The 115343-nt window shown below is 54.7% G+C and carries 102 protein-coding genes (2 of these 102 only partly in view); 46 read left to right on the top strand and 56 right to left on the bottom strand.

Translation table 11 applies throughout. From position 1 onward, the window contains the following. Positions 1 to 369, bottom strand: the 5' portion of a protein-coding gene (locus ACZA91_RS07050; protein WP_234406874.1) for a winged helix-turn-helix transcriptional regulator. It extends 24 nt beyond the left edge of the window; only the first 369 of its 393 coding nucleotides appear in the window; its start codon is at positions 367 to 369; its stop codon lies beyond the left edge, outside the window. A 136-nt stretch (positions 370 to 505) separates the two neighbouring features. Here ACZA91_RS07050 and ACZA91_RS07045 point away from each other — a divergent pair, with 136 nt between their 5' ends. Both ACZA91_RS07045 and ppsA read left to right on the top strand, forming a co-directional pair. Further along, positions 506 to 634, top strand: coding sequence for a hypothetical protein (locus tag ACZA91_RS07045; RefSeq protein ID WP_255407540.1), 129 nt, complete (start codon positions 506 to 508; stop codon positions 632 to 634). Positions 635 to 1796: 1162 nt separating this feature from the next. After that, entirely contained in the window at positions 1797 to 4259 is a 2463-nt protein-coding gene (gene ppsA, locus ACZA91_RS07040; RefSeq protein WP_190526359.1) for a phosphoenolpyruvate synthase, read from the top strand. 11 nt (positions 4260 to 4270) lie between these two features. Here ppsA and ACZA91_RS07035 read toward each other — a convergent pair whose 3' ends face one another. From ACZA91_RS07035 to ACZA91_RS07025, 3 genes are all read right to left on the bottom strand, one after another. Beyond that, complete coding sequence (locus ACZA91_RS07035; RefSeq protein WP_099533113.1) at positions 4271 to 4984, bottom strand: energy-coupling factor ABC transporter ATP-binding protein; 714 nt, start codon at positions 4982 to 4984, stop codon at positions 4271 to 4273. A 176-nt stretch (positions 4985 to 5160) separates the two neighbouring features. Next, positions 5161 to 5442, bottom strand: coding sequence for a hypothetical protein (locus tag ACZA91_RS07030; protein ID WP_099533114.1), 282 nt, complete (start codon positions 5440 to 5442; stop codon positions 5161 to 5163). A 202-nt stretch (positions 5443 to 5644) separates the two neighbouring features. Beyond that, complete coding sequence (locus ACZA91_RS07025) at positions 5645 to 6739, bottom strand: aspartate-semialdehyde dehydrogenase (RefSeq protein ID WP_463185589.1); 1095 nt, start codon at positions 6737 to 6739, stop codon at positions 5645 to 5647. A 186-nt stretch (positions 6740 to 6925) separates the two neighbouring features. Here ACZA91_RS07025 and tig point away from each other — a divergent pair, with 186 nt between their 5' ends. The 5 genes from tig to ACZA91_RS07000 all read left to right on the top strand — a co-directional run bounded on the left by tig (position 6926) and on the right by ACZA91_RS07000 (position 12482). After that, on the top strand, positions 6926 to 8422 hold the full coding sequence (gene tig, locus ACZA91_RS07020) for a trigger factor (RefSeq protein WP_463185587.1): 1497 nt from the start codon (positions 6926 to 6928) through the stop codon (positions 8420 to 8422). 522 nt (positions 8423 to 8944) lie between these two features. Then, complete coding sequence (gene trxA, locus ACZA91_RS07015) at positions 8945 to 9271, top strand: thioredoxin (protein ID WP_099533117.1); 327 nt, start codon at positions 8945 to 8947, stop codon at positions 9269 to 9271. 364 nt (positions 9272 to 9635) lie between these two features. Next, positions 9636 to 10655 (top strand): LOG family protein, encoded by a 1020-nt coding sequence (locus tag ACZA91_RS07010; RefSeq protein WP_190526616.1) that lies wholly within the window; start codon positions 9636 to 9638, stop codon positions 10653 to 10655. A 101-nt stretch (positions 10656 to 10756) separates the two neighbouring features. Continuing rightward, positions 10757 to 11878 carry an S-methyl-5-thioribose-1-phosphate isomerase gene (mtnA, locus tag ACZA91_RS07005; protein WP_190530808.1) on the top strand — a complete coding sequence of 374 codons (1122 nt, stop codon included), beginning with the start codon at positions 10757 to 10759 and terminating at the stop codon, positions 11876 to 11878. Then, entirely contained in the window at positions 11871 to 12482 is a 612-nt protein-coding gene (locus ACZA91_RS07000; RefSeq protein WP_463185581.1) for a class II aldolase/adducin family protein, read from the top strand. The genes mtnA and ACZA91_RS07000 overlap by 8 nt, the downstream gene beginning before the upstream one ends. Before the next feature lie 79 nt (positions 12483 to 12561). Here ACZA91_RS07000 and ACZA91_RS06995 read toward each other — a convergent pair whose 3' ends face one another. The 6 genes from ACZA91_RS06995 to ACZA91_RS06970 form a co-directional block, all read right to left on the bottom strand. Next, positions 12562 to 13938 (bottom strand): murein hydrolase activator EnvC family protein, encoded by a 1377-nt coding sequence (locus ACZA91_RS06995; RefSeq protein WP_463185578.1) that lies wholly within the window; start codon positions 13936 to 13938, stop codon positions 12562 to 12564. Next, positions 13922 to 14128 carry a hypothetical protein gene (locus ACZA91_RS06990; RefSeq protein ID WP_099533122.1) on the bottom strand — a complete coding sequence of 69 codons (207 nt, stop codon included), beginning with the start codon at positions 14126 to 14128 and terminating at the stop codon, positions 13922 to 13924. The genes ACZA91_RS06995 and ACZA91_RS06990 overlap by 17 nt, the downstream gene beginning before the upstream one ends. A gap of 730 nt (positions 14129 to 14858) precedes the next feature. Then, positions 14859 to 15998, bottom strand: coding sequence for a non-hydrolyzing UDP-N-acetylglucosamine 2-epimerase (gene wecB / locus ACZA91_RS06985; protein WP_463186403.1), 1140 nt, complete (start codon positions 15996 to 15998; stop codon positions 14859 to 14861). An 85-nt stretch (positions 15999 to 16083) separates the two neighbouring features. Then, a complete protein-coding gene (locus ACZA91_RS06980) occupies positions 16084 to 16761 on the bottom strand; it encodes a DUF3226 domain-containing protein (RefSeq protein ID WP_463185573.1) in 678 nt (225 codons plus the stop codon). Positions 16762 to 16763: 2 nt separating this feature from the next. Next, positions 16764 to 17882: an AAA family ATPase gene (locus ACZA91_RS06975; RefSeq protein ID WP_463185570.1), complete on the bottom strand. Its 1119-nt coding sequence runs from the start codon at positions 17880 to 17882 to the stop codon at positions 16764 to 16766. A gap of 165 nt (positions 17883 to 18047) precedes the next feature. Further along, complete coding sequence (locus ACZA91_RS06970) at positions 18048 to 18530, bottom strand: Dps family protein (protein ID WP_099533125.1); 483 nt, start codon at positions 18528 to 18530, stop codon at positions 18048 to 18050. A gap of 217 nt (positions 18531 to 18747) precedes the next feature. On the opposite strand from ACZA91_RS06970, the gene ACZA91_RS06965 reads away from it, so the two are divergent. The 8 genes from ACZA91_RS06965 to ACZA91_RS06930 all read left to right on the top strand — a co-directional run bounded on the left by ACZA91_RS06965 (position 18748) and on the right by ACZA91_RS06930 (position 31518). After that, on the top strand, positions 18748 to 20316 hold the full coding sequence (locus tag ACZA91_RS06965; RefSeq protein ID WP_463185565.1) for a SpoIID/LytB domain-containing protein: 1569 nt from the start codon (positions 18748 to 18750) through the stop codon (positions 20314 to 20316). A 426-nt stretch (positions 20317 to 20742) separates the two neighbouring features. Further along, positions 20743 to 21339 carry a CAP domain-containing protein gene (locus tag ACZA91_RS06960; protein WP_463185561.1) on the top strand — a complete coding sequence of 199 codons (597 nt, stop codon included), beginning with the start codon at positions 20743 to 20745 and terminating at the stop codon, positions 21337 to 21339. 190 nt (positions 21340 to 21529) lie between these two features. Then, on the top strand, positions 21530 to 21913 hold the full coding sequence (locus ACZA91_RS06955) for a nuclear transport factor 2 family protein (protein ID WP_463185558.1): 384 nt from the start codon (positions 21530 to 21532) through the stop codon (positions 21911 to 21913). 176 nt (positions 21914 to 22089) lie between these two features. Continuing rightward, positions 22090 to 25458, top strand: coding sequence for a helicase-related protein (locus ACZA91_RS06950; protein ID WP_190530817.1), 3369 nt, complete (start codon positions 22090 to 22092; stop codon positions 25456 to 25458). 64 nt (positions 25459 to 25522) lie between these two features. After that, positions 25523 to 26002 carry a DUF29 domain-containing protein gene (locus tag ACZA91_RS06945; protein ID WP_190530818.1) on the top strand — a complete coding sequence of 160 codons (480 nt, stop codon included), beginning with the start codon at positions 25523 to 25525 and terminating at the stop codon, positions 26000 to 26002. 157 nt (positions 26003 to 26159) lie between these two features. Next, positions 26160 to 30404: a DUF559 domain-containing protein gene (locus ACZA91_RS06940; RefSeq protein ID WP_242030679.1), complete on the top strand. Its 4245-nt coding sequence runs from the start codon at positions 26160 to 26162 to the stop codon at positions 30402 to 30404. A 119-nt stretch (positions 30405 to 30523) separates the two neighbouring features. Continuing rightward, on the top strand, positions 30524 to 30868 hold the full coding sequence (locus ACZA91_RS06935; RefSeq protein WP_463185551.1) for a four helix bundle protein: 345 nt from the start codon (positions 30524 to 30526) through the stop codon (positions 30866 to 30868). A gap of 128 nt (positions 30869 to 30996) precedes the next feature. Then, positions 30997 to 31518: an ankyrin repeat domain-containing protein gene (locus ACZA91_RS06930; protein WP_463185548.1), complete on the top strand. Its 522-nt coding sequence runs from the start codon at positions 30997 to 30999 to the stop codon at positions 31516 to 31518. Here the strand turns inward: ACZA91_RS06930 and ACZA91_RS06925 are convergent. The 5 genes from ACZA91_RS06925 to ribBA all read right to left on the bottom strand — a co-directional run bounded on the left by ACZA91_RS06925 (position 31515) and on the right by ribBA (position 39548). Further along, positions 31515 to 32294, bottom strand: a complete 780-nt coding sequence (locus ACZA91_RS06925) for a hypothetical protein (protein WP_463185546.1) — start codon at positions 32292 to 32294, stop codon at positions 31515 to 31517. The genes ACZA91_RS06930 and ACZA91_RS06925 overlap by 4 nt on opposite strands. Positions 32295 to 32311: 17 nt before the next feature. Next, positions 32312 to 34060, bottom strand: a complete 1749-nt coding sequence (locus ACZA91_RS06920; RefSeq protein ID WP_463185544.1) for an ArnT family glycosyltransferase — start codon at positions 34058 to 34060, stop codon at positions 32312 to 32314. Between the two features lie 99 nt (positions 34061 to 34159). Next, positions 34160 to 35932: a hypothetical protein gene (locus ACZA91_RS06915; RefSeq protein WP_463185542.1), complete on the bottom strand. Its 1773-nt coding sequence runs from the start codon at positions 35930 to 35932 to the stop codon at positions 34160 to 34162. Beyond that, positions 35905 to 37722 (bottom strand): hypothetical protein, encoded by a 1818-nt coding sequence (locus ACZA91_RS06910; protein ID WP_463185540.1) that lies wholly within the window; start codon positions 37720 to 37722, stop codon positions 35905 to 35907. Before ACZA91_RS06910 ends, ACZA91_RS06915 begins: the two co-directional genes overlap by 28 nt. A 140-nt stretch (positions 37723 to 37862) precedes the next feature. Continuing rightward, the gene (gene ribBA / locus ACZA91_RS06905) at positions 37863 to 39548 is read right to left on the bottom strand and encodes a bifunctional 3,4-dihydroxy-2-butanone-4-phosphate synthase/GTP cyclohydrolase II (protein ID WP_099535431.1); all 1686 of its coding nucleotides are present in this window, start codon (positions 39546 to 39548) and stop codon (positions 37863 to 37865) included. 332 nt (positions 39549 to 39880) lie between these two features. Here ribBA and argC point away from each other — a divergent pair, with 332 nt between their 5' ends. Further along, the gene (argC, locus tag ACZA91_RS06900; RefSeq protein WP_099535433.1) at positions 39881 to 40939 is read left to right on the top strand and encodes an N-acetyl-gamma-glutamyl-phosphate reductase; all 1059 of its coding nucleotides are present in this window, start codon (positions 39881 to 39883) and stop codon (positions 40937 to 40939) included. Between the two features lie 237 nt (positions 40940 to 41176). Next, entirely contained in the window at positions 41177 to 42217 is a 1041-nt protein-coding gene (locus ACZA91_RS06895) for a DnaJ C-terminal domain-containing protein (RefSeq protein WP_463185537.1), read from the top strand. A gap of 45 nt (positions 42218 to 42262) precedes the next feature. Here the strand turns inward: ACZA91_RS06895 and hisH are convergent, their stop codons facing one another. After that, a complete protein-coding gene (gene hisH, locus ACZA91_RS06890) occupies positions 42263 to 42919 on the bottom strand; it encodes an imidazole glycerol phosphate synthase subunit HisH (RefSeq protein ID WP_099535437.1) in 657 nt (218 codons plus the stop codon). A 131-nt stretch (positions 42920 to 43050) separates the two neighbouring features. Here hisH and ACZA91_RS06885 point away from each other — a divergent pair, with 131 nt between their 5' ends. Further along, positions 43051 to 43575, top strand: a complete 525-nt coding sequence (locus tag ACZA91_RS06885) for a peptidase C15 (protein ID WP_463185534.1) — start codon at positions 43051 to 43053, stop codon at positions 43573 to 43575. Between the two features lie 12 nt (positions 43576 to 43587). On the opposite strand, the gene ACZA91_RS06880 is transcribed toward ACZA91_RS06885, so the two are convergent. The 4 genes from ACZA91_RS06880 to ACZA91_RS06865 form a co-directional block, all read right to left on the bottom strand. Then, complete coding sequence (locus tag ACZA91_RS06880; protein ID WP_099535505.1) at positions 43588 to 44316, bottom strand: ATP-binding cassette domain-containing protein; 729 nt, start codon at positions 44314 to 44316, stop codon at positions 43588 to 43590. Between the two features lie 74 nt (positions 44317 to 44390). Then, positions 44391 to 45548, bottom strand: a complete 1158-nt coding sequence (devC, locus tag ACZA91_RS06875) for an ABC transporter permease DevC (RefSeq protein ID WP_099535439.1) — start codon at positions 45546 to 45548, stop codon at positions 44391 to 44393. A 123-nt stretch (positions 45549 to 45671) separates the two neighbouring features. Beyond that, positions 45672 to 46970: an HlyD family efflux transporter periplasmic adaptor subunit gene (locus ACZA91_RS06870; RefSeq protein WP_463185531.1), complete on the bottom strand. Its 1299-nt coding sequence runs from the start codon at positions 46968 to 46970 to the stop codon at positions 45672 to 45674. Then, positions 46924 to 47541, bottom strand: coding sequence for a TetR/AcrR family transcriptional regulator (locus tag ACZA91_RS06865; RefSeq protein WP_190526317.1), 618 nt, complete (start codon positions 47539 to 47541; stop codon positions 46924 to 46926). Before ACZA91_RS06865 ends, ACZA91_RS06870 begins: the two co-directional genes overlap by 47 nt. A gap of 707 nt (positions 47542 to 48248) precedes the next feature. Between ACZA91_RS06865 and ACZA91_RS06860 the strand changes: the two genes are divergently transcribed. From ACZA91_RS06860 to ACZA91_RS06845, 4 genes are all read left to right on the top strand, one after another. Next, entirely contained in the window at positions 48249 to 48458 is a 210-nt protein-coding gene (locus tag ACZA91_RS06860; protein WP_099535445.1) for a glycogen debranching protein, read from the top strand. A 323-nt stretch (positions 48459 to 48781) separates the two neighbouring features. Continuing rightward, positions 48782 to 49375, top strand: coding sequence for a hypothetical protein (locus tag ACZA91_RS06855; RefSeq protein WP_190353539.1), 594 nt, complete (start codon positions 48782 to 48784; stop codon positions 49373 to 49375). A gap of 173 nt (positions 49376 to 49548) precedes the next feature. Next, a complete protein-coding gene (locus tag ACZA91_RS06850; protein WP_463185526.1) occupies positions 49549 to 51987 on the top strand; it encodes an OmpA family protein in 2439 nt (812 codons plus the stop codon). A 325-nt stretch (positions 51988 to 52312) separates the two neighbouring features. Next, entirely contained in the window at positions 52313 to 52885 is a 573-nt protein-coding gene (locus tag ACZA91_RS06845; protein ID WP_099535453.1) for a Rab family GTPase, read from the top strand. A 135-nt stretch (positions 52886 to 53020) separates the two neighbouring features. Here ACZA91_RS06845 and ACZA91_RS06840 read toward each other — a convergent pair whose 3' ends face one another. Further along, entirely contained in the window at positions 53021 to 53776 is a 756-nt protein-coding gene (locus ACZA91_RS06840; RefSeq protein ID WP_099535507.1) for a 2-phosphosulfolactate phosphatase family protein, read from the bottom strand. 574 nt (positions 53777 to 54350) lie between these two features. On the opposite strand from ACZA91_RS06840, the gene ACZA91_RS06835 reads away from it, so the two are divergent. Then, positions 54351 to 55034 (top strand): Crp/Fnr family transcriptional regulator, encoded by a 684-nt coding sequence (locus tag ACZA91_RS06835; protein WP_099535455.1) that lies wholly within the window; start codon positions 54351 to 54353, stop codon positions 55032 to 55034. Positions 55035 to 55141: 107 nt separating this feature from the next. Beyond that, entirely contained in the window at positions 55142 to 56920 is a 1779-nt protein-coding gene (locus ACZA91_RS06830; RefSeq protein WP_463185524.1) for a M61 family metallopeptidase, read from the top strand. 225 nt (positions 56921 to 57145) lie between these two features. Here ACZA91_RS06830 and ACZA91_RS06825 read toward each other — a convergent pair whose 3' ends face one another. The 7 genes from ACZA91_RS06825 to ACZA91_RS06795 all read right to left on the bottom strand — a co-directional run bounded on the left by ACZA91_RS06825 (position 57146) and on the right by ACZA91_RS06795 (position 63746). Next, complete coding sequence (locus tag ACZA91_RS06825; protein WP_099535459.1) at positions 57146 to 57400, bottom strand: phycobilisome linker polypeptide; 255 nt, start codon at positions 57398 to 57400, stop codon at positions 57146 to 57148. Between the two features lie 115 nt (positions 57401 to 57515). After that, complete coding sequence (locus tag ACZA91_RS06820; RefSeq protein ID WP_190404974.1) at positions 57516 to 57728, bottom strand: hypothetical protein; 213 nt, start codon at positions 57726 to 57728, stop codon at positions 57516 to 57518. Positions 57729 to 57751: 23 nt separating this feature from the next. Beyond that, positions 57752 to 58618 carry a phycobilisome linker polypeptide gene (locus ACZA91_RS06815; protein ID WP_099535464.1) on the bottom strand — a complete coding sequence of 289 codons (867 nt, stop codon included), beginning with the start codon at positions 58616 to 58618 and terminating at the stop codon, positions 57752 to 57754. Positions 58619 to 58756: 138 nt separating this feature from the next. Then, positions 58757 to 59245, bottom strand: a complete 489-nt coding sequence (gene cpcA, locus ACZA91_RS06810; protein WP_099535466.1) for a phycocyanin subunit alpha — start codon at positions 59243 to 59245, stop codon at positions 58757 to 58759. Between the two features lie 291 nt (positions 59246 to 59536). Next, on the bottom strand, positions 59537 to 60055 hold the full coding sequence (locus tag ACZA91_RS06805) for a phycocyanin subunit beta (RefSeq protein WP_099535468.1): 519 nt from the start codon (positions 60053 to 60055) through the stop codon (positions 59537 to 59539). A gap of 920 nt (positions 60056 to 60975) precedes the next feature. Further along, complete coding sequence (locus tag ACZA91_RS06800) at positions 60976 to 62049, bottom strand: lysylphosphatidylglycerol synthase transmembrane domain-containing protein (RefSeq protein WP_463185514.1); 1074 nt, start codon at positions 62047 to 62049, stop codon at positions 60976 to 60978. A 44-nt stretch (positions 62050 to 62093) separates the two neighbouring features. Beyond that, positions 62094 to 63746: a hypothetical protein gene (locus ACZA91_RS06795; RefSeq protein WP_463186402.1), complete on the bottom strand. Its 1653-nt coding sequence runs from the start codon at positions 63744 to 63746 to the stop codon at positions 62094 to 62096. 326 nt (positions 63747 to 64072) lie between these two features. Here ACZA91_RS06795 and ACZA91_RS06790 point away from each other — a divergent pair, with 326 nt between their 5' ends. Beyond that, positions 64073 to 65083, top strand: coding sequence for an Npun_R2479 family HD domain-containing metalloprotein (locus ACZA91_RS06790; RefSeq protein ID WP_347278271.1), 1011 nt, complete (start codon positions 64073 to 64075; stop codon positions 65081 to 65083). A gap of 137 nt (positions 65084 to 65220) precedes the next feature. Here the strand turns inward: ACZA91_RS06790 and psbO are convergent, their stop codons facing one another. Both psbO and ACZA91_RS06780 read right to left on the bottom strand, forming a co-directional pair. Continuing rightward, entirely contained in the window at positions 65221 to 66051 is an 831-nt protein-coding gene (gene psbO / locus ACZA91_RS06785; RefSeq protein ID WP_099535472.1) for a photosystem II manganese-stabilizing polypeptide, read from the bottom strand. Between the two features lie 665 nt (positions 66052 to 66716). Continuing rightward, positions 66717 to 66908 (bottom strand): hypothetical protein, encoded by a 192-nt coding sequence (locus tag ACZA91_RS06780; protein ID WP_099535476.1) that lies wholly within the window; start codon positions 66906 to 66908, stop codon positions 66717 to 66719. 588 nt (positions 66909 to 67496) lie between these two features. On the opposite strand from ACZA91_RS06780, the gene ACZA91_RS06775 reads away from it, so the two are divergent. The 5 genes from ACZA91_RS06775 (at position 67497) to ACZA91_RS06755 (ending at position 71876) form a co-directional block, all read left to right on the top strand. Continuing rightward, the gene (locus ACZA91_RS06775) at positions 67497 to 68777 is read left to right on the top strand and encodes an aminotransferase class I/II-fold pyridoxal phosphate-dependent enzyme (RefSeq protein WP_099535478.1); all 1281 of its coding nucleotides are present in this window, start codon (positions 67497 to 67499) and stop codon (positions 68775 to 68777) included. A 201-nt stretch (positions 68778 to 68978) separates the two neighbouring features. Then, positions 68979 to 69179, top strand: coding sequence for a hypothetical protein (locus ACZA91_RS06770; protein WP_099535480.1), 201 nt, complete (start codon positions 68979 to 68981; stop codon positions 69177 to 69179). A gap of 167 nt (positions 69180 to 69346) precedes the next feature. After that, on the top strand, positions 69347 to 70435 hold the full coding sequence (locus ACZA91_RS06765; protein ID WP_190530829.1) for a DUF3326 domain-containing protein: 1089 nt from the start codon (positions 69347 to 69349) through the stop codon (positions 70433 to 70435). Between the two features lie 110 nt (positions 70436 to 70545). Further along, a complete protein-coding gene (locus ACZA91_RS06760; protein WP_199291363.1) occupies positions 70546 to 71127 on the top strand; it encodes a CPBP family intramembrane glutamic endopeptidase in 582 nt (193 codons plus the stop codon). Between the two features lie 107 nt (positions 71128 to 71234). Then, entirely contained in the window at positions 71235 to 71876 is a 642-nt protein-coding gene (locus ACZA91_RS06755; protein ID WP_099535483.1) for an LON peptidase substrate-binding domain-containing protein, read from the top strand. Between the two features lie 105 nt (positions 71877 to 71981). Here the strand turns inward: ACZA91_RS06755 and ACZA91_RS06750 are convergent, their stop codons facing one another. The 3 genes from ACZA91_RS06750 to ACZA91_RS06740 all read right to left on the bottom strand — a co-directional run bounded on the left by ACZA91_RS06750 (position 71982) and on the right by ACZA91_RS06740 (position 74359). Further along, the gene (locus tag ACZA91_RS06750) at positions 71982 to 72575 is read right to left on the bottom strand and encodes a CatB-related O-acetyltransferase (RefSeq protein ID WP_463186401.1); all 594 of its coding nucleotides are present in this window, start codon (positions 72573 to 72575) and stop codon (positions 71982 to 71984) included. A 191-nt stretch (positions 72576 to 72766) separates the two neighbouring features. Continuing rightward, complete coding sequence (locus tag ACZA91_RS06745; RefSeq protein ID WP_190353528.1) at positions 72767 to 73762, bottom strand: Gfo/Idh/MocA family protein; 996 nt, start codon at positions 73760 to 73762, stop codon at positions 72767 to 72769. Positions 73763 to 74218: 456 nt separating this feature from the next. Beyond that, positions 74219 to 74359 (bottom strand): hypothetical protein, encoded by a 141-nt coding sequence (locus ACZA91_RS06740; protein ID WP_190530831.1) that lies wholly within the window; start codon positions 74357 to 74359, stop codon positions 74219 to 74221. A 38-nt stretch (positions 74360 to 74397) separates the two neighbouring features. Here ACZA91_RS06740 and ACZA91_RS06735 point away from each other — a divergent pair, with 38 nt between their 5' ends. Further along, on the top strand, positions 74398 to 74691 hold the full coding sequence (locus ACZA91_RS06735) for a 2Fe-2S iron-sulfur cluster-binding protein (RefSeq protein ID WP_099535489.1): 294 nt from the start codon (positions 74398 to 74400) through the stop codon (positions 74689 to 74691). 219 nt (positions 74692 to 74910) lie between these two features. Here the strand turns inward: ACZA91_RS06735 and rseP are convergent, their stop codons facing one another. Beyond that, positions 74911 to 76011: an RIP metalloprotease RseP gene (gene rseP, locus ACZA91_RS06730; protein WP_099535491.1), complete on the bottom strand. Its 1101-nt coding sequence runs from the start codon at positions 76009 to 76011 to the stop codon at positions 74911 to 74913. A gap of 468 nt (positions 76012 to 76479) precedes the next feature. On the opposite strand from rseP, the gene ACZA91_RS06725 reads away from it, so the two are divergent. Together ACZA91_RS06725 and ACZA91_RS06720 are read left to right on the top strand one after the other, a co-directional pair. Next, the gene (locus ACZA91_RS06725) at positions 76480 to 77229 is read left to right on the top strand and encodes a metal ABC transporter ATP-binding protein (RefSeq protein ID WP_463186400.1); all 750 of its coding nucleotides are present in this window, start codon (positions 76480 to 76482) and stop codon (positions 77227 to 77229) included. A 63-nt stretch (positions 77230 to 77292) separates the two neighbouring features. Further along, entirely contained in the window at positions 77293 to 78195 is a 903-nt protein-coding gene (locus ACZA91_RS06720) for a metal ABC transporter permease (protein ID WP_463186399.1), read from the top strand. 57 nt (positions 78196 to 78252) lie between these two features. On the opposite strand, the gene ACZA91_RS06715 is transcribed toward ACZA91_RS06720, so the two are convergent. The 5 genes from ACZA91_RS06715 to ACZA91_RS06695 form a co-directional block, all read right to left on the bottom strand. Continuing rightward, positions 78253 to 78798 carry a hypothetical protein gene (locus ACZA91_RS06715; RefSeq protein WP_463185500.1) on the bottom strand — a complete coding sequence of 182 codons (546 nt, stop codon included), beginning with the start codon at positions 78796 to 78798 and terminating at the stop codon, positions 78253 to 78255. A 4-nt stretch (positions 78799 to 78802) separates the two neighbouring features. Continuing rightward, on the bottom strand, positions 78803 to 80314 hold the full coding sequence (locus ACZA91_RS06710; RefSeq protein ID WP_463185496.1) for a cobyric acid synthase: 1512 nt from the start codon (positions 80312 to 80314) through the stop codon (positions 78803 to 78805). A gap of 78 nt (positions 80315 to 80392) precedes the next feature. Next, positions 80393 to 81649 carry a hypothetical protein gene (locus ACZA91_RS06705; protein WP_463185493.1) on the bottom strand — a complete coding sequence of 419 codons (1257 nt, stop codon included), beginning with the start codon at positions 81647 to 81649 and terminating at the stop codon, positions 80393 to 80395. Between the two features lie 44 nt (positions 81650 to 81693). Beyond that, complete coding sequence (locus ACZA91_RS06700; protein WP_463185490.1) at positions 81694 to 84018, bottom strand: Calx-beta domain-containing protein; 2325 nt, start codon at positions 84016 to 84018, stop codon at positions 81694 to 81696. A 575-nt stretch (positions 84019 to 84593) separates the two neighbouring features. After that, entirely contained in the window at positions 84594 to 85640 is a 1047-nt protein-coding gene (locus ACZA91_RS06695; RefSeq protein WP_463185486.1) for a Calx-beta domain-containing protein, read from the bottom strand. Between ACZA91_RS06695 and ACZA91_RS06690 the strand changes: the two genes are divergently transcribed. Beyond that, positions 85633 to 85953, top strand: coding sequence for a hypothetical protein (locus ACZA91_RS06690; protein WP_463185482.1), 321 nt, complete (start codon positions 85633 to 85635; stop codon positions 85951 to 85953). The genes ACZA91_RS06695 and ACZA91_RS06690 overlap by 8 nt on opposite strands. A gap of 346 nt (positions 85954 to 86299) precedes the next feature. Here ACZA91_RS06690 and ACZA91_RS06685 read toward each other — a convergent pair whose 3' ends face one another. Then, on the bottom strand, positions 86300 to 87421 hold the full coding sequence (locus ACZA91_RS06685) for a glycosyltransferase family 2 protein (RefSeq protein WP_463185477.1): 1122 nt from the start codon (positions 87419 to 87421) through the stop codon (positions 86300 to 86302). Between the two features lie 14 nt (positions 87422 to 87435). After that, positions 87436 to 88653, bottom strand: coding sequence for an ABC transporter permease (locus ACZA91_RS06680; protein ID WP_099532267.1), 1218 nt, complete (start codon positions 88651 to 88653; stop codon positions 87436 to 87438). A 470-nt stretch (positions 88654 to 89123) separates the two neighbouring features. Between ACZA91_RS06680 and ACZA91_RS06675 the strand changes: the two genes are divergently transcribed. The 6 genes from ACZA91_RS06675 to ACZA91_RS06650 all read left to right on the top strand — a co-directional run bounded on the left by ACZA91_RS06675 (position 89124) and on the right by ACZA91_RS06650 (position 93937). Then, positions 89124 to 89474: a 2Fe-2S iron-sulfur cluster-binding protein gene (locus ACZA91_RS06675; RefSeq protein WP_463185471.1), complete on the top strand. Its 351-nt coding sequence runs from the start codon at positions 89124 to 89126 to the stop codon at positions 89472 to 89474. Positions 89475 to 89873: 399 nt separating this feature from the next. Further along, entirely contained in the window at positions 89874 to 90356 is a 483-nt protein-coding gene (locus ACZA91_RS06670) for a hypothetical protein (protein ID WP_463185467.1), read from the top strand. 309 nt (positions 90357 to 90665) lie between these two features. Beyond that, positions 90666 to 91646, top strand: coding sequence for an NAD(P)-dependent alcohol dehydrogenase (locus ACZA91_RS06665; protein WP_463185466.1), 981 nt, complete (start codon positions 90666 to 90668; stop codon positions 91644 to 91646). A 148-nt stretch (positions 91647 to 91794) separates the two neighbouring features. Beyond that, a complete protein-coding gene (locus ACZA91_RS06660) occupies positions 91795 to 92352 on the top strand; it encodes a GNAT family N-acetyltransferase (protein ID WP_463185463.1) in 558 nt (185 codons plus the stop codon). Positions 92353 to 92553: 201 nt separating this feature from the next. Continuing rightward, on the top strand, positions 92554 to 93552 hold the full coding sequence (gene msrP, locus ACZA91_RS06655; protein ID WP_190353661.1) for a protein-methionine-sulfoxide reductase catalytic subunit MsrP: 999 nt from the start codon (positions 92554 to 92556) through the stop codon (positions 93550 to 93552). Positions 93553 to 93664: 112 nt separating this feature from the next. Next, positions 93665 to 93937, top strand: a complete 273-nt coding sequence (locus ACZA91_RS06650) for a hypothetical protein (protein WP_143472931.1) — start codon at positions 93665 to 93667, stop codon at positions 93935 to 93937. Positions 93938 to 94026: 89 nt separating this feature from the next. Here the strand turns inward: ACZA91_RS06650 and ACZA91_RS06645 are convergent, their stop codons facing one another. From ACZA91_RS06645 to ACZA91_RS06635, 3 genes are all read right to left on the bottom strand, one after another. Then, positions 94027 to 94365: a DUF5615 family PIN-like protein gene (locus tag ACZA91_RS06645; RefSeq protein ID WP_143472930.1), complete on the bottom strand. Its 339-nt coding sequence runs from the start codon at positions 94363 to 94365 to the stop codon at positions 94027 to 94029. Positions 94366 to 94564: 199 nt separating this feature from the next. Next, entirely contained in the window at positions 94565 to 94876 is a 312-nt protein-coding gene (locus ACZA91_RS06640; protein WP_099532259.1) for a DUF433 domain-containing protein, read from the bottom strand. 295 nt (positions 94877 to 95171) lie between these two features. Continuing rightward, positions 95172 to 96215 (bottom strand): lysophospholipid acyltransferase family protein, encoded by a 1044-nt coding sequence (locus ACZA91_RS06635; RefSeq protein WP_463185457.1) that lies wholly within the window; start codon positions 96213 to 96215, stop codon positions 95172 to 95174. A 610-nt stretch (positions 96216 to 96825) separates the two neighbouring features. Between ACZA91_RS06635 and ACZA91_RS06630 the strand changes: the two genes are divergently transcribed. Then, positions 96826 to 97638 carry an ABC transporter permease gene (locus tag ACZA91_RS06630; RefSeq protein ID WP_099532275.1) on the top strand — a complete coding sequence of 271 codons (813 nt, stop codon included), beginning with the start codon at positions 96826 to 96828 and terminating at the stop codon, positions 97636 to 97638. Between the two features lie 403 nt (positions 97639 to 98041). Here ACZA91_RS06630 and ACZA91_RS06625 read toward each other — a convergent pair whose 3' ends face one another. Continuing rightward, entirely contained in the window at positions 98042 to 98206 is a 165-nt protein-coding gene (locus ACZA91_RS06625; protein ID WP_463185453.1) for a hypothetical protein, read from the bottom strand. Here ACZA91_RS06625 and ACZA91_RS06620 point away from each other — a divergent pair. The 3 genes from ACZA91_RS06620 (at position 98201) to mutY (ending at position 100202) form a co-directional block, all read left to right on the top strand. Next, the gene (locus tag ACZA91_RS06620) at positions 98201 to 98407 is read left to right on the top strand and encodes a DUF2949 domain-containing protein (RefSeq protein WP_099532257.1); all 207 of its coding nucleotides are present in this window, start codon (positions 98201 to 98203) and stop codon (positions 98405 to 98407) included. The genes ACZA91_RS06625 and ACZA91_RS06620 overlap by 6 nt on opposite strands. Before the next feature lie 278 nt (positions 98408 to 98685). Then, entirely contained in the window at positions 98686 to 99033 is a 348-nt protein-coding gene (locus ACZA91_RS06615; RefSeq protein ID WP_190526275.1) for a DUF760 domain-containing protein, read from the top strand. 41 nt (positions 99034 to 99074) lie between these two features. Further along, entirely contained in the window at positions 99075 to 100202 is a 1128-nt protein-coding gene (mutY, locus tag ACZA91_RS06610) for an A/G-specific adenine glycosylase (protein WP_463185445.1), read from the top strand. Positions 100203 to 100383: 181 nt separating this feature from the next. On the opposite strand, the gene sat is transcribed toward mutY, so the two are convergent. Together sat and ACZA91_RS06600 are read right to left on the bottom strand one after the other, a co-directional pair. Next, a complete protein-coding gene (gene sat / locus ACZA91_RS06605) occupies positions 100384 to 101568 on the bottom strand; it encodes a sulfate adenylyltransferase (protein ID WP_463185442.1) in 1185 nt (394 codons plus the stop codon). Positions 101569 to 101698: 130 nt separating this feature from the next. After that, a complete protein-coding gene (locus ACZA91_RS06600) occupies positions 101699 to 102403 on the bottom strand; it encodes a hypothetical protein (RefSeq protein WP_463185438.1) in 705 nt (234 codons plus the stop codon). Positions 102404 to 102508: 105 nt separating this feature from the next. Here ACZA91_RS06600 and ACZA91_RS06595 point away from each other — a divergent pair, with 105 nt between their 5' ends. Next, positions 102509 to 103573, top strand: coding sequence for an alpha/beta fold hydrolase (locus tag ACZA91_RS06595; RefSeq protein WP_463185436.1), 1065 nt, complete (start codon positions 102509 to 102511; stop codon positions 103571 to 103573). Positions 103574 to 103825: 252 nt separating this feature from the next. On the opposite strand, the gene rpoD is transcribed toward ACZA91_RS06595, so the two are convergent. From rpoD to moaA, 9 genes are all read right to left on the bottom strand, one after another. Then, positions 103826 to 104986, bottom strand: a complete 1161-nt coding sequence (rpoD, locus tag ACZA91_RS06590) for an RNA polymerase sigma factor RpoD (protein ID WP_099532253.1) — start codon at positions 104984 to 104986, stop codon at positions 103826 to 103828. A gap of 729 nt (positions 104987 to 105715) precedes the next feature. After that, the gene (locus ACZA91_RS06585) at positions 105716 to 106501 is read right to left on the bottom strand and encodes a polysaccharide deacetylase family protein (RefSeq protein ID WP_463185433.1); all 786 of its coding nucleotides are present in this window, start codon (positions 106499 to 106501) and stop codon (positions 105716 to 105718) included. 92 nt (positions 106502 to 106593) lie between these two features. After that, positions 106594 to 107310: a tetratricopeptide repeat protein gene (locus tag ACZA91_RS06580; RefSeq protein ID WP_463185430.1), complete on the bottom strand. Its 717-nt coding sequence runs from the start codon at positions 107308 to 107310 to the stop codon at positions 106594 to 106596. A 145-nt stretch (positions 107311 to 107455) separates the two neighbouring features. Next, positions 107456 to 107788 carry a DUF2973 domain-containing protein gene (locus tag ACZA91_RS06575; RefSeq protein WP_393014265.1) on the bottom strand — a complete coding sequence of 111 codons (333 nt, stop codon included), beginning with the start codon at positions 107786 to 107788 and terminating at the stop codon, positions 107456 to 107458. A gap of 64 nt (positions 107789 to 107852) precedes the next feature. Next, on the bottom strand, positions 107853 to 108185 hold the full coding sequence (locus tag ACZA91_RS06570; protein ID WP_099532249.1) for a DUF2605 domain-containing protein: 333 nt from the start codon (positions 108183 to 108185) through the stop codon (positions 107853 to 107855). A gap of 333 nt (positions 108186 to 108518) precedes the next feature. Then, positions 108519 to 109982, bottom strand: coding sequence for a cyclic nucleotide-binding domain-containing protein (locus ACZA91_RS06565; RefSeq protein ID WP_463185425.1), 1464 nt, complete (start codon positions 109980 to 109982; stop codon positions 108519 to 108521). Positions 109983 to 110126: 144 nt separating this feature from the next. Next, the gene (locus ACZA91_RS06560; RefSeq protein ID WP_463185422.1) at positions 110127 to 112469 is read right to left on the bottom strand and encodes a CHASE2 domain-containing protein; all 2343 of its coding nucleotides are present in this window, start codon (positions 112467 to 112469) and stop codon (positions 110127 to 110129) included. Between the two features lie 58 nt (positions 112470 to 112527). Then, positions 112528 to 113274 carry a DUF928 domain-containing protein gene (locus ACZA91_RS06555; RefSeq protein ID WP_158234350.1) on the bottom strand — a complete coding sequence of 249 codons (747 nt, stop codon included), beginning with the start codon at positions 113272 to 113274 and terminating at the stop codon, positions 112528 to 112530. A gap of 328 nt (positions 113275 to 113602) precedes the next feature. After that, the gene (moaA, locus tag ACZA91_RS06550; RefSeq protein WP_099532245.1) at positions 113603 to 114595 is read right to left on the bottom strand and encodes a GTP 3',8-cyclase MoaA; all 993 of its coding nucleotides are present in this window, start codon (positions 114593 to 114595) and stop codon (positions 113603 to 113605) included. Between the two features lie 604 nt (positions 114596 to 115199). Here moaA and guaA point away from each other — a divergent pair. After that, positions 115200 to 115343, top strand: partial view of a glutamine-hydrolyzing GMP synthase gene (gene guaA, locus ACZA91_RS06545; RefSeq protein ID WP_099532244.1) — the 5' portion only. 1464 nt of this gene lie beyond the right edge of the window; only the first 144 of its 1608 coding nucleotides appear in the window; it begins with the start codon at positions 115200 to 115202; the stop codon falls past the right edge of the window.

The raw sequence follows: 115343 nt of genomic DNA, 5'->3' as shown, positions 1-115343 counted from the left end.
GGGGTGGCAACCACAGGGATCGTCGCTATCGACCCATTTCAAACCCAACTGCGCCATCGCCTGCATCACCGGTTCCACCTCCTGACCCTTGGCCGTCAAAGCATATTCCACGTGGGGCGGCACCTCGGGATAAACCCGCCGCACAATTAAGCCGTGGCGTTCCAGACCCCGCAGCCGTTGAGTGAGCGTTTTGCTGCTAATGCCGGGTAACAGCATCATCAGCTCACTGGGCCGCCGTGGTTGATCGCGCAGCAGCCGCAAAATCAAGATCGACCATTTATGACCGATCGCCTCCAAAACGACCTGGATTGGGCAAGCACTATCGGTGCAGGTTTGCTCAGCCGTCATCAACCCCTGTTGTTTACCCATGGTTGTGCCTCCTAAAACACACTGGGAATGATTGATTTCCCCCTCCCAGTTCCACCCTTTGTGGATCCTCAAACATGAGGAATTGAGAAATGAATGAGAGTTTTGAGATCGCCGGTCTAGACGTTGACTGGGTGCTGTGACTGCCCATTGGTGGGCAGTGCCAGATGCGCAGGGCGATCGCCCCTTGGGCCTGTTCCAAGCCAGCCCTATAACCGGTCATTCCCACCGGTTGCAGCGCGCGGGCCTGAGCCAGCGGGGCAACTAGTGAGTCAGCGGCGTACTAGCCGTAACACCGCCCATGACCTGGCCGTAGACACATCATCGTTAACGCACGATCGTTCAAGGCACGATAGCCCATGCTTAATCCATCGCCGGCAGTGGTTGCTATTACCACCATGACGATTGGATAAGATAACCATCTACTCATCATACGCACTGAATTACGTCATCCCAAGCCAAAAATTGCGATAACACAGCTCCTGTGCATGGTTTTGGGAATTGGGGGCTGATGGTGTCCACAGTGAAGGCTGACCAGAAGCAGCAACCCAAGAACTGACTGACTGGATTGAAATCACCGCCGAGTTAAGGGATTTCAGCGGTTAAGAATTGATAGAAATCCAATCGACAGTCATGGAAACTTAAAGTCTCTGAACTAAAAGTCAGGAAACTTCAAACTTTCTCAGGGAGTTCTCAAGGACTCAAAGACGTTTCGGATATTTTTATTTTCCTTTAGATTGCCCTCAATCGTCAAATCAGATTGAATTCTTTACTTTCGGATTCCAAGAATCAACTTGGAAATGACCTTGCCTAAATCATGTCCTTTGAGGAACGATTGAAGTATCTCCTCCTATAAAGGTCAAGTTCAGCAAATTCCAAAATAGTCGGCAAATGATCGGACTATTTTGTCAATGGGTTCACAAACTCTCTTAACACGATCATTCGATCGAGTCATCCGGTGGATCCCTGTGGCGGCTCCTCAGATTTTGATCGATTCCCTCATTTCATTCAAGATTACGAACTGTTAAGGTCTGAGATCCCCATTATTGTTGCATAGGCTTGACCAAGATTGACTTCAAAAGATTGATTTCAACGGAGTGCCATCGTTTCGCATCATCTGACCATTTCTGACCATTAATGTCGGGTTTTGATCGTTAACTTGCCTCAAACCGTGAATTTCGATAAGCGGTGATGCGGATTTTTTGCTGCAATGCTGCTGAAGGATGAGGGTCATTGGGCTGGCTCTGCGAGCGGTCAGAGGGCAAATTAACCGAATTTTAGCGAGGGTTGGATGGCAACCATCGCCTCTGGTCGTTGTTGGCTAAAGAGGGGATCAATCAAGGGATTCCTGACAATAATTGCCGATTGCAGATGCCGTTCTTGAAGGTTGTTCAAGAAGGTTGTTCAAGGTTGTTCTGAGGTCTTTGGTTATGACACATGCCACGTCAGTGCCTCATGCCCGCCCTGCGGCCGATCGCGATCGGGCGTTAGTGCTTTGGTTCGATCAAGTGGGCATTGCCGATTTGCCCTTGGTTGGCGGTAAGAATGCCTCTTTGGGGGAAATGATTCGTCAGTTGACCGCGAAGGGCGTGCGTGTTCCGAACGGATTTGCCACCACGGCATTTGCCTACCGGTCGTTTATTCAAGAATCGGGGTTAGAAGCCAAGCTGCGGGACATTTTTGCCACCTTAGATGTGGATAATGGCGAAAGTTTGCGGCGGTGTGGTCAAAAGGCTCGGAATTTGATTTTGCACGCGGAATTTCCGATGAATTTGCAAGAGGAAATCACCCGGGCTTACCAGGCGCTCTGTTCGCAATACGGGGCGGATGTGGATGTGGCGGTGCGATCGAGCGCCACGGCGGAAGATTTGCCCGATGCCAGCTTTGCGGGGCAACAGGAAACCTATCTGAACGTCCATGGCATGGCGGCGGTGTTGGAAGCCTGTAAGCGCTGTTTTGCGTCGATTTTCACCGATCGCGCCATTTCCTACCGCCAAATTAAGGGCTTTGACCACTTTGAAGTGGCCCTGTCCGTGGGGGTGCAAAAGATGGTGCGCTCCGACATGGACAGCTCGGGCGTGATTTTTACCCTGGACACGGAAACCGGCTTCCGGGATGTGGTGCTGGTGACGGCGGCCTATGGTTTGGGCGAAAACGTGGTGCAAGGGGCGGTGAACCCCGATGAATACGTGGTCTTTAAGCCCACCTTGGCCCAGGGCAAGCGGCCCATTCTGAGTAAGCGGCTGGGCACGAAAGAGATCAAGATGATCTACGCGCCGGGCAGCACCAAACCCACCAAAAATGTGCCGGTGGCCGTGGCCGATCGCAACCGCTATGCGATCGGGGACGATGACATTGTGCAACTGGCCCGCTGGGCGGTGATCATTGAGGATCACTATTCCGAAGTGCGTGGCGTGCCGACTCCGATGGACATCGAGTGGGCCAAGGATGGGCAAACGGGCGATTTGTTTATTGTGCAAGCCCGCCCGGAAACGGTGCAGTCCCAACGCAGCGGGAATGTGTTGCAAAACTACGTGATTACGCTGCCGCCCGAACAACGGCCACCGGTGGTGATTACCGGTCGCAGCGTCGGTGAAAAGGTGGGCCGCGGTCGAGCAAGGGTGATTTTGGACGTGCATCGCATTGACGAGTTCGAGGCGGGTGAAGTGCTGGTGACCAACCGCACGGATCCGGACTGGGAACCGATCATGAAGAAGGCCAGCGCGATCGTCACCAACCAAGGCGGGCGCACCTGTCACGCGGCGATCATTGCCCGCGAAATGGGCATCCCGGCGATCGTGGGGGCCGGCAACGCCACCAGTGCCGTGGAAACGGGCCAAATGCTCACGGTGTCCTGTTGTGAAGGGGATGAAGGCAAGGTCTATGCCGGAGAAGTGCCCTTTGAGATTAAGGAAACTCGCCTGGATAATTTGCCCCGCCCCAAGACCCAGATCTTGATGAACGTGGGCAACCCGGAAGAGGCGTTCAGTTTGGCCTCGTTGCCCTGTGATGGGGTGGGTTTGGCTCGGTTGGAGTTCATTATTGCCAACCACATCCAAGTACACCCGATGGCGCTGATCCAGTACGACAAGCTGGAGGATAAGTCGGTGCGTAAGCAGGTGGGCGAGTTGACGCACCTGTATAAGACCAATCGTCCGCAATACTATGTGGAGAAGCTGGCCCAAGGGGTGGGCACGATCGCGGCGGCCTTCTATCCCAAGCCGGTGATTGTGCGGATGTCGGATTTCAAGACCAATGAATATGCCAACCTGCTGGGCGGGCGGCAGTTTGAACCAGTCGAAGAAAACCCGATGATTGGCTGGCGCGGCGCATCTCGCTACTACGATCCGAAATTCCGGGCCGCCTTTGCGTTGGAATGCCAGGCCCTGAAGCGGGTGCGGGACGACATGGGCTTAACCAATGTGATTCCGATGATTCCGTTCTGCCGCACACCGGAAGAAGGAATGCGGGTGTTGGAGGTGATGGCGGAAAACGGCCTGAAACGGGGCGAAAACGGCTTGCAGGTCTATGTGATGTGCGAGCTGCCGAGCAACGTGATCGCGGGCGATGCCTTCAGCGAGGTGTTTGATGGGTTCTCGATCGGCTCCAATGACCTGACGCAACTCACGTTGGGTCTCGATCGCGATTCCGCATTGGTGGCGCACCTGTTCGATGAACGCTGCACGGCGGTGAAACGGATGGTGAGCATGGCGATTAAGACCGCCAAGGCTAACGGCCGCAAAATTGGGATTTGTGGTCAAGCGCCCAGTGATTACCCCGAATTTGCCCAATTCCTGGTGCAGGAGGGGATTGACTCCATCAGCTTGAACCCGGATTCAGTCTTGAAGACGCTGCTGGCGATCGCGGACATTGAAACGGAAACCGTGCCATAGCCCCTGAGCGCTTACGGGGTCAGGAGTCGATCGCGCATGGCCGCTGGTTTGCCGGCGGCCACAACCTGCCCGTTTTCCAGCAAAAAGGCCCCATCGCAATAGTCCAGTTCTTCGAGGCGATGGGTCACCCAAAGGGCTGTAATTCCCCGATCGTCCACTAACTGCCGCACGCAGCGCACCAAGTCCAATTGACTGTCGGGGTCGAGCAGGGCGGTGGGTTCATCGAGCAACAAGACTTCGCAACGGGTGGCGATCGCTCCGGCAATGGCCACCCGTTGCTTTTGGCCGCCACTGAGGGCGTAGATCGGGCGGCGCTCTAAGTCCAGAATATTGAGTTCAGCCAGGGCGCTGCGGATTCGATCGCGCGTTTCGATCACCGACAAATTCTCTTCAGCTAACCCAAAGGCCACATCTGCCCCCACCGTGGGCATCACCAATTGGCGATCGGGATTTTGGAACACAAAACCCACGGGCCGCCGCAGCAACACCTGGCCGGCGCTCGGTTGGTTCAACCCCGCCAAGAGCTGCATCAGGGTTGATTTGCCGCTGCCATTGGTTCCCAGCAACATCCAAAATTCCCCGGCGGGCACGCTCAGGGAACAGTTTTTCAGGACGGGTTTATCAGTTGCCCACTGGAACGAGACCTGCCGCACCGCGATCGCTGGTTCCGTCACCCGATCGTTTGGGAACAATCCCCGCTCATCCGGTTTGGGCTGGCCTTGCATGGGGGCGATCGTCCTTAACAGTGCGCGATAGAGATATTGAACCGTCCGCAAGACCGATCCAATCACAGGGCAACCTCAACCCAACGAACCAGCATGATGGTGCTCAAATCCGTTGAGGAGCAAGGGGCTTAAGTCCCTTGTCTGGTTGAGTGGCGATTGGATCGATCACGGCAGACTTAGTTGGTTGCGCCCGTGGCGGCGGCCAAGAAACCGGCCGTCCGGCCACCCGCTTGGGCTGCGCCAGACTTATCGCTGATTTGCACAGCCACCACTTCGCTGGTCAGGATAGAAATTTTCTTGCCCACCATTTTTTCACAGGTCAAATCAAGCCATTGGGCCTGACCCGATTGCACAAAACCCAAAATTTCCGCATAGAGCGCTTCCGCATCTTCCGCATTCTTGCGCTGCACCGAAAACGTGGCGGGCGAACTCTTGAGAGCAACTTCGATCGTGAACATAGCACTGGAAACCAGAAACAGCTTGGGAGTTGGCCGATTCAGCCTTCATCGAGTGGGGCGCAGCCGGGATCATCTTAGCGCGGTGGCCAAGGCGCGATCGCCCAGAAAACCGATCACACCCCCACCGCGATCGCACCGTGAGGGGGCAAGGGGCTGAAGCCCCTTGTCTGCACCTGACCGGCCCCTTGATTTACCGGTTGCTTTAACGGGCGGATTTGCGCTTCACCCAGCCTTTTTCCACCAGCAGTTCCGCGATTTGCACCGCATTCAGGGCCGCACCCTTGCGAATTTGGTCGCCACAGAGCCAGAGGTCGATCGCATTGGGGTTGGAAATATCTTGGCGAATCCGACCCACCAACACGTCGTCTTTGCCGCTGGCATCGATCGGCATCGGGAAATAGTTGCGCTCCCAATCTTCCAGCAGGGTGACACCGGCCGCCGATTTCAGGATCTCGCGGGCGCGATCGACCGGGAACGGCTCCGAAAATTCCAAATTCAGCGCCTCCGAGTGGGCCCGCAACACCGGCACGCGCACGCAAGTGGCCGTCACCCGCACGGCTTCGGTGCCAAAGATCTTGCGGGTTTCGTTCACCATTTTCATTTCTTCTTCGCAGTAGCCATTGGCTCCCAGGGGCGAATTGTGCGGAAACAGGTTAAAGGCCAAGGGATAGGGCAAAATTTCGGCCACCGGCTCCCCCCCATCCAAAATTGCCCGCGACTGCACCTTCACTTCTTCCATGGCCCGAGCGCCCGCGCCGCTGGCCGATTGGTAGGTGGCGGCCACAATCCGCTGAATTGGTTGCACCAAGTGCAAGGGCCAAGTGGCCACGGCCATCAGAATCGTGGTGCAGTTGGGGTTGGCGATGATTCCCTCGTGGTGGGCTGCCGCGTCGGGGTTCACCTCGGGCACAACCAGGGGCACATCGGGCCGCATCCGAAAGGCGCTGGAATTATCGATCGTCACGGCTCCAGCGGCCACGATCGTGTCGATCCAAGCTTTGGAGGTGCTGCCGCCGGCCGAAGCCAGCACAATATCCACGTCCTTGAATGCCTCGGCGGTGGTGGCTTCCACGGTTAGGGTTTCGCCGCCAAAGGTACAGGTCTGGCCGGCCGATCGCGCCGAAGCCAGCAACTTCAGTTCTGCGATCGGGAACTGCCGTTCTTCCAGCAATTGCAGCAGCTCCGTACCCACAGCGCCCGTAGCGCCCAAAATGGCGACGCGATATCCAGCCAAGGTCTTCTCTCCCCAGGAACGCCAAAAACTAGCCAACTCGATCGCCCATGCAGAGGGGCGCATTTCAGCTAGGATAGTCTATTGCGGTTCATCTGGCGTAGCTTGCCCGTCAACGTCGCACCTCGCTTCAGCACGATGCCGCAGCACTATGCCAGCGCCGCACGTCGCTCGGTTATAGGTCTGGCTATGGCCAGCTTGTGTTGCAAGTTTCGTTGAGTCCGTTTCGTTTTGTCAGTTGTTGGATCATCCATGAAAGTCACCCAGGAAAAACTGTCCGCCAGTCAGGTTAGCCTCACGATCGAAGTGCCCGCTGAACTGTCGGCCAAGGTCTACGAAGACACCCTCAGTAAGTACGCCAAAGCCGTCAAACTTCCTGGGTTCCGCAAGGGCAAAGTGCCCCGCGCCGTGTTGATTCAGCAAATTGGCCCCGCCGCCCTCAAGGCCGCCAGTCTGGATGAGTTGGTGGAAGCGGGCGTGAAAGCCGCCATCAAGCAAGAAAAAATCGAACCTGCCGGCCAGGCCCAAATCACCTCCTCCGAAGAGGAATTGTTCTCGAAGTTTGAGCCGGGCCAAACCCTGACCTTTGCGGTCAAGCTGGATGTGGTTCCCGACATTGACCTGCCCCCCTACAGCGGTTTGACCGTTCAGGCCGAGCGCGTTGATCCCGATCCCAGCCGGGTCGATCGGATCCTGGAACAGCAACGGGAATCCTCCGCCGACTTGATTCCCGTGGAAGGTCGCCCGGCCCAGTTGGGCGATGCTGTGGTGATTGACTACAAAGGAACCCTTACCCCCGAAGAAGGCAAAACCGATCCGGAAGATCTCTCCGGTCTGGAAGCGACGGATTTCCAAGTGGATTTGGATCAGAAGAAATTCATCCCCGGCTTTGTGGATGGGATCGTGGGCATGAATGCCGGTGAGAGCAAGTCAATCACCGTGCGCTTCCCGGCGGATTACGGCCGCGAAGACCTGCAAGATCGCGAAGTCACCTTTGAGATCACCCTGCATGACATCAAAGAGCGCGAACTGCCCGAGCTGACCGACGAATTCATCAAGTCGATCAGCAAATACGAAACCCTGGCGGATCTGCGGGCTGAGTTTGAGTCCCAGTACCAACAGGAAGCCGACGAGCAAACCGAGCAGAACAAGGAAGCAGCCCTGATTGCCGCCTTGATTGACAATGTGGATGTGGATTTGCCCGAAAGCCTGGTGCAGCAAGAGGTGCGCGGGATTGTGAACCAGTCCATGTATCAACTGCAAAGCCAGGGCATTGATGTGCGCAAGTTCATGAACGATGAACTGATGGCCAACATGCAGCAAACGGCGCGCCCAGATGCCATTCGGCAAGTGAAGACGGATTTGGTGCTGCGGGCTGTGGGTCGCAAAGAGTCGATCGAGGTCAGCGATGAGGAAGTGCAAACCCGCGCGAAGGAGCTGAAGGCGGCCCTTTCTGGCCAAAAGGTCGATCGCGCTCGGTTGGAATCCGTGGTTTACGAAGACCTGTACCGGGGCAAGGTGCTGACTTGGTTGAAGGAAAACAACAGCTTTGAGCTGCTGGAACCCGGTTCCCTGAGCCAGGCGGAAGAGTCAGAAGCAACTGAGGCAGAGGAAACCCCCGCCGCTGAAGCCACGGTCGATGTGACCGCTGAGAGCGCCGCCGACACTGACACCGACGACACCGACGACACCGAAACAGCCGGTAAAAAGGGCGCGGCCAAGAAAGGCAAGGGCAAGAAGGCCGACTAACCCAAGGCCGGCTAGCGGTTGGTCTCGCTGTGGTGTCTCATGCAGGTAGCTAATGCAGGTGGCTAATGCAGGTGGCTGATATGGGCCATAGGCAAAACTAGTGAGCCAACAACAAGGCCGATCGCCCGATCGGGATCGGAGCAATCCCTAGGTTCTCCGACCCGATCGCGCCCTAACTGAGCCACCGCCAGCGATCGCCCCAGCGCAACCCCGAAACAGCCCGGATCCCCGGTGGTTTCGCTGTGATTTCCCTTGATCCGCCGCGATCTCGTACCCGATCTCGTAAAGTTTCTGAGCGATCGGTCAAATCGTCAGAGCTGGAGTTTTGCTTGTGGTAATCTGGATTTGCCTCGTATCAAGCATGGCGTGCCAAATCCCTCAAGGACTTGTCTAGGCAGGGGAACGGCGGTTCAGGAACTAACCTTGGCTTTGGGAAATTTTCCATGTTTTGGCCGAGGAAAGATGTCAAGATTGGTCTGAGTCAAAAGACTGATTTAGTAACGGTTTAGAGGATAGGTCAGCATGGCGGCAGCAACGGCAGTTACCGACGCAAACTTCGAGGCAGAAGTGCTCCAAAGCACAGTCCCAGTATTGGTAGATTTCTGGGCACCCTGGTGCGGGCCTTGTCGGATGGTAGCGCCGGTGGTTGATGAAATCGCCCAAGAATTTGACAAAAAAGTGAAGGTTGTGAAGCTGAACACCGATGAAAATCCTGGCATTGCAAGCCAGTACGGTATCCGCAGCATTCCTACCCTCATGATTTTCAAGGGTGGCGATCGCGTGGATATGGTTGTGGGCGCAGTGCCGAAGACCACGTTGGCCGGCACACTTGCCAAGTACGTTGATTAGAGCAAAGCCAAGGGGCGAGTTCTGGCTCAGGTCAGCAGACGTTTTTAAAGTCCCTGAAACTGAACTGAAATTCATCGGTTTGAAGAGCCTGGCCTTGCCAGGTTCTTTTGTTTTGGGCTGCTTTGTTCTGTTTTGCCTCGTTTTGCCCTGTTTTCGATTTCTTGGAGGCTGTTTGGGGCGATTGTGACTCCTGGGCGCGGAAGCAACGTTAACGGCAATTTAAGGGGGGATCGCTGGGGATCGTAAAGTGAGATATTGAAGAAAAGTACAGATTGCGCTGGCCCAAGCAAGCCAGGGAGGGACTGTGGCCTTTTCGTCATTATCCGTAGACCGTCGAAACAGTGGAGAACGGTTACGCCATCAGATGGTGGATTTGCTCGATCGCCTGGAAACCCTTCCCAACAGCGGCCTGGTGCAATTAGCCCTTGAAACTGTTTTGGAATTGGCCGACAGCCACGCCGATCGCCTGGATTGGAAAATTCTGAACGGTGCGCTGATCGACATGCAACGGGCGATCGAGGTGTTCTATCCCTATCGCCATGTGCGGAAGGTGGCCATCTTTGGCTCGGCCCGCACACCCGAACAAGAGCCGGAATATGAGGCGGCCTTGACTTTTGCCCGTTGCATCACGGCTCGGGGCTTCATGGCCATCACGGGAGCCGGCCCAGGCATTATGCAGGCGGCCAACGAGGGGGCCGGCCGGGAAAAATCCTTTGGCCTCAATATCCAATTGCCCTTTGAGCAAACCTCTAATCCCCACATTGACGGGGATCCCAAGCTGGTGAACTTCAAGTATTTCTTTACGCGCAAACTGTTCTTCTTGCGCGAAAGCGATGCGGTGGCGCTGTTTCCCGGGGGCTTTGGCACACAGGATGAGGCGTTTGAGTGCCTCACGCTGTCGCAAACGGGTAAGTTTGGCCCGGCTCCCATTGTGCTGCTCGATCGCCCCGGTGGAGACTATTGGCAAACCTGGGAAGCCTACCACCGTGACCACCTGCTGCACCGTGGCCTGATCAGCCCCGAAGATTTGAATTTGTATTTCATGACCGATCGCCCGGCCGCCGCCTGTGACTATATCGCCGACTTCTATCGGATTTATCATTCCAGTCGCTATGTGGGCGATCGGCTGGTGTTGCGATTGCGAACGGAACTGTCGGATGAATGGTTGGCAAAACTGAACGAAACCTTCAGTGACATTTTGGTCAGTGGGGCGATCGAAAAGTCCGCCGCTCTGCCCGCAGAACGCAACAGCCCTACGGTGGGGTTGCCGCGCTTGGTGATGACGTTTAACCAACGGGATTTGGGTCGGTTGCACCAGTTAATTCACCAAATCAATCAATTTCAGCCTGCCACGACGCTGTTTCCGCATCCGGAGGTGAAATAGTTGCCGACGGGTGCTCCCGGCTGTGAATTCGCCCTTGGCTTGAGCAAGGCCAACCCTCAATGCCAAGATGACGATCGCCCTTTGGATTGTGGTGGTGGTTCATGAAAATTGCTGGTGTTGCGACCCGAACCATTCGGTTTGATCCCGATCGCCCGGAAGCGGTGGCGGTGATTGACCAACGGCAATTGCCCCATCAACTGGTTTGGCAACCGCTGCCGGATTTGGAAACGGCGGCTTGGGCCATTGAGGAGATGGTGGTGCGCGGTGCGCCGCTGATTGGAGCCACGGCGGCGGTGGGGATGGCCCTGGCGGGCATGGCGGTGCGATCGACTGCGGACTTTCAGGGGGCGATCGCGGAGGCGGCCCAACGGCTACTGAAAACGCGGCCCACGGCCGTCAATCTCCATTGGGCGATCGCTCAGCAGTTGGCAGCAGTGGCCGATTGTCAGTCTGGGGCGGCCGCGTTCGATCGGCTGCGGCTGCGGGCCGCCGAAATCATCGAGGCCGATGTGCAGCAATGCGCCCAAATTGGTCACCACGGCCAACGCCTGATTGCAGACATCTATGCCCGCACCGGCCGCCCTGTGAATGTGCTGACGCACTGCAATGCGGGCTGGCTGGCCTGCGTGGACTGGGGAACCGCCACCGCTCCCATCTATCAAGCCTTTGATCAGGGAATTCCGCTCCATGTGTGGGTGGATGAAACTCGCCCACGCAACCAGGGTGCAAAGCTGACCGCTTGGGAGTTGGGCCAACATGGCGTGCCCCATACCCTGATTGCGGACAACACGGGCGGCCACCTGATGCAGCATGGTTTGGTGGATTTGGTGATTGTGGGGAGCGATCGCACCACACGCTGTGGCGATGTGGCCAACAAAATCGGCACTTACCTGAAGGCCTTGGCCGCCAAAGATAATGATCTGCCATTCTATGTGGCGCTGCCGTCTTCCACGATCGACTGGACATTGCGGGACGGGGTGCGGGAAATTCCGATCGAACAGCGGAGCGATCGGGAAGTGAAATATATGGATGGCCGCACGGAATCGGGAGCGATCGCCTCTGTGCTGATTTGCCCAGAAGCCTCTCCGGCTGCGAACTATGGGTTTGATGTGACCCCGGCCCGGCTGGTCACGGGGTTGATTACCGAGCGCGGCCTTTGCGCGGCCTCCGAAGCGGGCTTGCTGGGTCTGTTTCCCGAACAGGGGGCCCAAAACCATGGATGAGGGCGTAATTAAATTTGCCTGCGATTGGCAGCAGGCTCCCCCGATCGCCCTTGATCCGATGGCGTTGCAGGCACTGATCACCTGGCGTGATCGACTGTTTCAGTGTGGGGCGATCGGGGTGTATCCCAACGGCATTGGCTACGGCAACCTCAGCATTCGTCTGGGGATTGATCGATTTTTGATCTCCGGTACGCAGACGGGCCACCTCACCCGCACCGGCCCCGAGCATTACACCCTGGTCGATCGCTGGGAGATCGATCGCAACTGGCTTCACTGCTGGGGGCCGATCTGCGCCTCTTCGGAATCCCTGACCCATGCGGCCATTTACCAACTGGATCCAAACATTCGGGCGATTATTCACGGTCACTGTCCCGCCCTTTGGAATCAAGAGCGCGATCGCCTGCCCACCACTCGGGCAACGGTTCCCTACGGCACACCGGCCATGGCGCGGGAAATGGCGCGGCTGTTTACCGCAAGCCCCTTACCGGAATGCCGCATTTTGGTAATGGCGGGTCATGAGGATGGAGTGTTGTCCTTTGGTCAGGATCTGGAAACGGCGGCCCAACCGTTGCTCGATCGCCTCGCGGCCCTGGGAGCGAGCTGAACAGAGCCGATCGGGCTGCGGCCCCAGCCCTCGATCCGGGTTAATCAATAGCGTTAATCAACAGCGTTAATTAATAGCTCTATCGCAGGTAGGGCACTGGATCCACCGGGTCGCCATTTTCCCGCACTTCAAAATGCAAGTGGGGCCCCGTGGACAGCCCCGTGGAACCAACGGCGGCGATCGCCTCGCCCTTCTGCACCGTTTGCCCCACCCGCACATACAGTTCGCTGTTGTGACCATAGAGGGTGGATAGGCCATCGCCCCGATCGATCACCACCGTGTTGCCATAGCCCCCAAACGAGCCGGCCACCACCACGGTTCCGCCATGGGCCGATCGCACCGTGGTTCCATGGGCTGCCCCAAAATCAATCCCATTGTGCTGTCGGCCGTAGCCCAAAATGGGATGCACCCGCCAGCCAAACCCACTGGTGATCAGTGCGTCCACGGGCGTGGCCAAAATGCCGCCCGGTAACTTCAAAATTTTGGGTTCACCGGCATTCAGACTCCCAAACTGGCCCGGCACTCGAAAGGCGGCCATGCGATTTAAACGGGCGATCGCCTCGGCCTGTTGCTGTTCGGTAATGCGCTGCTGAATCAAGCGCGTGAGGTTGGCCGAGTCCCGATCGAGCTGGGCCTGTTCCGTTTGCAAACGGGCTTGGTCGGCCCGCAAGGCGGCCGCCCGGGCCTGCTCCGCTTGGGTGCGGCGGCGCAATTCCAACTCCTCCAGGCTCAGATCTTGGCTGAGGCTGGCTAATTCCCGGCGGCGTTCTTGCCACTGACTGCGCTGCAAACTGAGCTGATCCGCCGCCTGATCGAGTTCCTTCAGTTGTCGGCGATCGGCTCCATAGACCGCTTGCAGCCGGTGTTGATGATCAAAAAACTGTTCGATCGACTTGCTTTGCAACAGCGCCGCCAATCCCCACTGAGGCGATTGTTGTTGCAAAAACCGCAGCCGCGCCACGATCGCCAACCGCTTGCGCTGGTAGTTCTGTTCCGCAAGGGCTAAATCGCGCTCCAAAATCGCCAACTGATCCACCGCCCCGTCCAAACGGCTTTGGGTGCGATCCGACTCCGCCTCGGTACGATCGAGCGACTGCTCCAGGGTTTTCATCTGTTCCTGGGTCGCCTGTTGCTGTTGCTGGACGGTTTGCCGCTGTTCCTTGACGGTTTGCCGTTGCTGCTCCAATTGCTGTTGCTGTTGGCGCAACTCCGGCAACGACTGCGATCGGGCTAGGTCAATTGACCCCAACAGCCAACCCAATCCCAACAGGCATCCCAACAACCAACTCAACCCGATCACCACCCACCGAGGGCGCGATCGAGTGAACCAATGGATCATCTGGATCCTCCATTGGATCATCCATCCCATTAACCGCTGGGTGGGCGATCGAAATGGATTGCCCAACAACGGCGCTGCATGAGTCGATCGGGGGGCGCGCTCAGGGGCGATCGCCATAACGGAGCCATCCTCGCCAAACCGAATGGAAAATTCGATTCAACGCCTGTTGCTCATGCTCCGTCAAGTCACTGTCCACCAGCGCCTCATGGAGCCGCTCGCATTGATCCTCTGTAATGACCCCTGAAGTCATCGCATCTGCGTAAATTTCCATCAGGGTTGCATCCGATAAATTCACAGCATTAGCCATGGTCTTTATGACTTTTTTTAAGAAAATTAACCATCCCAAATGCCCCACACACAGCGACGGCTCAACCCCAAACTCGACATCTGCACAACCCAAAACCCATGGATTTCATGATGAACAAACCCATGATCTGGACTAGGAGTCACAGTGCTGCATCTGAGGCTGATCCTCAAGGGGCGATCGGTGCGGGAGCGCGGGGATCAAATCATAACCATTCGCTCAAGGATCTGAGAAACGGCCTTTGAAACCAGGCTCCTGATGCAACCGAGGCAAACGGTCATCAACAGTACCACCCGCCCTGATTACTGCAAAATTCAGCGAAGTTCAGGACTGATCTCGGGGATCAAGGAACTGTGGGCTTTTGAGGATACTCTAAATATCGCGATTAAAATGACCGATCCCACAGCGCGATCGGGAAATCTTAATAACTATTGAAAAAGCAGTTTTGGAGGTCAAAAAAATTACCCAGCTTCATCACCAGAAAATTAGTGCTCAACCAAGGTTTACTGAGTCCCTTTCACGGGTTAAAAAAAATACGCAACTGACAACGCTAGGCTCAGGAAAACGTAAACAACTGTGTTAATTCATACCTGGTCTTCCGTAAGCAAAGTGGGAGCAAACCATCGTGGCGGCCACTTGGCTTGCTCCCATCTGCCGTGATTTTCAGTGGTGCGCTCGCTCTGGGGTCGCTAACCGTCCCCGAGCGATGGAACTGCTCAGCGTCGTCCGCTACCTAACTCGATCGTTGCGCCAACCAAGCGGCCACCGCTTGAACAATTCGTGCCGCCGCCTGACCGTCCCCAAAGGGATTAGCCGCGTGGGCCATGGCCTCGTAGGCAGCCCGATCGCTCAGTAAAAGGCTCGCTTCCCGCACAATGTCCGCCGTGGCCGTGCCGATCAGTTTGGCTGTGCCCGCCGCGATCGCCTCGGGCCGTTCCGTCGTGTCGCGCAACACCAGCACCGGCTTGCCCAGACTCGGGGCTTCCTCTTGCAACCCGCCGGAGTCCGTGAGGATCAGGGTCGATCGCTGCATAGCCCCAATCAGCGCCGAATAGTCCAGCGGTTCGGTCAAAAACACGCGATCGTGGGGCCCCAGCTTGCCAATCAGCGGTTCGCGCACGGTCGGGTTGCGGTGCAGCGGCAACACCAACGACAGATCCGGGAAGCGATCGAGCAGCCCCAGGAACCCATCGGCAATCTCAGTCAACGGATCACCCCAATTTTCCCGGCGATGCACCGTTGCCAAAATCACCGGCCCCGCCGACCAATCGAGCGATCGCCCGGCCGTTGCAGTTCCAGCCAACGGGGCGATCGGGCAAGGCGGATTTTTTGCCGCCACCGCCAACAGCGCATCAATCACCGTGTTGCCCGTTTGGTGAATTTCGCCCATCACCCCCGACTTCTGCAAATTCGCCACCGCCAAATCCGTCGGCGCAAAGTGCAACTGCGTCACCTGGGAAATTAGCCGCCGATTCGCCTCCTCGGGAAACGGACTGTAGAGATTGTCCGTCCGCAAACCCGCCTCCACATGCCCCACGGGAATTTGTTGATAAAACGCCGCCAGGGACGCCGCAAAGGCCGTCGTCGTGTCGCCCTGCACCAACACCAAGTGGGGCTGAATTTCCGCGAACAGCTCCCCCAACCCGGTCAAGCTGCGGCAGGTAATATCCGTCAGGGTTTGGCCGGGCTGCATAATTGCCAAGTCCCGATCGCCCTGCAACTCAAACAGCCGCATCACCTGCTCGACCATTTCCTTGTGTTGGCCCGTCAGCAGAATTTGGGTCTCGAAGCGATCGTCCTGCAAAAACGCCCGCGCCACCGGAGCCATCTTGATCGCTTCCGGTCGAGTCCCGATCGTCACACAAATCCGCATCCGGTCAGCCACAGCGCCAATCCATCCTGTGAATCAATTGGTTGAATCAATTTTGGGGTGCAAGCCCGCCCTACAGATTACCGGCTCATAAGTCATAGAGTGTCTTTAGCCAGTCCACAAAGGCATGAACCTGGGGATGATCAAAATTAAAAACATCTCGCTGTGCAGTGTCAGGCCATACACCAGGTTTATGATGCCAAGCTAGCCACGTATAAATGCGCGCTTTATCTAAATGGTGATTACGAAATGGCGCACCCAGGCGTTTTGCCTGAGCAACGGATTCCTGTAAATGTATCCATAAGTTTTCACGATCGCTGGGAATAAGCTGAGATAGCAAAGTTTCCAGCATTCCAGGCAATCGGTTATCTGGCATTATCCAGATACCGAATTTTTGATCATCGCTAACTGAGCAAATAAATCCATTTTCAGGAATTTGGCTAGGGAAGGAAATAGAACGCAATTGCTCAACAGACTGGCAAGTTTGACAAATTTCCTGCCACTGATCTGAAGCACTACTATCAGCATCAATCACAATTCCCAAAGCAGGCACATTAGGATCAGCTAGCTGGTTAAATATTTTGTCTGGCGTTATATTTCTAATCCCTTGAAGATCTTGAATATCAATTTGTGGCTGTGATGATCCTGATCGTTTTCTAGTGATTTTCCAGTGCGGTAAGTAAATATTGAGAATTTCCTTGATAATTGTTTTATCGCTACTGCCTTCAACGAACAGAACCCGCGATCGATGACTCGTTGAACTCATCTTTATCGAACCTCAACCTTATCTTCAGCAGCGATGACAATTTTATCTGTGTCGTAGCTGGTGCTATGATCGCGCTTCGCATCAATTCGATGAATCATGATTTCATCATCGTAAATTTCTTCAGCTTCGATCAGTTCTCCCAGAGCTTCCCAGCAATCGCGGCTATGGGTTGTTGCAAAAACTTGGATATCTAGCTTTTTGGCACTTTTCCAGATAAATTTCCAGAGATCAACCATGACACTATAGTGAAAGCCAGTGTCAATTTCATCAATTAATAGAACTTGCCCTTTTGCATTAACCATCGTTAATGCAATGCCAAGTAGTCGCCAAATTCCGTCTCCCATACTTCCCATAGGATTTCTGTTGTTTTCATCACGAAACTGAATTAGAAATCCTTGCCTAGAACTCAGATTGACTCTTTCAAATTTACCGTGATCAGGTGCGATTCTTCTGATTTTTGGCTCAATAATCTGAATTGCCTCTATAACCAGATCTTCTTCTGGTGTTAGAACAATTTCATCAAAAAGTTTTGCAACTTTTTCAGAATTCAAATCAGTTGATACTAAAAATTCAAGATCCTGATCATATGGAGAAGAATCTTGAGAATAGAGAGATCGATCAAAAGGAATTTTGAAGTCTGGAGATATGTCAACTGAATATGACAGCGAACCGAAGTTTTGATCTTGTTTTTCTAGAAGAAGTTTTGGCCAAGTTTCTTTGCGAATGTCGGAAAGACTATGAAGTTTTAAGCCTCCCTTTTGACTTGTATCAATTTGAATAGAAATGCTTTCTTTCGTTCCTTCTTGGTGTAAACCCAAAATTCTTACAACTTCTCCATTATTCACATTTCGATTATTGAATAGATGGGTGATCTCTGCAATGTATTCTCTAGAATTTACATATTCTCCAGAGTTACCAAGAGGAGAAACTTCGCCACGATTGATGTGTAAGTTAACGATGGACTGGGCGGGATGCTCCTGGGTCATGAGCAAGTAAATTGCTTCTAGGATTGAGGTTTTGCCGCTATTGTTTCTGCCAGTGAGCAGGTTGATGCGGCCCAGTTTCGGGATGGTGAAGTGAGAAAACTGGCGGAAGTTTTCGATTTCGAGGCTTTGGAGCATGGTGGGGATCTCCTGAGGGACAGAGAAGGGACGATCGCCCTGGTGGGTCAAGGTGGATTAGTTCAAAACTAACGCGAAAAACCCTGATCCAGTGCTGGCAGGATCGGGGTTCTCGCGTGATGGTCGATCGCCCTTAGCGCGATCGGGAGGGGCGAAAGGCTGAACCTATTGCAACAAACTCCGCAACATCCAAGCGTTCTTTTCGTGAATTTGCAAGCGCTGGGTCAACAGATCGGCCGTGGGTTCATCGTTCGCCGCATCAGCCAGGGGGAACACCGCCCGTGCCGTGCGCACGACGGCCTCTTGGCCTTCCACCAACTGGGCAATCATCACCTCGGCGCTGGGAACGCCCTCAGCCTCGGGAATGGAGGTTAGCTTGGCATATTCGCTGTAGCTGCCGGGAGCCGGGAAGCCGAGCGATCGAATCCGTTCCGCAATCAAATCCACCGCGAGAGCCAGTTCGGTGTACTGTCCCTCGAACATCAGGTGCAGTGTGTTGAACATGGGGCCCGTGACATTCCAGTGGAAGTTGTGGGTTTTCAGATAAAGGGTGTAGGTGTCGGCCAGGACGCGGGAGAGGCCGGCGGCGATGTTGGCGCGATCGGCTTCGGGAATGCCGATATTAATGATGGGAGCAGAAACAGCCATGGTGAATTACCCAACTTGATGAAACGACTTTAAGACAGGGGCTGGGGAAACGGAGGGGCGCGATCGGGTTGTCTTTATCATAGTCATATTGACTTCGAGTTGCAATACGTCAAATTATCCTGACTGCGGGGAGTGGGTGCAGCCTGCTGATCCCTTGACCTGTGGCAAATGGAGATCAGTAAAATCACTTAGTATGGGTTCGTTTTTGAGGGGAACAATGCGGCAAGTTTTTTGGGTGGGAGCGCTGCTGTGGGTGATGGCTCCGGAAGCGATCGCGGCGACCAATCCGGTGCTGCAAATTGGGATTGTGCAGCGGTTTGGGGAACAGCCGGGAACCTTGGAGTTGAAGGCGCAGCCGGGCGATCGCCTAACAGTAAAGGTGGATTCGCTCGATCGCACCCAGACCTTGACGGGCGATCGCTTGGTGTTGCAGCCGATCGCCCAACCCTTGCCGGAACCCGTTGTGGATGAGCGGGTGGTGCTGGGTACTTACCGCAGCTTTGAAACGGCGGAGGCGGCAGCGAACCAATGGCGATCGCGCGGGATTCAGGTGGAGTTGGCCCAACCGTCGGAGCGCTGGCAGGTGTGGGCCAAGCGGGAAATTTATCACCAGCCCCTGTTGCGGCGGTTGTTGCTGGATAGCGTTCGGGCCAACCCGCCCGCCACAACTGGCGGCCAGCCCAGTTTGTTTAGTCAGCGGCGCGATCGCAACCTGTTGGTGAGTGGGGCGATCGGGGGTCAATCCTTTGCCAGTGAGCGTTTAGAGATTTCGGCGGGCAAAGGGACGATCGAGGTGGGGCGCGATCGATTTGCCGGTTCCCTGAAGCTCCAGCGCAACGCCTATGGCAGCTACACAATCGTTAATGCCGTGCCCACGGAAACCTATCTGCGCGGCGTGGTTCCCTACGAAATTGGGGCCGGCGCACCGGAATCCGCCCTGCAAGCCCAGGCGATTTTGGCGCGTACCTATGCCCTGCGGAATTTGCGGCGGTTTGCGATCGATGGCTACCAACTCTGCGCGGACACCCATTGCCAGGTCTATCGCGGCCTGAAGGCGGCCACAGCTCGGGTCGATCGGGCGATCGCCGCTACCAATGGTCAGGTGCTCACCTATCAAAACGAGCTGATCGACGCGCTCTACTTTTCCACCTCCGGCGGCGTAACAGCCCACTTCACGGATGTGTGGGACGGGCCTGATCGCCCCTACCTGCGGCCCGTAGTCGATGCCCATCAACCGATTTGGGACTTGGCGGCGCGGCCCCTGTCCGATGAGCGCAACCTGCGGCAATTCCTGGCGATCGCCCAGGGCTGGAACGAGCTGGGTTGGCGCGATTTCCGCTGGCGACGCAGCAGCACCCTGCCGGAAATTGCCCAAGGCTTGCAGCGCTATTGTCGGGCCCAAAACAGTGATTGCGCCAACCTGAAAACCGTCCAAAGCCTGACCGTGACGGAGCGATCGCCCGGCGGCCGAGTGCGCAAGCTGACCGTCGCAACCGATCGCGGCCCCCTGGTGCTCGAAAAAGATGCGGTTCGCAGCGCCTTCATGGCTCCGCGCAGCACGTTGTTTTACCTGGAGCCGATCGGGGGTGGCACGCAACCGTTGCGGGGCTATGCCTTTGTGGGTGGCGGCTGGGGTCACGGCGCGGGCCTGAGCCAAGCGGGATCGCAAAAGCTGGCTCAGCTCGGTTGGAATGCCAGTCGAATTTTGCAGTTCTATTACCCTGGCACGCAGTTACAACCGATGAGCGATCGGCTAATTCTCTGGCGCGATCCGCAACTGCAATAGCGATCATTCCCATCCCAGCCAGGGGGTCTCAACCCCTTGTTAACCCTCGATTTTGGGTATGAAGGGATCGTTAAGCGATCACCCCAGACCAAATTTCTAGAGTTAAAAATAATGACAGCAGGCCGTTTGTAGGACGCACCTGCTCCTAACTGCGGTCACAAAATCGCCTCAATTAAGGTTAGTCAACTGAGTTGCTCAGAAGCAGATTGAAAAACTGAACTGAGCACCTCTGAGACGATTCCTTTCCATCAGCCGATCAAGGCGATCGTTGAGCGTGATGTTCAGTATTTTGTGGCGAGGAACGATAGCTAAAATCGCTGTAAGAAACCAGAAAAAGCAGCGAAGAAGATAGAGGCTATTTGGCACGATTGGCTAGGGGCGATCGGCTCCATCATGCTCATGCTTGAAATCCTTAAGAGGTGATCTATGTTCAAGTCAGTGTTGGGTAAGTTTGGGGGGAGCCGATCGCCTTGGGTGGTGGGTTCCGTTGTGCTGGCTGGGGCGATCGCGGCTAGTGGTCTGCCGGATCTCGCTGTTGCCAAGACTCGCGATATTGGCCGCGCGATTGCTTCTGGCCAAGCCAAGCAAGCCAAGGCCTTGGAGCAAGAAATTCTGGCAGCCCACAACAAATATCGAAAGGAAGTTGGCGTGCCCGACCTCACTTGGTCGCCCACATTGGCGGCCCATGCCCAATCCTGGGCTAACCAGTTAGCCAGCACTGGCCAATTCGATCACTCAACCGATCCCCACAGGGAAGGCGAGAACCTCGCCAAGGGCACGGTGGGAGCCGATAGTGCTGCGAAATTGGTTGATCTTTGGGGTAGCGAAAAGCAATATTTTCAGCCCGGAATTTTCCCGGATGTCAGTACCACGGGCAACTGGGCCGATGTGGGGCACTATACCCAAGTGGTTTGGCGGAACACGACGCAAGTGGGCTGTGGTGTCGCGATCGGGGGCGGTAGTGCAGTTTTGGTTTGTCGCTATAGTCCGCCGGGTAATTATGAGGAAGAACCCGTTTATTAGTGGGAGTGAGGCTTAGTTGATACGGGCTTGAAATCCTGTATTTGGGAGTGCTTAGGTTGCGATCGGTTGATGGCGTGTTGGGGCGATCGACAACCATAATAGTCACGATCAACACCTTGGAAAATTGGTGGCGGCTGGTGAATGAAAGGATGAGTCATAATGAAGCATCATCAAAACGTCATCAGCCGCTATGAATTCAGTGATCGCAACCGAAATTCGCGCGTGTGAAGCGCGACTGCGTGCCGCGATGAGTACGTCTAATCTGTCTGAATTGGACGCGCTCATTGCTGATGATTTGCTCTTTTCTGGGCCGACTGGTGAGCTAGCGACTAAGGTGATGGATTTGGAGTTACATCGCACAGGAGGCACTCAGTTTCATGAGTTGGTGTCTAAGGCGCTAGAAATCCGAGTTTTGAGCGAAAATGTTGCGCTTGCATCGGCGCATATTTTCTTGAGTGGATCGTATTTAGGAAATGCTTTTGCGGGAGACTTCCGCTATATGCGGGTGTGGCGCAGGGGCGAAACGGGCTGGCAAGTGGCTGGGGGCAGTGTGACTCCTTATAATTTCTCTTAGGTAGGGTTTAAGGAACGCCATGTCAGTTATGGTAGCTAAAGCGTATACCGGGCTTCGAAATGATGTCTACTAATCGGTTCAGCCAACCAACAGCGGACAGAATGAGCTTTGTAGTTTGATCATCTGTTGCGTAATTTCAATCCTAGCAATCTAATAGACTGCTTTGTATAAAATCGATGTCTAGTATTTATGACAATATCGAGCAACCGATCCTACCTGAGTTGCAGCATTATCTGAAGCAAGCCTACCGTGCTGATTTTTGTGTGGGTTATTTCAACTTGCGGGGATGGCAACAAATTGATTCTGATATTGAGCAATTTGAGGGAGGGGAAGGGAAAACTTGTCGATTGCTGGTGGGGATGTACCGTTTGCCGAAAGAAGAGCTACGGCGAGCATTAGCGATCGGAGTAGAGCCAGAGCGAATTGACCAAGGGCAGACAATTCGACTACAAACCTTTATGGCGCAAGAGTTTCGGCAGCAGTTGACCTACGGTGCGCCCAGTGCGGCTGATGAGGAGGGTTTACAGCGATTACGGCGACAGTTATTAACTGGAAAACTACAGGTCAAGCTATTTTTACGAAATGCTCTCCATGCCAAACTGTATTTAATTTATCGCCACGATCGCGCCACGCCCATTATCAGCTACGTGGGCAGTAGCAACCTGACTTTATCGGGGCTGAGATCTCAGGGTGAGCTAAATGTGGAAGTGGTTGATCGCGATGATACGAGTAAGTTGGAGCGGTGGTTTGTTGATCGTTGGGATGATCGCTTTTGTGTCGATATTACGAAGCAGTTAGCGGAAATTATCGACGAAAGTTGGGCGGGACGATCGCTCAAACCCTATTTTGTCTATCTAAAAATGGCCTATCACCTGTCCCAAGAGGCGCGGGATGGGTTGAGTCAATACCGCGCTCCGGCCAGTTTTGGACTGCTGCCATTTCAAGAAGCGGCAGTCCAAATTGCGGCACACCATGTCAGCAAACGAAATGGGGTGATTATTGGCGATGTGGTCGGGTTGGGCAAAACCTTAGTAGGAACCGCGATCGCCCATCTTTGTGAAGAAGATTATGGTACGAGTACGCTGATTATCTGCCCGAAGAATCTAGAAAGAATGTGGCAGGGTTATATTGATCGTTATGGCTTGAGGGGCAAGGTAGTTCCAATTAGCCGTGCGATTCAAGAACTGCCCAATATTCCGGCGCGGTTTCGGTTGGTTTTGATTGATGAAAGCCACAACCTGCGAAATAAGGATGGCAGGCGGTATCAAGCCATTAAAGACTATATCGAACAGAGTGGTAGTCGCTGTATTTTGCTGACAGCAACGCCCTATAACAAAACCTATCTAGACTTGTCAGCGCAGTTACAGTTATTCCTACGACCCGATGCGGATTTAGGAATTAAGCCGGAAGCCTATATTCGCAGTATTGGCGGTGAGATGCAGTTTCGCCGCAAACATAGTGCTAGTCCAGTACGATCGCTGTTGGCCTTTGAGCAGAGTCCAGAACCCGAAGATTGGCAACAGTTGATGAGTCGCTACATGGTGCGGCGGACGCGCAGTTTCATCAAAAATACCTATGCCAAACAGGATGGCGAACGATTCTATCTGGAATTTGCCGATGGGCGGCGATCGTATTTACCAATCCGTCGTCCTCGGACAGTGCGATTTACGATCGACCAACCGCAGCGTGATCCCTACGCAAGGTTGTATAGCGATCGCGTGGTGGATGTGATTAATGACCTAAGTTTGCCTCGGTATGGGCTGGGTATTTATCAAGACCCTAAACCCAAACAACGAGCCACGGACGAAGAACAAAAACTATTGGCGAATCTTTCCCATGCGGGTCAGCGATTAATGGGATTCTGTCGCACGAATTTGTTTAAGCGATTGGAGAGTAGTGGGGCTGCTTTTATTCAGTCGTTAGAGCGGCATATTTTGCGAAATTATGTGTATCTCCATGCAATTAATCACGATCTTCCCCTACCCATTGGTGCTCAGGATGCTGCACTACTGGATGAAGTGGGTGATGATGAAGATTTGCCCTTGAGTCAGGACTGGGAAACCGCTGAGGATCTGTCTGACACTTTGGATGAAGAAGATATTGATCCACAGCAGAACTTTACTCAACGAGCCGCAGAGATTTATCGTTTATATCGAGAGCAATATTCCCGTCGATTTAAGTGGATTCGTGCTGATCTGTTTCGTCCCCAGTTGCGGCAAAACCTGCAGCAAGATGCCACCGCTTTGATCGGAATTTTGCAACTGGCGGGGAATTGGAACCCAGCGTTGGATGGCAAGCTAAAGGCGCTGGTGGCGTTATTACAGCAACAACATCCGACTGAAAAAGTGCTGATTTTCACGCAGTTTGCGGATACGGCACGATATTTGGCAAGGGCGCTCGCAGATTTGGGCATTCAGCAAGTGGGCTTGGCAACGGGACAATCGGCTGACCCGACGGCTCTGGCTTGGCGATTTAGTCCGATTAGTAATCAAAAAGAGATTCCAGAAACTGAGCAATTGCGGGTATTGGTAGCAACAGATGTGTTGAGTGAGGGGCAAAACCTACAAGATTGCGCCATCATTCTGAATTACGATTTGCCTTGGGCAATTATTCGGCTGATTCAGAGGGCGGGGCGGGTCGATCGGATTGGGCAACAGGCGGAAGAAATTCTTTGCTATTCGTTTTTGCCTGCGGAGGGCGTGGAGCGGCTGATTAACCTGCGGGGACGGCTGCGCGATCGCCTCAATCAAAACCAAGAAGTTGTGGGCACGGATGAGGCGTTTTTTGAGGATGAAAAAGCGCAGGAGATGCTGCTCAATCTCTACAATGAGCGATCGGGCGTGTTGGATGAAGTTGATGAAGGGGAGGTGGATTTAACCTCGGAGGCGTTGCAGATTTGGCAAAGTGCGATCGAGGCAAACCCGGCGCTCAAGGGCATGATTGAAAAACTGCCCGACGTGGCCTATGCCACCCGTGAGCATGAACCAACGGAAGCCGACCCAGAGGGCGTTTTGCTTTACCTCCGCACCGATAGCGGTACTGATGCGCTGGCGTGGGTGGACAAAGACGGCAACAGCGTCACGCAGTCGCAAATGCGAATTTTACGGATGGCTCGGTGCAGCATTGATACGCCGTCTTTGCCTCGTCATCCTCAGCACCATGATTTAGTAACACGCGGATCGGAGCTGATTGCTGAGCAGACCAAGACTGTGGCGGGAACGCTGGGCAATAAGCGCAGCGCGGCATCTCGGACTTACGATCGCCTGATGGCCTATACCCAGCATGTCCGCGAAACAGCACCCATCCTGGCAACGGGGACAGAATGGGAAAGTCTGGAACGAGCGATCGAGGAAATTAACCAATATCCCTTGAAGCAAAATGCGATCGCGCGTCTGAATCGAGAACTCAAGGCGGGAATTAGTGATGAGCAGTTGGCAAAACTGGTGATATTCCTGCGAGAGCATGACGCGCTCTGTGTGATCAACCTAGATGAACGTCGAGACGGGGCACGGATTATCTGCTCGATGGGATTATTTAGGGGTTAGCTGAGAGTAAGACCGGTAAGCTGAAGAGCATCAAATTGTTGGATATTCTCAAGGAGATTCACCAATGTTTCCAACTCAAAATCTCAACCTTCTCTACGACCAAGATATTTTGCTGTGGGCAGAAGATACGGTTGCCAAACTGAGGGCGAGGGACTTCGATCACCTCGATCTTGAACATTTGATTGAAGAGGTAGAAGCATTGGGAATTTCGCAAAAAAAGGAGCTGATTAGCCGCCTGATTGTTTTATTAGAACATCTGTTGAAGCGGTTATATGTCAACTTGCCCCATGACTATAACGGATGGGAGCGAACAATTCGGACGCAGCGAGGAGAGCTAGAAGTTTTGCTGGATGCTGTTCCTAGCCTCAGTGGTCGATGGGAACTCAGCTTTGATAAGGCTTGGCAAATTGCCCTGAAAAATACGCGGAAGGAATATCCAAAAACTTCTTTCCCAGCAGAATGGCCCTACGATCGCTCGATCGAGCCAATGTTAAATCATGATATGTGGCTAGAAGCACCCGAAGAATCTGAAGAATCCGAATAAAACAAAGATGCCCTCTAATCTTTTCTGGGTTAGACTTGGTGGTTAAGGAAACCCCTTTAGATTACGCAGATTTACCCGAAAATTGTCCCTACAGCCCCGAGCAATTGTTTGATCCTGACTTTCCAGTTGATTTAAACCCGATCTGAGTTACAAGGCCATGCCGCTCCATCGCCAACGCGCTCAAAAGTATCTCCAAACGTTTGATTTTGAGTCTCTGTTCATTGAAGAACTGGGCTGGGATACGGTCGATCGCGTCATGCTTCCCTTTGAGGTGGATGGCGAATATTTTGAGGTGGTTTCCCTTGCCCAAAAGCGCGGCTTTACGGTCTTTAAGTGCATTACGCCAGAAATTCCGGCGCGTCCAATTCGGGTCAAGCTCGATCGACAATTAACGGACTATAGTAAATCCCACCTGTTGGTGTTTGGGGATGAGAGCAAAACGCAGCAGGAATGGTTGTGGCTGAAGCCAGAAATTAAGCAAGGCAAAAGTAAAAAGGGAAAAGGTAAAAGTGCAGAGACGGTGACATCGACAAGGGCAGTGCGATCGCATTCCTATAAGGTGAGCCAAAACCCGGAAACCTTGCTGCAAAAGCTAGAGGCGCTGATTGTCGATTTCAAGGAAGAAGGCAATCTGACCCATGTGGATGTTGCCCAAAAGGTGAAGCAGGGGTTTGATGTTGAGCGGGTGACGAAGCAATTCTTTCAGGATTTTGAGGGGTTGCACCAGACGTTTTGTTTAGCGATCGAGGGAATCGATTCGGAGGGCGATCGCCGTTGGTATGCGTCGGTTTTGCTGAATCGGTTAATGTTCATCTATTTCTTGCAGCGGCGCTACTTCCTAGATAATCAAGATGCGCTGTATTTGCAACATAAACTGCAACTTTGCCAGCGGGAAGGGAGAAATTTTTATGAGTTTCTCAAGGAGTTGTTTTTTGTTGGGTTTGCGGAGCCAGAATATCTACGTGATCCAGAGATTCAGAAACGGTTAGGCAAGATTTGTTATCTGAATGGGGGCTTGTTTTTACGCCATACCATTGAGCAGAAATATGCTCAAATTCAGATTGATGATCGTGCCTTTTCGCAGGTTTTCGATCTGTTTTCTCGCTATTCTTGGCATTTGGACGATCGCCCTGAAAAAGACCCGCTGGAAATTAACCCGGATGTGTTGGGCTATATTTTCGAGAAATACATTAACCAAAAAGAATTTGGGGCGTACTACACCCGGCCGGAAATCACCGAGTATCTTTGCGATCGCACGATCAACAAATTGGTGCTCGATCGCCTTGCCCCAACAGAAAGCCCTCATCCCCTAGCCCCTTCTCCCAAAACGGGAGAAGGGGGACAAGAATCGATTGCCGTCGGCGCTCCGGCTCCCCTCTCCCACCCTGGGAGAGGGGTTGGGGGAGAGGGCCTTTCATCGCTCCTTGAAACATTAGATGCTACCCAATGCGATCGCCTACTAAATGAAATTTTGCCAACTCTGACGCTGCTCGATCCGGCCTGTGGATCGGGGGCCTTTTTGGTGGCGGCGATGAAAACGTTGATTGGGATTTATCAACGGGTCGTTACAAGGGCTAAGTCGTTGTTAGAAGACCCTCATCCCCTGGCCCCTTCTCCCAAGGGGGGAGAAGGGGGACAAGAGGTTCGTGCCGTCGGCGCTCCGGCTCCCCTCTCCCGTCCTGGGAGAGGGGCTGGGGGTGAGGGTCTCATGGCGGAAACTAACCCTCATCCCCTAGCCCCTTCTCCCAAGGAGGGAGAAGGGGGACAAGAGGCGGAAATGTACTGGGAAATTTCCTCAGTATTGAGACAACGGATGAGGGAAGTTGCTCGCCAATTTCGTAAAGAACCTACAGCCAGTGAAGCCATCTTATGGCAGGCATTACGCGGACGTAAATTAGATGGACGTAAGTTTAAACGTCAGCAACCAATAGGCGCTTTTATTGTTGATTTTTTCTGTGCTCAAGAGCGCTTAGTGGTAGAAGTTGACGGTGGTGTGCATCAAAATCAGCAAGAAGCGGATCAACAGCGTCAACAGTTACTTGAGTCCTTGGGATTACGATTTGTTCGTGTTAACAGCAACTCTGTAGAACGAGATTTGCCCACAGTTCTATCACAGATTCGCGCTGAATTCTTACCCCCCTTTCCCTCCCTGGGAGAGGGGCTGGGGGTGAGGGCAAGCATTACTCAATGGTTGCAGGAAGCTGCCAAGCATCCATCCCTTGACTACTACATCAAAAAACGGATCATTACGGACAATCTCTATGGTGTGGACATCATGGAGGAGGCGACGGAAATTGCGAAGTTGCGGCTATTTTTGGCGTTGGTTTCTTCGGCAAAAACGGTTAATGATTTGGAACCGTTGCCGAATATTGATTTCAATATTATGGCGGGCAATTCGCTGATTGGTTTGATTCGAGTCGATGGGGAAGGGTTTGATCGCTTAAGTCAAAAGGAAAAAGGTAAAGGGCAAAGGGGCAGCGGGTTTGACTCGACGCAAATTAATTTGTTGGGGCCAACGGCGGTGCAGGGCAATTTGCTGCAAGGGTTGGCGGCTTCGGAATATCAGCGAATTTTGGAGGACAAAAATCGCACCATTGCGCTCTACAAAAAACACGCTTTCCAGCAGGCGGACTCGGAATTGCCCCAGGAAACTCGCCTGTTGCAGTTGCGTGACCACATCGACAAGCTCAACCGGGAATCTCAAGCAAAGCTGAATCAATTGTTGTTGGATGAGTTTAGCCAGCGGTTGGGGATTAAGTATGAGCAAGCGCAATTGGTGGGCAAACCCCAAAAGCGGCTATTGACCATTGCGGATATCGATGCGCTGGAGCCGTTTCACTGGGGCTACCATTTTGATCGGGTGTTTGCGCGGGGTGGGTTTGATGCGATTATTGCCAATCCGCCGTGGGAAGTTTTCAAACCCAATGCTAAGGAATTTTTCGCTAATCACAGTGACCTTGTAGCTAAAAAGAAAATGGATATCAAGGCATTTGAAAAGGAGCAGAAGAGGCTTTTACAAGATCCAGATATTGCCCAGGCTTGGAATGAGTATCAGAGCCAATTCCCCCACGTTAGTGCCTATTTTCGATCATCGGAAGATTACATCAACCAAATCTCGATCGTGAATGGGAAAAAAGCTGGAACTGATATAAACCTTTACAAACTATTTTTAGAACGCTGTCATCATTTATTACGGGATGGTGGTGAGTGTGGCATTGTCATTCCTAGTGGTATCTATACCGATTTGGGAACAAAGCAACTCCGAGAAATGCTTTTTTCGCAAACAGAAGTAACAGGACTATTTTGCTTCGAGAACCGCAAGGCAATTTTTGAGGGCGTGGATAGTCGCTTTAAGTTTGTAATCTTGAGCTTCGGGAAAGGTGGAAAAACACAAGCTTTTCCCGTGCGGTTCATGCGTCACGATGTCGCTGAATTAACCAATTTTCCTGCACCTAATGATATCCGTTTAGATATCTCTCTCATCCGAAAGTTATCGCCAGATTATTTGTCAATCACGGAGTTCAAAAATGAGATTGACATTCAAATTGCCAAGAAAATGATGCAATTTCCTCTTATATATGATTCTGAACTTGGTTGGAATTTAGAGCTTTATGGCGAAGAATTACACATGAATCGTGGAGCTAAATTCTTTCAAACTCAGAAAACTGAATATCCTTTGTATGAAGGTGGAATGATTTTACATTTCTCTCATTGCTATGATGAGCCTAGATATTGGATTGAAGAATCTGATTTGAGAAGTGATTTTCTTGAGAAACGTCGAAAAAGAACTGGATTAAATGAGATTCCAAAAGATCTTAAAAATGATTATGAAGCATATAGAATTGCGATAAGAAAAATTGCTAGAAATACTGACTCTAGAACATTAATATCGTGTTTAATCCCTAAAAATTGTCTAGCAGGGAACTCTTTGTCTGTTCATTTCCCATTTGAAAACAATTCCCATAATTACAATAGGTTAAGATTTACAAGTGAAGAATTACTTGTATTAGTTTCGTTCTTGAGTAGTTTTCCTGCAGATTATATACTTCGATCTCGAATGACGGCAAATCTTAATACTTTTTATCTTTATCAAATCCCAGTCCCACGACTCCAAAAAGGAGACACATGGTTTGATGTCATAGTAACCTGTGCCGCCAAACTCATCTGCACCACCCCCGAATTTGACGACTTAGCCAAAGAAGTTGGCTTAGGCTCCCACAAAAACGGCATCACAAACGAAATAGAACGGGGTAAACTTCGCGCCGAACTCGATGGCATCATTGCCCACCTGTATGACTTAACCGAAGCAGAATTTACCCATATTCTCAGCACCTTCCCGATCGTCCCCGAGCCAGTCAAAGAAGCCGCCCTTAATGCTTACCGGGAGTTAAGTAAAAAGTAAAAAGGCAAAAGTAAAAAGTGAAGAGGAGAGAAACGAGAGGGAAACTATGCTTGATGATGTTTAGTTATTAAGACAAAGCGTCTACTATTACTTTCACCTTTTACTTTTTACCTTTTGCTATGAAAGATATTCGGGAGAGGGCATTTGAGTTTGCGGTGCGGATTGTGAAAGTCTGTCAGTTTCTGGATGAAAAGCCAGGAGTAAGTAGGACACTGAGCAAGCAACTGCTTCGCTCTGGAACTTCTATTGGTGCTAATTTGGAAGAAGCGCAGTCAGGACAGAGTAAGGCGGATTTCATTAGCAAAAACTCGATCGCTCTCAAAGAAGCTCGCGAAACCCACTACTGGCTGAAATTACTCAGCGCCACAGACATTCTTCCTGAAAATCGCATCATGACTCTTCAATCTGAAGCAGCAGAAATTATGAAAATCATCGGAGCAATTATTACTTCAAGTAAAAAGTAAAAAGTAAAAGGGCAAAAGTAAGCGATGACACAAGAGCAAATTCATTTTGTGCTCTTTTCCCTTTCGCCTTTTCCCCTTTCGCCTTTTGCCTTTTGCCTTTTGCCCTTTTTAAAGCAGGTCGATCGCCCATGGGTCGTGGTCTTATTCGTCGAGCACATAGCTACATTCAACGCGGCAATCGGCGGCGGCTGCGATTGTTGTTGGGCAAACATCCCGAGCTTTACCAGTCCAACGAAGCCATGTTGCTGGACTACGCCATTTGGCACAACCGATCGATGGTGACTTGGCTGCTCGATCGGGGCGCGCCCGTGGATGGCCCGCCCGGTAACTTTGGCTGCACGCCCCTGCTCAATGTTGTGGTTGAAGGGGACTTGCCGATGATCAATTTGCTGTTGCGACGGGGAGCCGACCCCAACGCCGTCACGGATGATTCAGAAACGCCCCTTGGGTTTGCCGTGGCTTGGCGGCAGGCCGGCGCGATCGGCCGCTTGTTGGCCGCCGGAGCCGACCCCAACCGAATCGGTGACTATGGCCCCGACTTCACCCATCTCGATCAGGCATTGTTGATGGATTGGCCCGAGGGGGCGGAACGCTTGCGGGCGGCTGGAGCAAAGCGGTTTTCGGAGTTGGCGGCCAGCGCGGAATCCTAGGGCGAGGCGACCCACACGGCTTTGATGGCTGCGGTGGGGTGATAACGTTGTGTGCTGTAAAAACTGTCGCTTTGGCCTTGGGTGGTGGGATAGTTGCCATCGAAGTCATTGGGCTGACCTTGAGTGCGAAAAATCAGACCCACCGGTTGGCTGGCAAATTTGACATATTCCCGCGCTTCATCGTCCCAATTGAAACTGAGGGTGGCTTTGCCATAGACCGCTTCGGCTTGGGCGATCGAGCTGCCGGGGCCAATTCCTTCGGCGGTTTTGTAGGCGGCGTTCTCCGTCATCAGCATGGAAATCGGGTCGCGATCGCGTGGTGCTCCGCCTGCTGCTTCGTAAATGACATAAAACAGGGTTTGCGATCCCGACTTGGCCGCAATGCCGCCAAAATCCACCAGCAGATTCGGCACATTTTCCCAGCGCACATTGGGCCCCATCAGCCGCTTGGCCTCGGCAAGGGTCATGCCCAGCCGCACCCGCCCCAGGCGACCGTTGGCGATTTCGCGATTCGCATCCACCGCCGCCACCCGATTCACGGTGGGCGACTGACCCGCTCCCGGAGCCGATGGGGTCTCGCTGTTTAAGGCCACAGGTTGGGTCGCGGGAGCTGCCGGAGCCTCGGTGGTGACTGCTGCATCGCTGCGGTTCCCATTGCCACAGCCGATCAGCAAGCAGGCCAAGCACCCCCAGCCCACCACCCCAGAACGAGCCAGGAGGGACGCGAAGATCCGAGGGCGACGGGAAGCGCGGGGCAGGGCGGGGAAGGGCATCATGATTAAAAGTTGGCGGTTTATTCAGTCGATTTATTCGATCGATAAATTGTGATTTCAGGGTCGATTTTGTCGAAGTTGGAATAAATTTTCATGTCATCCAACAGTCGATAGGTCACCGTGGGGCGATCGAACCAATACCACTTGGGCTTGGTTTGGTATTGCAGCGCCAGTTCGTAGCCCAACTTTCCCGATTGTAACTGCTCAAAAAATTGGTGACCTGGAGAATTTTGCAAAAAGCGGCGTTGGTCATAGCCACTGCTGACAATAATCCATTGGGGTTTGAGGGCGCTCACCTGGCCCAAATCCGGTTCTTCAAGCAATTTGGCTTGGAATCCTGTGGTACGGGGCAAATATTTCTCAATGCCCACTTCCAGAATTAATTGATTGGCGGGAATTTGCGATCGCATCCATTCTTCAACAAAATAGCGCGAATCATGGGTCATTAAACTGTTGACTGTCCAGCTATAACCCAAGCTGTAAATCAAGGCGAGGGTGGTGATGAAAGCACCGGGAAAAAACCAGAGTTTCAGGCGATTGCTCAACTGGGCCATGGCAGAACCCGCGAAGAAGGCAAAGAGGGGCATTAAGGGCATTAAATAGCGCACATCGTTATACAAAATAGGCGCGATATAAAACAGGTAATAGGAAATACCGGGAACCCAAAGATAGAGCGGCAACCATTGCCGATCGGTGGGATGAGGAGAGGTGCAGCCCGGTTGGGAATGGCCTCGGAGCGATCGAACCAATCGCCAGCCATAGAGCGCCATGCCGACCCAAGCCAGCCACCAAAGGGGCCAGCCAAAGGAAAATTGCAAATGACCAAAACTTTGGCCCAGCATTTCCCACTGCCCTTGCAAACTTTCTTCGTAGCGAGGGCGAATGCTGGCTCCTCCGTACAGAATTAAGTTGAATCGATCGATAAACCCTTGGAAGTTAAAGAGGGCATTTTGCAGAATTAAAAATGCTCCAACCCCTGCACCAAGGCCATAGCCCACCCGTCGATCGCGCACCGCTTGCCAAAGGGTGAATTGAGGATTGCTCAGCCGTTGTTTTTGCCAATAGTGCCAAATCACAAAGAACGGCGTGAGGATGCAAAATCCATAGAACTGATCTTTGGTACAAACGGCGATCGCGGCTAAAACTGCGCCGATGATGTAGTCGCGAAAGCGGTGATGGTTCAGAATTTCTACATAGACAATTAAAAAGGCGATCGACCAAAACAAAACGGGAATATCTAAGTTGGCAATTTTGGCGTAGTAGACATAAAGGGGCGTGAGGGCCATGGATAAGGCCGCTAGCCAGCCCGTTTTGCGATCAAAAATCATTTCTCCCAACCGCACCATCAAGACCATGGTTCCCATGCCCATGACCACGCAAAGCAGCCGATTGAGATAGAACAAAAGGCTATAGGTTTTCAGGTCTTCAAAGGAAACCCAGCCCAGTTGTTTCAGAACCAACAGGGGCGAATAGAGCAGGGTCAATAAGTAATAGTGAAAGGGTGGATATTTATAGTGCCAACCGTTAGCAAACTTTTGATCGATCGCCTCTAAAACCCGTTCTGGTGTTAGCTCATCGGCGGCCCAACCTTTCCAGTCTGGCAATCCCCAGTTAATGCCATAGAGGGCGATCGCGCCACTTAACAAAATCAAACCCAAGAGGGGTAAGGAGATTGTCCAGCGGGGAGCTTGGCGAGGACTTTGGAACCCGGTTTGAAATCCCTTTTGCAAACTGGTCAGAATTTTTTGGCTAATTGTTTGGTTAATCATCTTGATGGAAGTTGATCTGCAATGGAATGAAGGGCGTGAATCAAATTAATGAATGAGATTCATCAGTAAGCCGTGATCAGACAGGCTGAATGCATGGAATTAAAGGGATGATCTTAAGCAATTGCCATTCAGAACAACCAACGATTGATCGGTGAATTGCTGACAACGATCGAGCAGCGTTTGCATCACGGGCACTTCGCCCCGCCGTAATTGTTCGATCGCTTGGCGATGGGCGATCGCTAGGGGTTCTTGGGGGCTGGCGCGGAACCAACGCACCCAGCCCATTTTTTGAAGCTGATTGGGGTCAAAATCTGCCCGATCGAGCAACCAAAAATCCACTGAATAGCGGTTCAAAATCTCCCGTAGGCGATCGGGGTTCGGGGTATATTGACCCACAATTAAATCCGTTGCCCGCTGCAATAGCTCCGTGGCATAACGACGATGGTAGCGCATGGTGAACCCGGGGCCGACCACAATGGAGCGTTGGGCAAAACTGGGCAAGTTATCCGTTTCACGGGTGGTGGAAGCAATCCGAATGGTAACCGGTTGGTTCTGAAAAAATTCATAGAGTTGGGGATGGTTGCCAATTTCGTATTGCGTGGCGGGAAAACCAGGAAAGGTGAAGGGATAAATCAGCAACAAACCGGTGATGAGCAACACTAAGCCTTTGGCTTTTGGGGTGCTCAATTTTGCGTTGGGTGGGCGTGATTTTGCCCATTGCCAAGCCTTTTGCACTAGCCAGCTCAGGGCGATCGCACCCACAATGGCTACAACGATCCGCAGGGAATGTTCTGAGTAGCGGTTGGGCAAATGCAGCCGAAAGAGCAAGAGATGGGCAACGGTAAACCAAGCACCAGAAACGATTAATAACTGCGGCACAAAGACCAAGCTTGATCGCGTGGACTGGGCCAGGGGAAACCGATCGCGCTGCCACCACAAAATCGGAAAGAGTAAGGTCAAAATAATTTGCGGGAAGGCGAAGTCAATTTCCCACCAATCGATCGGAATCAGTCCCGTGCGTCGATGCTTGAACCAATAGGCCCAAGCCGGTTCCACCTGGAAAAATTGGGCCCAAAAGGTTTTGGCTTCAGTGGCAGTTAGCACCGGGCCGTATTGACTTGATTTGCCGAGGAAGGGCAATAGAACTAAGCCTGAAAATATCAACAAACTGAGTTCTAATCGGCGCTGATTCCATAGGGTTTTCAGTAGCGATCGCACCTGGAACGGTGATCGCTGAGCAATTAGCCAAATTTGCCAAATTAAATCTAGACCAATCAGGGAAGATCCCAATAAAACGCCATGGGGATAGAAGCCGGCCAAAAGCCCAATAGCGCTGAAGAGTTGCCAGGGCGATCGCCCTAACCAACCCTTTAGAAACAGAAATAAAAGGGGATAAATAAAGGCAACGGGCACACCGGAAACGAGATCGTCAGCAATCCATAAATTTTGATTTAAAAATACGCAGGCGCTGAAGGCCGCCAAGGGCACGGGCAACAGTTGCCAAACCACTTGAAAACACAGAAATGTGGTCAGGGTTCCTAGGCCGATCGGCAGCAATTTATTGAAAACCATCGGATCTAAGCCGAGGATGCTGCCCAACCGATAGAGGCCTTGATATCCCCAGGGAGCCACGGATTGGAAATAGTCCGCCATCAGGTCATTGGGGAAGCGATCGGGATGGAGCCACCGTTGCATCCAAAACACATGTTGGCGAGCATCGTCTTGCACCACGTAGGGGCCGCTGAAGGCCTGAAAGAGGGCGGGCAGGGCACAACCGATCGCCACGGCCAAACTGAGCGCCAAGGCCCAGCGGCCCGCGCGATCGCCCCTAGGGCTGGTTGGGTCTAGGGCGCGGAGCCAGCCATTAAGCATTTCGCCTCCAACAGTGCCAAATCGCTCGCTTGCCAATGGGCGCAACGGTCGATCGCGCTAGGTAAAACCGGTTGTTCGCCCCGATCGAGCTGGGCTAATGGGGCTGCACCAATGTTGAATTGGCGAAACCGACGACTATCCAAAAAGTCCCGCTGAAAGCTCGATCGCTCCACTAACCAAAAATCCACGCCCGTTTCCGCCAAAAACCGGCGAATGGGGGCCCAACTGGGGGCAAATTGGGCGCTCACGAGTCGATCGAGCCGCCGCACCAGTTCTTGATAAAACCCCAGATGATAGGGCAGCAGATAGCCTTGGCCGCCCACGTAGATCGATCGTCCCGCAAAGGCGGGCAGATTATCCCCCTCGCGAGCCAAGGAAGCGACCAAGGTATCACGCGGTTGTTGTTGCAAAAAAGCGTAAAGCCCCGGAGCATTGCCTGGCACGTAGTTGGTGACCGGAAAGGCGTAATTTTGAGCCGTCAGAGCCACTGGATAGGCCACAAACCACAGCACCAACAGGCCCGCCCCCAGCCCGGCCCCGATCGCCCGGGATCCACCCCGCCGCAGCCATTGCACCGCCCGCTCCAGCACCGCCGCGATCGCCAAACCCGCCACCAGCGCCGCCACCAGCCGCACCGAATGCTCCCCATACCGATTGGGCAGGTGCAATTTAAAGAGCAACCCATGGGCCGCCCCAAACCCGATCGCGGAGGACAGCAACAGATCGCCCAACAGGGGCAAGGCTTCTTGGGCCGATCGCACCAGGGGGAAGCGATCACGCTGCCACCACAGCAGGGGCCACAACAGGCCAAACCAAACGCCCAAAGGCAACACCAGCACCGAATGGAAGGCCATGATCCGACACCATTCGGTGGGCAAAAAGCCACTGCGTTGGCCACAGGCCCAATAGTTCCAAGGATCCCGCGTGAAAAAGGCAGACCAACCCTTATCAGCCAAGGTGGGCATCGATCGCGCCACGTCCACGGACAGCACCGGCCCAAAGGGAGAATCGCGCAGCAGGTAGGGAACCATGGTCACCACCAGCGCCCCCAAACCCGCCAAGGCCACCCGCACCTCCGGGCGTTCCCAGGCCGCCCGCCAGCGCCAAGCAACCGATCGCCCCGATCGCAGCAATTGCAGTCCTAACGCGCCGCCCAGCACCAGGGCCACTTGCGGATAAAACAAAGCCAGCAGTCCGATCGCCCCTACCGTCACCCCCAACCACCGACGGGCGATCGCCCACAACCCCCACAGCAACAGGGGCCCCGCAAAGGCCGCTGGTGTGCCGGAAACCAAATCATCCCGCAGCCACAGGGCCTGCACCGCCAGCAGCCCACTCAACCCCGCCGCCAATGGAATCGGCCAGAGGGTCACCGCCAAGCCATAGGCTCCCACCGCCGCCAGCAGACTTAACCCCAAGGGCACAAATTTGTTAAACAGCAAAGGATCTAGCCCCAGCTTGGCCACCAAGCCATAGAGCCATTGGTAACCCGCCGGGGCCACGGACTGGAAATAGTCGGCAATCAGATCTTGGGGAAAGGCTTCTGGATCCCAAAAGCGTCGCATCCAAAACACATGCTGTCGGGCATCATCTTGGATCACATAGGGGCCCGCCAGGGCCTGTTGCAGGGCCAACCCGCCATAGGCCAGGGCCACGGCTCCGCAGAGGCCGCCCCAAAACCAGAGCCGTCGATCGCGCCCATGGGCGATCGGCTGAAAAAGAACGCTCCAAACTTGTGCCCAAAATGCCTGAATGGCCTGAGGGGGGTGATGGCCCGGTTCCTGTTGCACGCGCTGTCCTGCCCTGAAAAACCGTTGCCAAACCGCCGGGGAACCGCTAGCTAGGGGACATTTCCCGATCGGCGGCCCGCAGTTTGCAACAAAGGCACTTTAGCGCAGGACGATCGCCCCGACAGCCCTAACGCAGGCCGCTAGCGCAGGAAGCTATAAATTTGCTGGCTTTCCACATCTTGGCAAATGGTGGATGGTCGATGCCCGCTTGACAGCTTGTAGGTCAGGCGATCGAGCTTCACCTGTAGCCCGGCCATGGGGTCGCCCCCTTCACTGACCAAAAATTCCAGCCGCTGCACCGCTTGCCAGTCTGCCAACTGATCCAGGAGTTGGGCGATCGCCTCCAGGTAAGGATGGCCCGGTTCGCGATACCAACCGGCCATGGCCAAATTGGATTGGTCAAAGCCCAAATGCACAATCAGCGCCGGATTGCCAAACAGGGCCACCGCCACCGGCCGCGCCTCTTCCCGCAATCGCAAATCCCGATCGCTCACCAATTGTCGCAACTGGGCTAACCGTTCGTAGGCTTCGCTAGTGGTGGGGTGATCCGTCCAATGGAGGGCGATCGTCACCAGATAGGTTTGCAGCAGCAGATGCCCCAGCTTGGCCGCCTTGGTGGTCAGATAGCGCGTGTTGAAGGAGTTGGCCTCAATCAACAAGGGCACGCGATCGACCACTTCCAACCCATAGCCACGAACACCGGCAATTTTGCGCGGGTTATTGGTAATCAGCCGCACTTGGTTAATGCCCAAATCGTTCAAAATTTGTGCGCCCACACCGTAATCGCGCAAATCCGCTGGAAAACCGAGCTTTTCGTTGGCTTCCACCGTGTCAAAGCCCAAATCTTGCAAGGAATAGGCCTTGAGCTTATTAATCAGGCCAATGCCGCGACCTTCCTGGCGCAGGTAAACCACCACCCCTTCATCGGCCTGCTCAATCATTTTCAGGGCCGCGATCAGTTGCGCTCGACAGTCACAGCGCAAGGATCCCAGCGCATCCCCTGTCAGACATTCCGAATGCACCCGCACCAACACCGGGCGATCGTGGAAGGTGGCCGGGTCGCCCTTGACGATCGCCACATGGTCGGAACCGTCAATTTCGTTGCGATAGCCATAGATCTCAAACAGGCCAAACTCCGTGGGCAGTTTGGTGACCGTTTCCCGGATCACAAACCGCTCATGTTGCAGCCGATAGCTAATTAAGTCCGCGATTGTGGCGATTTTCAGGTCGTAGTGCTGGGCATAGTCAATCAGTTGCGGTAACCGGGCCATGGAACCATCGGGATTTTGAATTTCGCAAATCACGCCCGCTGGATAAAGCCCCGCCAGGCGAGCCAAGTCCACGGCCGCCTCCGTGTGCCCTGCCCGCTTCAGCACCCCCCCTTCACGCGATCGCAGGGGGAAAATGTGCCCCGGTCGCCGCAGATCTTCCGGCCGGGTTCGGGGGTCGATCGCCACTTGGATTGTTTTGGCGCGGTCTTCCGCTGAAATGCCCGTGCTCACCCCCAAGGCCGGTGAGGCATCAATGCTGACGGTGAAGGCCGTTTGGTTGCTGTCCGTGTTGTTGGTCACCATCAAGGGCAACTCCAACGCATCGAGCCGATCGCCCGTCATGGCCAAACAAATTAGCCCCCGCGCTTCCGTGGCCATGAAGTTCACCGCGTCCGCCGTCACCTTTTCAGCGGCGTAGATGATGTCCCCCTCGTTTTCGCGGTTTTCGTCATCCACAATCACCACAGGCCGCCCGGCCTTCAGGTCTGCCAGGATGGCGGGAATCGTGTCAAACACAAACGCGGGAACAGACTGGGGGACAGTGTGGTGGGTCATTGCGGCAGCAACCAAAGGCGAACAGCGCGTCTGTCGGCTAGAGGCTAGGACGGACGCTAATAAACAGTTACAGTTCTTAACTTATGGTCTCCATTGTATCTCCTGTAGCAGTTTCACCCGGCGGTGAATTGCGGCTTTTCTGATCCTGTGCGATCGCCCTGTATCCCCTAGGGGTGAGACCCCCTGCAACCGAACGCAGGAACACCGGCAAACGGTACTAGAATGCATGGCAACAAGCCGCGCGCACCCGCCGGCTGGCCCGCACCCAGCAGCACCGCGCCCGTCCACAGACACAGGCACCCACACAAGCAAAGGGAATCAGAAGCCGGATTATGAGTAATACAGACAAGATTCCAGTTGGCATCGTTGGCGCATCGGGCTACGGCGGCGTGCAACTGGTCAGAATTCTGTTAGATCATCCCCATGTGGAACTGACCTATTTGGGCGGCGAAAGCAGTGCCGGCCAAAGCTATGGGCAAGTTTATCCTCACCTGGCCCACCGCATTTCCCTGAAGGTGGAGTCGATCGACCTGGATGAGATTGCCCGGCGCTGTCGGGTGGTGTTTTTGGGGCTGCCCAACGGGATTGCCTGTGACTTGGCTCCTCAACTGGTCGATCGGGGTTGCAAGGTGCTGGATCTGTCGGCGGATTACCGGTTCCGGGATCTGAACACCTATGAAGACTGGTATGGCAAGAGTCGCAGCGATCAGGAAGTGGCGGCTATGGCGGTCTATGGGCTGCCGGAACTGAATCGCGAGGCGATCGCGGAGGCGAACCTGATTGGTTGTCCCGGCTGCTATCCCACGGCCAGCCTGTTGGCCCTGCTGCCCCTGCTGAAACAGGGGATTATCATTCCGGAAACGGCGATCATTGATGCCAAGTCCGGCACGTCCGGCGGCGGTCGCCAGGCCAAAACCAACATGTTGTTGGCGGAAGCGGGCGGTTCCTTTTCTGCCTATGGGGTCGGTCGCCATCGCCACACGCCGGAAATTGAGCAAATTTGCACGGATTTGGCGGGCCATGAAGTGCGGATTCAATTCACGCCCCACCTGATACCGATGCCGCGCGGCATTTTGTCCACCGTCTATGCCACCCTCCGCGATCCGGGCCTGGTGCGCGAAGATCTGCTGACCATCTACAACGCCTTCTATCGCAACAGTCCTTGGGTGAAGGTGTTGCCCAGTGGGGTCTATCCCCAAACCAAGTGGGCCCTAGGAACCAACCTTTGCTATTTGGGTGTGGAGGTGGATCCACGCACCGATCGGGTGATTGTGTTGTCGGCGATCGATAACCTGATGAAGGGCCAATCGGGTCAGGCGGTGCAGTGCATGAACCTGATGTTGGGCTTGGATGAAACGATCGGGTTGCCCCAGTTGGCGTTCTATCCCTAGGTTTGCCCCCGAAACTTGCTCCCGAAATGGTCGATCAATCTTGGTTTTCCCAACCCCTTTCCCATGGCCGGAAAGGGGGCGGAAACCGCTGAGGATCAGGATCCAGGCGACAGCCAAAATCTGGTTAGGTTCGGGAATTGCACCAATCAGCGCGATCGCACCCGATCTCCAGCCAGCGCTAGACTTCGTTAGGCTAAATCCATCCCGATCGACCGCAGCAAAATAAGGTGATAGCGCATGGCCGCGACAGATTTTAAGGATTACTATGCGGTGCTGGGTCTGACCAAAACCGCCAGTGCCGAGGAAATCAAGAAAACCTATCGACGGTTGGCGCGCAAATACCACCCGGACTTGAACCCGGGCGACAAACAGGCGGAGGCGCGGTTCAAGGAAGTGAACGAGGCCTATGAAGTCCTGTCCGATGCGGACAAGCGCCAAAAGTACGATCGCTTTGGTCAATATTGGCAACAGGCCGATCGCGCCGGTCAAGCCTGGGGAGGAACCGGATCCGGGGGAGCCGGGTTTGATGATTTTGAGTTTGGCCGCTACGGCAGCTTTGATGAATTTATTAATGAGCTGCTGGGACGGTTTGGCGGGCCAGGGGCCGCCGGGACGCGATCGAGCAGCTACAACTATCGCAGCGGCACGGGCAGCAACTACAGCGGCAATTACAACAGCAGCAATTTTGGGGGTGGCTTCTCCGGCTTTGGGGATGTGGGCGGCTTTGGCCCCCAATCGGCCGCGGGCGATCGGGAAGCCACTTTGGCCCTGTCCTTTGGGGAAGCGTTTAATGGCACGCAAAAGCGCCTGAGCCTGGGAGCCGAAACCATCACCGTGCGCATTCCTCCCGGGGCCAAACCGGGCAGCAAAATTCGCCTCAAGGGCAAGGGGCAATACGACCCCTACAGCCGTCAACGGGGAGATCTGTACCTGAAGGTCAGCCTCAATAGCCACAACTTTTTTCAATTTGAGGGCGACACCTTGGTTTGCGAAATCCCGATCGCCCCAGATGAAGCGGTGTTGGGAACCAAGGCCGATGTGCCCACCCCCGATGGGTTGGTGACCATGAATGTGCCAGCGGGCATCAAGTCGGGTCAAACCCTGCGGTTGCGGGGCAAGGGTTGGGTTGAACCCAGCGGCAAACGAGGGGATTTGTTGGTGCGGGTGGCGGTGACTTTGCCCAGTTCGCCCACGGCGGCCGAGCGGGCCGCCTATGAACAGGTGCGGGCGGCGCGATCGACCGATCCCCGATCGCACCTGCGCTCCGTTCAGCTTTAAGCGTTTTTAGGCATTTTTAAGCGTTGCCAAATCGGTCGATTAACCCTAGCAAGGAACCATCGATCGAACCGTGGTGGCAAAGTTCGCCAAGATCCGCAGGCCCGCCGCCGCTGACTTTTCCGGGTGAAACTGCACCGCCATCACATTGGGCCGACCGGAACCGAGTGCTTCGCAGTGAATGGCGGCCGTCACCGTTTGGCTGCCGTGGGTGGTCGTGGCGGCGATCGCCCCTGGATCCGCCGGATCCACATAGTAGGAATGGACAAAATAGGCCCAGGGCAACGGCTCCAGCCCTTGCCACAGCAGGGATGTGGGTTGGGTGAGGGTCAATTGATTCCAACCCATGTGGGGGATGGTGATGCCTGGTTCTGGCTGAAAAGCCCGCACGGAGCCGGGCACGATGCCCAGGCCCGGTTCCCGGCCCTCGCTGCTGGTTTCAAACAGCATTTGCAAACCCAAACAAATGCCCAAGAAGGGCTTTCCTTGGGCGATCGCCTGGCGAATGGGCGCTTCCAATCCCCGATCGCGCAGTTGCTGCACCGCCGGATCAAAAGACCCGACTCCCGGCAGGACGATCGCATCGGCGCGATCGATCACCGTTGCCGAGTCAGTCACGATCGGCTCAACTCCCGCCTGGGTTAGCCCCTTGCAGGCGGAATGCAAGTTGCCCATATCGTAATCGACCACGGCAATCGTTGTCATAGGACACCAAACCCCTGCAATTGCTGCAATTGTATTGACTGAAACTGTGATTTGGATGACGGGCGATCGAAAGCGATCTCAATCATCCAAATCATTCAAAAGATCGAAACCACTGAAATTATAGGTTTGAAATGGCGCAATCTCCCTGGCTGATCACCTCCTTTCAAACTTGGTTACCCCATCAGAAATCCAACGCCTCCGATGATTTGCTAGCTTTGCTGATCGAACAACGGCAACTGCCCCCGCAGGCGATTTGCTTGCGACAATTACCCGTTGATTTTGATCTGGCTCCTGAGCGGGTGATTGGGGCGATCGAGCAACATCGTCCTCGGAAAATCCTGTTGTGTGGCATGGCTGAGGGGCGATCTCACCTCTCCCTCGAAGCCCAAGCTAGCCAAGGGGGCAGTCGGTTAGCAACGGGTTTTCATTTGCCGCAACTGTTGGCGGGCACTGAGTGTTCTGAAATTAGCTTTGATGCGGGAAATTTTGTTTGCAATGCGCTCTATTACCGAGTCTTGCAATGGCTGTTGCTCCACCGCCAATTAGCCAAAACTCTGTTTATCCATGTGCCGGTTTTGACCCTTGAAAATCAAGGAAAAATCGCAGCGGATTTCCGTCAAATTTTGCATAACCTAGAGCACGATCGCCAAGTTTGATTTCCTGCAAATCTACTCAGTCTTATCCTTCACCAATCGCCCATCTTCCATATACAGCAGTCGATCGGCAATATCCAAAATTCGGTTATCGTGAGTAACCAACAAAATGGTGCAATCTCGCTCCTTGGCCAAGCGTTGCAAAATTTCCACCACATCCCGCCCCGACTTGCGATCGAGCGCGGCCGTTGGCTCATCGGCCAACACAATTTTGGGAGAACTCACCAGGGCCCGGGCGATCGCCACCCGCTGTTTTTGTCCCCCCGAAAGCTGCTCGGGATAATAGTCCAATCGCTCTCCCAATCCCACCGCCGTCAACATTTCATCCACCAGCCGATCGCACTCCGCATCGGTGTAATGGTCATGTAATTCCAAGGACAAGCGGACATTTTGGCGAGCGGTTAAAAAGCTCAAAAGATTGTGGGCCTGGAAAATATAGCCAATGTTGCAGCGAGTTTTTAAGAGCTGTTCTTTGCTGGCTCCACACATTTCTTGGCCCAAAATTTTCAAGCTTCCTTCATGGGCTGATCGCAACCCTCCCAACAAGGTCAATAGGGTGGTTTTTCCAGAGCCAGATGGCCCCGTCAGCAGCACAATTTCACCCGCTTGAATGATCAGGTTAATGTCATGAAGCACCTGTTTTTTGAGATCACCATTGCCAAAATAGTGATTCAAATTCTGAATCAGAATGGCACTGGCTTGGCTAGATGGTTGCCCAAGGACTTGATTCGTAACCTGATCCATGACTTGATCCATAACCTAACCCTCTGCTAGATTGATCTTCCCAAATTGATCTTCCAAAAAGTGGGCAAAAATCCTTAGAAAATATCCGCTGGATCCGCTTGATAAAGCTTTTGCATGGCAATCACGCTGGAGGCGCTACACATGGCAATGGTCAACACAAAAACGGTGATGGCGCGATCGAGCCGCATGAAAATTGGCAAAAGAGTGGCGGAATAGGTGATTTGATATAAACCCATTGCCAAAACCATGCTGGGCAAAAAGCCAATCACTGCCAAAATCAAGGCTTCAGTGATCAAAACGCGCACCAGGAAGGCGTTGCTGTAGCCCATGGCTTTCATGGTGGCAAATTCCGATAGGTGATCGGACACATCGGAATAGAGAATCTGATAAACAATCACGATGCCCACAATGAAGCCCATGATGGCCCCAAGACCAAAAATGAAACCAATGCCGGTTCCTTCAGCCCAATATTGTTTTTCAACGTTGGCAAATTCTTCAACGGTCAAAACTCGCACATCTTTGGGCAAAAAGGCAGACAGTTTCTGTTGCATCACCACCGGATCGCTACCCGGTTGCAGTTGAATTAACCCCACTTCAATGTTGCTGGCGGAGCGATCGGGAAACAAGTGCAAAAAGGTGGAATCACTGACGATCGTGTTGCCATCTGCCGCAAAAGATGCCCCCAGGGTGAAAGTACCGCTGACGTTCAAGAGCCGATCGCTCAACTCCACTTCTAAGCCCTGGGGCGATCGGGCCAACCAATCGGCTACCGTGCCATATTCTGGTCGTCCTGCTTGGTCAAACAAAACTGTTTTCAGCAGGGTGATTTGATTGAGTTGCTGTTCCACTTCCGGCAGCTTGAAACTGGGCTTTCCCGGTTCCACACCCCAAACCAAAATGGCGCGACTTTCACGGGTTTCTGGATTGCGCCATTGGCCGGTGTTGATGTAAATAGAACTCACCTCTTTCACCTCGGGCAGTGCGCGAGCTTGATAGAGCCGTTCGCGTTGGAAACTCTTAACAGAAAAAAGCGTCCGAAACTGAGGATTAATCAGGATTAAATCCGCATCAAGGTTGAGGTGGGGTTTGATGGCTGCGTCGTATAGACCACTTTGGAACCCCAACTGCATGAACATCAAAATATCTGCAAAAGCAATGCCAGCAGTGGCCACAATTAGGCGGCTTTTCTGGCGCACCAATAATAGCCAAGAAAGGGGAGTTTTTTTGGGCATGGGGTCGGTTGCAACGCTAGCGAGCGTGCTGGCAAAAGAATTGATTCAATAACAATCAAATGACTGCTAATCAAGTGACTATTAATCAAATGACTATTAATCAAGTAACCGCCAATTAGCGAGTTAGCGAGCGTTTCCCGTGCCGGTTTCGATGCTCACTTCCACTTGCAAATTGGTGAGCGATCGCACGCGGGCCGTGCTGGCCGGATCGAGCAAAATGCGCACTTCCACCACCCGCCGATCGAGGTTTTCGCCCGGCTGATTGCTAAACACGTTTTGTTGCAGCACTTGCAGTCCCACTTGGGTCACCGTGCCGCGCAAGCTGCCCTGAACAGCTTGGCCCACAATAGTTGCCGGTTGGCCAACGCGCACCAGCCCCACATCGGTTTGGTAAACCTCCGCCACGGCCACCATTCGATCGGTCTGGGCCAGGTCAAGCAGGCCGCTATCACCAATCTTTTCGCCTGCCCGGGCATGGATCTTCAAAATTTGCCCATCGCTGGGGGCCCGCAAATAAGCCCGCTCCAGGGCCGCCGCCGCCCGATCGCGCGCGGCCCTGGCCGCCGCCACTTCCGCCAAGGCCGTGCGCACATCCACCGTCCGCACTTCCGCCACGCTGCTAAGGGTGGACTTGGCCTCTTGCCATTGTTGTTGGCCCGCCCGCTCAACCCGACTCAGCACCGCCGTGGCCTCTTGCACTTCCTGGCGACCGGTGCGATCGAGCCGGTTCAGCTCCGCCCGGGCTTCCTGAAGCTGCCGAAACAAAGTTTCCACCGACAGCCGCTTGGAATCGTACCGGGAGGCAGATTCCGCCCCTTCCTGATAAAGCGCCTCATAGCGCCGATATTCTGATTGGGCATTGGCTAACTCCGCTTCCAAGCGACGGACGGCGGCCGACTGTTGGGCCAACTGCCCTTGCCACTGGGCCCGCAACCGGCTGAGCTGGGCCCGTTGAGCATCAGTGTTCCCTTGCCATTCTGCTTGCACTCGGTTCACGGCGGCCCGCTGGCTGTTGATGTCACCGGTTTTGGCCCCGGCCCTCACTTGGGCTAGGCGCGCTTCGGCCACCTGCACTTGGCGGTTCGCTTCGTTATATTCGGCGGCCAACACGGTTTCCGAAGCCAACAAGGCCACCACTTGCCCCGCCCGCACCTGATCGCCTTCCCGCACGCGCAACTCACTGACCCGATCGCCATCCAGCGCCAAGGGAGCCGCCAACCGCACCACCTCCGACTCCGGCTCCAGTCGCCCCAGGGCCGTCACGCCCGATCGCACCACCGGGCCCGGGGTTGAGCTTTGGGCCTGTTGCTCTGCCGTTGCCCGGTTCCACTGCGACAGCCCGATCGCCCCCAGGGCAATGCTTGCCGCCGCCGCGCTAGCCGCCAGAGCCAGCGTGTTGAAATTCCTGAACTTTACAATCACGATTGGTTTGCTCCCAGTAGCCCGCTAGCATCTTGGACATCAAAACTGCCTGTTCCGCCAAGTCCAACTGCTCACCCAAAAGCATTCGGCGGTACAGCAAGCCACTCACCCAAGCCAAAAAACACTCCAAAACCGGACGATCGTGAATTCCCAAAAAGTCTGCCAGCGCCTGAACATAGCGATCGTGGGCCCCCTGAATCAAGGGATTTTTGCGCACCACTTCCCCCTGGTGGCGGCAAAACTCCGCAATTAACAGATCCTGCTGGCGAAAATATTCCTCGTTGTCAATCACGCAATTCATCACCACCACAATTCGTTCGGCCAGGGTCAGCGGATGGCTCAACTGACTGAGCACTTGCTCTCCCGTATCCTCCAAGCTCAGGTAGTCCATGAGTTGGATGAAAAGATCTTCTTTGCTCTCGAAATAGTGGTAAAGGGTTCCGGTGGAAACACCGAGTCCCTTGGCAATTTCCCGAATCGTGAGTGCGTGGTAGCCCCGTTCGGCAAACAAAGCAAAGCAACGACTCAGGAGTTCTTGGCGATAGCTCTCGTGATCAACAATTTTGGGCATTGGCTCAATACGCAAGTGTTTTTAATCGGTTTTTGTGCGGCCACACTACCTCACCTGCGCAGAATTGGCACTGAAATTGGCATTGAAATCGACATTGTGTAATGCATGATCAGGGGTCGATCGATGCCTAATGAGTGTCGTATTCATGCCGAATCGATGCCTGAGCAATGCTGAATCAAGGAGTTCATCAGTGAAATCACTAGCAACTTATTGAGGAATACTCTCGATTAGTTCCCTAGAGCAATTCTCTTGGGGGTTGTTTTCAGAAACGGTGATCAAGAATGGTTGGTCATTGTTTTCAGGCTTGGATGACTGAATTTTGTAACCGAAATGGTGGCAACTTGGGACGAATCCTCAGCCGAAAGATTCAAGACCAAAAGATTTGCATTTAATTTGCATCTTCAGGACTCGAACCCTCGACATGGGGTCGCAGGCTGCCAGTTGATGAGTTGAGGGTTGGGGTTCTGAACTCGGATTTATTTTAAATCGAACGTTCGTTATTTTTCTAGTCCCCAACTCAAATTTTTGTCAAAATTTCCGGATAGTAGATTTTCAGCTGATTTTCTGGGGCAGCGCCCCGATCGCCCTAACCCTCGCATTGCCGACCCGACACATTTCCCAGGGCGCTGGGTGGGAATGGATAGACTGGAGACGGAGATTGCAATCTATCCATTGCCACTCCTTGCAGCCATTGAGAATCAGTCGTCATGACCATCTGGGTAAACGAACAAATGGATCCCGCAGGCATTTCCCACGCTTGCATTGCTTCTACCAGCGAAGAACAGGCCCAGGCCTGCTATGAGTCTTTCCAAGAAAATCTGACCGATGAACAGCGCCAGGAGGGTTGGGTGGTGACCATGCGCACCGTGGATTCTTGGGATGATGTGCCCGTGGCGGCCCTGAAGCTGAGTGTTTAAGCCGGTTCAGTCGATCGCCCCTTGATTCGCCTTAGTGCTGTCTGAAGTGCTGTCTGAGCCTATGCAGCAGCCCAGATCAAATCCAGATCAAATCCGGATCAAATTTTGAACCGGTGGTTTTGAATCTGTGGTTCACGGATTCGAGGCCGACCCTAGGGGGCGATCGAGATACAATCAGGCCGTTCGGGGCTATTTCTGTGCCATTGCACCCTGTGCCATCACAGATCGGCTTTTGCAGCGCGCTCCTACCGAACCACACCCACCCTCTTTTTCTGACAAGCTCTGTCGTTTGTTTTTAGGTATCAGCAACAGCGAGGCAAGCCATGGATCGCCAAGACATTCGGGAACGGTTAGGCAACATTGATCAAATCCGCGACATCTTGGTCGGCTCCCAGCTTCGCGACTATGAAAATCGCTTTGCGCAAATGGAGTCGGAACTCAATCTGTTGCATCAGGATTTGCAGGATCGGATTGAGGAGGTGAAGGTTTCCCTCTCAACCCAATTGCAAGCGTCCCTGGAGGCGCTGGATAAGCGGTTGAAGGGGTTCACCACCAAGATGCAAGAGGAAACTACGGACTTGCAGCAACAGAACGATCGCCTGGGTCGGCGGGTTCAGGCCATCTTTGAGGAGTTGGATCGAGCCTTTGAGGAAAAAACCACGGCGATTGATGGCCGTTTGAACGAAAGCCGCGACAAGCTGCAAGAGGACATCCGCACCCTGCGTACTCAAATTTTTGAGGAGCTGGATGCGCGGTTCTCGTCCTTGCGCGATAACAAAGTGGAGCGTGAGACTTTGGCGGAGTTGATGTTTGAGCTGGGAATGCGCCTGAAGGGTCAGGATGTGGTTCCGGCGTTGCAAGCGGCGATCGATCCGCCAAGTGCCCTGTCGGTGGAGTTGGTGTCGCCGGAGGGTTAATCAGAGGGTTAGTCAACGGTTAACCGGACTGGGGCGCAACAATCATGCGGGCCGGTTCGCCAATCCTGGCCGATCGGGCATTGGGCCAACGGTGGGTTTTTCTCAGGAAGATTTCCTAGACTGGATGGAACCCGTTGTCACTGTTGGATTGAGTTGGTTGGAGTGCTGGCCCTATGCCCGATCGCAATCATTCCGAGTCGGAGCCGGTGGAGGATTGGCTAGATCTGCTGAGTCAGTTGGGCCGATCGTCTCAGTCGCCCACGGAGCGGCCACCCAGTTCGATCGCCCCGCAACCCCAAGGTTCGGTGGCGAGCCGTCTCGCGGTTCCTGATGAAACACTGCAAGGCCGAGCGGGATCCGACTTAACAGGATCTCGCTCGACCTTGGTAGAAGCCGATTTGGCCGCCGACTTAACAGCCGATTTGGCAGGAAACCTGGCAGAAAACTCAGCAGATCGTGATGAGTTACCGATCAATCCATTTGGGGCCGATCCGGATTTGTTGACCCCGCCTTCGCCCGCAACGGGGCGATCGGGGCAAGATACAACCACCAAAGCAGGGAACGTGGCCAACGGCAACGGTGCACCCTCCGAAGGCAACGGCAGCTCAGGGGAAGATGCCTGGGAGCAGTTGCAATCGCTGCTGATTGGTGACAACTTTGTCCGCGTGGAAGACCGGGTGGAAGCCCTGCGCGGCAAAATGCAACGGGTTCAGCAGCAGGTGGATGCGATTGAGTCCCTGCTGCAAAATGCCGATCAACTGGTGGCGCACCTATCGCCCCTGATTGCGCGGTTGATTGAACGGCGGGTGCTGGATGCCCGCGAAGAAATTTGCCAAGCCCTGTTGCCCACGATCGATCGCCTGATTTATGAGCGATCGCTTCAGGATCGACAAGCCATGGCCGAGGCGATCGCCCCCGTGCTGGATGCGGCGATCGTCCAGCGAATGCAAGATGCTCCCGCTGATTTGGCCCTGGCGATCGCCCATGCCATTGCGCCCGAAACCGCCTCCGCCATGCGGGAGCAGTACCAGCTTGATGCGGACTCGATGATTCAAGCCCTTGGGCCCATGATGGGGGCTTCAATCAAAGAGCAAATTGCCCTAGAACGGGATGCCATGGTGGATGCGCTCTATCCCGTCATTGGCAACACGATCGCCAAGTACATGAAAGACGCGATCGACTCCATCAACGAAAAGGTGCATAACACCCTGAGTATGGAAGGGGTGGGCCGCAAGATGCGAGCCAAAATGCAAGGGGTCTCCGAAGCGGAGCTGATTTTGCGGGAAGCCATGCCCTATCGGGTACAGGCTGCTTTTTTGATCCACAAGGCCTCGGGTCTGGTGATGAGCGAATGTCAATCCGCTGACCAAGATCCCCTCGAAGGGGACATGCTGGCGGGAATGCTCACGGCCATTCGCAGCTTCGTGAATGATTGCATGGTGCAAGATGGCAACGTGTCCGAATTGCACGAAATTCAGTACAACGATTCGCAAATTGCCATGGAGGTGGCCGGTTACTGCTATTTGGCGGTGATTGTGAAAGGTCAACCGTCCAAGGGCTTCTACCGTCAGTTGCGATCGACCCTGGAGCGGTTGGTGGAACGGTACGATCGCCCCCTGCAATCCTTTGATGGCGACTCCCGCACCCTGCCGGCCCCCGTTCACACGGCCGTGACCGGCTTGGTGCGACCCATCCAACGGCGTTCGTACCTGAACCTAAATCGGCGGGGTGGGTTTCCTTGGGCCCTGACGGGGCTAATTTTGGTGCTGAGCGCGGCGATCGCGGCCCCCTGGATTTGGTGGAACTATCAAAACCAGCGCAATCGAGGCCTGTTGGCGGCCGTGCAAGGGGCCCTGAATACCTCTCCCCAATTGGCGGTGTATAACCTATCCGTTGATTTACAAGGCGATCAGTTGCGATTGCGGGGCAAAGTTCCCTATCCTTGGCTGCGATTCCAGGCGGAACGCACAGCCACCGACACCTATCGGGCGATCGACCCAAAACGGTTTCAGCAAGCCACACCCCCCAAAAATCAAATCATTGCCGTGCAGTTGCCCACGGATCCCATTCTGGCGGCTGCCGAGGTGCAGCGGATTGCCAAAACCTTGAACCGGGATGGCAACGTGGTCAACGCTAGCTACAGCATCGATGCGCAATCCGGCGGAACGGTCACCGTCACCGGCTCCGCCCGCAGCCGAGCCGAAGCCAGCGCGATCGCGGCGGCCTTTGAGCGGGTTCCCGGCACTAACCGTGTCGTCAATTCGTTGCAAATTGTGATTCCGAGTCTGACCGTTCGGTTGTACTTTGAGTTAGGAGCCGATCGATTCGTTGATGTCGATATTGCCGGCAAAATCGATCCCATTCGCCAATTCCTGCAAAGTTATCCGGATCTGAACCTGCGCGTGGTGGGCCACAGCGCCCCCACCGAACCGAATGCGTCGGCCCTGGCCTTGCAGCGAGCGCAATTGGTGCGATCAGCCCTCATTAGCCGAGGCATTTCGGCCCAGCGGCTAGTGCCCAGTGCCCAGGTTGGGCCCCCGCCGGATGTGACCCAAGGCGATGGGGAATGGATGAGTCGTTGCGTGCGCTTTGAAGCAATCCCAGCGCCTTAAATTCCTGATCCATTCCCCATCCATCGTGAAGCCAATCGATTCACGACTCGATTCACGATGTTCCTCCCTGGCTTGCCCATGAATGAGCCATCGCTTCGGTTTGCTGGATTTGCCTGCTATGTTCGACCAGCTTGATTTGCATCATTAACCCGCTGGAACAAGGCTCCTGAGCAATTCCCTTGCTTTGAATCATGTCCTGAATTGCCCATCCGCGATCGCCAGGGGGCCCGAAAATCGGGAGTTTTGCCGTTGAATTTCGGCCAGTTTCCATCCTGTCTTCTACAATCGGCCTAGTCGCCGGTGCGTTTGCCAACCCCCTAAAGCCATGCAAACCCTTTCAAAAAAAATTTGTTTGGTCGGTGATTATGCAGTTGGCAAAACCAGCCTGATTCGTCGATTTGTGGATCGGCAATTTAGCGATCGCTACTTGTCCACCATTGGGGTAAAAATCTCTCGGAAGATTGTGCCCGTGCCGCTGCCAGATCCGTCTCTCGATCGGGCCTCTGAGCGGCCGGAGCCGATGGAATTGCAGTTGCTGATTTGGGATGTGGAGGGCCAAACCAAGTTTCAGCGGATTGCCCCCAGCTATCTTCAAGGATCCTCTGGGGCGATCGTCGTGGCCGATGCCACCCGCCCCGACACGGTTAGTCATCTGCGCGACCATGCCAATTTAGTGCGATCGGTCTCGCCCACCAGTGTCGTGATTTTGGCCATCAACAAAGTCGATTTGATGGACGAGTCCCATAAGCACCATCTACAGCTTCAGGTGGAAACCCTTCTGGCCGGCGTGACCTACTCGCTCTATTGGACTTCCGCCAAAAGTGGCAGCAATGTGGATGAGATCTTTAGTGAATTAGCCCTGTCCATGGTGCAGCCAGCCATCAGCCGGGGCCGATAGCTGACTGGGCGTTGGTTTTGGCTTAGGTTTTGGCTCAGGTTTGGCTCACTCAGTGCGAATGATGCAAGTTGAGCAAGAACGCAGCAAGAACTCAGCACGAATTCAACGCCAAATTAAATGCCAATTAAGTGCAAACTAAGCGCGGGTCAACACTGCCGGGGCCGTTTGGATGGGCACCACATCTAGGCGATCCTGACTGGCGCAATATTCCAAATCCTCCAGCAAACCCAGCCGCAGCAAGCGTTGGCCGTGGCTTGCCTGGTGAAACAGTTGCAGCAGTCGATCGCGCCATTGGTCATAGAGCGCCAACGCCGCCACGGCCTCATCGTTGCCGAACCAATCTGAGTCCTGACCTAGTTTTTCCAACAGGGCAGAAATAATCGCACCAGCGCAGACCGTATCTTCCAGGGAAAAGCTGCCTTCCCAGCCGGAAGCGGTCATCCAGAGGGTGGCGGGTTGTTGGGCCAACACAAAGTCCACGATCGCCCGTCGATTCACCAGGGCCGCCGCCAAAACAACCGGGGCGTTTTGGATGGTTTGCAGGGCCCGAGTGCCGTTGGTGGTGCTCATGAACAGGCGTTTGCCCGCCACCCGATCGGGGGTACAGTCTAGGGGAGAGTTGCCCAAATCACAGCCTTCCACGGTTTTGCCGCCCCGCTCGCCAATCCGAATGCGACGATCGGCCGGCCAAGCCTCGCTGGTGGTCATCAATTCTTCAAGGGTGCAAAAGGCCTGAACCGATTCCGCTCCGGCGGCCAGCGCTGTGGCGATCGTGGTCGTGGCCCGCAACACATCAATGGCGATCGCACAGTCCGGCGCTGGGGTCGTCGGCGACTCGCTCCCCGAAAATTGGGGGGTTAACTCCGGGGTATGAAATACAGAAATCTTCACAGAACAGATTTCTTTACAGAACGCAACGACACCCTTTAGTGCATCACGATGGGGGCGATCGCGCAAGCATGGTCAGCCCCAAGATGTTCTGGAAATTGTGGATCGGTGCTGAGCCTAAAAGACCGGAATTTCGTTTGGTTTTGGGAGGATTGTCCCCATCAGCCGACGAAGATCCTAAGGAGGGGACGATTAACGGGAATTAACCATAAACAACTAGGGTTAATTCGGGCTGGCCGGAATGTTGCTTCAGAACGTCATCGAAGATGATTCAACCAGACCATTCAACCAGACCATTCAACCCGTGACCAGAAGATGGCCATGGGGCGCTAAATTCAGCTAAATTCAACCGATGGTTGACGGCGGCCCGTTGTGGCCAGCCACTGAGCGAAGTCATGGGGCCAGGCATTTAGAGTCACCATTAAGACCCGTAACTGAGCGTAGGAGAATGGGGCGATCGCCCCGTCCCGAACCGCCGAAACCCAACCGCAATTCGTCAAGACTCTGGGTGTTTCATCTGCCATCTAGGACAGAATCTTGCTAGGCTCAAAGAACCATGCCAACTAACTCTCCGGCAATGCAAACTGAAACCTTTACAGAGCTTTTTCCATTGTTCAATGCGGCCAGTCAAGAAACGCTCGATTGGCTGTTGGCGGCCGCAGTCGAGCATGATTACCCCGCAGGACGCGCCGTTTTAATGGAAGACTCTTGGGGAAATGCGGTCTATTTCATTGCCTCCGGATGGGTGAAAGTCCGTCGGCTCTCGGGGGACAAAGACATGACCTTGGCCATTTTGGGTCAGGGTGACTTTTTTGGAGAAATGGCCATCTTGGACGAATCGCCTCGATCGACCGATGTGTTGGCCCTGAGCGAAGTGGAACTATTTAGCATCTCCGCTCAACGATTTGTCCAAACCCTGTTTAAAGATTCCCAGCTACACCACCGACTGCTGCAACTCATGGTGCGTCGGGTTCGGAATGCCAACACCCGCTTGCAGTTGCGCCGAAAACCGAGCGCCGTCAAATTAGCAAACACCTTGGCTTCTTTGGCCGATGACTACGGACAACCGGCCGATCGGGGACGCGACATTCTGAATATCCCGATCAAGGATTTGGCAGAAGTCAGTGATATTACCCTCGAAGAAACCGCCAAAATTATGGCGAAACTGCAAGAAAAAGGTTGGGTGAAGATCGATCCGCACGAAAAAATTATGCACTTGCCCTTTTTGCCACAGTTACGACAACTGGCAAGCCAAGGTTAGTGAGAGGCTATGGAGCGGCATAGTCAGATGGCATGGTCAGTGTGTTGCTGATTATTTCCTCTGTTGTGATTGCATTCTGTTGATGACGTTTTCTCTTTCTCCGACCCATGACCCAAGCAATTGCCACCCCGCCCGATCGTCGAGTAGCCCAGTTGCCACGGTTAACTTATCAAGTGGCCATGCCCGAGCCACAAACCCACCTTTTTGAAATTGAACTGGTGTTGGAGGGTTGGCAAAGCACCACCTTAGATCTCAAGTTTCCCGTTTGGACTCCCGGTTCCTATCTGATTCGGGAGTATGAACGGCATCTGCAAGACTTCAGTGCTTGGGGGGCAAGCCAACAGCAACTGCTGTGGCGAAAGCTGGCCAAAAATCACTGGCAAGTGGCGATCGGGCAGTTAGAAACGGTCACCATTCGCTATCGGCTGTTTGCTAACGAATTGACCGTGCGCACGAACCATCTCGATCGCACCCATGCCTACTTCAACGGGGCAGCCACGTTCCTCTATCCCGTTGGGGGGTTGGAAATTCCGTTGCAAGTGACCATTGCCCTGCCCCGATCAGACTGGCAAGTGGCCACTGCTCTGCCCTTGGTCAACGATCAAGGAACCCACAAAACCTTTCAAGCGGCCGATTTCGATCAACTGGTTGATAGTCCCTTTGAAATTGGAACCCATCAACTGCATCGCTTTGAAGTGCTGGGCAAATCCCATGAATTAGCAATTTGGGGTAATGGCAACCTGGAACCCCAATCGATCCTTGAGGACTTTGAAAAAATCATCAAAGTTGAAGCTAACCTATTTGGCGGCCTGCCCTACGATCGCTACCTATTTATTTTGCATCTCACCGGTCAGGGCTATGGCGGCCTAGAGCATAAAAACTCCTGCTCGCTGATTTATAACCGCTATGGATTCCAGCAAACGGAAAAACGCCATCAGTTCATGCAACTGGTGGCCCATGAGTTTTTCCATCTTTGGAACGTGAAGCGGATCCGGCCCAAAGAGCTAGAAACCTTTGATTATGATGCGGAAAATTACACGCCGTCCCTGTGGTTTTGCGAAGGAACCACCAGCTACTATGATTTGCAAATTCCCTGCCGTGCGGGTATTTATAGCCGAGCAGATTTCCTAACACAATTGAGCAAGGAAATTACTCGCTATCTGAATACACCGGGACGGTTAATTCAGCCTTTGGCCGAATCGAGCTTTGATGCTTGGATTAAGCTTTATCGGGCTGAAGCCCACAGTGGCAATAACCAAATCTCCTATTACCTGAAGGGAGAAATGGTTTCCTTGCTATTGGATTTAAAAATTCGGGCTAAGTTTGACAATGCTCGATCGCTCGATGATGTTTTGCAACGCCTGTGGCAAGCATTTGGCCAACCAGAAGTGGGCTTTACCGCTCAACAATTAGAGTCCATTATTGCTGAAGTGGCTGAAGAAAACCTGAGTGATTTCTTCCAGCGCTATTTGCACACCACTGAAGAATTGCCACTCCAAACCTATCTGCAACCCTTTGGCTTAGAGCTAAGGGGAATTGTCGATCGCGCAGTTCCCCACTTGGGTTTGCGTCTGGCTACCGAGCAGGGCCGCGAAATGGTGAAATTCACCGAAGCTCAATCACCCGCCTATCATGCGGGCATCGATCCTGGTGATGAAATCCTGGCTCTGGATGGCATTCGGTTAGCAGCGGGACAATTGCCCGATCGCCTCCGAGACTATCAACCGGGCGATCGACTCACCATCACCTATTTCCATCAAGATCAACTCCAATCCACCACCGTAGAACTGGCTGATCCCAAGCCCAGTCGCTACGAAGTTGCCCTTCTCAAAGACATCAGCCCGCTGCAAGAACAACTCCTCACCGGTTGGTTAGGAGCTGCCTAGGGAATGCGGTTCGTTATGCAAAAAGCGGGAGCCACTTCAGATCTTGAAGCTGGACTCCCGCTGGCGAGACGGATCTTAGTGATGGATCTTAGCGATTGAAAGGAATGCCGAAGAGGCACGAAACTGGCAAGCAAGTCACGGAGCCTGATCCTTGGGCTAATTCCCACCGGAACTAACCCCTACAGATTCGAGAATCGATCCAAGAACCTGGGGATGGAACCGTAACTATTCAGCCGCGCCTTCGTCGCCCACAACCACAGGAGTGATGTTGACGATTTTGCCGCCCAACCGCAGAATCCGTTGCATTTCTTGGTTCATGCGGCTATAGGGAACGTTAATGAAGATACTGCCGCTATTGCGCACAGAATAGGACTGGCGATCGGTTTGGTCATTTTGAGCCAAACCCGTCACTTCATAACGGAACACACGGGCCCCAGCAGTGGTGTTGGCCGACGAACCCGCAAGCGCTTGACCGAGCATAAACTCTCCCTCAAACTGTTAAAAAACTTCGCAGTTAAATGTCGCAGTTTAACTGTGGAATACTGTCTCTTTCAAGACGATAGAAAACGAGGTACAACGCATGAATGAATCATGATCATTGCACCTCGTCAATCGCAACCACTACAAGCAAACAGGAGCAAGCAAACAAGTCCCAGCCATTCATGGTTTGGCCCTGTTGCGGCGTGTCACCGCTGTGCTGCATCAGCCCAGTCAGCAGCCGTTGCCATCCGACAATCCAAGCCGATCGAGCTGGGTACAGGGCAGGGTGACCAAGCAACACAACCTTCCAATGGGGCTGAGTCATCATTCCATTTATTTCAAGCCAAGACCCTAAACAGGGGTAACGCTGGCGATTTTGCCGCCTTGACGTTGGATCTTTTGCATTTGATCCGACAACCGCGAGTAGGGAACCGTGAAGGTGCGGCTGCTACGACGCACGGCCGGATAGCCAGCGCCCAACAGGCCCGTTGCTTCCACGCGATACAGGCGATCGCTTTGGCTTTGGCCAAAAGAGGTGGGGGTGAGGCTGCCTTGGCCCAGGTCTTGCGAATTACGGAAGGCCCAGCCAATGTTGCTGCCCGAGGGACCCACAACGGCCGAAGCAGAATTGCGTCCCAACTCCGTGGCTAGACGCGGGCTGATTCCTTCAATCTGTGCCCGATCGCTATTGGCATAGCCCCGGTACAGGTGGAACATACGCGTAAAGCCCACGGTCTTCTGACCCGTTTGGGTCGCGAAACCGCGGTAGTAGGGAACAATATTTTCGCCAAAAGCGTTTTGATATTCTGCGGAATCGATGTAGGAATCGATGTCAGCATCAAAGCCTTCGTTTTGGTAGCGATCGAGGTGTTCAATCACTTCCGACTCATCGTAGGGCGCGCGACCCAACAGATGCTTCAGATTCAACTCGATCGTCCGAGTTTGGAAGTTGTTATACAAAAACTTCTCTTTGTATAGATCGGACTTCGCCACGGAGCGGACAAATTCCTGAACCGTGATCGAACGATTACGCAGCAGCGACTCAGAGCTAATCAAGCGCTGAGACTGCATCACATAATCGTTGCCCAGTACCTGACGGTAAACCGCCCGGATCACCAGTTCAACATCATCTGCCGAAGCATAGGCCCGCAGCTCAACGGGTGCAGCATCTGCATAGGCTGCCGTCCCCAGGCGCGAAGCAGCAACAGTAACGGCCATGAACAAATCTCCCAAAAATCACAGCAAGCACGGCTTACAAAAAAGCTCCCGGAAGAGGAGCCAACCAATTGAACCAGGTTACCGTTGCTGGGCAAACCAGCCACAACCGGCTCGGACACTCTTCCGGGATTGCATCAACTAGCTCAGGGCTTGGATAGCGTAGTCGATGTAGGTGTTTGCTTCGTTAGCAGCTTGACCGCTCAGACCGTGGTTAGCCTTGATGCTCTTGAGAGCTTCAACGTACCAGCTGGGGGACAGTTCGAAGGTGCTGTTGATTTCAGCCAAACCAGCGATGAGGTAGTCATCCATGGGGCCGGTGCCACCAGCAACCAAGCAGTAGGTGATCATGCGCAGGTAGTAGCCCACGTCACGAGCGCACTTGTCCTTGCCGGTTTGGGTCGAGGCGTAGTTAGCGCCGTTCATTTGGGTCGTGTAGGGGAACTTGCCGTACACAGCTTGCACAGCAGCGCTCACCAGGCTGTCAGCCTTGGTGGTCAGGGCGCGAGCAGCTTCCATGCTGGCTTGAGCGCGCTCGAAGCGACCGCGAGCCGATTGCAGTTCAGCGTTGCTCAGGAAACGACCTTGCGAATCAGCAGCTGCGATAGCTTCGGTGATCGGAGTCTTCATAGTCCCGTGTTAGGTGTCTCTAAAGTTAGCGTTGTTGACATCTTCCCTACCGCAAGCGGACAGGGATTCCCAAACTTCACAGTTTGGGTTTCTGCTTCACACCACCTGCCTCCACCTCGAAGGATGTTTGGTCTTACAGTTGTTCCGCAGACTGAAACCGCTAGCCTAGCGGCCATTCATCGACTAAAACGCCCTGAAGGGCGGGGCTTTAAACCCTGTTTTCCGATAAATCGAGACGAGATTGAAGTCAAAAGAAGATTGAAATCCTAAGTGACTTCACGGCAGCTTCGATTAGGCAACTGCACCAGCAGCGCGATCGAAGTAGCCAGCCACTTCAGCAATCAACGAAGAGCAATCGCCGGGGGTGATACCAGCAGGATCGTTAGCGATCGCGATCGCAGCATCCTTCATCTTGGCAACGCCAGCAGAAACCGAAGCGCCGGGCACGCCCAGAGCAACGTAGGTTTCGCGCAGACCGTTCAGGCAACGATCATCCAGAACGCTAGCATCGCCAGCCAAGGTTGCGTAGGTCACATAACGCAGGATGATTTCCATGTCGCGCAAGCAAGCAGCCATGCGACGGTTGGTGTAAGCGTTACCACCGGGAGCGATCAGTTGGGGTTGCTCAGCGAACAGAGCGCGAGCAGCGTTGGCGACGATAGTCGAAGCGTTGCTGGTCAAGCGGTTAACAACGTCGAGACGCTTGTTGCCGCTAGCAACGAGGGCGCTCAGAGCATCCAGTTGCTCGTTGCTCAGATAAGCACCACGAGCGTCGGCTTGAGAAACAACCTTCGCAAATGCGTCGAACATGGAATCGATCTCCTAAGGAATAGGTGTTTGTCGAGGTTGGTTGTGGTTTTGCGCTGTAGACAACTCAGTTCGCTGCCTTCACCTGCTAGCGCAGTGCGAGAAGGTTTTTCAGCTCCGTCTTAGTTCAGCAACGCTTTGCTTAAATTGGGGATCTCAATAGGTAGCCATGGCAAATCTGCCGGTTAAATTAACCGCAGTCATGGCTCAAAATCTGAGAGACTTTTCAAGTTTTATGAGAACCGAAAAAAATCCCTAGCAGTAGCGCGTTGACTAACGTTTGCTTGTTAAACACCTCTCGGCTATTTCTTTATACAACGCAGAAAGGGGTTTGGTCATTACAAGTTGTTAAGTTTCTTCAGGGATGTTCGGCATGAGCAACGAAGGATTAAAGAAACTCCCATGTTGCTAAAGGCTGAGGGCGATGGAGGTAGATTTCTGGGCTGTTGGGAACTCAAGGTTTTGTGGTGTGGGGATTTACTGAGTTTTGTGCTTTTTTGCAAAGGTTAGGTATAAAAACTTAGTCCGAAGAATCAGGAACTGAAATCGCCCCGATCAAAAACGGTAATTGTCTAGAATTTCGTCAGAAATCCTTAATGTTTCCTTTAGAAAAGGTCAAAACCTTTAACAAAAATCGATGTTGGCTGCTGGCTGTGAGATCCCTGAATAAAGGCTAGCAAATCGGTCAATGGGCGAGGTCAGTCCGCGAAAATGCCCGATGGATCTCGGTTTTGGCGGTTGGCATCCTCTGGCGATCGGATTCGCAAACTTTGCATGGCTCCTATGCGAGATTTGCTGAGTTGGTAACCCTTATTGGTAAATCCCTGTTGGTAAACCCCCTACTGATCAACCTCCTTGTGGGCGAGATGGCAAGGATGGGATGGCAAATGGGTTTGCGGAATCCCTGGCGAACCGAGAAAAGTTTATTGGTCGGAGCCGGCTGTGGGCTGCTGCCAGCGCTTGAGCTGAAGTAGGTATTGACCCAAAAACGGTAGCCCTCCGATCGCGGGGAGCAGGTAGCGGGAGGTACACAACAGCCCAAGGGCGGCCCCGATCGGGGCGGCAAAGTAGGGTTGATAAAACAAAATGAGGGCTGCGTCCCGAGTGCCCACGCCCGCGAAGGTTAAGGGCAACAGGCCGGCCAGAATGGCCAGCGGCGAGAGGGCTAAGTTAGCTAGGAAGGGCGCAAAGGCACGCAGGGCCAAGATGAAAAACCAGATTTGCAAAAGATGCAGAAACCAAATCACGATCGAGGTGAGGGTAACGATCGCGAGTTGGCGGCGATCGCTCCAAAAGTAGTCATGCATCAGTTGCCAGGAGTCGCTGAGCCGATCGAGCTTGCGGCGCATCTTGCCGGGGGCGATTCGCTGACTGGCGGCAAAGACCGATCGCGCAAAGGCGGGCCAACTCAACAGCGCCACCCCGGACACTAACCCCCCGATCGTGGCCAACGTCATGATCCAAAACAGGGGATCCTTGCTGGGATAGAGCAGCAGGCCAAACCCGCACCACACCAGCAACGACAACATATCGCAAGCCTTTTCAAACACCACCAACGAAAAGGCCAGGGAACCATCCAAATGTCCCCGATCGCGCATGAAATAGGACTTGGCCAGGTCGCCCATTTTGGACGGCAACACCATATTCAACACACTGGCCGCCAAAATCAGCCGATTGGCTTCTCCAAAGCTCAAGGTTGTAGCGGAAACCGCCGCCGGATCGATCGCCGGGGATGCTGCCCGGTCTGAATCCTCCGAGCTTGCTGGGTTGGGCAACGGAATCCCGCGCGGTATAGCCCCCTGGGGCCTGACCCGGGGCATTAACTGCTGCAACCGCCAGGCCGTCAGCAAGGTTAGGGGCACAACCATGCCCAAGCTGATGGCCATCCATACCGGATCGCATTGCTGAAACACTTGCACCAACCCGGCAAAGTCGATGCGGGTGTAAATCACAATCAAAATCAGCAAGCTAACGGCAATTGAAACCCAACGCTTCATAGAAAATCTCAGGCGGGAAGAATGATGGGGATAGGTTGGCGGCTTTAGGAAAACAGGCGATCGACCTTCAGGGGTTCACCGGGCTGGAGATGCTGAACCTGATTCGTCAAATCCCAGCTTTTTTGGAGCTGACCCGCTTGGTAAGTGCGGCTCATCACCACATAAATCGAAGTTTGATCAGTACCGATTTCCACTTCTTGCACGGGTTGCCAATCAGGAGCCAGCAACTCATCTTGCACCCGCCAGCCTTGCCCCACCCATTCCAAACGACGAATAAAACGATAGGGGGTCGATCGCTTGCCCACGATCAAAATCTGCTGCAAAATGCGCCGAATCAGGTTCGGAAAAAATCGCCCCACACTCAACATCACCAACCGCAAAATCATTAACTTGCTAGGGGTCATGAGGGTTTGTTTTGCCCAGCCCAGTTGCCCACAAATGCCAATGCGATCGGGTTCCACTTGCAAATCATATTGATCCACCAGGTGACCCACAGCATTTTTCAGTTTTTTGCCCTGTTGTACTTGCAGTGAAAATTGCGTATCGGATGCCAAGAGATGTTGATTTCGGAAAATCTTGAAAGTGCCGCCTTTGTTGAGGGCTAACAGTAAGGTCAGCCAGTGACCTTCATGGTTTTGGCGACGATCGATCAAAATTCTGGCTTCTGGCAGCCAAACTCGTAGGGGCGTGGGATCTGGAATGGACGGGCGATCGGGCACAAAATCCCGCCAAGCTAATAAATAATTCCAAGTGTGATGACCCACAATATGGTCATCTGCGTAACAGGCTCCCAATCCCCGTGCGAGTCCTTGCAAAACTTGGTCATTAATCGCCAGGGCCGACGGCATCCACCGCCCCACCAATTCAAAGCCATGGGGAAAGAAATTATAGGTATTTCGGCTCGTATATTCCCCCCCAAAAGAGCCATCGGGATGCACAAACCACTGCACCAACTCCACCGCTTGGGCTAAGGCGGGCTGCAATCTTGGATCCGCCTTGTCGCCCTGCAAAGTCAGCAACCGCGCCAAACAGGAAATGGTGAGGGTGTGGTAGCCCGGATCGCACCCTTCATATTCTTGAAACCAGCCTTCGGCGCTCTGCCAAGACAAAACCTGATTGAGGCGATCGACCTTGGCCCGTTGCCATCGATCGGTCTGGAGCCGTTGCCCCAGCAACTCCAAACACAGCACAATCAATGCCTGGTGATTGGTGAGCCGGCCGCTTTCTTGGTGATGGGCCAACCAATCAGCCCGCCGACTCAAAAATTGCCAAATTTGCGGATCATCCAGCCCAATTAGCTCACAGGCATCAATGCAGGCCAGCAAAGAAAAGGCCGCCGCCCCCCCGGCCCGCTCAAAGGGAAAATAATCATCACAGGAGCCGTCTGGATGAGAGCTTTGGGCTCCGTAGCGAATGCCTGCCTCAACCCAGCGCCGAAGGTTAGGCTGCTGATAGAAAGGATTGTTCGGCAAAGGCAAGGCCCAAACCAACGCCAGGGGCAGCACAAATTCCTGGCTCATGCCGCTGGGAAAGTCAACGATTTTGTATTGCCAGTAGTTGCGATCGAAGCAACCGTAGGTGGGGCTATGGGGGTTGCGATCGCACAGGGTCAAAATTTTGGGAATTTGGGCGATCGCCGCCTGGGCAAACTGATCCCGATCGGGCTGTGATGGGAAAGATGAAGGCTGATGAGGCATGGAGCTAGAAAACTCATCGATCGCCATAGGGAAGTGCGGTTGTGGTTGAGCGGATGTGTGAATTGAGGCGTGGGGCATGGGTCACCAACGATCGCGAGTTCGATCGCAGCAACAACCAAGATACGATCGCCCCGGGCCCCCGCCGTCATCACCACCCATCCCAGCCCCTGTCACCGTATCCCGCCGGCCACTCGCTAGGATAGAAACATCATGCAGGTTAATTTTGCGCCAGTTAACTTCGCACCAGTCGATTTCTCAGCAACTGCCTTGAACCCCTTGAGTGCCTTGCCCTCTCAACTCAGCCGACTCATGCGGAGGTAGCGATCGTGCTCAACCCCACAAAGTCGATCGTGGACGAACTCACCCGAGAACTAGCAGACGGCTACCGCCAAACCTACGGCGGTATGAAACCGGACTATGCGGAAATTCTCGGGTGGGTTGCCAACATGGCCCTGGAAAACATCGCCAACAGTGACGCGCTCTACCACAACGTTGAGCACACCATGTACGTCACCCTGGTGGGCCAAGAAATTTTGAAAGGCAAGCATATTCGCCAAGGCGGCGTGACCTGCGAAGATTGGCTGCTCTTTCATGTCTCGCTGCTGTGTCACGACATTGGCTATGTGCGCGGCGTTTGTCACCGCGATCGCCCCCAGCAGCGGATCTACGCCACCGGCATTGATGACGAAACCATCGCCCTCCCCACCGGAGCCACCGATGCCAGCATGGCTCCCTACCACGTCGATCGGGGCAAACGTTTCATCAAAGACCGCTTCAAAAAGCACCGCCTCATCGACACCCAGGCCGTGCAAGACAACATTGAACTCACCCGCTTCCCCGTTCCCCAAGACAACGACCACGCCGACACCGTAGGCTATCCCGGCCTGGTGCGAGCCGCCGACTTGATCGGCCAACTCTCCGACCCGCGCTATTTACAAAAAATTCCCGCCCTCTATTACGAATTCGAGGAAATTGGCACCAATCAACAATTGGGCTACCACAGCCCCGATGACTTGCGCGCCAAATATCCCAGCTTCTATTGGAATGTGGTTTACCGGTACATTGAGCCAGCCCTCGGCCTGTTGGAGCTAACCCAAACCGGCAAGCAAATCGCCGCCAACCTCTATGCCAACGTCTTCCGGGTCGAACACCAGCAATACACGCCCTTTTTTGCCCCCGAAGCCCACTCCTTAAGCTCAGCCACTTCCGCTAATTCCACTTCCGCTTCAGCATCCCCTTCAATAAGCTCAGGGACTTCAGCCAACTCAGGAACCTCAAGCAGTGGAGCCATCTCCACCAAAAACAACGTGCAAAAACAAGGAAGCCACGCCGATTAGGCATGGCTCCCAAGCAAAGGTTTTTAGGCAAAGAACCTAGGGGGCATGACGAGAGGGCCGCCTTGTCATGGGAATTCGGTTTCCCCTGCCCAGCGCTGGCCCTGCATGTCCCCCTTCCCTTGTCCCTTGTTTATGGCCTAGGCATCGCTGTCCACACGGGCATAGAAGCGACCGACAATCTTCATGTCGCTCGGCTTCTTGGAACCCATGTCGGTATCCGAGGGTTGGTAGCTAACGAAAGTGCCGGCAATTTCGTTGGTGTCAGCGTCCACCTTCGACACTTGCAGCGAGATGTTGCCCGTGCCGATGTCGTATTTCTTGACGTTTTCTTTCACCAGTTCGTCGCTGTCAGCATCAGCGGGCAGCGCCACGGCATTGTCATAGCCGCTGGCCAAACCACGACCCTTCGGATCCAAGAAGGTGGAACCACGATAGGAGGGAACGCGGAATTGACCCTTCAGGTCGGTGGAAGAGGTGATGGCCGCTTGACCGGCTTGGCTGGTGGCCACCAGTTGCTTGATCGTGAACAGGAAGGGCACTTCTTCGCCACCGGGCAGCAGCACGGTTGAAGGTTGGAAGTCAAAGCCATCTTCTTCGGTGAAGGTCAGCGAGCCATCGCTGTTCACGGCCAGGGAGCCTTGAATTTGGTCGAGGGAGCTGGTTTTGCGGGTCAGCAAACGGCCTTCCACAAATTCTGCTTCTCTGCGCTTGTTAAGGCCTTCTTCTTTTACGTAGTAATTAAGGGGCTGTAAGCACAGGGCTTGAATGCTGTAATTTTTACCTGCTTCAAGGGCGATCGAACCGCGCGTGACGGTATCGACATCAGGGCAGTTATTCGCCAGACCGGTGTTCCGAATTTCTTCGTAGGTCAGGGGGCGATCGCTGGCCATTGAGGCATCGCCGCAGGCCGCCGTTAGCACACTCAGGCACAGGGCCAGAAGCGCGGCGATCAAAGCTTTGTATCGCATGGTGAACCTCAATCTCTAAAGTCTTGCTAAGGTCTCAAGGAATATTAGAAGAAGACTGGGACAAGTCTCGTGGCAGCGATCGGCGAGGGGTCACGACCGTAAGGGGCAAGCAGGCTACCCGATCGGGCAGTTACTAAACCCAAGCCCGCTGTCCAAGGTTTTCTAGATGGCCCGCGTGAAATCACCCGAAGAATCCGCTTGAGCAAGCGATCTACAGCGCAACACCACGCCACTAGGCATCCGAATTTTGGGGTTAATTGAGAAAACAATCAATCTCAATCAATCCCAACGATCGCTGGATATACCAAGCCAAGCGTCCCAATAGAGCATTCTACACGCCTCAGCGACCGCCCAATCGATTTCGCTGATTTGATCGATCGCTTTCGATCATCACCCAAGGACACCGTCCCCAAGCTGGTTTCTGAGCCAAGCCGTCAATCGCAGCGGGGCCAGATTTAAACATCCGGCCCCGCTGCTGATTTTGGATTTGGTTTTGTGCTTGACCCGGCGTTTCCCTCAGTGGCCCCTGTTGTGGAGCAGGGGGCTGGTGGGTTGGGTCTGGATCAGGACTGGGCAATTAACTGGGTGATCAACTGGGCAATCAGGCGATCGACTGAATCGATTGCTCGATTGCTTGATCGATCGCCTGGCCCCGTGATGCTTGCCTAGCTCATGGTGGCTGGGCTGCGATCATAGCTATCGCTAACCAACTTGCCTTGAATGTGGGTCAGGCGGTTGGCCGCATCGGCGGTCAGACCCATGGTGACGCTAGCGCGGCCTAGCAGGGATTGATGACGGTGCTTAACGGAATGGTGACGCTGGGTCATCAGGGCACGAGCGCGGTCGAGACTAGACATGGGAGCAACCTCCGAGGAAAAACTGATTGAGGGTTATAGCGACAACAACCGTTGATTAACTCCCGGACTGTTGGAGGGCGATGCAGGCATTGCGCCGGGTGGGCGGCAATCCCTGGCCCGATCGGGCCTTGGTTACTGGCTCTACTGGGCCAGAAATCAAGGTCGGTTTCAGGCCGTTGTCCTATTCCTGAGAGTAGCGCAGATGAAAAATTTCTGCCAATTTCTGTATCAAGAGTTACGGAATACAAATCTTTAGAATTGTTCCCCAGGGGGTTGCACGCGATCGCGCGGGGTCTGAATAGGGGCCCAGTTGCATGACCAATCCATTGCCCCTTGCAAGAGCAGGCGCGAACTGAGATACAGTTAAGAGCAATTTGCGAGCGCAACAAATCGCAATACACCGAAACCATCGCAATCCCATACCCTGCCCAGTGACTGGGAAGGAGACTCGGATCATTACCCCCCGACTCCTAACCCCTCCTAAGCTGTTTTGGCGGGAAATCTGCGGCAGTGACTGCAACGACGCGATCGCACCCTGGGTCGGATAAGGATCGATCGCAACCAGCAATTTGAGGCGAGGAGAAACCTGTGGAAGTCGTCAAAGAGTACGTCCAGCGCTGGTATGAGAGCGATCTCGATCCAGATGAATATATTTGCCACCAGAAGCAGGGCAACTGGGTCGAAATTGAGGAGGCGACAACGGGGGAACGCTTCGAGGTGCTGACCTTTTGTACGAATGACGTACTGGGGTTAACGATGAACCCGGCCGTGCGCCAGGCTGCCATCGACTCAATTTTGCAATACGGCACCTCGAATAGTTCCTGCTCGGTGTTAAGTGGTCGGATTGATCTGCACCGCCAACTGGAAGATGAAATTTCCAGCTTCAAGCATTTGCCTCACACGCAATTGTTCATGAATGCCTGGATGGCCATGCAGGCCGTGATTGATGGGTTCTGCCATTTGGCCATTCAGGTGCCGGGCTTTACCCACGATCGCGAAACCCTGATCATGTCGGACGTGTTGAACCACGGCTGCATCATCTCGGCCTTGGCCCACGCTCGGACGCGATCGGGCAAAACCTTTAGCTATAGCCCCCATGTGCGGGTGAAGGCTTACCGCCACTGCGATGCGCAAGATTTGGCTCGCAAACTGGAACGCCATGCGCGGCCAGGCGATCGCATTTTTGTGGTGTCGGATGCGGTGTTTTCGATGGATGGGGATGTGGCTCCTCTGCCGGAAATGATCGAGGTGCTCAGTCGCTATCCCGGCTCCGTGCTGTTGATGGACGAAGCCCACGCCAGCGGTGCTCTGGGGCCCACGGGCCGCGGCATCTATGAGCATTTTGGGATTTTGCCCAGCGATGCGATCGCCAAAGGCGTTGTGCCCCTGATCATGACCACCTTCTCGAAGTTTGCGGCTTCGGCCGGTGCGGCCATCAGCACCCATGTGGCGGAATTCAAGCCGCTGATGAATGTGTCGCCCACCTCGATCGGAACCATTTCCCTGCCGCCGCCAATGACCGCCGCCGCCCTGGAGAGTATTCGCCAAGTGCGCCAACATCCAGAGCTGGTGAAGCGCCTGCAAGACAACACTCGCTACTTGCGATCGCGGTTGACGGCCGCCAACTTTGAAGTGATGGGCGAAACCAATGTGTTGCCCGTGTTGCTGCCACCGGACATGAACCCGAAATATTTTGCCCGCCAACTGATGGCTGAGCATGGCATTTGGGTTTCTCCGATTTGGTTCATTGCCAAGCCTCGGGTGCGGATCACGGCCAACGCGCTCCATACCCAAGACGAGATGGATCGGTTGGTGGATGCCATGGTGCAGGTGCGCGAGTCCATGTATGCCGCCAGCAAGTCAGCCTAGGTTGACCTCGGTTGATCTCAGTTGACCCAGGCGGGCCAAGAGCTGCCTAGGATAGATAGCAACTGCTGGGACTGCTGGCCAAGATTTTTGACCGAGATTGCTGGTCAAAATTCCTTGCGCCAATCAGCCCAAGCCCCTCCTGCACATGCCCTAGGTGGCCGCCTTGGCCGCTGCTGATTCCTCATCAATTTGGATAATTCTATGACCACCCATTTCATTGAGTTTGAGATTGACTTGAACGAGTCGCCGATGGCGCTGCCCCAGGCGATCGAAACGGAATTGCACAAACGGGGTGAGCCGTTGCGGTGGGCAGTGACCCAGGTAGAGGATGATTTGGCCAATGTGGAGGCGATTGTGACCACGGGCCTGGTGACCAGCGAACCGATCGAGTCGAACGTTTAATGGCGCACCGCAGGCCTTAAACTCCAGGCCTTAAACTTCAGACCGGAAGCGCTTGTTTGGCTCCCGGCTTCATTCCGCAAATATCCGGATCAAACCCGGCCGATGCGCGAGACCGGGGGCCAAGCCGTTGTTGTTCCATGTCCTACGTCTGATGCAAGCTGTGCCCGATGCAATCTGCGATCGTTGACCGAACTCGCCCGTTTACGGCGGTCTTGCTGATTCCCACCGGCATTGGTGCAACGATCGGGGGTTACGCAGGCGATGGGCTACCGGTGGCGCGGGCCATGGCCTCGGCGGTGGATTGTTTAATCACCCATCCCAATGTGTTGAACGGGGCCATGCTCTATTGGCCGTTGCCCAACACCCTGTATGTGGAAGGCTATGCGCTCGATCGCCTCGCGGCTGGTGACTGGGGGCTGCGGCCGGTGCGCCAAAACCGGATCGCTCTGATTTTGGATCGGGCCATTGAGCCGGAATTGCAGCGACGACAACTGCAAGCGGCCGACGCGGCCCGAGCCACCTTGGGCATTGATGTGATGGCGGCAATTGTGACCGATCGCCCCCTGGGAGTGGCTCTCAAAATTTCCGCTTCCGGGGCCTCTTGGGGAACCATTGCCCAACCCGCCAGCCTGCTGAGGGCAGCGGAACGGGCGATCGAAGCCGGAGCCGAGGCGATCGCCGTGGTGGCCCGTTTTCCCGACGAAGACACCCCCCTAACCACCGCCTATCGTCAAGGCCGGGGCGTGGATCCGATCGCCGGAGCCGAAGCGGTGATCAGCCATTTGGTGGTGCGAGAATTTGCCGTGCCCTGTGCCCATGCGCCGGCCTTGGTCAGCGGCCCCCCAGTGGCAGACTTGGCCCCGCGATCGGCCGCTGAAGAATTGGGCCATACTTTCCTGCCCTGCGTGCTGGCTGGCCTGTGGCGATCACCCCAATTCCTGCGCGATTGGGCCCAATGGCAACCCCTAGACATCACCCGCAACTCGATCGATGTGGTGATTACGCCCACGAGTGCCTGTGGCGGCGCGGCCGTTTTGCATTGGGCCGCCGCCGGGGCCGATATCCTCGCGGTGGACGACAACGCCACGACGATGCAAGTCCCCCCCGAAGCGCTGAATTTGCGAGCCACACGGGTGCGATCATACTTAGAGGCGATCGGTTGGCTCACGGCCCGCCGGGCTGGCCTCTGGCCCGATGCCTTGCGATCGGATCCAATCATGCCGTTATTGCCAACGGTTGATTCGCCTGGGGATTAAGCACCACCCATCGCCACCCATCGCCACCCATCGCTGTTGATTCGCCCTTCAGAGCCATTTTTCATGCACCCCTGCCCTCGCTCCATCCCCGCTCCGCCCCGTCAAGCCCTGTGAATGATTTTGAGGATTTGGATCTAGAACCCCTAGAGCGATCGCAGCTTTTGATGACGATCGCCCTCACTGCCCTGGCCTTTTGGGGAGGGGCGCAACTGTGGCTCTGGTTGGGCCAAGTGCAGCGCTGGCCTGTGATTTGGTCTTGGACTGGGGTGGCGATCGGGCTGGGGCTGGGCCTCGCCATCACCGGCCTCAGCGGCGCGATCGCCCTAGTTTGGCCCGGATATCGTCGCAGCGCCCAAGCCTATCTCAACTGGTTGATGCCTTCCCTTTTGCCTTGGGATGCACTTTGGGTGGGCCTGTTGCCCGGAGCCAGCGAAGAACTGTTCTTTCGGGGGGTGATGTTTCCCGGCTTGGGCGCTGACTGGCTGGCCCTGTTGGGATCTAGCCTTTGCTTTGGTTGGCTGCATTTGGCAGGACGCAAGCACTGGCCCTACGCCGCTTGGGCCGGCATCACCGGGGCCATTCTCTGCGGCAGTGCTTGGTGGACAAGCAACTTGCTGGTTCCCACCATTGCCCACATCACCACCAATGCATTGGCTGTGTTGATCTGGCACTATCAACGAGCCAAGGCCTAGGGGCGAAACCGTCCAGTACCCGCCCAGTGCGATAGACTAGGGGCTGCCAGCATCCGCCCGCCATTGCGGTTTGCGGCGGCTTTGTTCACTCTCCCAGCTTTTTGCCGATGGGTTCTCCGTCCTCGATCGCCGTCCGTGAACTGCCGTTGTTCCCCCTTAACGACCTTGTGTTGTTTCCAGGACAACCTCTGCCGCTGCACATTTTTGAATATCGCTATCGGATCATGATGAACACCATCCTGGAAACCGATCGACGGTTTGGGGTGTTGATGTCCGATGAGCAAAGCGGCGAAATTGCCACCATTGGTTGTTGTGCGGAAGTCCTGCGCTATCAACGGTTACCCGATGGCCGGCTGAAGATGTTGACCCTCGGCCAACAGCGCTTTCGGCTGTTGGAATATGTGCGCGAAAAGCCCTACCGCGTTGGCTTGGTGGAATGGATCCAAGATGATCCACCCAGCGATGATCTGTATGGGTTAGCCGGGGAAGTGGAAACCCTGCTGAAGGACGTGGTGCGGTTGTCGGCCAAATTGTCCGATCGGGAAATTGAGCTACCGGACGAAATTCCCACCCTGCCCACGGAACTGTCCTACTGGGTTGCGGCCAAGCTCTATGGCGTGGCGGCGGAACAACAGGCCCTGTTGGAAATGCAAGATACGGCGGTGCGCCTGCAACGGGAAGCCGAAATTCTGAGTTCAACGCGCAACCACCTGGCGGCTCGCACGGCCCTGAAAGACGCACTCCCTTGAGGTTTTTTAGGGGTTTCTGGTTTTCAGCTCCTGGTTTTCAGTGTGGGCGATCGCCCCATGATAACCATGGCCATGAGCCGATCGAGGGTGGTTGTTGGGCTGGTGCTATTGGGCCGATCGCAGCGCTGCCAAATCGCCACCACAGATGGCGGGCAAATTGCGGGTGATTTTGGCAAGCTCCCAATCCCACCAGCGAATTTCTAGCAACGCGGCGATCGTCTCCTCATCAAACCGCTTCCGAATGGGTTGGGCCGGATTACCACCCACGATCGTGTAAGGATCAACCGATCGGGTCACCACTGCCCCCGTCGCCACGATCGCCCCATCCCCAATTTGCACCCCCGGCATAATCGTCACCCCATAGCCCAACCACACGTCATTGCCGATCACCGTGTCGCCCTTGTGGGGCCAGTCGTCGGGCATGGCGGTTTCCCAACCGTTGCCAAACACGGGAAAGGGATAGTTCGTGAACCAATCGGTGCGGTGGTTGCCACCGTTCATGATGAATTTGCACTCGGCGGCGATCGAACAAAATTTGCCGATCCGCAGTTTGTCGCCAATGAAGTCAAAGTGGTAGAGCACATTGGCTTCAAAGCGTTCCGGCCCAGCGGGGTCATCGTAGTAGGTATAGTCACCCACGATGATCTGAGGATTTTTAATTAAAGGCTTCAAATAAACCAAGCGCCCTTGGCCTGGCATGGGATAGGGCTGGTCTGGATCGGGGCCACAGGAGCCAGGATTAGAGGATTCAGGGCTAAAAGGCTCAGCACTCACAGATTCAGGACGAGAAGATTCAGAGCTAAAAGATTCAGGGCTAACAGATTCAGGACAAGAGGACATAGACCATTGCTGATAGTCGCCGGTTTCGTCGAACTCACTTCAAGCAAGTTCTAGAGCAGGTCGATCGGGCGGCCCGTATTGGCCGATCGCGCCGCCGCATCCGCCACCCGCAGGGTGTATAAACTCTCTTCCGGGCGCACATACAGCGGTGTGCCATTCAGCAGGTAGGCCAAGACCGCGTGGGTGTCGCGGGCAAACAACCCCCGCCGACCGCCCACCTCCAGCGGTGTCACCTGATCGCCTTGGATTAGTTGCCCCTGATCGCCCTCATAAATCAACGTGCCCTGACTGCCGCGCACTTCCAACAGCCGCTGGGAACCGTGAAATCGATCGCCCTTGCCATAGGTGACCGTGGCGATCGGGCCGCTGCTAAAAATCAGCCTCGCTTCGCACCAACAGGCGTGATAATCCTCCACCTCCGCTGGCCAGTAGCGAGCCACAGCTCCCACCTGGCGGACGTTTTCAAACACATCCACCAGACGATGGAGCCGAGATAGGGCCCCCACCAGCGGGAATCCAAACAGCGATCGGTTATAAGTCCATTTGCCTGGGGTGGGAATTTGCGGCGCGATGGTGCTGTAGCGAGCGGAGATCACCTCGCCCACTTTGGGCAGCCAAGTCCGCAGCGATTGATGCACACCGCCCAACAGCTCAATGTGCTCCACATGCAACAGCCGATCGCGCGATCGGGCCAATTCCACCAATTCCGCCGCCTCGTTGGGATCCAGCGCCAGGGGATATTCCGTCACCACATGGCGATCGGCCTCTAGGGCTGCCCGCACGATCGCCCCTCGCTCGGCGTTGGTGTTGCAAACCATCACCAAGTCCACATCCGAGTGGCTGACCAGCTCCCGCCAAGAGTCCAGGGCGATCGCCCCGTAAGTTGCCGCAAAATCCGCCACCTTCTCCGGTGTGCGACCCGCCACCGCCACCAGCTTGGCCGCCAACCAATCTCCCTGTGCATCCGGCAACAGGGCCTCTGCCCGCAACTTTGCCACAAAGCCCGTGCCCACCAGGCCGACGCGCACCGGATTACCCAATAGCATGACTACAGATCACCAACATAGCCCCCCGATCTTAGCCTTTTGCCCCGGTCTCCTAGCGCTGATTTCGGGTGGCGGAAGGGCCGGAAAACCGACAATTCGGGGTGTTTTTATAAAAATTTCTTATTTTAAAACAAAGCTTTAGCTAGGGTTATAAATCGAAGCAGTCTCAGAACAATAAGCCTGGAAAGCCTTGAAAATATTGGTTTCAAGACTTTAGACTAAGCCAAGAACCCACAAAAACTCTGCCGATTCTCGCAAAAATATCCAATAAGTATAAGTAATTAGAATCGAATCTGGAAAAACGATTAAGAATAACGTTCTCGGATCTCTGTGCTCATCCGTAGTAGCAATAAAAATTTCTCGTAACATCAGAAGGCGAGGTTGGCTACGCCGGAAGTGAACCATGTCTTAACCCCATGGCTTCAGTTGTCGGTGGCCTCAAACGTAACTAAGGGTTCAGTGGGCATCCCGCCGATCGCGTTGACTGAGACTCCCGATCGCGACTGTTGTGTCAGCAGTCAAAATCCCATGGTCGCAAGTTGGCAACCCCGTGCAAGCTGCGCCATTGACCCGGTTAATCCGTTGCGTTAGCCCCATACCGCCCCTGTTTTTACGCGAGAGAGAGAGTCACAACCATGGCGACCTTCAAGGTAACGCTCATTACTCCCGACGGCGAAAAGGTCATCAACTGCGCCGACGATCAGTTCATTCTCGATGCGGCTGAAGAGGCAAACCTCGATCTGCCCTACTCCTGCCGTGCGGGCGCTTGTTCGACCTGTGCTGGTAAGGTAACTGCCGGTTCGGTGGATCAATCGGATCAGTCTTTCTTGGATGACGATCAAATCGAAGCGGGCTATGTGCTGACCTGTGCTGCTTACCCCACTTCAGACTGCACGATCGAAACCCACAAGGAAGAAGAGCTGTACTAAGCCTTTCTTCGGGTAGCAATGCCCAACTCATACGAAACGGGGCCGACGATGGTTGGCCCCGTTTTGTTTTCACTTCTGAGTTTTCACTTCTGAGTTTTCGCTTCTGAGTTTTTAGCCTTTGGCTTTTGGGGCCCGACTGGGCCCCATCCTTGGGCTGGGTTGGCTGATTTGCCTAGGCGAGCTGATTGGATTGGCAAGCTGATGGGCGAGCCTATTAGCCTATTGTTGTTGCAGTAGCCGTTGCACCCATTCCAGTTGGGTGGTGTCGCGCACAATTAACAAAATGCCCAAGCCCAACAGCAGCACCAAACCCGTTTGCATGACGTTTTCTTGAAATTCCTGGGGCAAGGGCCGACCGCCGCGCAGGGCCTCGATCGCCAGGAAAAAGAGCTGCCCACCATCCAAGGCCGGCAGGGGCAAGATGTTGATGACGGCGAGGTTAATGCTGATCAGCGCCATGAAGGGAAAGAGGTTCCCGGCATCGGATTGGGCGATGTTGGCTCCCCATTCAATGATTTTGACGGGGCCAGACACTTGGGGTGCAGTTTCTCGGAAGTTGGCCGCCAGGGTCAAGAAGCCGCCAGCGGTTTGGGTCACCATGTTTTGGAACCGATCGGCTGCCAGGGTCAACACTTCGATCGGGTTGTGGGCGGGGCGATAAACCGGTCGGCCGTTGGGGGCCAGTTGCACGCCGATGCGCCCTTGCCCCGCTTCATCCAGCTCGGGGGTGACCCGGAGGGTGAGGCGATCGGCTCCCCGTTGCACTTCCAAGATCAAGGGGCGATCGGGACTCGCCTTGATCTGCTCCATCAACACCTTCACGCTTGCTTGTTCGGCGCTGAGGGTTTGCCCATCGATCGCCTGCACAATGTCTCCCGCCTTCAGTCCGGCTCGCCCGGCCGGATTGTCAGGAGCCAGCACTTGGGGCACAATCACCCCTGCTTCATAGCGGAAGCCATCGGGCACGCCCATGAAGCCATATTGAGCCGCCAAAACTCCATAGGCGAAAATCAAATTAGCCACCACGCCGGCCGCAATCACAATGGCTCGATCAGCGATCGGGCGATTGCGCATCAAGTTGGGGTCATCGGCAGGAATGGAGCTGTCTTCGTCGTCATCCGGGAAGCCCACAAAGCCCCCGAGGGGAATGGCACGAATGGCGTATTCCGTTTGCGGCCCCTGATATTTCCAGAGGACGGGCCCAAACCCCAAGGAAAACTTGTTGGCGTAAATGCCCTGTAACCGAGCCGCTGCGAAGTGTCCTAATTCGTGAACGAACACCAGCAACGCCAATACACCGATCGCCACCAATACCGACATAGGCTTGCTGCTCAATAGAAATGCAAAAAATGCAAATGCGTGAAAGCTAACGCAATGGATGAGGGCTAATACCTGCGAAGAATGCGCAGTGATGCCATACAAAACCCAGCGCAGAAAATCCAGTAAAGATTCAGTTTAGGCGATTTGGCGGTCTTCCGATTGCCCAACTCAGGTAACCAACCGAGGGACGGCAGAAGACGCGATCGGGGCTAATCAGTAGTTATTCAGCGGTAATTCAGCAGCAATTCGACGGTAATTCAGCAGGGTCAAGCGATCGCCCAGGGATCGATCGAGCTTGGCAATTCCGGGGGCGACGGGGACTCAGGGGGGTGTTAGAATTTTTTTGAGAACCATTCTCAAACTAATCTCCGACATCTCCGTGAGCCACCACCATTGTGCGGCGCTGTTGAGGCGCGGTGGTGGCTGGCGGTTTTGTTGGCCTTCCTTAGGTTGGAACCCATCGCCTCCATGCTGCAAGTTCGATCGCTGTGTGTTCGCTATCGCGGACTCTCGGTTCTGGACGATGTTTCGCTTGACCTCGCGCCCGGTGAATTGGTGGGGCTGATTGGCCCCAACGGCGCGGGCAAAAGCACCCTGATCAAGGCCCTGTTGGGCCTCGTGCCGATCGAATCGGGCATGATTACCTTTCGGGGTGTGCCCTTGCGGCGACTGCGCCATCGTGTGGCCTACGTGCCCCAACGGTCACAAATCGACTGGGACTATCCGATCACGGTGCAACGGGTGGTGATGATGGCCTTTGCCAAGGCGGCGGGTTGGTGGCGATCGCCCGGCCCAGCAGCCCGGGCCGCAGCTCGATCGGCCATGGAGCAAGTGAATATTTGGGACTTGCGCGATCGCCCGATCGGCTCCCTTTCCGGCGGGCAACAGCAACGGGTTTTTTTGGCTCGGGCCCTGGCCCAAAAGGCAGAATTTTTTCTGTTGGATGAACCTTTTACCGGTGTGGACAAGCAAACGGAACTGGTGTTGTTGAATCTGTTTGCTGAACTCCGCGCCCAAGGCCATTTGGTGTTAGTTTGCTCTCACGAGTGGGGCAGCTCTCTGGAACGATACGATCGACTGCTGTTGCTGAATCGATCGCTCCTGGCGAACGATCGGCCCCAAGCCGTGATGACCCTGGATAATATCCGGCGAGCCTATGGCGAAAATATGCAAACGACCGATCGCCACAGTCCCTTTGAATCGGTTTTAGCCTGTTAGCAAATCCCGCGAGACTATCCTGATTGGAGGTCTAAATTTGATTCACCCGAATGCTGAGGGCTAATTTTGGACTGGTTGCTTGATCCTTTGCAGTATGAGTTTGTGCGCAATGCGATCGCGATCGGGATGATCGTGGGCGTAATTTGTCCCGTGGTGGGCAGTTATCTCATTGTGCTGCGAATGTCTCTGCTGGGTGATGTGATTGCCCATGCAGTGATGCCCGGTTTGGCGATCGCCAACGCGCTGCGCATTGATTTATCGATCGGGGCGTTCATTTCCGGCATGTGCAGCACCTTCGTCATTGCCTGGATTCGACAGCAATCGCGGGTGCGGGTTGATGCGGCCATGACCCTCACTTTCTCCACCTTTTTTGGCTTAGGAATCGCCCTGATTTCACTGCTCAAAACGCAGCTCGATTTGGAAGGATTTCTCTTTGGCGATATTTTGAATGTCACCCAAGGAGACTTGCTCCATGGGGTAATTGTGGCGGTGATTTTATTAGTTTTAATTAAGCTGCACTATAAAGAATTACTGTTTTATACCTTTGACCCCTTGGGAGCCGAAGCGGCCGGATTACCCACCACTTGGATTCACTACGGCCTGATGGCCGGAGTGACTTTAGCGATAGTGACGAGCTTGAAGGTGGTGGGGGTGATTATGGCGATTGCAATGCTGGTGGGCCCGGCCATCACAGCCTATTTGTTGGTCAAAGAGCTGCACATGATGATGTTGGTGGGTGCTGGCTTAGGGGTATTGGCCGCGATCGGGGGCATGTACAGCAGTTTCTATTGGGATTTGCCCTCGGGCGCGGCGATCGCCCTGGTGATTTTTGGGTTGTTTTTGATGGCCCTATTGTTTAGCCCGAGCCAGGGAATTTTGACCCGTCCCCGCCCCAAGGCGATCCGTCCGCGATCAGGCAAGGTTGCGGAATCGGCAGCTCCCAAACCGACCGCAGACCTGGACTAACCGCCAATCTGAGCCAGCGATCTCAGTGAATTTCGGTGAACTGTTGATTAACCTCAACTAGCGAATGGTTTGCGCGGGTGGCCCTTGGTTGGGAGAGGTGGGGAATTGGGGCGTTGCGGAAGGAGTGGGGGTGTTGCGTCTGGGGGCCCAAGCACCACATTCAGTTAGGAGGGCGCTGGGTTGGTCGCTGTAGGCACTCATACAGTCGATCGTGATCCTCGATCGATTGGCGGAGTTGTAGCGACTGGCCGGAACACCGGTGCTGGTGGCGGCGGAGCCACTGCCGCGATTAGGGCCGCTATTGGGGCCGCTGGCGGAATTGGGTTGGCTGGGCGGCGGCCCGCCGGAGTTGCCGCTGCCGGGCGAGGGCGTAATTGGTTCTTCGAGGTTGGGAGCCTGGGCGTTGGGGTTGCGGCAACGGGCCAGGGCATAGGGATCATTTCCCGCACGGCGCATACAGTCCAACAGGCCGGGACTTTGGGCCTGGGCGGTAGGCGTGCCCAAGGTCACAAGGGCCAACAGCCCGATCGCCCCTACACCCCTGGTGATCACGGTGGTGATCGCGAGTTGCCACTGAGAAACCATCGGTCGATCGAACACCATTGGCTCAAACCTCCAGGTAGTCGCACAGCCGATCCAGGGTTAAGGATGTTTCCAAAAGGTCGGCCATTCGATCGTACAACTGTTGCCGATGTTGTTGCCAGGATTGGGGGTTGGGGCGATGGGTGGTGATGCCGGCCAAGCGGGTCAGGGCTTGGCGCACCGCCGCCGACTCAAACAGACCATGGACATAGGTTCCCCAAACGCAGCCTTGGGCCGATCGGGCCCCTTCCGGTTCCGGTGGTTGCTCGATCGGCCCCAGGGTCAACAATGGATCGCAAGGGGCGATCGGGCGGGTTTGGCCCATGTGAATTTCATAGGCTTGCCAGCGATCGAGCTGCGGAATTTCGTGCTGTGAGGTTGCACCGGCCTGGTTGGGCCAATGGGCCGTCACTTGGCGCACGGTTTTTTGTGGAAAATAATCCGTTTCCACCGGCAGCAGCCCCAACCCCGCCATCTCGCCCGCGGCCCCCGCAATGCCGGTGCGATCGACCAGCGATCGGCCCAACATTTGATAGCCCCCACAAATGCCCACCACCGGCACACCCTGGGCGGCGGCCCGTTGAATGGCCGCTGCCAGGCCCGTTTCCTGGAGCCAAGCCAAATCCCGCAGGGTGTTTTTGCTGCCCGGCAACACGATCGCCCGGGCGGTGGCCAACTCGGCCGGCCGGGTCACCCAGCGCACCGCCACCCCTTGATCGATCGACCAAGGTTGGCTGTCTTGGGAATTGGACAAAAACGGAAACCGAACCCAGGCAATCATAGGGTGATCGCATTCCATGGGGGTCTCTTCGGCCGATCGACAGAGGCTATCTTCGCTTTCCGGTTGCAACTCCGCCGCGTAGGGCAAGGTTCCCAAGTAGGGCAGGTGGGGCAAATGCTGCTGAAAATAGCGATCGGCATCGGCAAATAGCCGCAAATCGCCCCGAAACTTATTCACCACTAAGCCCAATCCCAAGGCCTGAGCCGATCGGGGCATCAGTTGGTAGGTTCCCACCGCTTGGGCGAAAATGCCGCCTCGTTCAATGTCGCCCACCAACAGCCAGCGCCCTTGGAGATGCTCGATCGGGCGCAAATTCACCAAATCCCGGTGCATCAAGTTCAATTCCACCGGGCTGCCCGCTCCCTCCAGCACCAACACATCACAGCGATCGCGCCAGTCCGCCAGGGTTTGTGCCACCACCTCCCACAGGCGATCGATATGTTGGTAGTAGTCCGCCGCCGCAATATGTTCCCCGGCCTGGCCCAACAGCACCAACTGCGATCGGCTATTGCCCGAAGGCTTCAGCAAAATGGGATTCATCTCCGCCACGGGCCGCAACCCGCAAGCCTCCGCCTGGGCCGCCTGGGCCCGCCCAATTTCGCCCCCTTCCAGGGTCACGAAGGAATTATTGGACATGTTTTGGGCCTTGAACGGCGCAACCCGCAGACCTCGCCGCCGCAACCAAGCGCAAAGGGCCGTGGTTACCCAGCTTTTGCCCGCGTTGGAGGAGGTTCCTAAAACTGCGATCGACTTCATGGGTTCTGATTCGGGTCGAAATGCTGAGGGAAAAGGTCAAAACCCTTGCCCCTCAGCACTCTAGCGCTGGATTGGCGATTAAACAAAATCCTTCGCCTTGGTTGAAAGGGCAGATCCCAAATTGCCCGCCAACACCACCTCGTAGTTGTAGCTGCTGTTGGCCGATAATGCGCCACCGCCCACCCGTTGGGTCATAGAGGTTTTGTCGGGCCGACGAGGGGCATAGGTGGAATCGGCCTGAACAATCACAGTCCCACCCGAGAACCGCAACCCCTTGACCGTTAAGGAATTGGTCCGATCGTCCGCAACACTGACCGTGCGCCGATCGTTGCGAGCCGTCAGGTAGGTGGCGTTTTGGATGTTGCCCGTGGCCAGGTCAACCTTGGCCAGAATGCTGACCCGGCTGCCACCGCCACCGCCGGGACTGCCATCCGTGTAGCCGCGCAGCCAACCACTGCCCGTGAATCGGCTGTAGCCATTGCCCGGCTGAGTGCCCGTGGAGGTAAAGACGGCGTAGAGGTTGGAACCATCCCAAGCCAAGCCCGTGCCCGTGCCGTCATCGTTGGTGGTTTCGTAGTCCGTGCGCACCCATCGTCTGACCCCGTTGTTAAAGCTCACCAGGATCGGATCCTTGTTGGCGGAGGTCACTTGGCGATAGCCGATATAGACGGTTGTGGTCCCAATCGTGACTTTGGGGCCGTTTTTCGCGGCGATCGCGGCTTCCGAGTCGTTGATCCCGAAGGTAACGGCGTTTTTCACCGAAGATTGCACACCGTTGCGAGGCACATTGACCGATCGGGGCAGGTCTGGGGCGATCGCGGCGGCCTCCTCCTGAGGTGTTCCGGTCAGGGGATCCAGCGGGCGATCGGGGGCATCGGTTCCCGATCGACGATCAAGACGACCAAAATGATCCCAATCCTGATTGAAATCGCCACCCGTTCCACCGCGCCTCAGGTTGCGATTTTGTCCCCAGGAATTCAACCAAAAATCATCACTGATCTGACCCAAACTGATCTGACCCAAACTGATCTGACCCAAATTAACCTGATCATTCACTCCAGCATCAACCGAAGAACGTTCAGGCCAATCAACTCCAGAAAGAAGCTGCTTTGTACTGAGAAATTCGGAAACGTGATCAATGTTTTTGATCTCAGAATCTTGGGTCTCGATCGCGTGATGGGTGCTGAAGCCGCCTCCGGAATTGTGAGCATGGGTGGGCGGAAAGTAGGATGCAACCCAACTGGAACCCATCGTCCAACGTGGCTCAATGCCTTGGCCCAGAACAGCCGTTGCCGAATTGGCCAAGCTTCCTCCCTCAAAATCAGTAGATGCCATCAAGAACTCCAGACGATCGTGAGCGGGCCCTGGCATCCTAGGCCTCAAATGAAATCTTTGGCCCGCGTGGACAGGGCAGATCCCAAATTGGCTGAGAGTACCACTTCGTAGTTGTAGCCCGTGCTGGCGGGCAGCGCACCATTGCCAACACTTTGGGTCATGGCTGTTTTGTCGGGACGGCGCGGCGCATAGGCCGAATCCGCTTGCACCAGCACATTGCCGCCCGTGAAACTGAGGCCCCGCACAAACAGGGAGTTGGTGGTGTCGTCACCGAGGGGGGCGGTTCCCTTGTCATTGCGAGCTGTCAGGTAAGTGGCGTTTTGGATGTTGCCTGTGGTGGGGTCAACCTTGGCCAAAATCCCCACTTTGCCGCCGCCGCCGCCGCTGGGGCTGCCGTCTGTGTAGCCCGTGAGCCAGCCACTGCCCGTGAAGCGACTGAGGTTATTCCCCGGTTGGTTGCCGGTGGAGGTGAAGACGGCATAAAGATTGGAGCCATCCCAAGCCAAGCCCGTGCCTGTTCCATCATCGGCGGTGGTTTCGTAGTCGGTGCGTACCCAATTGCGCACGCCGTTGGTGAAGCTGACCAAGATCGGATCCTGATTGAGGGCCGACACCTGTTGATAGCCGATGTAGATGTTGGTGTTGCCGAGGGTAATTTTGGGGCCATTTTTGGCGGCGATCGCGGCTTCCGAATCACTGGGGCTGAAGGCAACGGCGCTGGCCACGGAGGATTGCACCGGGCCGCTGGTGGGTGTTGTGGTCGCGCTGGAGCCGCTGGCGGCGCTGTCGATGATGCTGATGGTGGCGGCGTTGATGCTACCCAGTTGTCCGCCCGTGGGATTGCTGAGGTTGAGTTGGAAAGTTTCCGTTGGCTCGGCCAGGCTGTCGCTCAGGATTGGGATCGTGAGGCTGGCGACGCTCTGGCCGGCGGCGAAGGTGAGCTGGCCATTGATGGTGCTGTAGTCGAGGCCGGCCAGGGCGGTTCCGTTGCTGGTGGCGTAGGTCACCGACAGGGGTTGGGACAGGTCGCCAGTCCGTCGCACGGGAATGGCCAGGGAGCCGCCGGTTTCGTTGATGCTGTAGCTGTTGCCATCCAGGGAAACGGTGGGGCCGGTGGGGGTCGTGCTGCTGCCGCCGCCGCTGCCGTCGCGGATGATGAGGGTGGCGGTGGCTCGATCGAGCTGGGCCCCCACGGGATTCGACAACAGCAGGGCCACGGTTTCATCGGTTTCCGTGAGGCGATCGTCTGTTAGGGGAATTGAGATGGTTTTGCGGGTTTCGCCGGGAGCAAAGGCGATCGCGCTGTTCACGGGGGTGAAGTCTTGGTTGGGGGTGGCCGTGCCGCTACCGGTGCTGAAGGTGGCCTGGGCGGCGGGTTGCAGGTTGCCGGAACGCTCAATGGTAATCACGGCGCTGCGATCTTGCTCGTTGCCCACAAAGCCGCTGCCCAGGAAGCGCAGGATCGCGGTGTTGGCGTTCAGGCTTTCTTGGGAAATCACGTTGCTGGCGCTGAAGCTATTGGGGTTGATGCCCTTGAGAACGGCCAGATAGCGGCCCGTCGCCCGATCGCGGACGATCGTGTCGCCGCTGTTAACGCCGATGCCGGCCGTGAAGTCCAAATCTTCAAACCGTTGACCGCTGGGCACGACCAGCCGATCGGCTCCTTCCTGCAAAAAATCCAAAATCACATCGGCCGAGGCGATCGAGCTGCCACCCGCCACCGCACTGATCAAAAACAGATCAGCCCCAGCGCCACCGGCCAGGGTGTCGGCTCCCAAATCCCCCGACAGCAGATCATCACCCAGGTCGCCCAGCAGTTGATCATCACCCGCACCGCCCCAGAGGGTATCGGCTTCCTTGCCGCCGCGCAGTCGATCGTTGCCCTCATTGCCAAAGATCAAATCGCGGCCACGGTTGCCAGCCAATTGGTCATCGCCCGCTAGCCCCTGGATTTGATCATCACCACTCCAACCCAACAGCAAATCGCGACCAGCGCCCCCCGTGAGCGAATCGGCGGACTCGCTGCCAAAGTTGAAGCGGTTGAACCCGCCGCCCGGTTCGCGCCGTTCCCGAAATCCCGATCGCGCAAAATGTTCCAGACCCGAAGTGAGCTGACCCCGCCCGATCGCCCCTTGCACATCGGGATTTTGGGCTAAATAGTTTGCTTCGTTGTAAAGCGGCAACACCGCTTGCAAAATTTCATAATCGCCGCTGGGGCTGCGGCCTTCGCTGAAACCATGCTGTGAAAAATGTGCAAAGCCCGATCGCAGCAAATTACCGCTTACCGCAAGGTTCACATCGGGATTTCGGGCTAAATAATCCGCTTCACGATAGGCAAAACTCGCCACCTCAAAACCGGTGAAATCCATAGATCGGCTCCGTCTAGCAAAACTGATTCGCAGGGAAGGGTAGGAGCTGTCATCGCATTCACTGAATCCCTGATGCCGGTGCGATCGACCGTGGGCCCTGACCGCTGAAACCGGTTTTTCACGAAGGCTCCAGTTCTTGGCCTCCTGCCCTCGGATCAGGACAGGATCAAGATTGCGAGGATTTGATGACAGACCCTAACGTTTCTTTTCGAAAGTTTTCCTGAGAAACCGGAATTGCGCTCTGAAACTGAATTGGATGGGTCTTTTGGGAATCAGAGGAGCTGTAGAAATAATGCAAAAGGGAATTTAATCAAGATGTCTAAAAAGCCAAAATGGCTATTTGCAAATTTCATCAGCAATTTCATCGATCAACAATGAAAAGGGGTCGAAATTCTATCGCTTGTTCGAGATGTTTTTGAGGCATCGTTGACCCATTTCTGATCAATCAATTTTCTGATCAATCAATTTTTGACCAATGCTAATGGAGCAGGGGCACGCCGATCGACATGCCCGATCGCTCTGGATTCAAATGCGAAATGGACGATGGGCAACTACTCGGCCCACTTCAACGCTGCTCAAAGACCATGATCACTGATGGTGAGGGTAGCGGTTGCCAAATCCAGCTCAGCTCCAACGGGATTGGACAGCAGCAGCATCACGGTTTCGTTGGGTTCCGTGCGCCGATCGTCTGTTAATGGGATGGTGATTGTTTTGCGGGTTTCGTCGGCCCCAAAGGCGATCGAGCCGGTGATGGGAGTGAAGTCTTGGTTGGGGGTGGCCGTGCCGCCGCTGGTGCTGAAGCTCACGCTCACGTCCGTTGCCGTGTTCACCGATCGCTCTAGGGTAATGGTCGCCTTGCCGTCCAGCTCAACGCCCAGAAAATTACCCTTGCTGAACCGAATCACGGCCGGGGTCGGGGCCAAGCTATCTTGGGACACCACATTGCTAGCGTTGAAGCTGCTGGGGCTGATTCCTTTCAGGATCACCCAGTTTCGGCCCGTCGCCCGATCGCGCACGATCGTATCGCCACTGTTGTTTCCTGTTCCGGCGATGAAGTCCAAATCTTCAAACCGTTGACCGCTGGGCAGCACCAACTGATCTGCCTCGCTGGTTCGGAAATCCAAAATCAAATCCGCTTGGTCGATCGTGCCCCCATCCGTCGCCATCCCAATCAAAAAGCGATCGGCCCCCAAGCCACCAGTCATCGTATCAAGACCCAATTCGCCCGCGAGCCAATCGTCTCCCAAATCCCCCAGTAACTGATCGTTGCCGCTGCCGCCCCACAGGCTATCTGCCCCTTGTCCCCCTTGGATCCAATCATGGCCATCATCGCCCCATAGCTGATCACGGCCTTGGTTGCCCAACAGGCGATCGTCCCCATCCAAGCCGTGTAATTCGTCATCACCACCCCAGCCTTGAATCCAGTCCCGGCCAATCCCCCCAAGAACCAAATCGGCGTTTTCGGTGGTTAGCTCCACACGATAAAAACCATCATTGGCGCTGCGGCGTTCCTTGGTTCCTGGGGCGATCGGGGGGATTAATTCACCGTTGGATGGGGAGACGGGCGTGGTGGCCAGAATTGCAGAATTGGCGACTAAATGGCTCGCTGCCGCATTGAGCAAGAAATCTGCTGTTGAAGCCGCTGCTGAAACCGTTTCGGAAACAGGGTTTTCACTTCTAGAAACTTGGTTGACTGGGAAATTGTTGGATGCCAAGTGCCAGAAGCTGAATTTTGGGAAACTTGGGTTCGAGGAGCGGCTGATTTCAAACGTTTGCGCCCCAGGATTTGATTCTCGACAAGCAAAATTTGCCACACCAAACTCGTTAAAGTTCATGGGAAAACTCCGTCAGTCGTGGCTGATTTTTAGGGAATATAATTTTTTCTTCAGAAATTTAGAATTGAAACCGGATCTAAAAGATAGTTTTATTTTGTAAAGGCAAAGTGCCAAAGCGCACTCATGGAAACGCTTTTCAATTAAAGAAGCTTATGTTCTGACGAGAATGGATTATGAAAAATAAAATGCCTAATCAGAAAAAGTTCCGTGAATTCAATTCGATTCGATCGGTGGCCTAGGTGGGTTTTGAGATCTTGGAGTCAGATTAGATTGTTGGCTTCAATTGGAAAAAATTGAAGCAATGGGCACTTTGGCGAAATACTCCCACCTAGCATTAACCTCGGGCAAAGTCAGGAGTCAAATTTTTTACTCACGGTGCGTCAAATCGGTTGCTTTGACTTACGGAAGGGGTATTGATAGCCGGATAGACAAACGCCAAGGAGCGATCAGCCTTTGGGGCGATCGAGCTGATCGAGCTGGCAATGAATTGGCTCCTGAAAGCGGGGCACGAGGGTCAGGGCCAAGATTCGATCCTGAATGCGCTGTAGCCCTAGTTGCTCGATCGCCCTTTGCCCGATCGTCCCCGGTAGCCCCATCAGCCCCATTTTGAGCAAGATTTGCGCCACCAAGGGCCATTGCTTCAAGACCCCACGATGGCACTGCAACACTTGCCAGGCAAAGCGGGCGGCGGTTTTGGCGCGGCGCGGCTGGGCGGGGCCGTCCAACGCCTTAAAGAGCAGATATTTGTAGCGGTTGCCCCAAATGATTGCCCGATGGGGGGTGAGTTGGTTGGGCGATCGGGCGATCGCCGTTTGCAAAATTTGCCGACTGACGCGCTCCTGTCGCCACACGTTTTCCGATGAGGAGGTGGGCCGTTGGCGATAGAACACATGGCATTCGGGTACTTGGGCCGCTGGAAACTGCCAAGCCAATCGCAGCCACAAATCCCAATCTTCTGAGGGAACCAAGTCTGGCTGAAAACCGCCCACTTGGTTCAAGGCCGATCGACTCACCAGCACATTAGACCCGCTGGAAACAAAATCCGTGACCAACAGGGGCCCATAGATCCAACCGCTGAAGGGGCTGGTGACCGGCTGCCCGATCGCCCGGCCCGAATCATCGGTGAGTTGAGTCCAACTGTAAACCCAACCGGCGGCGGGGTTAGCCGCCAGGGCCGCCAGTTGGGCCCGCAACTTGTCGGGATGCCAGCGATCGTCCGCATCGATGAACCCAATCCAGTTCCCCTGCGCCCGATCGATCCCACGATTCCGGGCGATCGCCTGTCCCCCGTTGGCAAAGGCATAAACCCGAATCCGGCCATCGGCGGCCGCCATCGACTCAGCCAAGGCCCGGGAGCGATCGTGGCTACCGTCGTCAATAATCAACAGTTCCCAATCGGGTTCCGTTTGGGCCAAAATCGAGGCCACCGTATCCGCCAGGGTGTCTGCCCCATTGAACACCGGCAGCACGATCGACACCCGCGGCCGGTGGTTGTCCTCGGTGCTGTTGTCCTTGGTGCTGCTGGTTTCGGTGCTGCTGGTTTCGGGTTCGGTGGCTTCCGTGGCCATGATCTAGGTGCTGCCTAAGCGCTGCGAAGGGCCACGATCGGATCCAGCTTGGCCGCCTGTTGGGCTGGAATTACGCCAAAAAAGAGACCAATCCCGCCCGAGACACCCACAGCCACCCCGATCGCGGTGCTGGAGGGGGCCGCTTCCAAGTCCGTGGCCGCGCTCACCAAGGCCAAGCCGCCCACGCCAACGGCCGTGCCGATCGCCCCACCCAAACTAGCCAAAATCGTCGCTTCAATCACAAACTGCATCAAAATATCCCGTTGGGAAGCCCCGATCGCCTTGCGCAGCCCAATTTCTTGGGTGCGTTCCGCCACCGACACCAGCATGATGTTTGTGATGCCAATGCCACCCACCAGCAGGGAAATACTGGCGATCGCCACCAACATCACCTGCAACGTGCCGGTGATCGCCCCCAGGGTGTTTTGCAAATCCTGCTGGTTACGAACGGTGAAATCATCCTCGCCCACAATTTTGTGTCGTCGGCGCAGCAGGTTTTCAATCTGGAATTGGGCGGCCCGCATCACCGTTTCATCCCGCGCCGACAGGGAAATATAACTAACACTGGTTCCATAGGGCGATCGACGACCCACCAACCGGTTCGCCATGGTGCGCAGCGGCAAAAACACGGTCATGTCCATATCCATGCCGAAGCTGGATCCCTTGGGCTGCATCACCCCAATCACCTCTGCCCGCAGGTTGCGAATGCGCACAGACTGCCCGATCGGGTCTTGGCCGTTGAACAATTGCCGCGCCACCTCAGACCCCAGCACCACCACCCGCTGCACCCGTTGGCCATCGAGCTTGGAGATGAACCGGCCCCGATCGACCTGGAAATCTCGCACTTCGGTATAGTCCGGCGTGGTGCCAATGACGGTGACGCTGGCGTTGCGGCCCCGGTAGCTCACCACCTCGTTCCCGGTCAGCTCCGGAGCCACGGCCACCACGGTGGGCACTTCTGTAGAAATGGCCTCCGCATCTTCCAGCACCAGGGTTTGTGGGGGCCAAAGGGGCCGGCGATCGGCCTCCGGGCTGCCGGGGCGAATAAACAAGGTATTGGGGCCCAAGGATTGCACCTCGGCGGTCACAAACCGTTGGGCCCCCTCGCCCACCCCGATCGTGGCAATCACCGAAGCATTACCAATCACAATCCCCAGCATGGTGAGGCTGCTGCGCAATTTGTTGGCGGCCAAGGTGGCGATCGCCATTTTGAGGCTTTCCCAGAGGTTCATCGGTAAGGGCGATCGTCCGGGCGATCAATGAGGGGACTGGAATTTGCTTTGGACTTTGCTTTCAGAGTTAATCCTAGCGAACTCCCAAAACCCTGCGGCGATCGCTGAGTTTAGTAGCGTGGCTGTTTTAGTTCGATCGGTCAGGTCAAATGACTGTTGCTGTTGGGCGATCGGTAGGCAGCGAAGGTATTAATCTCTTGATTACCACGACTGACTCCGCAACATTGACCCACGCCCTACGAGTTGCGGTCAAAGTTCCGTAAATGAGGGCATATTCCGCAGTGATAGGACAACGCCCATAATGCCGGAGTTAGACTGCGCATCCTTGACAACACTCTGCTGAAGAGAGTTATCCTGTACATGCGATCTAATACATAGTTAGGCGGCAACTTGCCTGATGATTTAGTAGCTAGCTTCTTTTGACAAAGATCTTACTCTTATAAATTAATATCCAAACAAGGAGGCAAGAAATGAGTGTCAACATTAAATTTGTGCTGCCCGGTGGAGAGACTTTTCTACTTAGTGGAGAAGAGGGGGAATCACTCCTGCAATTAAAACAATCCTATCCTAGTGAACTTAACGATTTGGAATGTGCTTGCGAAGGTTCACTTGCTTGCTCAACTTGTCATGTCATAGTAGACAAAATTCACTATCCCATGACAGGAGAAATCTCGGACGAAGAAAATGACATGCTTGACTTAGCTCCTAAAGTAACTGCGACATCTCGTCTTGGTTGCCAAGTGAAACTGACAAAACAGTTAGAGGGAGCAATCTTTACAATACCTAGCAATAACCGTAATACCAGTCTCTCTAGTCGTTAGCTGGCTCCGCAGAACGTTCCTGCACTCGTTCTTCAAGGTTTCTTATTTTCTCGAAAACGCCCAGAGGGTGAGTTGGAAAGGCATCAGCAAAGGTAGCCCCTTGCGGTATCTGATTCCAAAAACGCTCAGCGCGATCGCTGATCTTGTAGTGCGTGTTTCTTTGCCGCTACTCGATCGGTAGGCAGCGAAGGTATTAATCTCCTGATCACCACGACTGACTCCGCAACGTTGACCCATGCCCTACGAGTTGCGGTCAAAGTCCCGTAAATGAGAGCATATTCCGCAGTGATAGGACAACGCTCATAATGCCGGAGTTAGACCGCTAAACTCTGGGCTAGGAAATGAAGTATTTCAACTTAAATGATGGAAAGATTTCAGGATACAGGAGATACAGTTTAAATGATGGAAAGATTTCAGGATACAGGAGATACAGTTCAATCATTTCAAGATCAGGTTCTTGTGCGCTGTCCTCATTGTGGTTCATGTGCTGTTGTGCGTTGCACCACTCCTGAAAATTTCCGATTTTCTCCTCGCAGGTTTTCCTGCAAAGCCTGTGGTTCCTACAAGGATTGGGCTGAAAGTACAATTTCAAGAACTTGGAAAAATGAGCCACCAGTAGATGATTATTTTCATTACCCTTTATGGTTGCAAGCACCTTGTTGCGGTCAAACGCTTTGGGCTTACAATTTTGAACACTTAGATTTTATTGAAGTATTTGTCAGCGCAAGATTGCGAGAAAGCCAACGCGACGAAAATGATCTTTGGTCGAATCGCAGCTTATTTTCACGCTTGCCGAAATGGATTCAATCAGCTAAGAACCGAGAAGCTATTTTAAAAGTTATCAATAAAATTCGTCAATCAAATGAGGGCGCTTTTCAGTAATACCTCCTAATACAGCCCTTACTTCGATTACTAAGCACAGTCGCTTGTAGGGTGGGCAGTGCCCACCGAACCGTTGCTTCATGGCATGTGCGATATGACGTGCCAATTATTTTAGGTAAAGGCTGTAAGATGATTGTCCTCAAGTTATTGACGAAGCGGCATGATCTAGGAATTCTAGTGCGGCAGGCTGTCGAAAATTGATTTATAAGAAACGTGACGAGGATTAAAGTCGCTGACCAGAAACGTTGGGTTTCGCAAAGTCAATGAATAAAAAATATGGCAAACTAAAGCTATCTTTGAGGAAAATTCATGAAAGCAATTGTATGTGTAAAGTATGGATCTCCTGATGCTATGCAGCTTAAAGAAGTAGAGAAACCAACTCCTAAAGCAAACGAGGTGCTAATTAAAATCTATGCAACAACAGTAACGTCAGCAGACATTCGCATCCGAAAGGCTGACCCATTCCCCGTAAGATTTTTCTACGGTTTCGCAAGACCTAAAAACAACACCATACTCGGGTCGGAGCTGGCCGGAGAAATTGAAGCAGTTGGTGAAAATGTAAAACAATTCAAAGCAGGTGACCAAGTATTTGCTGGCGCAGGAACCAGCCTCGGTGCAAATGCTGAGTATATTTGTCTGCCTGAAGCAGGAGCGGTGGCGATCAAGCCTACCAATATGACCTATGAGGAAACTGCTGCTATTCCTTTTGGAGCAACAACTGCATTGATCTTCCTAAGAGATAAGGGAAAGATTCAGAGTGGGCAGGAAGTTTTGATCTATGGCGCTTCTGGAGCAGTAGGGATGGCTGCCGTACAGCTTGCCAAATTCTTTGGCGCACAAGTGACCGGAGTGTGTAGTACAGCGAAGTTAGAACTGGTGAAATCTCTCGGATCTGACAACGTTATTGACTATACGAAAGAGGATTTCACTCAAAATGGTAAAACCTACGATATTATTTTCGACACAAGCGGCAAAAGTCCATTTTCAGGCTGTCTCAGCTCGCTAAAAAATAATGGCATCTATCTTAGAGCTGTTCATATCAATCTATTGCCGATACTCCGAGGGATGTGGACTTCAATTACCGGCAGCAAAAAAGTCATAGGTGGGGTAGCGATCGAGCGTAAAGCAGATCTAATTTTCCTGAAAGAGTTAATTGAAATGGGCAGGATGAAATCGGTCATCGACAGGCGTTATTCACTGGAACAGACCGCCGAAGCTCACAGGTATGTTGAACAAGGACATAAGAAAGGGAATGTTGTCATTACTGTGGCGCAAAGCAGCAAAACCTAACAACATGCTGTACCAGAATGTTTAATCGGGTCTATTGATTTGCAAAACCTGTTTGTGCTTGGTGAGCGCAACCGTTGGGCGAACAAGAATCTGTGAAGATAGTCATCAATTGTCGCACTGGAAGCTTTTTATATTTTGGGAGAACTTGGTGCAACCAAAGTTGACAGATAGGCTTGTGTTGAGGTCGTTCTCAGAGAGAGATGCCGAGGGATTGTTCCGCTACCTGTCGAGAAAGCAAGTGAATTGCTTCGCTTCAGACAGAATTGAGACAATGGATCAAGCAATGAAGGTTGTGGAGGAACGACAGAGAACTGATAAGTTCATTGCTGTCTGCCTGAAAGAAACTGATGAACTGATCGGAGACCTATTTCTCCAGAAAGAGGAGCCAGACACTTACAGTGTGGGTTGGAATTTTAACGCGGACTATCAGGGAAAAGGATATGCTCTTGAGAGCGCTAAGGCGCTGCTAGACTATCTTTTTAAGGATAGAGGTGCAAGAAGAATTTACGCTTATGTGGAAGAAGATAATATTCGCTCTCAGAAGGTCTGTGAACGCCTAGGCATGAGAAAGGAAGGATGTTTCAAGGAATTCATCACGTTCATCAATAATGATGACGGAACGCCGAGATACGAGAATACAATGCAATTTGCAATCTTAAGAAAAGAATGGGATTCAACGAAAGACATCGATATGGAGAAGAAATAGCCGCCCAACATTGACTTTAATTTGATGATTTTGGAACAAAATTGCAGGTTAAATCAGCGTTAGACTAAAAAAAGTTCTGAGTGTTCTTGAGGGAGAATATAATTTTGGCTTAGGTGTTCTCCTGAAAAGCTGTAATCCTAGCGATCGCACCCGATCGACTGTGCTCGACTCACCGCGCTGACTGCCCGCCCTGTCTATCCCATGACCTTCTTTAATCTGCGCCCCGACTGGCAATTGCGCGATCGCGAAGCAACGGATCCAGCCCTGTTTCTCAATCGCCGCCGATTTTTGCAATCCCTCGCCGGGTTCAGCATTGCCGGTGGTGTTCTGTCGCTGACGGGTTGCCAAAACACACCGACTGGCGAGCTGGAAGCGGCCCCACCCCCCGGCCCCACCACCATGCGATCGCCCTTCGTTGGGGTGCAGCGCAATTCCCAATTTGCCGATCCGCAGCGAGCCGTCACGCCCCAAGACTTGGCCGGCCGCTACAACAACTTCTATGAATTTGGTGGCACAAAGGACATTGCCCAGCGGGCCCAACGGTTGCCTACCAATCCCTGGACCGTGGAAGTGTCTGGATTGGTCAAGCAGCCTAAAACTTGGGCGATCGAGGATTTAATCAAAGCCTTTGAGATTGAAGAACGCATCTATCGGTTTCGCTGCGTCGAAGCTTGGGCGATGGTTGTGCCTTGGCTCGGGTTTCCGATGCGCAAACTGATCGAAGCCGTCGATCCTTTGCCCGATGCCAAATTTGTCCGCTTCACCTCCTACTACAACAAAGACATCGCGATCGGGCCGGCCTGGGCCTATCGCGACCTCCCTTGGCCCTACACCGAAGGCCTCACGCTGGCGGAAATGGCTAACGACCTCGCCTTTTTTGCGGTGGGTAACTATGGGCAAATTTTGCCGAAGCAGCACGGCGCACCGATTCGGGCTGTCCTGCCTTGGAAATATGGCTTTAAAGGGGCTAAGTCGATCGTCAAAATTGAGTTTTTGCCCCGGCAGCCCCTGACCTTTTGGAACACTCTGGCTCCTGATGAATACGGCTTTGAGGCCAATGTGGATCCCCTGGTTCCCCATCCCCGCTGGTCGCAGGCCACGGAGCGGTTATTGGGATCGGGCCCGCCGCTCGCCTGGAAAACGGTTCCCACCCGTCCCTACAACGGCTATGGACAATGGGTTTCTGGTCTTTATGCGTAGGTTAATTATTGCAATGATCATCAAGCTGTAACGATCGCCTCGACCGCTGAATTCTCCACAAGCCACAATGGCCAAAGTTCAGGATTTACCGGCCAGCAGAGGAGGCGATCCAATGCCGATCGACTTTCAAAGAGCTTTGGTGATGCGATTTTGGCAGTTGGCCCGCTGCCGACCCGTTGCGGGGTATGCCATGTATTTGGATGTATTGGAGGGGCGATCGGTCTTGGCCATTGATTGCCGGGCCCAGAGCGCGGCCCACAAGCTTTGGGAACAGCGGGCCCAACTTAATCAAGCGGCCTGTCAGCTTGGCATTGAGCGCTTGGTGTTGCGGGTGCGGGGTGAAATTTGGCGATCGCCCTGGCAAGCTACGGCTACGGATTCCTAATCAATTACCCTTATTAATTGCCCTTGATCCCAAGGTGAATTTCTGGCAATTGGTGAACCGTGCCGCATGAATCGCTGATTGCTGAAAAATTAGCTCAAAATTTCGATTTTGCCAGCTAATTCTGTCGGCTGAAAGGTCTCATAGAGCAACAGCAATTGACGCACTATCCGCCCGATCGGGAGGGCCAGCGGACTATAAACCACGCCCCCATGATCTTTTTGCGATCCGGCAAACTTCACCAGCGTCACTTCCGCTGTCACGAAAACCAATTGGTGGCGATAGGCAAACAAAAGCTGGGTGGCATCGCTCTGGTTCTGGAGCTTCACCTCTGTAGGCCGGGTGGCCCGCACCCCATAGCCGCGCAGGGCTGCGCTGACGGCGGGATCAAGGCTGTCGTCTAGGTAAAATCCCAAGCGTGGTTGGCTCACGGGTTGCGGGGGTGTCAAGAGCATCTCAGGATTGGATATAGCCTGAAGCGCGATCGATTGCAATTTCCTGAAACTTTCCGCACCCTTTCGCGGCCGCTCCGGAGCGATCGCCACAACGCTCAGGGATGAGGTGGGCTAACGGCTCGATCGGCACTCAATCACTTGACCGAAAAACGCTCAGTTAAGGACGCACTCAGCCCTAATCTCCGCGTAGCTCACTGAGGCGCTCCTGAAGAACGGAGACTTGGCTTCGCTGAAATCCGGCAACGAAGGCCAGGTCTTCGTGAATGGCCAAGTCCATTTCACTGCGGTGGTCAAAGTAATAGGCCATAGCTGCATAGAGGGCCGCCAGGGGCAGTTGATAGCGCCCAGCGATTTCCTCGATCGATTGGCCAAGTCGTAGATGCATCAGGGCCACATCGGTCACGGTAATCCGGGTTCCGGCCAGCCGCGGACGACCGCCCCGAATCCCCGGTGTGGTTTCAATATGGCGTGACAAGCTTTTACTCATCGAACTGGGCTGTGCAAGAGTACCCATTTTGACGTGTATTTTCTGACATGTATGTTTTGACATGTACTGGCGGCGCATCGAGGTTGAACTTTACTCAAATTTTGAGAGGTTGTTCCGATGCGGCCCCGTCGCGATTGTCACACTTTGGTCAGCTTTTGGGCCGCCAATGACATGGCCAGGAGTATGGCCAAAATCCGGGTGATTGGATTGCTGGTTCAAGCTTTGATTTTAAGAGAGCGCGGGGATCTTTGCCGGTCAGGGTCAAGCCCTTAATTCGGAGGGCAAACTAGCGAGACTAGCGGGGCAAATCACCGCCGTTCAGTGGCTCCGTAGGAGGCTGTGCCAGTTGATTCAAGGCATCGGCTAAATCTTGGGTCAGGGTGGGGGCGGCCACCTTGGCCGGGCGATCGAGATATTGTGCCAACGGGAGCGATCGCCCAATCATCACCCGCACACCACAGCGCCAACCCACCTCCGGCGAACCATATTCCACATGAATCGGCACGATATGCACACCCGAATGGCTGCGTTCCGCCTGGATTGCCATCCGCGCTAAACCGGGCTTGAGGGGGTGCAGGTGGCCATCGCGGAAAATGTCGCCTTCCGGGAAAATCACCAGGGCCTTGCCCGTTTCCAGCACTTTAATGCCATGGCGAACGCTGGCAATGCTGGGGTTGGTGGTGTCTACGGGAAATCCACCCATGCGCTGAATAAACCAGCCTTGGAGGCCTCGGGAGGCTTCGTTGGCCGAAACCATGAAGTGCAAATCGGCGGGGCAGATTGGCCGGCCAATGGCGCAGGGAACCACCAAGGCATCCCAGCGCGATCGATGGGTGGGGGCAAATAGGAGCGATCGGGCGTTTTGGGGCAGGTTTTCCAAGCCCTCGATCGTCACGGAACCAAAATAGGTTGGCAACACAACCCGTCGGGCCAGGGGATAGAGCACCCGCGCGAGCCAAGGCAACACACAGGAGCGAATCGACCCAGAATCAACCACATGATCCATGGCTTGATGAGTCGTGGCTTGATGAGTCGGGGTTTGGCAATCCTGGGTTGGGTGAGTCGGGGCTTGAGTTGTGGCTTGATGGGTTGGCCCCGGCGCTGCTGGGGAGGCGGGCTGCTGTTCGCTGGGAGAATCTGCCCGATCGCCGTTGTTGGAGGAAAGATTGCGTTCCGCATTCAGCGGGTCGTCTAGCTGCATTACCGTCCCCCGCGCCGTCCCTGGCACCGAATCACTCACCATCGACATGGTGACGGTGCTGCTGGCCGGTCTGGATGGCCCTTGGACAGTCGGGGCGTTCGGCACAACCTCAGTAGAAGCAGAGTTTAGACGCATCATGGGCAGCTAGAGTTCCCCGACCGGTTGGATATTCTTCATGGTTTCTGAGGCTAACAATACCAGGTTGATTCTGCTGGCCAGTTCATGCACCGTCTGGACAAGGGCCGGGGCGGGGATCGGTGGCTGGGGGCCGGCGTTCTCGCCACCACAAGCCTTGGGCGAACTGGCGCAGACCCGAAGTGAGCGCAACTTTGTTGACCAGGTACGTTGATGGGTGGATTGCTTTTTGTAACAAATCCTTAATAATCATTCTATGGGATCTCACCCCCATGGAATTTCACCCCGATCGCGATTAGCGGCTCATGGTCGCCAGGTTTCTACCCAATTTCTGCGAAATGCCTGCGAAATCTTGGCTCAATCCCGCGCTCCTGTTGGTTCAATCTTTCTGATGGTTCAATCTTTCTGAATTGAGTTTTTTGCGCGGGTCTGGACTGGTCTTGAGTTGATTCCCAAGTTGATTCCTGAGCTGATCCCCAAGTTGATTCCCAGCCAAGCTTGCGCAAACCCTAAGCCTGTTGGGCTTTTTCGGAGCGCTGTCCGAATCTTTTGCTAAATTCTTTGCCAAAACCCTATGTACGAAGCTACTGCCCGATCGAACGATCGCCCTGTCATGACTCCCAAGGGCGATCGACCCCAGCCCGCCCTTTTCAAAACCTTTTGGGCCGATGCCCTATCCGTTTTTTGGGGCGACTGGCTGAAATTGCGGGTGCGGGTTGGGCAGGTGGCCGCTTCGGGGCTGGTGTCCCCGCTGATTTATATCCTGGCTTTCGGGTTGGGGTTGGGAACCTCCCTTGATGCCGTGGCTAAGCCTTCCGCAGGCGATAGCTATTTGGAATTTATCTTGCCGGGGATGGTGGCCCTGTCTTCCATGGCCATTAGCTTTGGGGGCACAACATTTTCAATTTGCGGCGATCGCCTGTTTACCAAGACCTTTGAGGAAATGCTGCTTGTGCCGGTGCATCCCTTGGCCATGCATTTGGGACGGATGATGGCGGGCATTGTGCGCGGCCTGCTGACGGCTGGTTCGGTGATTTTGGTGGCGGTTCTGTTTACGGGCAAGGTTTGGAGCTTTTTAAATCCGCTCTTTTTGCTGTTGCTGGTGCTCAACTGTGCTGTGTTTGCGGGCTTGGGGGTGATCGTGGGCCTTTCGGTGCAGTCCCTGGAAATGGTGGGGCTGTACAACAATTTTCTGATTGTGCCCATGTCCTTTTTGGGGGCCACGTTTTTTGACCCGGCCAAGTTGCCGCCGCTGCTGAAACCGATCGTCTATTGCCTGCCCTTGACCTACACCAGCATTGGTCTGCGATCGGCTGCTTACCTTCCCCTGAGCGAGTTTCCTTGGTACAGCATCCCAATTTTGCTGGCGGTGGCCACAGTGTTGGCGTTTTTAGGGGCCCAGCGGTTTTCTCAGCAGCAAGATTAGCGGTTGTTCCCGGGGTGAATGGATGGCGATCGCTGGGAATCGGTTGCCATGGTTTCGCAGCAGTCGATCGCGCTTGGGTTTCGATCGATCTTGATTGGTAGCACCTCAGTGGCGATCGGTCGTAATTGGCTGAGCCGTTATGGGTTCGCCGGAACCGCCAGAAGCCATACCCAGTCAATGGGGATCAAGATCGCAACATCAGGCGATCGCGATCGCAGACTCTAACGGGTTTGCGGCCGAAACTTAAGGCTAGAGCGCTTCATAGTCTCTAACCCTGTACTCTCGCAACTCTTGACCCAGTGCTTGGGTTGGGTGCGCCCGGTGCTTCCATTCCTCAACACAGGACAGCTCAGAAACTGGACAACGTGATCCTGAGCCTGAGCCAGGGCCCCGAAACAGAGAGTCAGAAAACCGCTGGATGGTGATTCAGCCCCGCCTCGATCGCAGTGTGAACCCTGTTAATTGCCGCCGAAACCAAGGCGCGATCGAGACCGGTCAGAATCAGGCACTTGTTGCCAATCCGATCCAGCCGTTGACGACGGTGGCTAGGAGGTAAAAAGCTATGCAACGTCAGGGATTAGAAGGTCTGGTTCGGTTTTTGCAAGAAGATTTGCAGTTGAGTGCCGCAGATTTGGCGCTGGCCCTCAAGCACCCCGACAGTGGCAACAATCTGCCAACGATTTTGTGGCAATACGGAGCAATTACCACGCAACAGCTCGATCGGGTGTTCGATTGGCTGGAACGGTGGATGTCGCCCGAAGGAATTTAACGGCTGGCTGTGCGCGGTTGAGAACAGGTGGTTGGACAAATTTGGCCCAGCTCGGAGCCTTGCAAAGTAGCTCCGAGCAAAGCCAAAGCCGATGCAAAGCCGATGCAGAGCAAATTCAGGGCCCAAGGCTTAAAAGCGCGTTGGGCGATCGCGCCAAGGCGGTTCGGTTCTGACGACCCCCCAGTTGCTCATTTGCTTGTTAGATTGTGCTTGTTCATCGGAGACCATGCGCACCGTCCACCCGCGAGGTTTGAATCGTGGCCCCAGAACTGAACCCCATGTCTAACTTTTGGAAAAGCGAGCCAATCACCGATCGCGAACCGAGCGAATCGTTGATGCGATACATCCAATCCCTCAATCCGGAAACGATCGCCCATCTGTCGCGGCCGGCTTCCCCGGAAACGATTCGGATGATGGAGCACAACATCGTAGGTTTGCTGGGCGTGTTGCCCAGCGAGCAGTTTGATGTGTCCATCACCACCAACCGCGAACATTTGGGGCGGCTGCTGGCTTCGGCCATGATGAGTGGCTACTTTTTGCGGAATGCTGAGCAACGGATGAGTTTTGAAAAGTCCTTGCAAAACTGGTCGGGTGATTTGGCTGGCGACGCGCCGACGGCAGATTAGGCCCGATTCGGTTCAGTAGCCGGTTGTTTTATGAATCTTGGGTGATTTTGCGTTCCTCAATTGCTGAAATCTCAGAACCGCTGCCGGTTTCGGCGGCGGTTTTGCAGCGATCGCTCCTGAATTGGTACGATCGCCACGGCCGCGACTTGCCTTGGCGAAAACCCCCGGATGTGTTGGATCCTTACCGGGTTTGGGTTTCGGAAATTGCCCTCCAACAAACCCAAGTCAAAACCGTTTTGCCCTACTACCAACGGTGGTTCGATCGATTCCCCACGATCGCGGATTTGGCGCAGGCCGATTTGCAAGCGGTGCTGAAAGCCTGGGAAGGCCTGGGCTACTACAGCCGGGCCCGCAATCTGCACCGGGCTGCCCAGTTGGTGATGGAACGGCATGGGGGACAATTTCCCCGCACCCTGGCCGAGGCGATCGCCCTGCCCGGCATTGGCCGCACCACGGCCGGCGGCATCCTGAGTTCTGCCTTTAATTTGCCCTTGCCCATTTTGGACGGCAACGTGAAGCGGGTGTTGGCGCGGTTGATTGCGCTGCCCGTTGCGCCAGCCAAAGCGCTCGATCGCCTCTGGGCCGCCTCCGAAGCGGTCGTCTCGTTCGATCGCCCCCGAGACCTCAACCAAGCCCTCATGGATTTGGGGGCCACGGTTTGCACCGCCCGAAAACCGGCCTGTTTGGTTTGTCCTTGGATGGCATACTGTCAGGCGTACCAAACCAACCAGCAGCAGCAAATTCCCGTGAGCGAACCGAAAGCACCGATTCCCCACAAAGTGATTGGCGTGGCCGTGATCCGCAATCCCCAGGGGCAAATCTTGATCGATCGCCGGCCCGCCGAAGGGCTATTGGGCGGCCTATGGGAATTTCCGGGCGGCAAAGTGGAACCCAATGAGTCGATCGCCGACTGCATCCGCCGGGAAATTCAAGAAGAATTAGGCATTGAAATTGCTGTCGGTGAAGAACTGATTGTGGTGGATCATGCCTACACCCACTTCAAAGTGTCGCTGCATGTGCATCTTTGCGAGCATCTGCAAGGGGAACCCCAGGCGATCGAGTGTGATGAAGTGCGTTGGGTCACCCTTGCCGAAATTGACCAATTTCCCTTCCCCAAGGCCAACACCACCATCATCGAAGCCCTGAAACAGCGCTTTCCTGATGCCTAGAGAAGATTGCTCCAAAAAAATCAGGCTCTAAAAATAAGGGCACACGATCGTGCGCCCTGCTTGATCTGAACCGATGAAAACCAGTTCACGAGATCTCTTGCATCCATCAGCCCCCCTTGGGAGAAGGGGTTGGGGGACGAGGGCTGTTAGCTGATTCGCGTCAGAGGTCTATTGAGTAGCTCTAGATTGAGTAGCTCTCAGGGATTTGCATTGCCCGGGCCAACTCAGCCGCCACCAAAGGCCGCGAGAATTCCGGCGGCGGCAACTCGCCCCGACGCAGCATTTCGCGCACCTTCGTGCCCGACAGGTGAATCCGCTCGTCCGGTTCGCTGGGGCTGGTCTTGGTGGTGGCCATGCTTTGGGTGCGCTTGCAGTAGAACGCGTGTTCGAACTTCAGCGGCATGATTCCTAACTCACCCGGCGCAAACTCATCGAAAATGTACTGCGCATCGTAGGTTCCGTAATAGTCACCCACGCCCGCATGGTCACGACCCACGATGAAATGCGTGCAGCCATAGTTCTTGCGAATGAGGGCATGGAAAATGGCTTCCCGGGGGCCCGCATAGCGCATGGCGCAAGGGTTGATGGCCAAAATCACCCGGCCACGGGGGAAATAGTGCTCCAGCATGATTTCATAGCAACGCATCCGCACATCGGCGGCAATGTCATCGCTTTTGGTCACTCCCACCAGGGGATGCAGGAACAGGCCATCGGTGATTTCCAAGGCGCACTTGATGATGTATTCGTGGGCGCGGTGGATTGGGTTGCGGGTTTGGAAGGCTACGATCGACTTCCAACCCTTGTCGCGGAAAGCATGGCGCGAGTCGATCGGGTCGATTTGATAGAGCGGAAAGCGAGAATCCGGCTCGCGCTCCAGCAACCAAACGGGCCCAGCTAAATAAGTCGCCCCTTGGCCATAAACCACCGCCACACCGGGGTGTTTCTCTTCATTGGTGCGATAGACGTTGAGGGCTTCCCGGGTTTTGTCGTAGTGATATTTCTCTGTCAGCTCCAGCACGCCAATGAAGCGACCGGTGGGATCGTCTAGGCGCACCAATTGCCCTTCGCTGAGGGTGTTGGCCTGCTCATCGGTCACGGGCAGGGTCACGGGAATGGCCCAGGGCAGCCCGTTGGCCAAGCGCATGTCGTCAACCACGGTCTTGTAGTCCGCTTGGCCCATGAAGCCATCGATCGGGCTGAACGCACCAATGGCGATCGCGATCAGGTCACAGACGGCGCGATCGTCCAGGGGAATGCGCGGCAGGTGGTCGGCCTTGCTCAGGAATTCGGCCTTTTGCTCAGGGCTGGCAATGCGGTTAATCAGCGTGCCGCCGTGAGGGGCGATCGCGTCGGCTATACGGGTCATGGAACTCGGGGTGAGGTTGCTTCAAGACAATAATCAGTAAAAATTCAACACTAAAATGGTCGCCTTGTGGCCGGCTAGGGGATAGCCAGGGTTTTTCATCTCCAACCACGTTTTAGTTAAAAAATGCTCTTTAGTTAAAAAATGCCCTGGTTTGTAGATATAGCCTAATCACGAGGGGAATGACCACATAGGCATAGGATCGAAGATTTGCAATGGCAATGGATCGGCCAAGATGAACTGAAGGGTTGGGCAGCCACTTCGCTAGACAAGCTCCCTCGATCGCCCAACTCATTGCCCAGCCAATCATAAAATAGGTAAAGGCACAGAAAAGCTCAATCCAAAAGGGAAACTTGGCATTGATAATGCCAATAATGACCAATGCCAATACTAAATTAAAAGGCCAAAACAACAACCACAGCCATCGCCAGCCAACAGACCAGGGTGTTAGCTGCCGCAAAGCATCATAGGTTGTCAGTCCCATTAAACCTAAGCAGCCAATGAGTACGAAAGTAATTCTTCGGTTCCAGTCATCACCGTAGCTTAAAAACGGTATGCCAACCAACCCAAATGAAAAAACAAGACCTGTGATTGATGAAACCAAATTAGCGCCAGTTACTGCAATCCAAACTCGCTTAGAGGAATAAGTTTCGCGCTTAAGGATTGTGATTGCTTCAATAGCGATGATGGCCACCAAGCCCCACCCAAAGCTGATGAATGATGCGAAAAGAGGCAAGTTAAACAGGGGGACAGCCATGGGTGGCCAGCTATTGGCCCAAGCCGCTTGGGGCAGGGCGATCGTCACTAGCAGGGCGATCGTGCCTGTAACCCAGATCATTAGGCGGGGATAGCTTGCGGAAAACGGAAACCAACGAGACCAACAAGGGCGATTTGATTTTTGGGGTGTTGCCCTACGATGATGGGTAGGTGGATGATCCATGGGTTGGCGCATTGGGTTGGGACTGAATTTTCATTTGAGGTGGTGATTGTGCAGGGAGACAGTAATCAAAATATTAATCAGGGTATCAATCAGGACATCAATCAGGAATCTGGTCAGGGAATTCATCAGGAAACCATGAGTGAATTCCCGGAATTTTTACCTGAAGCAGTGGCCAATTTAACGGAATCAGAGTCGATCGACTTTGTGCGTCAAATTCAGCGCCAAACGATCCAGACTTCCTGGCCCTATCCCCATAGTGTATTGCCGATCGAAACCAGTTTTGTCACGGGTCAACCGCCGGAATTGCGCGATCGATTGCCCGATGCGCCGCCTATTTTGCTAGTTCATGGCTTTGACAGCTCACTGCTGGAATATCGTCGATTGTTCCCACGCTTAATCCAGGAATCCGCTACTTGGGCCGTGGACTTGTTGGGGTTTGGGTTCACCGATCGCCCTGAGAAGTTGGAATTTACCGCTGAAGCAATTCGCACCCATTTATATTGCTTTTGGCAGCAAATCATTGGGCGGCCGATGGTGTTGGTGGGGGCTTCCATGGGAGGTGCAGCCGTGATGGATTTTGCCCTCACCTATCCGGAGGCGGTGCAGAAAGTGGTGTTGCTGGATAGTGCTGGATTTGTGGGCAAACCGATCGCCAGCCGGTTTTTGATTCCGCCCTTGGGACAATGGGCTACGCAATTTTTGGCAAATAAAAAGGTGCGATCGGGCATTGGGCGCAAGGCCTACGCCGACCCCGATCGTTGTGCCACCGAAGAGGCCTATCGTTGCGGTGCGTTGCATTTGGGAATGCCCCGATGGAGTGAGGCGCTCATTTCCTTCACTCGCAACGGTGGTTACACCATTACGGGTGATCGCATTGCCCAACTGCCCCAAGAAACCCTAATTTTGTGGGGCGATCGCGATCAAATTTTGCCCAAAGCCACGGCCCAAAAATTCCAAGCAGCGCTGCCCAAAAGTCAATTTATTTGGGTGGAAAATTGCGGCCATGTGCCCCATTTGGAACAGCCCGATCGCACAGCCCAGGCGATTCAAAATTTCTTGGAAACATAGGGTCTGTGAATCACTTCAATAATGGGATCAATCAGGGATCAGTTTCGGCTTTTCAGATGGTTCCCCATCGCAATTCTCAGTAGTCCGTAGGGTGGGCACTGCCCACCGAGTCGTTGCTTCATGGCATCTGCGATATGGCGTGCCAATTATTTGAGATAAAGGCTGTATCCTCGCGGTTCAGATTGACGGGCCCAAAAAAGGGCGATCGCCCTCAGACGATCGCCCCATGCGAGATGAATTGAACCCAGCTTCCTAGCGGATATATTCCTTCAAGATGCTGTTGCGGTTCGGGTGGCGCAACTTCCGCAGGGCCTTCGCTTCAATTTGGCGAATTCGCTCGCGGGTCACGTTGAAAATTTGCCCAATTTCTTCCAGGGTTTTCATCCGACCGTCATCCAAGCCGTAGCGCAACCGCAGCACATCACGCTCGCGGGCGCTGAGCGTATCGAGCACGCTTTCTAGATCTTCCCGCAGCAGGTTCTTGGAAACGCGATCTTCCGGCGTTTCGCCGTCAGATTCAATGAAATCGCCCAGGCGCGAATCTTCTTCCTTCCCGATCGGGGTTTCCAGCGAAATCGGCAACTGAGCCGACTTGGCAATGAACCGTAACTTCTCGATCGTCATTTCCATCCGCGTTGCAATCTCTTCTTCCGTGGGTTTGCGACCCATTTCTTGAGACAGCAACTTGGTGGTTTTCTTAATCCGCGAAATGGTTTCGTACAAATGCACCGGTAGGCGAATTGTCCGAGATTGGTCGGCGATCGCCCGGGTGATTGCCTGCCGAATCCACCAAGTGGCATAGGTGGAGAATTTGTAGCCCTTTTCGTGGTCAAACTTTTCGGCGGCGCGAATCAGACCCAAGCTACCTTCTTGGATCAAATCCTGGAACGACAGGCCGCGGTTCATGTATTTCTTGGCGATCGAAACCACCAAGCGCAGGTTCGACTGCACCATTTTGTCCTTGGCGCGCCGACCCACATACAGCCGCTTCCGGAATTCCGGCAAGCCCATATTCAACGCTTCGGCCCACTCCCGATCGTTCGGTGCGCGATCGAGTTGGTCTAGCAGCTTTTCATGAACCCGTTCGATTTCTAGCAGGTCAGCAATTTTACGGGCCAGTTCAATTTCTTCGTCGGCGCGCAGCAAGCGAATCCGACCAATTTCTTGAAGATATAGCCGAATTGAATCTTCGGTGTAGTGCTTTTTCTTAGCAGCCGTACGGCGACGAGATGCGGCCGCTTTGCCAGGCTGCTCTTCGTCTTCCTCGTCGAGTTCGGCAGACGGGTCATCATACTCATCAATATCGACCTCATCTTCGTCCTCTGTGGTGAGTAGCTCTAGTTCGACCTCTACATCATCCACAGCATCAGTCAATACATTCATTTCTTCGAGTACGGTTTTGGCCTGGGTCATGCCGAGTCCTCTCGCTCCTTTCAACGAAGTAGGGTAGATATGCAGTGATCGGTGGGAAGTTGGAAACTGCGACGGTTGCGGAAACAGGCACTGAAGGGCTGGCAACGCCGCAGTCTGGGCTGGATTTTTTGCCGAGATCCAGATTAGCCCCAGATTTTTGAAATGTCCCAATAAACTGTAGCCTGTCTTACGAAATTTTGCCGGGACGATCGAAAATTTGCTGGCAATTAACTCCAAAAATCACAACAAACAGGCAAGAAACGGGCACGAAACAACTGATTTGACGCTGATTTGCCGCCCATGACCGATCTGGTGTCGGCTGAAGTGGGCAATTTGGCTAGGGTTTAAGTTATGAGTTATTGATATTTCCCTGGATAAGCGGCAAATGTTGTCAGCAGAGGAACGGTCTTTTTTCCTCGCGATCGCCCCGGTCATTGTCGCTGAAATACTTCCAGCGATTTTGTCTCCCTAGACAGGCTCGATTGGGGCTGATTTACAGACCTCCAAGGTGACGCTTCCGCGTTCTCATGTGCCTTCCTCTGTTGTAACACGCTCTTTTCTAAATCACAGGGCTATTGATTTCATTTGGTTTTCATTTTTCGAGTTTTCATGTTTGGGATTTGAATTGGCTCATCCTTCAGGGCGTGAAGAACAGTTCTGTGGATTGGGTGATTGGTCAGTCGATCGCGCGGTCATCAACCCAGGATTGAGCAAGTATTCAATGATTATTTATTCATTGGGCATGTGTTTGGGCATGTGTTTGGGCATTTGATCGGTCGCCCGATCAATCTCATGAGCCGTTGGTTTTGGGGAAGCCGGGTTGAGAGCATCTTCCTCGATCGAATCCCACAGCCGATCGACCGTCACAAACCGCCACCCCCGATCGCGCAGGGCCGGAATCAGTTGCGCCACGGTTTTGACCACATCCCGCCCGCCACAGGGCCCATCGTGCAACACAATCAGCGAACCGTTTTGCACCTGATCCAAAACCCGCCGCTGCACCACCGCCGGCCCAGGATGTGTCCAATCTTCCGGCACAACGCTCCACATGACCGGTCGATATCCCCAACTGCGCCACTGAGCCAAGGCCCCGGGCAAAAATAGCCCGTTGGGTGGCCGCACATCTCGCACATGGTGTTGCACCCAAGCCGGATCAAGCTGACAGGCCTGGGCGATCGCCCGTTGGGTGCGTTTTAAATCCCGTTGCAGTTCGTCTGCGCTGAGGCGGGGAAACGATCGGTGATGGTAGCCATGGAGGCCCAGCCAGTGGCCCGCATCCCAAACTTGTTTGGCAACGGCAGGGGCCCGATCGACCCAACAGCCCAACCAAAAAAAGCTAGCGGTCACCTGTTCTTGATCCAACAGGCGCAACAGGTCTGGCGTATATTTTGGGTGGGGCCCGTCGTCAAAGCTGAGAGCAATTTCCCGGCGATCGGGATTGCCGGCCCACAGACCCAAGGGAAAGCTGGCCTCCAAGACTGGATAGAGGCGTGGATAGAGCCAAGCAAATTGCATTGCTGAATGGGCCAGCTAAATTAGCAAACTAGGTTGGCTAGCTCAATTGGCGATCGCGCCGGACGGGGGCGAGGGGTTGTGCCGCCTGAACGTTACGGGTTCGTAGGATTGGTGTTTGGAGGATTAGCGTTCGTAGGATTGGCGTTGGGCAGCGCCTCGGCCGGTTGCAAAAGCCGCAGCGTGTTGAGGGCCCGTTCGTAGCCCTCGCGATCGCCCCGCCGGGCAAATAACCGGGCCGCCTGTTGCAAGTTATCCACGGCCTCTTGCAAATTGCCTACGGCCGCTTGGGCGATCGCCCGATTGTGAAAGGCCTCCGCATCGTCCGCCGCGATCGCCAGGGCGCGATCGTAGTCCTCAATGGCCCGGAAATAGGCCTGCTGTTGCACCAGCAAGTTAGCCCGATTGAAATAGGCGTTGGCGTATTGGGGATCCAGCTCGATCGCCCGGTTGTAGTCCGCCATGGCCGCCAAGGAATTGTCTAGGGCCGCGTAGGCCGTCGCCCGATCGTTATAGGCCTCTACCAAAGCCGGATTCAGCCGCAGGGATTCTGAAAAAGCCTCGATCGCCTGCTGAAGCTTGCCCGCCGCCGCCAAAGTGGTTCCCCTGGCATAGGCCGCTTGGGCCTGTTGGCTGCGGGCTGCATTGGGCTGGGCTGGTTTGGGTTGTGCCGGGCCCGGTGGCGCATTGCGGGCCGGTTGGGGCGATCGGGAGCGGGTCGGGTTGGTCGGTTGGGGACGGCGCGGCTGGGATGGCCCTTGGGCCTGAGCGGCCGGCGCGATCGGCCATCCAAGCAGCCCGATCGCCCCCAAAAGTATCCAAAATCGCCGTCTCTGTCCGTTGAATGGTTTCCAGACGAACCTAGACCGATCTAGCCCAGACCGATCTAGCCCAGACCGGCCATTCCGATCTCCCGAACATTGTCCGAGAACCGGTTGAGCCGATCGTTGTGGATCCTTAAGCCTCATCCGTCGGTTGAGAGTTAGAAGAAGGGTTAGACGAATCTCCCGGCGAAGCATCAAACAACGCATCCAGACGGCTGCGGGCATCTTCAACCGTGATTGACTTCATCACCAACAGGGGTTCACGAATCGGCTGCCCCCGATCATCCAGCATTTCCGGGTGCAGCGAGATGGGCGGTTGAGCCGATGCCGCCCCCCGCGTTGAATGATCCACTCGATCGGCCGTGCGGCCCGCCTCAGTTCCCAGTGTGAAGAGATTGCGGACTAAATTCCCGATCGCCAAGAATGCCAACACTGCAAAGGCCAGGATATACAACACCTGTAGCACGGCCGTCGTCTCCCTAACGGATGATCTCTAAATAAATAGTCTCTAACATGATCTGAGAAGGCGATTACCCCGCCGAACCCGAAGGATTCTGTTCAGCCCGGAACCGCATTGCCACATGCCAGCATTCCTGAACTAGGTTGTGCCAAGGCATGAGGGTTGACGTTTCAACACCCACCTGGGCCCCCATGGCCTCAAAGAGCAACTGAGTGCTGCTCACTTCCTGTTGGGCCTGTTTGACCCTTGCCAGCAAGCTTTCCTGTTGCTCATCGCTCAAAAACGACAAGCGCTCCGATTCCAGCAAGGTGCGCGATCGCCCAAACCAATATTGAAAATCTTCAAGCAGCGGCTGCAAGACGGTCTTCAGCAGATTGGGATCGGGAGGGGTAGGAGCCGACATAGGCAAATTAGAAACTAACCAATCTACATACAAGCTTAACGCTATTCATCTTTCGTAACATTTTTTTGGAAGATTTCGCATCATCTCTTTCAGCGATTTCCCTTTCATCTCTTTCAGTACCAAGGGCCAAGCCATGGTCAGGATGAGGGCCAGTCGTCATGTCTTGGGATCACGCAAAAACGGTTACTCTTCCATGCCCTAACCACCCCAGACAAGGGGCTTAAGCCCCTTGCCCCCACGACTCCCACGATTCGCCCACGACTCCCACGATTCGCCCTTACCCCACGACTCGTCACGATGGAATCAGGGTTTCGGGCAATTAGACGACCAGCCCTAAAGCCCCAAATCAAACAGGCGAGCAATCCGCTTGCGCACCCACTGCACCGGGTTGCTGTCATCTTCATCGGCCGCAATCAAACCCAAGGCCCGAAGCTGGGCCTGTCGATCGCGCAATTCCTCTTGGCGCACAGACAGTTCCCGCACAATCACCTCCGCGATCGGGGGATGCTTTCGCAACAACTCCGTGAACCCCCGCTGATTAATGGCAAACAGCAAGGTTTCCTCAGTGGCGCTCACCGTTGCCGTGCGCGGAATGCCCAGCATCAGCGCCAACTCCCCAAAAAAGCTCCCCGCCTCCAAATCCGTCAGGTGCTTATCCAACTCCGCCACAAACACCTTCACCGATCCCGACAGCACAATGTAAAAACTATTGCCCGGATCCCCTTCCCGAAACAGCAGCTCATCTGGCTTGAGGCGCTGACGATAACCGCACTCAATCACCCGCCGCAGATCCAAATCATTCAAATGCGAAAAGTAGTGAACCCGTTTCAGGGATTCCGTCAGCAGGCTCGATCGCGTTTCGCTGGAAATTTGGCGTTGGGCCAAGGGTGCAGGGGATATAGCAGCCGTTGGATCACTGCTGCGCCCGAGGGGATAGAGCACTTCCGGGTTCCGAAGCCACAAATCCCGTTGAGGGAAGGGAATTTCAATGCCCTGTTGATGAAATCGATACTCGATCGCGCAGTTGAGGGCATGGCGAGCATCAAACTCCCGTTCATAGCCCCGAATCCAAACCCGCAGATCAAAGTCCAGCCCATGATCGCCCAATCCCAGCAAAATCACGGTGGGAGCCGGATCATCCAGCACCATAGACTCGGAATAGGCCACATCCAACAGCAATTCCGTCACCACCAACGGGTCACTGCTGTAGGCCGCGCTGACTTTGATATGCAGCCTTGCGGCCAGGTCGTTGTAGTGCCAATTAATGACCCGTTTTTCCACTAAATCGCTGTTGGGAACGATCACATGGGCCCCATCCAGGGTGCGAATCACGGCCGATCGCAGGGCCACCTCCACCACATGACCCGCCAGCCCATCGAATTCAATGAAATCCCCCACCTTCAGCTTGCGCTCCAACAACAGGTTTAAGCCGCCCACAAAGTTTTTGGTGATGTTTTGCAGGCCCAAACCCACGCCCACCCCCAAAGCGCCGGCCGGCACAGCGAGGGAATTGAGATTAAATCCGGCACTTTGTAAGAGCGCAACGAAAATCAAAACGCCGATGCCGTAGCTAACAATGCCGGCGATCGGGCCGCGATTGCCCTCATCAATGCGGAGTTTGGCAAGCAGGCGGTTTTGCAGAAATCCCTTGATGATTTGCGCACCGCCATAAACCAGGGCGCTGTAGAGCACCAGTTGCAGTAAAAACCCGAGCGAAATAACCGTTTCGCCCAATTGAAACAGGGGCGTTTGCAGCAAATCCAGAAGGCCTTGCTGAAGGGGTTTGAACCAGTTCATGTTAGGGAGAGGTGAGCAACCTAGAGGCTGAAATCAAGCCAGACTAGCCGTTATTTGACCGCACTACTGTAGTTGAGTTGCTCGGGTGAGGAATTGATGCTGAAGCAAAAATAGTGTGATTTTTCAGCCGGGAACCGGTGATTTTTAAGCTTGAGGGGCAGTGGTGTTCGATTCTGAGGCTGCGGCCTGGGCCCGATCGCCCAGGGATTGCAGCCATTGACCCAGGGCCGGAGACTTGGATGTGAATTGCACCAGAACGTGATCCGGGCGATCGGAACCGGGGAGCACTTTGACGTAAACTTCGCGGTTTTCTGGGCCCGGGGGCAAGGTATCTGGGGCCGAGGCTTCCGCCAGGTTCAGCTTGAGATTCGTTAGGGGCTTGGTTAAGGCCTGGGGGTTCGGGGCCGGGGCCTTGCTGGCCGGGTTGATTGCCCCTTGGATTTTCAGCCAACCGCCTTTGGTAGACAGCTCCACCAAGGCAACGGCCCAAGCCTGACTGCTGACATGTTTGCCATCCAGGGGCTGAGCGGTGAATTGGAGGGGGGCGATCGGGTAGTAGGTTTCCTGGGCCCGTTCCAGGGTGAGGTGATAGGGCGCACCCACGCCGCCCACGTCGTAAATGGTGATTGGTTCAGGAACGCCCTTGGGCTGCACCTGTTGGGTGTCGGCGATTTTGACGTAATCGGAGCCGCCAGCTTCTTCAAGGGCCGATTCGGTAATCAGAATTTGCCCCCCGATCGTGTAGGACTCAATGCGATAGGTCAGGTTGACTTGGGCCCCCACCACGCCATATTTGGCTCGTTTGTAGGAACCGATGTTGCCGACCACCACTTCGCCCGTGTTGATGCCAATGCCCATTTCCAAGGGTTGGTAGCCCATTTCGCGCATTTTGGCGTTCACGCCGCCCATGGCTTGCTGCATGGCGATCGCACAGGCGATCGCCCGTTTGCCATCGTCCGATCGGGTGGTGGGGGCCCCAAACAGCACCAAAATCCCATCCCCCATGAACTCATCGATCGTGCCCTGAAAGTCCGTGATCGCATCGGCCATGGCTTCCAGGTAGAGGTTAATGATTTCGATTACCCTTTCCGGGGGCAACCGTTCGGCGGTGGCCGTGAACCCTCGCAAATCGGAGGTCAAGATGGTGATTTTGCGCCGCTCCCCGCCCATTTTCAGGCCCTCGGGATCTTCCAGCAGATTGGCGACCACTTCATTGTTCAGGTATCGGCCAAAGGTGTTGCGGATTTGGCCGGCGGTGCGGGCCAGGTAAAGGGCCACCATGGTCGCTCCCACCAACCAAGACAACAGGGGCGGCACAAAGGGAACCCACAGGCCTTGGATCATGGCCCCTTGGCAAATTCCCCACAACAGCAACACCAGACCGCCGGAACCTCCAATGCCCCAAATGGCAATCCAGCGGCGCGAGTCTGGCAGTCGTAATAACCAGGCCAGGGTGGAACCAATGGCAGCCCAGCCCACAATCCACAACCACTCGATCGGCTCCTGCCAGGTGGTGAGGAGGGGGCGATTGTCGAGGGCGGCGGCAATCACTTCACTGGTGAAGTGGGCATGGATTTCAACCCCGGCCATTCTTTGGGGCAGTTCTAGGGGTTTGCCGCTGTAGGGCGTGAGGAATAGATCGCGGCCGCTTTCGCTGATGTTGCCAATGAGTACCACCCGATCGCGGGCCCAGTTGGTGGGGAGTTTGCCATCCACCAAATCCCGCAAGGAAACGGTTTCAAAGGAGCCACTCCCGCCGCGATAGTTCAGCAGCAGTTGATTGCCCGCATCGTTGGCCCGAATATAGCCGCCGTCATGGCTCCGAAACCGCCGAAAAATGGCATTTTTGAGCTGAAAGGCTCCGGGTTCGGCGGCCACGGTTTCGGGCGCAATGTTTTCTGGATCCAGATAGAGCAGGGCCAGGTAAAGACCCAAACCGTAGATTTTGTTGTTTTCGGTGTCTTGGGTATCAATCAAAACCCGCCGCACTTTGCCATCCGCATCCACCACAAAATCATTAGTGCCCACTTGCCCTTTGGCGGCCAGGGCGGGTGGCGCGGCAACCCGATCGGCGGCGGTTTCCCCCCGTACCTTGGCAATGCCCACCAGGTAATCCGTGTTGTTAAACAGGCGCACCAGGTTGGCGTGACCCGGTTCCTGGGGCAAGTCGCGGTAAATATCCAGCCCGATCGCCCGGGGTCCCATGGCCTTTAACCGGTCGATCGCCTGGGCATAGACCCCATCGGGCAGGGTTGTGGTGCCAAACCGCTGCAAGTCGGCATCGGTGATCCCCACAATTGCCACGCGCTGGTCGGGAGCCTCGGCCGGCCGGGCCTGGAGCATTTGGTCATAGGCCAACCATTCCAGCCCTTGCAGGAGGCCAACCTCCCGCATTCCCAAAACGAAGCCGGTGGCCGTGGGAACCGCCAGCAGCACGCCCCGCCACTGCCAAACCCACCGTTTGAGCATTTTGGCCCAGGATTTCATGACTACCGATTAACCATAGAACCGGATGGGGGAAGCGGCATGGGCAACCTAATTCAGGCTAATTCAGGAGTCGAGCGCTGGCGAGGCTTTGTAGTCCCACCGATTCCAACAGGCTTTGCCATTGATCCGGTTGGGTGGTTTGGAGGGCAATGGCCGTGGCCAACGTGTCGTACCACAGGCGTGCTTCTGCCAGGACTTGGGCCCGCTGGAAGGGATCGCGGACTGCGCTGAGGCGGCGGTTAACGCTGTCCGGCAGGGCCACGAGTTTCACTTCCCCGATCGCGGCCACATCGCTGGCTCGATCGCTGGGGTCACAAACAATCGAAAAAGCCCAGTTGTAGGTTTTGCCCGTTTGCAGCGCCTTGCCAGGGCTGAGGAGGGAAATTTTTAAAATCCCTGCCTGGCCGGTGAGCGGCACGGCTTGGCGATCGATCAAATTGCCGTCTTGATCGGCCACCACCAACTCTGCGGTTTTGACCACCGTGGAGGGCACGTAAACGAAGACTGTTGGGTTGGCGCTGGTGGCTTGGCCTGACTGGTTTTGGGGCAACAACAGGGTCAAGTTGGGCCCCGTGGCCGCAATACATTCACCACCTCGAGTGCCACCGCCAGTGGTGCGATTGGGGCCGCCGCGATCCTCCGTTTGGGGAAACCGCAGCCCGGAGCGAGGTGCCCCAAAGCGAGTGCCACCCCCGATCGTGCGGTTGGGGCCGCCTCGGTTTTCGGTGTTGGGGAAAGCGGGCCCTGCGATCGAGGCGGCCTGGGCAGGGGCCAGGGAGAGGGCAATGCCACCGCATAGCAGCATGGCAACTGCGCTTCGGGTTGCCAATGGGTTCCGAGTGGGCGTTTTATTCTGAGGGTCGCTCATGACTGGTTCTCCAGCGTGTGTTGCACTGGCTTGCACCTGCATTGCCTGACGGGTTGATTACACCCTGCGATAGGAGTTTTGGACGAGAGAATGAGTGCCACAGGTTCCAAGGTCAAGGTTGGTAACGGTGAGATCGACGGGGAGCCAGCGCCCTGAAATGGGCTGACTGCCCTGGATCTCGCCGCTTCTGGGCAATGGAAATGGAATCTTAGTAATGGCTGGTAATGGCTGATTCCAATCTTAGCTGGCTGTTTTCAGTTTGCCCCTAGCCACCGATCTGGGACATGGTACGGGCGTAGCGTCCGGTGGTTCCTGATTCGCGATTTTTGAAGTTGATCTCTGGTTTGGCTTGGATCAGGTGGCTAACTTGGGCCCGCAAGTCCTGGAGGTCAACGCCCGATCGCAGTTGGCTTTTGAGGTCAATTTGCCCCGACTCATTCAGCAAACAGGGGCGCAACCAGCCATCGGCCGAAAGGCGCATTCGATTGCAGCGATCGCAGAAGCATTCAGACATTTGGCTGATGAAGCCGATCGTGCCCTTGGCCCCCGGAATTTGGAACACATCGGCGGGGCCATTGCCGGTAACCCAACCCGTGGTCAGGCCCCAGCGCGATCGAATCCGTTGGCGCAACTGCTCTGAATCAATCCAACCCCGATCGGCAAACAGATCCTGATTCCCGATCGGCATGAACTCAATGAACCGCACATGCCACTGGCGATCGAGTGTCAGGGCGGCCAAGGCTTCCACCTCTTGGTCATTGATGCCCGGGATCACCACCACATTCAGCTTCAGCGGATCGAAGCCCACCCGGTGAGCCGCTTGGATTCCATCCCAAACCTGTTGCCAGCGCGATCGCCCCCGATTCCCAATAATGACATCGAAGGTTTCTGGAATCAGGGAATCTAAGCTGATATTAATCCGTCGTAATCCTGCGTCGTAGAGCGGTTGGGCCAAATCCTTCAGCAAAAAGGCATTGGTGGTGAGGGACAGGTCTAGGGTTTCTGGAAACTGCGCGATCGCCTGGGTAATTTCCACCACCCCCGGCCGCAACAGGGGTTCTCCCCCCGTGAGTCGAAAGCGCCGAAACCCCGCCGGCATCAGCACTTCCCGCAACAACAGCAGCAACTCCCCATCGGTCAGCAAATCCTGTTGCAACGCAAACTGCAAATCTGTTCCCTCGGGCATACAGTACTGGCAGCGGAAGTTGCAGCGGTCAATCAAACTGATGCGCAGATAATCAATCGTTTCAGCGGCCATAAGTGCCCAACCCAGTTCCTGACGAACTTGTTCGTGGCGATGTGGCCAATCATTATTCAGGATCTCGACCAAAATCCGTGCTTTTTCTTGACGGGTTCGTTCATACCTAATGGGTTATCCTTAACCGGTTTACTTGGTTCATTCATCCGCCCCATGGGTTATCATCGGGGCATTCAACGGCCATCTAGGTTGGTACACTTCTTTTGGCTCGTTAGCCCCTCAGGGCTGGCTGTGCCCGCGCTGTCCGCCGTGGACTGAGCCGCCGCCGATCGCCCGCCCGCTTCATTCGGTTTGGTCGATCGCGCTTGGTGTCTTCGTTGCCAGCCAACGATTCACCAGCTCAGGGCCTTCCATTCAGCCGCCGCAATTTATAAATTTTTTAGTCCAATCCTGAGTCCAATCCTGAGTCCAATCTTTCGGACTTTGCGGATTTTTCGGATCAACCAGTTTTCATAACCTAGCGTCGGGCCGCAGCACCCTGCCTTGGCAGTCACGGTAACTGACTGGCCTAGCCTGATCGCCCCTATTGATTTCTTCATCAAAATGGCCGCTGGCAGCGAGGCTGTCCGATATGCTATTCCGTCTACCTTCTCGCTGACGACCCGTGACTACCGAAACCCTATCGCCCACCGTCGCCGCTCCTGACTCCCGAGTCAATCGCCAGTTCATCGCCATTTTGGACTTTGGCTCCCAATATTCCGAACTGATTGCCCGTCGGATTCGCGAAACCCAGGTTTATTCCGAAGTT

The organism is Limnothrix sp. CMB-01 (assembly GCF_055193175.1).
Note: the sequence above shows the minus strand (reverse complement) of the source record. Positions and strands in the feature narration are given on the sequence as shown.

Excerpts from the sequence above, each read along its gene's own strand:
- ACZA91_RS06880 (WP_099535505.1), bottom strand. The coding sequence starts at position 44,316 with ATGGATCAGGTTACGAATCAAGTCCTTGGGCAACCATCTAGCCAAGCC.
- ACZA91_RS06765 (WP_190530829.1), top strand. The coding sequence starts at position 69,347 with ATGCAATCTGCGATCGTTGACCGAACTCGCCCGTTTACGGCGGTCTTG.
- ACZA91_RS06950 (WP_190530817.1), top strand. The coding sequence starts at position 22,090 with ATGTCTAGTATTTATGACAATATCGAGCAACCGATCCTACCTGAGTTG.
- ACZA91_RS06955 (WP_463185558.1), top strand. The coding sequence starts at position 21,530 with ATGAATTCAGTGATCGCAACCGAAATTCGCGCGTGTGAAGCGCGACTG.
- ACZA91_RS06820 (WP_190404974.1), bottom strand. The coding sequence starts at position 57,728 with ATGATGACTCAGCCCCATTGGAAGGTTGTGTTGCTTGGTCACCCTGCC.
- ACZA91_RS06995 (WP_463185578.1), bottom strand. The coding sequence starts at position 13,938 with ATGGCGATCGCCCCTGAGCGCGCCCCCCGATCGACTCATGCAGCGCCG.
- ACZA91_RS06770 (WP_099535480.1), top strand. The coding sequence starts at position 68,979 with ATGACCACCCATTTCATTGAGTTTGAGATTGACTTGAACGAGTCGCCG.
- ACZA91_RS06570 (WP_099532249.1), bottom strand. The coding sequence starts at position 108,185 with ATGTCGGCTCCTACCCCTCCCGATCCCAATCTGCTGAAGACCGTCTTG.
- ACZA91_RS06845 (WP_099535453.1), top strand. The coding sequence starts at position 52,313 with ATGCAAACCCTTTCAAAAAAAATTTGTTTGGTCGGTGATTATGCAGTT.
- ACZA91_RS07030 (WP_099533114.1), bottom strand. The coding sequence starts at position 5,442 with ATGTTCACGATCGAAGTTGCTCTCAAGAGTTCGCCCGCCACGTTTTCG.
- ACZA91_RS06970 (WP_099533125.1), bottom strand. The coding sequence starts at position 18,530 with ATGGCTGTTTCTGCTCCCATCATTAATATCGGCATTCCCGAAGCCGAT.
- ACZA91_RS06715 (WP_463185500.1), bottom strand. The coding sequence starts at position 78,798 with ATGGTGTTCGATCGACCGATGGTTTCTCAGTGGCAACTCGCGATCACC.
- ACZA91_RS06615 (WP_190526275.1), top strand. The coding sequence starts at position 98,686 with ATGTCTAACTTTTGGAAAAGCGAGCCAATCACCGATCGCGAACCGAGC.
- ACZA91_RS06685 (WP_463185477.1), bottom strand. The coding sequence starts at position 87,421 with ATGGCCACGGAAGCCACCGAACCCGAAACCAGCAGCACCGAAACCAGC.
- ACZA91_RS06565 (WP_463185425.1), bottom strand. The coding sequence starts at position 109,982 with ATGAACTGGTTCAAACCCCTTCAGCAAGGCCTTCTGGATTTGCTGCAA.
- ACZA91_RS06795 (WP_463186402.1), bottom strand. The coding sequence starts at position 63,746 with ATGCCTCATCAGCCTTCATCTTTCCCATCACAGCCCGATCGGGATCAG.
- ACZA91_RS07025 (WP_463185589.1), bottom strand. The coding sequence starts at position 6,739 with ATGCGCCCCTCTGCATGGGCGATCGAGTTGGCTAGTTTTTGGCGTTCC.
- ACZA91_RS06560 (WP_463185422.1), bottom strand. The coding sequence starts at position 112,469 with ATGAAATCCTGGGCCAAAATGCTCAAACGGTGGGTTTGGCAGTGGCGG.
- ACZA91_RS06755 (WP_099535483.1), top strand. The coding sequence starts at position 71,235 with ATGGGTTCTCCGTCCTCGATCGCCGTCCGTGAACTGCCGTTGTTCCCC.
- ACZA91_RS06825 (WP_099535459.1), bottom strand. The coding sequence starts at position 57,400 with ATGCTCGGTCAAGCGCTTGCGGGTTCGTCGGCCAACACCACTGCTGGG.
- ACZA91_RS06630 (WP_099532275.1), top strand. The coding sequence starts at position 96,826 with ATGACTCCCAAGGGCGATCGACCCCAGCCCGCCCTTTTCAAAACCTTT.
- ACZA91_RS06585 (WP_463185433.1), bottom strand. The coding sequence starts at position 106,501 with ATGCAATTTGCTTGGCTCTATCCACGCCTCTATCCAGTCTTGGAGGCC.
- ACZA91_RS06865 (WP_190526317.1), bottom strand. The coding sequence starts at position 47,541 with ATGCCCAAAATTGTTGATCACGAGAGCTATCGCCAAGAACTCCTGAGT.
- ACZA91_RS06945 (WP_190530818.1), top strand. The coding sequence starts at position 25,523 with ATGTTTCCAACTCAAAATCTCAACCTTCTCTACGACCAAGATATTTTG.
- rpoD (WP_099532253.1), bottom strand. The coding sequence starts at position 104,986 with ATGACCCAGGCCAAAACCGTACTCGAAGAAATGAATGTATTGACTGAT.
- ribBA (WP_099535431.1), bottom strand. The coding sequence starts at position 39,548 with ATGACCCACCACACTGTCCCCCAGTCTGTTCCCGCGTTTGTGTTTGAC.
- ACZA91_RS06750 (WP_463186401.1), bottom strand. The coding sequence starts at position 72,575 with ATGCCAGGCCAAGGGCGCTTGGTTTATTTGAAGCCTTTAATTAAAAAT.
- ACZA91_RS06555 (WP_158234350.1), bottom strand. The coding sequence starts at position 113,274 with ATGCTGCTATGCGGTGGCATTGCCCTCTCCCTGGCCCCTGCCCAGGCC.
- ACZA91_RS06940 (WP_242030679.1), top strand. The coding sequence starts at position 26,160 with ATGCCGCTCCATCGCCAACGCGCTCAAAAGTATCTCCAAACGTTTGAT.
- ACZA91_RS06670 (WP_463185467.1), top strand. The coding sequence starts at position 89,874 with ATGATGGAAAGATTTCAGGATACAGGAGATACAGTTCAATCATTTCAA.
- ACZA91_RS06675 (WP_463185471.1), top strand. The coding sequence starts at position 89,124 with ATGAGTGTCAACATTAAATTTGTGCTGCCCGGTGGAGAGACTTTTCTA.
- ACZA91_RS06855 (WP_190353539.1), top strand. The coding sequence starts at position 48,782 with ATGGATCGCCAAGACATTCGGGAACGGTTAGGCAACATTGATCAAATC.
- ACZA91_RS06960 (WP_463185561.1), top strand. The coding sequence starts at position 20,743 with ATGTTCAAGTCAGTGTTGGGTAAGTTTGGGGGGAGCCGATCGCCTTGG.
- devC (WP_099535439.1), bottom strand. The coding sequence starts at position 45,548 with ATGCCCAAAAAAACTCCCCTTTCTTGGCTATTATTGGTGCGCCAGAAA.
- ppsA (WP_190526359.1), top strand. The coding sequence starts at position 1,797 with ATGACACATGCCACGTCAGTGCCTCATGCCCGCCCTGCGGCCGATCGC.
- ACZA91_RS06920 (WP_463185544.1), bottom strand. The coding sequence starts at position 34,060 with ATGATTAACCAAACAATTAGCCAAAAAATTCTGACCAGTTTGCAAAAG.
- ACZA91_RS06725 (WP_463186400.1), top strand. The coding sequence starts at position 76,480 with ATGCTGCAAGTTCGATCGCTGTGTGTTCGCTATCGCGGACTCTCGGTT.
- ACZA91_RS06705 (WP_463185493.1), bottom strand. The coding sequence starts at position 81,649 with ATGGCATCTACTGATTTTGAGGGAGGAAGCTTGGCCAATTCGGCAACG.
- ACZA91_RS06710 (WP_463185496.1), bottom strand. The coding sequence starts at position 80,314 with ATGAAGTCGATCGCAGTTTTAGGAACCTCCTCCAACGCGGGCAAAAGC.
- ACZA91_RS06620 (WP_099532257.1), top strand. The coding sequence starts at position 98,201 with ATGCAACGTCAGGGATTAGAAGGTCTGGTTCGGTTTTTGCAAGAAGAT.
- mtnA (WP_190530808.1), top strand. The coding sequence starts at position 10,757 with ATGAAAATTGCTGGTGTTGCGACCCGAACCATTCGGTTTGATCCCGAT.
- wecB (WP_463186403.1), bottom strand. The coding sequence starts at position 15,998 with ATGCGGATTTGTGTGACGATCGGGACTCGACCGGAAGCGATCAAGATG.
- ACZA91_RS06895 (WP_463185537.1), top strand. The coding sequence starts at position 41,177 with ATGGCCGCGACAGATTTTAAGGATTACTATGCGGTGCTGGGTCTGACC.
- ACZA91_RS06735 (WP_099535489.1), top strand. The coding sequence starts at position 74,398 with ATGGCGACCTTCAAGGTAACGCTCATTACTCCCGACGGCGAAAAGGTC.
- ACZA91_RS06805 (WP_099535468.1), bottom strand. The coding sequence starts at position 60,055 with ATGTTCGACGCATTTGCGAAGGTTGTTTCTCAAGCCGACGCTCGTGGT.
- ACZA91_RS07035 (WP_099533113.1), bottom strand. The coding sequence starts at position 4,984 with ATGCAAGGCCAGCCCAAACCGGATGAGCGGGGATTGTTCCCAAACGAT.
- ACZA91_RS06665 (WP_463185466.1), top strand. The coding sequence starts at position 90,666 with ATGAAAGCAATTGTATGTGTAAAGTATGGATCTCCTGATGCTATGCAG.
- ACZA91_RS06915 (WP_463185542.1), bottom strand. The coding sequence starts at position 35,932 with ATGCTTAATGGCTGGCTCCGCGCCCTAGACCCAACCAGCCCTAGGGGC.
- rseP (WP_099535491.1), bottom strand. The coding sequence starts at position 76,011 with ATGTCGGTATTGGTGGCGATCGGTGTATTGGCGTTGCTGGTGTTCGTT.
- tig (WP_463185587.1), top strand. The coding sequence starts at position 6,926 with ATGAAAGTCACCCAGGAAAAACTGTCCGCCAGTCAGGTTAGCCTCACG.
- ACZA91_RS06700 (WP_463185490.1), bottom strand. The coding sequence starts at position 84,018 with ATGGATTTCACCGGTTTTGAGGTGGCGAGTTTTGCCTATCGTGAAGCG.
- argC (WP_099535433.1), top strand. The coding sequence starts at position 39,881 with ATGAGTAATACAGACAAGATTCCAGTTGGCATCGTTGGCGCATCGGGC.
- sat (WP_463185442.1), bottom strand. The coding sequence starts at position 101,568 with ATGACCCGTATAGCCGACGCGATCGCCCCTCACGGCGGCACGCTGATT.
- ACZA91_RS06835 (WP_099535455.1), top strand. The coding sequence starts at position 54,351 with ATGCAAACTGAAACCTTTACAGAGCTTTTTCCATTGTTCAATGCGGCC.
- ACZA91_RS06885 (WP_463185534.1), top strand. The coding sequence starts at position 43,051 with ATGGCGCAATCTCCCTGGCTGATCACCTCCTTTCAAACTTGGTTACCC.
- ACZA91_RS06640 (WP_099532259.1), bottom strand. The coding sequence starts at position 94,876 with ATGAGTAAAAGCTTGTCACGCCATATTGAAACCACACCGGGGATTCGG.
- ACZA91_RS06930 (WP_463185548.1), top strand. The coding sequence starts at position 30,997 with ATGGGTCGTGGTCTTATTCGTCGAGCACATAGCTACATTCAACGCGGC.
- ACZA91_RS06860 (WP_099535445.1), top strand. The coding sequence starts at position 48,249 with ATGACCATCTGGGTAAACGAACAAATGGATCCCGCAGGCATTTCCCAC.
- trxA (WP_099533117.1), top strand. The coding sequence starts at position 8,945 with ATGGCGGCAGCAACGGCAGTTACCGACGCAAACTTCGAGGCAGAAGTG.
- ACZA91_RS06740 (WP_190530831.1), bottom strand. The coding sequence starts at position 74,359 with ATGGGGCTAACGCAACGGATTAACCGGGTCAATGGCGCAGCTTGCACG.
- ACZA91_RS06935 (WP_463185551.1), top strand. The coding sequence starts at position 30,524 with ATGAAAGATATTCGGGAGAGGGCATTTGAGTTTGCGGTGCGGATTGTG.
- ACZA91_RS06680 (WP_099532267.1), bottom strand. The coding sequence starts at position 88,653 with ATGAACCTCTGGGAAAGCCTCAAAATGGCGATCGCCACCTTGGCCGCC.
- ACZA91_RS06990 (WP_099533122.1), bottom strand. The coding sequence starts at position 14,128 with ATGGCTAATGCTGTGAATTTATCGGATGCAACCCTGATGGAAATTTAC.
- ACZA91_RS06800 (WP_463185514.1), bottom strand. The coding sequence starts at position 62,049 with ATGAAGCGTTGGGTTTCAATTGCCGTTAGCTTGCTGATTTTGATTGTG.
- ACZA91_RS07000 (WP_463185581.1), top strand. The coding sequence starts at position 11,871 with ATGGATGAGGGCGTAATTAAATTTGCCTGCGATTGGCAGCAGGCTCCC.
- moaA (WP_099532245.1), bottom strand. The coding sequence starts at position 114,595 with ATGGCCGCTGAAACGATTGATTATCTGCGCATCAGTTTGATTGACCGC.
- ACZA91_RS06975 (WP_463185570.1), bottom strand. The coding sequence starts at position 17,882 with ATGCTCCAAAGCCTCGAAATCGAAAACTTCCGCCAGTTTTCTCACTTC.
- ACZA91_RS06965 (WP_463185565.1), top strand. The coding sequence starts at position 18,748 with ATGCGGCAAGTTTTTTGGGTGGGAGCGCTGCTGTGGGTGATGGCTCCG.
- ACZA91_RS06925 (WP_463185546.1), bottom strand. The coding sequence starts at position 32,294 with ATGATGCCCTTCCCCGCCCTGCCCCGCGCTTCCCGTCGCCCTCGGATC.
- psbO (WP_099535472.1), bottom strand. The coding sequence starts at position 66,051 with ATGCGATACAAAGCTTTGATCGCCGCGCTTCTGGCCCTGTGCCTGAGT.
- ACZA91_RS06745 (WP_190353528.1), bottom strand. The coding sequence starts at position 73,762 with ATGCTATTGGGTAATCCGGTGCGCGTCGGCCTGGTGGGCACGGGCTTT.
- ACZA91_RS06850 (WP_463185526.1), top strand. The coding sequence starts at position 49,549 with ATGCCCGATCGCAATCATTCCGAGTCGGAGCCGGTGGAGGATTGGCTA.
- ACZA91_RS06830 (WP_463185524.1), top strand. The coding sequence starts at position 55,142 with ATGACCCAAGCAATTGCCACCCCGCCCGATCGTCGAGTAGCCCAGTTG.
- ACZA91_RS06635 (WP_463185457.1), bottom strand. The coding sequence starts at position 96,215 with ATGATGCGTCTAAACTCTGCTTCTACTGAGGTTGTGCCGAACGCCCCG.
- ACZA91_RS07010 (WP_190526616.1), top strand. The coding sequence starts at position 9,636 with ATGGTGGATTTGCTCGATCGCCTGGAAACCCTTCCCAACAGCGGCCTG.
- hisH (WP_099535437.1), bottom strand. The coding sequence starts at position 42,919 with ATGACAACGATTGCCGTGGTCGATTACGATATGGGCAACTTGCATTCC.
- cpcA (WP_099535466.1), bottom strand. The coding sequence starts at position 59,245 with ATGAAGACTCCGATCACCGAAGCTATCGCAGCTGCTGATTCGCAAGGT.
- msrP (WP_190353661.1), top strand. The coding sequence starts at position 92,554 with ATGACCTTCTTTAATCTGCGCCCCGACTGGCAATTGCGCGATCGCGAA.
- ACZA91_RS06780 (WP_099535476.1), bottom strand. The coding sequence starts at position 66,908 with ATGTCTAGTCTCGACCGCGCTCGTGCCCTGATGACCCAGCGTCACCAT.
- ACZA91_RS06650 (WP_143472931.1), top strand. The coding sequence starts at position 93,665 with ATGCCGATCGACTTTCAAAGAGCTTTGGTGATGCGATTTTGGCAGTTG.
- ACZA91_RS06600 (WP_463185438.1), bottom strand. The coding sequence starts at position 102,403 with ATGATCTGGGTTACAGGCACGATCGCCCTGCTAGTGACGATCGCCCTG.
- ACZA91_RS06980 (WP_463185573.1), bottom strand. The coding sequence starts at position 16,761 with ATGAGTTCAACGAGTCATCGATCGCGGGTTCTGTTCGTTGAAGGCAGT.
- ACZA91_RS06815 (WP_099535464.1), bottom strand. The coding sequence starts at position 58,618 with ATGGCCGTTACTGTTGCTGCTTCGCGCCTGGGGACGGCAGCCTATGCA.